Annotated in this window: 109 protein-coding genes (1 of these 109 only partly in view); 83 read left to right on the top strand and 26 right to left on the bottom strand. The window is 72.3% G+C overall.

All coding sequences use genetic code 11. The features are described from left to right. Positions 1-3,583: the 3' portion of a DNA-directed RNA polymerase subunit beta' gene (locus BBK14_RS27700; protein ID WP_071066150.1), read on the top strand. 308 nt of this gene lie to the left of the window's left edge; the window shows 3,583 of its 3,891 coding nt (coding positions 309-3,891); its start codon lies beyond the left edge, outside the window; its stop codon occupies positions 3,581-3,583. 252 nt (positions 3,584-3,835) lie between these two features. Here BBK14_RS27700 and mug read toward each other — a convergent pair whose 3' ends face one another. Beyond that, the gene (gene mug / locus BBK14_RS27695) at positions 3,836-4,693 is read right to left on the bottom strand and encodes a G/U mismatch-specific DNA glycosylase (RefSeq protein ID WP_071066149.1); all 858 of its coding nucleotides are present in this window, start codon (positions 4,691-4,693) and stop codon (positions 3,836-3,838) included. A 948-nt stretch (positions 4,694-5,641) separates the two neighbouring features. Here mug and rpsL point away from each other — a divergent pair. The 36 genes from rpsL to truA all read left to right on the top strand — a co-directional run bounded on the left by rpsL (position 5,642) and on the right by truA (position 29,604). After that, positions 5,642-6,016, top strand: coding sequence for a 30S ribosomal protein S12 (gene rpsL, locus BBK14_RS27690; protein ID WP_009740532.1), 375 nt, complete (start codon positions 5,642-5,644; stop codon positions 6,014-6,016). After that, positions 6,016-6,486, top strand: a complete 471-nt coding sequence (gene rpsG, locus BBK14_RS27685) for a 30S ribosomal protein S7 (protein WP_071066148.1) — start codon at positions 6,016-6,018, stop codon at positions 6,484-6,486. Before rpsL ends, rpsG begins: the two co-directional genes overlap by 1 nt. 6 nt (positions 6,487-6,492) lie before the next feature. Further along, positions 6,493-8,589 (top strand): elongation factor G, encoded by a 2,097-nt coding sequence (gene fusA, locus BBK14_RS27680; RefSeq protein WP_071066147.1) that lies wholly within the window; start codon positions 6,493-6,495, stop codon positions 8,587-8,589. 97 nt (positions 8,590-8,686) lie between these two features. Continuing rightward, positions 8,687-9,880, top strand: coding sequence for an elongation factor Tu (tuf, locus tag BBK14_RS27675; protein WP_020463479.1), 1,194 nt, complete (start codon positions 8,687-8,689; stop codon positions 9,878-9,880). A 288-nt stretch (positions 9,881-10,168) separates the two neighbouring features. Then, a complete protein-coding gene (rpsJ, locus tag BBK14_RS27670) occupies positions 10,169-10,477 on the top strand; it encodes a 30S ribosomal protein S10 (protein WP_006539131.1) in 309 nt (102 codons plus the stop codon). An 18-nt stretch (positions 10,478-10,495) separates the two neighbouring features. Continuing rightward, positions 10,496-11,206, top strand: a complete 711-nt coding sequence (rplC, locus tag BBK14_RS27665; protein WP_020463478.1) for a 50S ribosomal protein L3 — start codon at positions 10,496-10,498, stop codon at positions 11,204-11,206. Beyond that, positions 11,203-11,922 (top strand): 50S ribosomal protein L4, encoded by a 720-nt coding sequence (gene rplD, locus BBK14_RS27660; RefSeq protein ID WP_071066146.1) that lies wholly within the window; start codon positions 11,203-11,205, stop codon positions 11,920-11,922. Before rplC ends, rplD begins: the two co-directional genes overlap by 4 nt. Beyond that, a complete protein-coding gene (rplW, locus tag BBK14_RS27655) occupies positions 11,919-12,215 on the top strand; it encodes a 50S ribosomal protein L23 (RefSeq protein ID WP_018505130.1) in 297 nt (98 codons plus the stop codon). The genes rplD and rplW overlap by 4 nt, the downstream gene beginning before the upstream one ends. A 58-nt stretch (positions 12,216-12,273) precedes the next feature. Beyond that, positions 12,274-13,107, top strand: a complete 834-nt coding sequence (rplB, locus tag BBK14_RS27650; RefSeq protein ID WP_071066145.1) for a 50S ribosomal protein L2 — start codon at positions 12,274-12,276, stop codon at positions 13,105-13,107. A gap of 75 nt (positions 13,108-13,182) precedes the next feature. Then, the gene (gene rpsS / locus BBK14_RS27645) at positions 13,183-13,464 is read left to right on the top strand and encodes a 30S ribosomal protein S19 (RefSeq protein WP_071066144.1); all 282 of its coding nucleotides are present in this window, start codon (positions 13,183-13,185) and stop codon (positions 13,462-13,464) included. Next, entirely contained in the window at positions 13,457-13,879 is a 423-nt protein-coding gene (rplV, locus tag BBK14_RS27640; protein ID WP_018505127.1) for a 50S ribosomal protein L22, read from the top strand. Before rpsS ends, rplV begins: the two co-directional genes overlap by 8 nt. Continuing rightward, on the top strand, positions 13,879-14,856 hold the full coding sequence (gene rpsC / locus BBK14_RS27635; protein WP_071066143.1) for a 30S ribosomal protein S3: 978 nt from the start codon (positions 13,879-13,881) through the stop codon (positions 14,854-14,856). The genes rplV and rpsC overlap by 1 nt, the downstream gene beginning before the upstream one ends. A gap of 6 nt (positions 14,857-14,862) precedes the next feature. Then, positions 14,863-15,279, top strand: coding sequence for a 50S ribosomal protein L16 (gene rplP / locus BBK14_RS27630; protein WP_018505125.1), 417 nt, complete (start codon positions 14,863-14,865; stop codon positions 15,277-15,279). Continuing rightward, positions 15,279-15,530: a 50S ribosomal protein L29 gene (gene rpmC, locus BBK14_RS27625; protein ID WP_020463474.1), complete on the top strand. Its 252-nt coding sequence runs from the start codon at positions 15,279-15,281 to the stop codon at positions 15,528-15,530. The genes rplP and rpmC overlap by 1 nt, the downstream gene beginning before the upstream one ends. A gap of 20 nt (positions 15,531-15,550) precedes the next feature. After that, positions 15,551-15,859: a 30S ribosomal protein S17 gene (gene rpsQ, locus BBK14_RS27620; RefSeq protein WP_116430163.1), complete on the top strand. Its 309-nt coding sequence runs from the start codon at positions 15,551-15,553 to the stop codon at positions 15,857-15,859. A 156-nt stretch (positions 15,860-16,015) separates the two neighbouring features. After that, positions 16,016-16,384: a 50S ribosomal protein L14 gene (gene rplN / locus BBK14_RS27615; protein WP_071066141.1), complete on the top strand. Its 369-nt coding sequence runs from the start codon at positions 16,016-16,018 to the stop codon at positions 16,382-16,384. 3 nt (positions 16,385-16,387) lie between these two features. Then, a complete protein-coding gene (rplX, locus tag BBK14_RS27610; protein ID WP_020463472.1) occupies positions 16,388-16,714 on the top strand; it encodes a 50S ribosomal protein L24 in 327 nt (108 codons plus the stop codon). Between the two features lie 29 nt (positions 16,715-16,743). Continuing rightward, on the top strand, positions 16,744-17,313 hold the full coding sequence (rplE, locus tag BBK14_RS27605; protein WP_020463471.1) for a 50S ribosomal protein L5: 570 nt from the start codon (positions 16,744-16,746) through the stop codon (positions 17,311-17,313). Positions 17,314-17,316: 3 nt separating this feature from the next. Beyond that, on the top strand, positions 17,317-17,502 hold the full coding sequence (locus tag BBK14_RS27600) for a type Z 30S ribosomal protein S14 (protein WP_006539145.1): 186 nt from the start codon (positions 17,317-17,319) through the stop codon (positions 17,500-17,502). Positions 17,503-17,578: 76 nt separating this feature from the next. Beyond that, a complete protein-coding gene (rpsH, locus tag BBK14_RS27595; protein WP_018505119.1) occupies positions 17,579-17,986 on the top strand; it encodes a 30S ribosomal protein S8 in 408 nt (135 codons plus the stop codon). A gap of 12 nt (positions 17,987-17,998) precedes the next feature. Next, entirely contained in the window at positions 17,999-18,535 is a 537-nt protein-coding gene (gene rplF, locus BBK14_RS27590; protein WP_071066140.1) for a 50S ribosomal protein L6, read from the top strand. A gap of 10 nt (positions 18,536-18,545) precedes the next feature. Next, entirely contained in the window at positions 18,546-18,920 is a 375-nt protein-coding gene (gene rplR / locus BBK14_RS27585) for a 50S ribosomal protein L18 (protein WP_020463469.1), read from the top strand. Positions 18,921-18,949: 29 nt separating this feature from the next. Further along, a complete protein-coding gene (gene rpsE / locus BBK14_RS27580) occupies positions 18,950-19,558 on the top strand; it encodes a 30S ribosomal protein S5 (protein WP_018505116.1) in 609 nt (202 codons plus the stop codon). Then, complete coding sequence (gene rpmD / locus BBK14_RS27575; protein ID WP_020463468.1) at positions 19,558-19,743, top strand: 50S ribosomal protein L30; 186 nt, start codon at positions 19,558-19,560, stop codon at positions 19,741-19,743. Before rpsE ends, rpmD begins: the two co-directional genes overlap by 1 nt. Further along, positions 19,743-20,237: a 50S ribosomal protein L15 gene (rplO, locus tag BBK14_RS27570; protein ID WP_071066139.1), complete on the top strand. Its 495-nt coding sequence runs from the start codon at positions 19,743-19,745 to the stop codon at positions 20,235-20,237. The genes rpmD and rplO overlap by 1 nt, the downstream gene beginning before the upstream one ends. Before the next feature lie 396 nt (positions 20,238-20,633). After that, the gene (gene secY / locus BBK14_RS27565) at positions 20,634-21,926 is read left to right on the top strand and encodes a preprotein translocase subunit SecY (RefSeq protein ID WP_071066138.1); all 1,293 of its coding nucleotides are present in this window, start codon (positions 20,634-20,636) and stop codon (positions 21,924-21,926) included. Continuing rightward, positions 21,926-22,579: an adenylate kinase gene (locus BBK14_RS27560; protein ID WP_020463465.1), complete on the top strand. Its 654-nt coding sequence runs from the start codon at positions 21,926-21,928 to the stop codon at positions 22,577-22,579. Before secY ends, BBK14_RS27560 begins: the two co-directional genes overlap by 1 nt. 508 nt (positions 22,580-23,087) lie before the next feature. Next, a complete protein-coding gene (gene map, locus BBK14_RS27555; RefSeq protein WP_071066137.1) occupies positions 23,088-23,927 on the top strand; it encodes a type I methionyl aminopeptidase in 840 nt (279 codons plus the stop codon). A gap of 233 nt (positions 23,928-24,160) precedes the next feature. After that, entirely contained in the window at positions 24,161-24,382 is a 222-nt protein-coding gene (gene infA, locus BBK14_RS27550; protein WP_006541558.1) for a translation initiation factor IF-1, read from the top strand. Positions 24,383-24,437: 55 nt separating this feature from the next. Beyond that, complete coding sequence (gene rpmJ, locus BBK14_RS27545) at positions 24,438-24,551, top strand: 50S ribosomal protein L36 (RefSeq protein WP_003956441.1); 114 nt, start codon at positions 24,438-24,440, stop codon at positions 24,549-24,551. 255 nt (positions 24,552-24,806) lie between these two features. Continuing rightward, the gene (gene rpsM / locus BBK14_RS27540) at positions 24,807-25,187 is read left to right on the top strand and encodes a 30S ribosomal protein S13 (protein ID WP_018505109.1); all 381 of its coding nucleotides are present in this window, start codon (positions 24,807-24,809) and stop codon (positions 25,185-25,187) included. 78 nt (positions 25,188-25,265) lie between these two features. Next, entirely contained in the window at positions 25,266-25,670 is a 405-nt protein-coding gene (gene rpsK, locus BBK14_RS27535; RefSeq protein ID WP_071066136.1) for a 30S ribosomal protein S11, read from the top strand. Between the two features lie 35 nt (positions 25,671-25,705). Further along, positions 25,706-26,335 carry a 30S ribosomal protein S4 gene (gene rpsD, locus BBK14_RS27530; RefSeq protein WP_018638454.1) on the top strand — a complete coding sequence of 210 codons (630 nt, stop codon included), beginning with the start codon at positions 25,706-25,708 and terminating at the stop codon, positions 26,333-26,335. Between the two features lie 282 nt (positions 26,336-26,617). After that, the gene (locus tag BBK14_RS27525) at positions 26,618-27,667 is read left to right on the top strand and encodes a DNA-directed RNA polymerase subunit alpha (protein ID WP_041254923.1); all 1,050 of its coding nucleotides are present in this window, start codon (positions 26,618-26,620) and stop codon (positions 27,665-27,667) included. A gap of 120 nt (positions 27,668-27,787) precedes the next feature. Further along, positions 27,788-28,375: a 50S ribosomal protein L17 gene (gene rplQ / locus BBK14_RS41785; RefSeq protein WP_071066135.1), complete on the top strand. Its 588-nt coding sequence runs from the start codon at positions 27,788-27,790 to the stop codon at positions 28,373-28,375. Positions 28,376-28,776: 401 nt separating this feature from the next. Continuing rightward, positions 28,777-29,604, top strand: coding sequence for a tRNA pseudouridine(38-40) synthase TruA (gene truA, locus BBK14_RS27515; RefSeq protein ID WP_071066179.1), 828 nt, complete (start codon positions 28,777-28,779; stop codon positions 29,602-29,604). 123 nt (positions 29,605-29,727) lie between these two features. Here the strand turns inward: truA and BBK14_RS27510 are convergent, their stop codons facing one another. Beyond that, positions 29,728-31,425, bottom strand: a complete 1,698-nt coding sequence (locus tag BBK14_RS27510; RefSeq protein ID WP_071066134.1) for a hypothetical protein — start codon at positions 31,423-31,425, stop codon at positions 29,728-29,730. A 545-nt stretch (positions 31,426-31,970) separates the two neighbouring features. On the opposite strand from BBK14_RS27510, the gene rplM reads away from it, so the two are divergent. The 4 genes from rplM to glmS all read left to right on the top strand — a co-directional run bounded on the left by rplM (position 31,971) and on the right by glmS (position 36,598). Beyond that, complete coding sequence (gene rplM, locus BBK14_RS27505; RefSeq protein ID WP_071066133.1) at positions 31,971-32,414, top strand: 50S ribosomal protein L13; 444 nt, start codon at positions 31,971-31,973, stop codon at positions 32,412-32,414. Positions 32,415-32,546: 132 nt separating this feature from the next. Further along, positions 32,547-32,954, top strand: coding sequence for a 30S ribosomal protein S9 (gene rpsI, locus BBK14_RS27500; RefSeq protein ID WP_020463457.1), 408 nt, complete (start codon positions 32,547-32,549; stop codon positions 32,952-32,954). Positions 32,955-33,113: 159 nt separating this feature from the next. Continuing rightward, positions 33,114-34,517 carry a phosphoglucosamine mutase gene (glmM, locus tag BBK14_RS27495; RefSeq protein ID WP_071066132.1) on the top strand — a complete coding sequence of 468 codons (1,404 nt, stop codon included), beginning with the start codon at positions 33,114-33,116 and terminating at the stop codon, positions 34,515-34,517. 185 nt (positions 34,518-34,702) lie between these two features. Further along, positions 34,703-36,598, top strand: coding sequence for a glutamine--fructose-6-phosphate transaminase (isomerizing) (glmS, locus tag BBK14_RS27490; RefSeq protein ID WP_071066131.1), 1,896 nt, complete (start codon positions 34,703-34,705; stop codon positions 36,596-36,598). A 98-nt stretch (positions 36,599-36,696) separates the two neighbouring features. Here the strand turns inward: glmS and BBK14_RS27485 are convergent, their stop codons facing one another. Continuing rightward, positions 36,697-37,659, bottom strand: coding sequence for a PadR family transcriptional regulator (locus tag BBK14_RS27485; RefSeq protein WP_071066130.1), 963 nt, complete (start codon positions 37,657-37,659; stop codon positions 36,697-36,699). 128 nt (positions 37,660-37,787) lie between these two features. Between BBK14_RS27485 and BBK14_RS27480 the strand changes: the two genes are divergently transcribed. From BBK14_RS27480 to alr, 3 genes are all read left to right on the top strand, one after another. Continuing rightward, a complete protein-coding gene (locus BBK14_RS27480) occupies positions 37,788-38,330 on the top strand; it encodes an SWIM zinc finger family protein (RefSeq protein WP_071066129.1) in 543 nt (180 codons plus the stop codon). A 104-nt stretch (positions 38,331-38,434) separates the two neighbouring features. Further along, positions 38,435-39,970: a bifunctional ADP-dependent NAD(P)H-hydrate dehydratase/NAD(P)H-hydrate epimerase gene (locus BBK14_RS27475; protein ID WP_071066128.1), complete on the top strand. Its 1,536-nt coding sequence runs from the start codon at positions 38,435-38,437 to the stop codon at positions 39,968-39,970. Then, positions 39,967-41,109, top strand: a complete 1,143-nt coding sequence (gene alr / locus BBK14_RS27470; protein ID WP_071066127.1) for an alanine racemase — start codon at positions 39,967-39,969, stop codon at positions 41,107-41,109. The genes BBK14_RS27475 and alr overlap by 4 nt, the downstream gene beginning before the upstream one ends. 34 nt (positions 41,110-41,143) lie before the next feature. Here the strand turns inward: alr and BBK14_RS27465 are convergent, their stop codons facing one another. Next, positions 41,144-41,449 (bottom strand): hypothetical protein, encoded by a 306-nt coding sequence (locus BBK14_RS27465; protein WP_071066126.1) that lies wholly within the window; start codon positions 41,447-41,449, stop codon positions 41,144-41,146. 216 nt (positions 41,450-41,665) lie between these two features. Here BBK14_RS27465 and BBK14_RS27460 point away from each other — a divergent pair, with 216 nt between their 5' ends. The 6 genes from BBK14_RS27460 to tsaD all read left to right on the top strand — a co-directional run bounded on the left by BBK14_RS27460 (position 41,666) and on the right by tsaD (position 48,389). Then, positions 41,666-42,931 (top strand): alpha/beta fold hydrolase, encoded by a 1,266-nt coding sequence (locus BBK14_RS27460; protein WP_071066125.1) that lies wholly within the window; start codon positions 41,666-41,668, stop codon positions 42,929-42,931. A 146-nt stretch (positions 42,932-43,077) separates the two neighbouring features. Beyond that, on the top strand, positions 43,078-43,599 hold the full coding sequence (gene tsaE, locus BBK14_RS27455) for a tRNA (adenosine(37)-N6)-threonylcarbamoyltransferase complex ATPase subunit type 1 TsaE (RefSeq protein WP_071066124.1): 522 nt from the start codon (positions 43,078-43,080) through the stop codon (positions 43,597-43,599). A gap of 720 nt (positions 43,600-44,319) precedes the next feature. Next, positions 44,320-45,213, top strand: coding sequence for a TetR/AcrR family transcriptional regulator (locus tag BBK14_RS27450; RefSeq protein WP_071066123.1), 894 nt, complete (start codon positions 44,320-44,322; stop codon positions 45,211-45,213). 683 nt (positions 45,214-45,896) lie between these two features. Continuing rightward, a complete protein-coding gene (tsaB, locus tag BBK14_RS27445; protein ID WP_071066122.1) occupies positions 45,897-46,760 on the top strand; it encodes a tRNA (adenosine(37)-N6)-threonylcarbamoyltransferase complex dimerization subunit type 1 TsaB in 864 nt (287 codons plus the stop codon). Further along, a complete protein-coding gene (gene rimI, locus BBK14_RS27440) occupies positions 46,757-47,314 on the top strand; it encodes a ribosomal protein S18-alanine N-acetyltransferase (protein ID WP_071066121.1) in 558 nt (185 codons plus the stop codon). The genes tsaB and rimI overlap by 4 nt, the downstream gene beginning before the upstream one ends. Before the next feature lie 52 nt (positions 47,315-47,366). Then, the gene (tsaD, locus tag BBK14_RS27435; RefSeq protein ID WP_071066120.1) at positions 47,367-48,389 is read left to right on the top strand and encodes a tRNA (adenosine(37)-N6)-threonylcarbamoyltransferase complex transferase subunit TsaD; all 1,023 of its coding nucleotides are present in this window, start codon (positions 47,367-47,369) and stop codon (positions 48,387-48,389) included. Positions 48,390-48,537: 148 nt separating this feature from the next. Here the strand turns inward: tsaD and BBK14_RS27430 are convergent, their stop codons facing one another. After that, positions 48,538-49,173, bottom strand: coding sequence for an FMN-dependent NADH-azoreductase (locus BBK14_RS27430; protein WP_071066119.1), 636 nt, complete (start codon positions 49,171-49,173; stop codon positions 48,538-48,540). A gap of 231 nt (positions 49,174-49,404) precedes the next feature. Here BBK14_RS27430 and BBK14_RS41450 point away from each other — a divergent pair, with 231 nt between their 5' ends. The 4 genes from BBK14_RS41450 (at position 49,405) to groL (ending at position 52,648) form a co-directional block, all read left to right on the top strand. After that, a complete protein-coding gene (locus tag BBK14_RS41450) occupies positions 49,405-50,136 on the top strand; it encodes a MarR family winged helix-turn-helix transcriptional regulator (protein WP_071066118.1) in 732 nt (243 codons plus the stop codon). Positions 50,137-50,155: 19 nt separating this feature from the next. After that, complete coding sequence (locus BBK14_RS27420) at positions 50,156-50,446, top strand: hypothetical protein (protein WP_071066178.1); 291 nt, start codon at positions 50,156-50,158, stop codon at positions 50,444-50,446. A gap of 127 nt (positions 50,447-50,573) precedes the next feature. Beyond that, the gene (gene groES, locus BBK14_RS27415) at positions 50,574-50,879 is read left to right on the top strand and encodes a co-chaperone GroES (protein WP_018505084.1); all 306 of its coding nucleotides are present in this window, start codon (positions 50,574-50,576) and stop codon (positions 50,877-50,879) included. 125 nt (positions 50,880-51,004) lie between these two features. Beyond that, positions 51,005-52,648: a chaperonin GroEL gene (gene groL, locus BBK14_RS27410; protein ID WP_071066117.1), complete on the top strand. Its 1,644-nt coding sequence runs from the start codon at positions 51,005-51,007 to the stop codon at positions 52,646-52,648. Positions 52,649-53,106: 458 nt separating this feature from the next. On the opposite strand, the gene BBK14_RS36000 is transcribed toward groL, so the two are convergent. Together BBK14_RS36000 and BBK14_RS27400 are read right to left on the bottom strand one after the other, a co-directional pair. After that, on the bottom strand, positions 53,107-53,439 hold the full coding sequence (locus tag BBK14_RS36000; RefSeq protein ID WP_083391293.1) for a WhiB family transcriptional regulator: 333 nt from the start codon (positions 53,437-53,439) through the stop codon (positions 53,107-53,109). Positions 53,440-53,966: 527 nt separating this feature from the next. Continuing rightward, the gene (locus tag BBK14_RS27400; RefSeq protein WP_018505081.1) at positions 53,967-54,383 is read right to left on the bottom strand and encodes a DUF5319 domain-containing protein; all 417 of its coding nucleotides are present in this window, start codon (positions 54,381-54,383) and stop codon (positions 53,967-53,969) included. A gap of 540 nt (positions 54,384-54,923) precedes the next feature. On the opposite strand from BBK14_RS27400, the gene guaB reads away from it, so the two are divergent. From guaB to BBK14_RS27375, 5 genes are all read left to right on the top strand, one after another. Further along, the gene (guaB, locus tag BBK14_RS27395) at positions 54,924-56,555 is read left to right on the top strand and encodes an IMP dehydrogenase (protein WP_071066115.1); all 1,632 of its coding nucleotides are present in this window, start codon (positions 54,924-54,926) and stop codon (positions 56,553-56,555) included. Between the two features lie 159 nt (positions 56,556-56,714). Beyond that, positions 56,715-57,845: a GuaB3 family IMP dehydrogenase-related protein gene (locus tag BBK14_RS27390; protein WP_071066114.1), complete on the top strand. Its 1,131-nt coding sequence runs from the start codon at positions 56,715-56,717 to the stop codon at positions 57,843-57,845. Positions 57,846-57,963: 118 nt separating this feature from the next. After that, a complete protein-coding gene (locus BBK14_RS27385; protein ID WP_071066113.1) occupies positions 57,964-59,391 on the top strand; it encodes a hypothetical protein in 1,428 nt (475 codons plus the stop codon). Between the two features lie 490 nt (positions 59,392-59,881). Then, a complete protein-coding gene (locus tag BBK14_RS37385) occupies positions 59,882-63,073 on the top strand; it encodes a hypothetical protein (RefSeq protein ID WP_071066112.1) in 3,192 nt (1,063 codons plus the stop codon). Between the two features lie 428 nt (positions 63,074-63,501). Then, positions 63,502-64,788 carry an ABC transporter substrate-binding protein gene (locus BBK14_RS27375; protein ID WP_241831882.1) on the top strand — a complete coding sequence of 429 codons (1,287 nt, stop codon included), beginning with the start codon at positions 63,502-63,504 and terminating at the stop codon, positions 64,786-64,788. A gap of 183 nt (positions 64,789-64,971) precedes the next feature. Here the strand turns inward: BBK14_RS27375 and BBK14_RS27370 are convergent, their stop codons facing one another. The 4 genes from BBK14_RS27370 to BBK14_RS27355 are packed head-to-tail and all read right to left on the bottom strand — an operon-like array spanning position 64,972 to position 70,231. Further along, the gene (locus BBK14_RS27370; protein WP_071066110.1) at positions 64,972-65,607 is read right to left on the bottom strand and encodes a GTP-binding protein; all 636 of its coding nucleotides are present in this window, start codon (positions 65,605-65,607) and stop codon (positions 64,972-64,974) included. Next, the gene (locus BBK14_RS27365) at positions 65,549-65,908 is read right to left on the bottom strand and encodes a DUF742 domain-containing protein (protein WP_006541596.1); all 360 of its coding nucleotides are present in this window, start codon (positions 65,906-65,908) and stop codon (positions 65,549-65,551) included. The genes BBK14_RS27370 and BBK14_RS27365 overlap by 59 nt, the downstream gene beginning before the upstream one ends. 25 nt (positions 65,909-65,933) lie before the next feature. Further along, positions 65,934-66,356, bottom strand: coding sequence for a roadblock/LC7 domain-containing protein (locus BBK14_RS27360; protein WP_020463433.1), 423 nt, complete (start codon positions 66,354-66,356; stop codon positions 65,934-65,936). Next, positions 66,353-70,231 carry a sensor histidine kinase gene (locus tag BBK14_RS27355; RefSeq protein ID WP_071066108.1) on the bottom strand — a complete coding sequence of 1,293 codons (3,879 nt, stop codon included), beginning with the start codon at positions 70,229-70,231 and terminating at the stop codon, positions 66,353-66,355. The genes BBK14_RS27360 and BBK14_RS27355 overlap by 4 nt, the downstream gene beginning before the upstream one ends. 474 nt (positions 70,232-70,705) lie before the next feature. On the opposite strand from BBK14_RS27355, the gene guaA reads away from it, so the two are divergent. The 3 genes from guaA to pcrA all read left to right on the top strand — a co-directional run bounded on the left by guaA (position 70,706) and on the right by pcrA (position 77,438). Further along, a complete protein-coding gene (gene guaA / locus BBK14_RS27350) occupies positions 70,706-72,310 on the top strand; it encodes a glutamine-hydrolyzing GMP synthase (protein ID WP_071066107.1) in 1,605 nt (534 codons plus the stop codon). Positions 72,311-73,233: 923 nt separating this feature from the next. After that, entirely contained in the window at positions 73,234-74,673 is a 1,440-nt protein-coding gene (locus BBK14_RS27345; RefSeq protein WP_071066106.1) for a pyridoxal-phosphate dependent enzyme, read from the top strand. A gap of 173 nt (positions 74,674-74,846) precedes the next feature. Continuing rightward, a complete protein-coding gene (gene pcrA / locus BBK14_RS27340; RefSeq protein ID WP_071066105.1) occupies positions 74,847-77,438 on the top strand; it encodes a DNA helicase PcrA in 2,592 nt (863 codons plus the stop codon). A gap of 43 nt (positions 77,439-77,481) precedes the next feature. Here pcrA and BBK14_RS41445 read toward each other — a convergent pair whose 3' ends face one another. Both BBK14_RS41445 and BBK14_RS41440 read right to left on the bottom strand, forming a co-directional pair. Next, on the bottom strand, positions 77,482-77,850 hold the full coding sequence (locus tag BBK14_RS41445; protein ID WP_275078519.1) for an FAD-dependent monooxygenase: 369 nt from the start codon (positions 77,848-77,850) through the stop codon (positions 77,482-77,484). Next, the gene (locus BBK14_RS41440) at positions 77,817-78,449 is read right to left on the bottom strand and encodes a Rossmann-fold NAD(P)-binding domain-containing protein (protein WP_275078518.1); all 633 of its coding nucleotides are present in this window, start codon (positions 78,447-78,449) and stop codon (positions 77,817-77,819) included. The genes BBK14_RS41445 and BBK14_RS41440 overlap by 34 nt, the downstream gene beginning before the upstream one ends. 70 nt (positions 78,450-78,519) lie before the next feature. Between BBK14_RS41440 and BBK14_RS27330 the strand changes: the two genes are divergently transcribed. Further along, on the top strand, positions 78,520-79,185 hold the full coding sequence (locus BBK14_RS27330; protein WP_071066104.1) for a TetR/AcrR family transcriptional regulator: 666 nt from the start codon (positions 78,520-78,522) through the stop codon (positions 79,183-79,185). 39 nt (positions 79,186-79,224) lie between these two features. Here BBK14_RS27330 and BBK14_RS27325 read toward each other — a convergent pair whose 3' ends face one another. The 3 genes from BBK14_RS27325 to BBK14_RS27315 form a co-directional block, all read right to left on the bottom strand. Then, the gene (locus BBK14_RS27325; protein ID WP_020463426.1) at positions 79,225-80,079 is read right to left on the bottom strand and encodes a M23 family metallopeptidase; all 855 of its coding nucleotides are present in this window, start codon (positions 80,077-80,079) and stop codon (positions 79,225-79,227) included. Between the two features lie 110 nt (positions 80,080-80,189). Further along, positions 80,190-81,131, bottom strand: a complete 942-nt coding sequence (locus tag BBK14_RS27320) for a lipase family alpha/beta hydrolase (protein ID WP_071066103.1) — start codon at positions 81,129-81,131, stop codon at positions 80,190-80,192. Beyond that, the gene (locus BBK14_RS27315) at positions 81,118-82,695 is read right to left on the bottom strand and encodes a carboxyl transferase domain-containing protein (RefSeq protein ID WP_071066102.1); all 1,578 of its coding nucleotides are present in this window, start codon (positions 82,693-82,695) and stop codon (positions 81,118-81,120) included. Before BBK14_RS27315 ends, BBK14_RS27320 begins: the two co-directional genes overlap by 14 nt. A gap of 358 nt (positions 82,696-83,053) precedes the next feature. Between BBK14_RS27315 and BBK14_RS27310 the strand changes: the two genes are divergently transcribed. From BBK14_RS27310 to BBK14_RS27285, 6 genes are all read left to right on the top strand, one after another. Beyond that, on the top strand, positions 83,054-84,865 hold the full coding sequence (locus tag BBK14_RS27310) for a protein kinase domain-containing protein (protein ID WP_071066101.1): 1,812 nt from the start codon (positions 83,054-83,056) through the stop codon (positions 84,863-84,865). 466 nt (positions 84,866-85,331) lie between these two features. Next, positions 85,332-86,498, top strand: coding sequence for an ADP-forming succinate--CoA ligase subunit beta (gene sucC, locus BBK14_RS27305; RefSeq protein WP_071066100.1), 1,167 nt, complete (start codon positions 85,332-85,334; stop codon positions 86,496-86,498). Between the two features lie 22 nt (positions 86,499-86,520). Next, positions 86,521-87,393, top strand: coding sequence for a succinate--CoA ligase subunit alpha (gene sucD, locus BBK14_RS27300; RefSeq protein ID WP_020463421.1), 873 nt, complete (start codon positions 86,521-86,523; stop codon positions 87,391-87,393). A 210-nt stretch (positions 87,394-87,603) separates the two neighbouring features. Further along, on the top strand, positions 87,604-88,437 hold the full coding sequence (locus BBK14_RS27295; protein WP_071066099.1) for a proline-rich domain-containing protein: 834 nt from the start codon (positions 87,604-87,606) through the stop codon (positions 88,435-88,437). A 43-nt stretch (positions 88,438-88,480) separates the two neighbouring features. Next, a complete protein-coding gene (locus tag BBK14_RS27290; RefSeq protein ID WP_071066098.1) occupies positions 88,481-89,110 on the top strand; it encodes a hypothetical protein in 630 nt (209 codons plus the stop codon). Between the two features lie 164 nt (positions 89,111-89,274). Further along, positions 89,275-90,693 carry a cell division protein PerM gene (locus BBK14_RS27285; RefSeq protein ID WP_071066097.1) on the top strand — a complete coding sequence of 473 codons (1,419 nt, stop codon included), beginning with the start codon at positions 89,275-89,277 and terminating at the stop codon, positions 90,691-90,693. On the opposite strand, the gene BBK14_RS39160 is transcribed toward BBK14_RS27285, so the two are convergent. Further along, positions 90,594-91,157 (bottom strand): hypothetical protein, encoded by a 564-nt coding sequence (locus BBK14_RS39160; protein WP_071066096.1) that lies wholly within the window; start codon positions 91,155-91,157, stop codon positions 90,594-90,596. The two genes, BBK14_RS27285 and BBK14_RS39160, sit on opposite strands and share 100 nt — an antisense overlap. 171 nt (positions 91,158-91,328) lie before the next feature. On the opposite strand from BBK14_RS39160, the gene BBK14_RS27275 reads away from it, so the two are divergent. Then, complete coding sequence (locus BBK14_RS27275) at positions 91,329-92,015, top strand: helix-turn-helix transcriptional regulator (protein WP_071066095.1); 687 nt, start codon at positions 91,329-91,331, stop codon at positions 92,013-92,015. Between the two features lie 172 nt (positions 92,016-92,187). Next, entirely contained in the window at positions 92,188-94,683 is a 2,496-nt protein-coding gene (purH, locus tag BBK14_RS35980) for a bifunctional phosphoribosylaminoimidazolecarboxamide formyltransferase/IMP cyclohydrolase (protein WP_083391287.1), read from the top strand. A 211-nt stretch (positions 94,684-94,894) separates the two neighbouring features. On the opposite strand, the gene BBK14_RS27265 is transcribed toward purH, so the two are convergent. Both BBK14_RS27265 and BBK14_RS27260 read right to left on the bottom strand, forming a co-directional pair. Then, positions 94,895-95,215, bottom strand: coding sequence for a hypothetical protein (locus tag BBK14_RS27265; RefSeq protein ID WP_071066094.1), 321 nt, complete (start codon positions 95,213-95,215; stop codon positions 94,895-94,897). 282 nt (positions 95,216-95,497) lie between these two features. Then, on the bottom strand, positions 95,498-96,199 hold the full coding sequence (locus BBK14_RS27260; protein ID WP_071066093.1) for an FHA domain-containing protein: 702 nt from the start codon (positions 96,197-96,199) through the stop codon (positions 95,498-95,500). A 338-nt stretch (positions 96,200-96,537) separates the two neighbouring features. Here BBK14_RS27260 and BBK14_RS40695 point away from each other — a divergent pair, with 338 nt between their 5' ends. From BBK14_RS40695 to mdh, 3 genes are all read left to right on the top strand, one after another. Beyond that, entirely contained in the window at positions 96,538-97,533 is a 996-nt protein-coding gene (locus tag BBK14_RS40695) for a DUF3017 domain-containing protein (protein ID WP_241831880.1), read from the top strand. Positions 97,534-97,731: 198 nt separating this feature from the next. After that, positions 97,732-97,938 (top strand): hypothetical protein, encoded by a 207-nt coding sequence (locus tag BBK14_RS27250; protein ID WP_071066092.1) that lies wholly within the window; start codon positions 97,732-97,734, stop codon positions 97,936-97,938. Positions 97,939-97,946: 8 nt separating this feature from the next. Beyond that, the gene (gene mdh, locus BBK14_RS27245; RefSeq protein WP_071066091.1) at positions 97,947-98,879 is read left to right on the top strand and encodes a malate dehydrogenase; all 933 of its coding nucleotides are present in this window, start codon (positions 97,947-97,949) and stop codon (positions 98,877-98,879) included. 199 nt (positions 98,880-99,078) lie between these two features. On the opposite strand, the gene BBK14_RS27240 is transcribed toward mdh, so the two are convergent. Next, on the bottom strand, positions 99,079-100,302 hold the full coding sequence (locus tag BBK14_RS27240) for an NAD(P)/FAD-dependent oxidoreductase (protein ID WP_235014029.1): 1,224 nt from the start codon (positions 100,300-100,302) through the stop codon (positions 99,079-99,081). Positions 100,303-100,371: 69 nt separating this feature from the next. Here BBK14_RS27240 and BBK14_RS27235 point away from each other — a divergent pair, with 69 nt between their 5' ends. From BBK14_RS27235 to BBK14_RS27225, 3 genes are all read left to right on the top strand, one after another. After that, on the top strand, positions 100,372-101,250 hold the full coding sequence (locus BBK14_RS27235) for a serine hydrolase domain-containing protein (RefSeq protein WP_071066090.1): 879 nt from the start codon (positions 100,372-100,374) through the stop codon (positions 101,248-101,250). 247 nt (positions 101,251-101,497) lie between these two features. Next, on the top strand, positions 101,498-102,028 hold the full coding sequence (locus tag BBK14_RS27230; RefSeq protein WP_020463410.1) for a 2'-5' RNA ligase family protein: 531 nt from the start codon (positions 101,498-101,500) through the stop codon (positions 102,026-102,028). 29 nt (positions 102,029-102,057) lie between these two features. After that, entirely contained in the window at positions 102,058-103,257 is a 1,200-nt protein-coding gene (locus BBK14_RS27225) for a YihY/virulence factor BrkB family protein (protein WP_241831879.1), read from the top strand. An 80-nt stretch (positions 103,258-103,337) separates the two neighbouring features. Here BBK14_RS27225 and BBK14_RS27220 read toward each other — a convergent pair whose 3' ends face one another. Both BBK14_RS27220 and BBK14_RS27215 read right to left on the bottom strand, forming a co-directional pair. Beyond that, positions 103,338-105,116: a D-alanyl-D-alanine carboxypeptidase family protein gene (locus BBK14_RS27220; protein ID WP_338045505.1), complete on the bottom strand. Its 1,779-nt coding sequence runs from the start codon at positions 105,114-105,116 to the stop codon at positions 103,338-103,340. A gap of 204 nt (positions 105,117-105,320) precedes the next feature. After that, positions 105,321-106,211 carry a DUF1003 domain-containing protein gene (locus tag BBK14_RS27215; RefSeq protein WP_071066088.1) on the bottom strand — a complete coding sequence of 297 codons (891 nt, stop codon included), beginning with the start codon at positions 106,209-106,211 and terminating at the stop codon, positions 105,321-105,323. A gap of 548 nt (positions 106,212-106,759) precedes the next feature. On the opposite strand from BBK14_RS27215, the gene BBK14_RS27210 reads away from it, so the two are divergent. Beyond that, positions 106,760-107,965 (top strand): zinc-binding metallopeptidase family protein, encoded by a 1,206-nt coding sequence (locus BBK14_RS27210; protein WP_071066087.1) that lies wholly within the window; start codon positions 106,760-106,762, stop codon positions 107,963-107,965. A 75-nt stretch (positions 107,966-108,040) separates the two neighbouring features. On the opposite strand, the gene BBK14_RS27205 is transcribed toward BBK14_RS27210, so the two are convergent. Further along, a complete protein-coding gene (locus tag BBK14_RS27205; RefSeq protein ID WP_071066086.1) occupies positions 108,041-109,138 on the bottom strand; it encodes a glycerol dehydrogenase in 1,098 nt (365 codons plus the stop codon). Here BBK14_RS27205 and BBK14_RS27200 point away from each other — a divergent pair. Then, positions 109,137-109,580, top strand: a complete 444-nt coding sequence (locus tag BBK14_RS27200; RefSeq protein ID WP_071066085.1) for a GOLPH3/VPS74 family protein — start codon at positions 109,137-109,139, stop codon at positions 109,578-109,580. The two genes, BBK14_RS27205 and BBK14_RS27200, sit on opposite strands and share 2 nt — an antisense overlap. 70 nt (positions 109,581-109,650) lie before the next feature. On the opposite strand, the gene BBK14_RS27195 is transcribed toward BBK14_RS27200, so the two are convergent. Together BBK14_RS27195 and BBK14_RS27190 are read right to left on the bottom strand one after the other, a co-directional pair. Further along, positions 109,651-110,883, bottom strand: coding sequence for a globin domain-containing protein (locus BBK14_RS27195; RefSeq protein WP_071066084.1), 1,233 nt, complete (start codon positions 110,881-110,883; stop codon positions 109,651-109,653). A gap of 56 nt (positions 110,884-110,939) precedes the next feature. After that, positions 110,940-111,380 (bottom strand): RrF2 family transcriptional regulator, encoded by a 441-nt coding sequence (locus tag BBK14_RS27190; protein ID WP_071066083.1) that lies wholly within the window; start codon positions 111,378-111,380, stop codon positions 110,940-110,942. Positions 111,381-111,733: 353 nt separating this feature from the next. Between BBK14_RS27190 and BBK14_RS27185 the strand changes: the two genes are divergently transcribed. From BBK14_RS27185 to BBK14_RS27175, 3 genes are all read left to right on the top strand, one after another. Continuing rightward, on the top strand, positions 111,734-112,453 hold the full coding sequence (locus tag BBK14_RS27185; protein WP_071066082.1) for a helix-turn-helix transcriptional regulator: 720 nt from the start codon (positions 111,734-111,736) through the stop codon (positions 112,451-112,453). Then, positions 112,450-112,878: a hypothetical protein gene (locus BBK14_RS27180; RefSeq protein WP_071066081.1), complete on the top strand. Its 429-nt coding sequence runs from the start codon at positions 112,450-112,452 to the stop codon at positions 112,876-112,878. Before BBK14_RS27185 ends, BBK14_RS27180 begins: the two co-directional genes overlap by 4 nt. Positions 112,879-112,946: 68 nt before the next feature. Then, entirely contained in the window at positions 112,947-113,282 is a 336-nt protein-coding gene (locus BBK14_RS27175) for a cupin domain-containing protein (protein ID WP_241831878.1), read from the top strand. Between the two features lie 286 nt (positions 113,283-113,568). Here BBK14_RS27175 and BBK14_RS27170 read toward each other — a convergent pair whose 3' ends face one another. Then, positions 113,569-114,054, bottom strand: coding sequence for a carboxymuconolactone decarboxylase family protein (locus BBK14_RS27170; protein ID WP_018501429.1), 486 nt, complete (start codon positions 114,052-114,054; stop codon positions 113,569-113,571). Between the two features lie 373 nt (positions 114,055-114,427). On the opposite strand from BBK14_RS27170, the gene BBK14_RS27165 reads away from it, so the two are divergent. Beyond that, a complete protein-coding gene (locus BBK14_RS27165; protein WP_018501430.1) occupies positions 114,428-115,324 on the top strand; it encodes an RNA polymerase sigma-70 factor in 897 nt (298 codons plus the stop codon). The last annotated feature ends 19 nt before the right edge of the window (positions 115,325-115,343 follow it).

Here is a 115,343-nt window from a genome sequence, read left to right as displayed (position 1 = left end):
CATCTGGTACTTCAAGGGCGTGCCGAGCCGTCTCGGCTACCTGCTCGACCTGGCGCCGAAGGACCTCGAGAAGGTCATCTACTTCGCCGCCTACATGATCACCAAGGTCGACATCGACTCCCGGCACCGCGACCTGCCGACTCTCGAGGCCCGCATCGGCGTCGAGAAGCAGCAGCTCGAGGACAAGAAGAACGCCGACGTCGAGACCCGCCAGCGCAAGCTGGAGGAGGACCTGGCGCAGCTCGAGGCCGAAGGCGCCAAGGGCGACGCCCGCCGCAAGGTGCGCGAGTCGGCCGAGCGCGAGATGCGCCAGATCCGGGACCGCTCCCAGCGCAAGATCGACGACCTCGACCGGGTCTTCGATCGGTTCAAGAACATGAAGGTCCAGGACCTCGAGCCGGACGAGCTGCTCTTCCGCGAACTGCGCGACCGGTTCGGCCAGTACTTCGAGGGCGGCATGGGCGCCGAGGCGCTGCAGCACCGGCTCGCCGACTTCGATCTGGCCGCCGAGGCGGAGTCGCTGCGCGAGACCATCCGCAGCGGCAAGGGGCAGAAGAAGGCCCGCGCGCTCAAGCGGCTCAAGGTCGTGTCGGCGTTCCTGAACACCCGCAACTCCCCGATGGGGATGGTGCTCGACTGCGTTCCGGTGATCCCGCCGGACCTGCGGCCGATGGTCCAGCTCGACGGTGGCCGGTTCGCCACCTCCGACCTGAACGACCTGTACCGCCGGGTGATCAACCGGAACAACCGGCTCAAGCGGCTGCTCGACCTCGGCGCGCCCGAGATCATCGTCAACAACGAGAAGCGGATGCTGCAGGAGGCCGTCGACGCGCTGTTCGACAACGGCCGCCGCGGCCGGCCCGTCACCGGGCCCGGCAACCGTCCGCTCAAGTCGCTGTCCGACATGCTCAAGGGCAAGCAGGGCCGGTTCCGCCAGAACCTGCTCGGCAAGCGCGTCGACTACTCGGGCCGTTCGGTCATCGTGGTCGGCCCGCAGCTCAAGCTGCACCAGTGCGGCCTGCCCAAGCAGATGGCGCTCGAGCTGTTCAAGCCGTTCGTGATGAAGCGCCTGGTCGACCTCAACCACGCGCAGAACATCAAGTCGGCCAAGCGCATGGTCGAGCGGGCCCGCCCGGTCGTGTGGGACGTCCTCGAAGAGGTCATCACCGAACACCCCGTGCTGCTCAACCGGGCGCCGACCCTGCACCGCCTCGGCATCCAGGCCTTCGAGCCGCAGCTGGTCGAGGGCAAGGCCATCCAGATCCACCCGCTGGTCTGCACCGCGTTCAACGCGGACTTCGACGGTGACCAGATGGCGGTGCACCTGCCGCTGTCCGCCGAGGCGCAGGCCGAGGCCCGGATCCTGATGCTGTCGAGCAACAACATCCTGTCGCCGGCGTCGGGCCGTCCGCTGGCCATGCCCAGCCTCGACATGGTCACCGGGGTGTTCCACCTGTCCCGGGTGTCCGAGGGTGCGATCGGCGAGGGCCGGTTCTTCTCCAGCGTCGCCGAGGCCCAGATGGCCTTCGACGCGCGGGAGATCCACCTGCAGGCCCGCATCCAGGTGCGGCTGCGGGAGAGCACGCCCCCCGCCGAGTGGGCGCCGCCCGCCGACTGGCTGCCGGGTGACCCGTTCACCCTGGAGACCACGTTCGGGCGCTGCCTGCTCAACGAGGCGCTGCCGGAGGGCTACCCCTTCATCAACGCCCAGCTGAACAAGAAGGCGCAGGCGGCGATCGTCAACGACCTCGCCGAGCGGTACCCGAAGATCCAGGTCGCTGCGACGCTGGACGCCCTCAAGAGCGCCGGTTTCTACTGGGCCACCCGGTCCGGTGTGACGGTGGCGATCGAGGACGTCGTGGCTCCGCCGAACAAGGCCCAGATCCTCGACGAGTACGAGCAGCGGGCCGAGCGGGTCGAGAAGCAGTTCGGCCGCGGTTTCCTCTCCGACGAGGAGCGCCGCAGCGAGCTGGTGCAGATCTGGACCGAGGCGACGAACAAGATCGCCGAGGCCATGGAGGCGAACTTCCCGGAGACCAACCCGGTCTACACGCTGGTCAACTCCGGGGCCGCCGGAAACATGATGCAGATCCGGCAGCTCGCCGGCATGCGCGGACTGGTCTCCAACCCCAAGGGTGAGATCATCCCGCGGCCGATCAAGGCGAACTTCCGCGAGGGCCTCACCGTCGTCGAGTACTTCATCTCGACGCACGGTGCCCGTAAGGGTCTCGCCGACACCGCCCTGCGGACCGCCGACTCGGGTTACCTGACCCGTCGTCTGGTGGACGTCAGCCAGGACGTCATCGTCCGCGAGGAGGACTGCGGCACCGAGCGCGGCATCCTGACCCGGATCGCCCGCAAGGGACCGGACGGGGTGCTGGTGCGCGACCGCTACGCGGAGACCTCCGCGTACGCCCGCTCGCTCGCCTCCGACGCGGTGGACGCCCAGGGTGAGGTCGTCGTCCCGGCCGGCGCCGACGCCGGCGACGTGGTCATCGGCCAGATCATCGAGGCCGGGATCGAGTCGGTGCGGGTGCGCTCGGCGCTCACCTGCGAGTCGCGGATGGGTGTCTGCGCGCACTGCTACGGCCGCTCGCTGGCCACCGGCAAGCTGGTGGACGTGGGCGAGGCCGTCGGCATCGTCGCCGCCCAGTCCATCGGTGAGCCGGGAACCCAGCTCACGATGCGTACCTTCCACAGCGGTGGCGTCGCCGGTGACGACATCACCCAGGGTCTGCCGCGTGTCGTCGAGCTGTTCGAGGCCCGTAGCCCCAAGGGCAAGGCCCCGATCAGCGAGGTCGTCGGCCGGGTCAAGATCGAGGAGACGGAGAAGACCTTCAAGGTCGTCATCGTCCCCGACGACGGCAGTGAGGAGATCGCCTATCCGGTCTCCCGCCGCTCCCGGCTGCGGGTCCGTGAGGGCGAGCGGGTCGACGTCGGCGCCCAGCTGATCGACGGCGCCGTCGACCCGCACGAGGTGCTGCGCATCCTCGGCCCGCGCCAGGTGCAGCTCCACCTGGTCGACCAGGTCCAGGAGGTGTACCGGTCGCAGGGTGTGTCGATCCACGACAAGCACATCGAGATCATCATCCGCCAGATGCTCAAGCGGGTGAACGTGCTCGAGTCGGGGGAGACCACGCTGCTGCCGGGTGAGCTCGTCGAGCGCGCCCGCTTCGAGGGCGAGAACCGGCGCGTGGTGGAGATCGGCGGCCAGCCGGCCTCGGCCCGCCCGGTGCTCATGGGCATCACCAAGGCCTCGCTGGCCACCGAGTCGTGGCTGTCGGCGGCGTCCTTCCAGGAGACCACCCGGGTGCTCACCGACGCGGCGATCAACGCCCGCTCGGACTCGCTGGTCGGCCTCAAGGAGAACGTCATCATCGGAAAGCTCATCCCGGCGGGTACCGGCATCTCCCGGTACCGCAACATCCGGGTGGAGCCGACCGACGAGGCGCGCGCGGCGATGTACTCGGTCAGCGGCTACGAGGACGGCGCCTCGGTCGAGTACGGCGCCTTCGGTGCCGGATCCGGCCAGGCCGTCCCGCTGGACGAGTTCGACTACCGCAGCTCGGGCGACTACCGCTGAGCCGGCGCGCCTGACTCCGGTGCCGGGTGACCGCGGCAGTGACCGCGCTCGTCCGGCACCCGGTGCCAGGCCTGGTGTCTGACGGCCGGGCGCTCGTCGCCTGGCGTCAGGCGCCCGGTGTCGGGTATCCGGCTCGGGCGTCCGACTCTTGTGACCGGGACGGCCCGGTGAACCGTGCAGGTACGCGGTTCACCGGGCCGTTCGGCGTTTGCGTCGGCCGGCGCCACCGACCGCCGTCGCCGTCAGCCGCCGTCAGCCGCCGCCGTGTCCGGACCTGAGCCCAGGACCCGCGGTCGGGCCCGCTGTCGGCGTGGTGGCCGTGACAGGCCCGAAGGCGGCCTCGCGCAGTTCGCCGTAGACCCGGACAAGGTCGGGTAGCTGGTAGTGCGCGTTCAGCCCACTGGGGTTCGGTAGCAGCCACACCCCGGCGGGACCGATGCGCTCCGGCTGTCGACCGACCTTCGCCGTCCGCCGCCCGAAGCCGATGCGGTACGCGGCGAGCCCGAGAAAGGCGACCCATTCCGGGCGGATCCGTTCGACAAGCTCGATGAGTACCGGCACACCGGCCCTGATTTCGTCGTCAGCGATCTCATCGGCGCGAGCGGTCGAGCGGTGCACCAGATTCGTGATTCCGATGCCCCGGGCGCGTAGGTGCTCGGTCTCGGACGGATGCAGCCGGCGCCCGGTGAACCCGGCGAAGTGCAGGACCGGCCAGAGCCGATTGCTGGGCGTCCCGAAATGGAATCCGGTGGCGCCGGACTCCAGGGACGGATTGATACCGCACAGCAGCACCCGGGTCTCCGGACCGACGAGGTCCGGGACGGTCTTCCCATAGGCCGCGAGAAGCTCCGCACGGTCCGGTCGGGGCCGCCGCGGCGGCTTCGGTGACCTCAGCGCCGCCGGCCCGGCTACAGGCGTGTCGGCGGCCTCCGGTGCCGGGGCGGCTTCTTGCACCGGCGCGGCTTCCGTTCCCGGCGTCGCAGCTTCTGATGGCAGCGTGGGGCCCGTCGACAGGGTGAGCGTCTGCGACGGCGTGTCTTCTGGTGTCTGGTCGGCCGGGGACGGCTGGTCCGGCGCGGTGCCCTGGCTGGGCGGTCTGGTGCTGGCCATCCTGGCATCCTCGTTTGTCGCCGCCCCTGCGGATCATCCACCCCCACCCGAATCAGCCCACCGTAGATCAGGGCGCTCCGCGCCGGCCCGCGAGATGTGTGGCGGGTGAGTGAGTCCATGGACTCACTCACCCGCCACACATCTCCATGGGGCGTGGTCCAAGGGGGGCTGGCTGGCCAATAGATCTTGTTTTGGGGGGCTTTTCCTGGGGCGGGGCGGGGCGGCGGCCGGGGGGGATGCCGCCTCGGGTCGAGTCTCGGCTCCGGCTCCGCGTCCTGAGTGCCGGTCCTGGGCCCTGGGTCTGGTCCTCGGCGCCTGGCTTCCCGGTCTCGGGGCCTTGGGTGGAGGAATTGATGGATGCCTTTCGGCAGGGCGTTCGTGGAGGCCGGAGGGGTCGGCGGTAGGGTTCGCAGTGGCTGTTTTCCCGGTGGGAGGACGGTTGTGTCGGTACCGGTCCGGCGGGTTGGCGGATACCGGTCCGTCCGTGGAGCGCGCAACGGCCAGGCGCAGGCAGGACGTCCGTCGTCCGGTCGCGCCTGTCGTGGTCGTCGGGTGATACCCCGTTCGACACTTGACGTGGGCGTGGAGTAGTGTTGGCGCCTGTGGCCGGAGTCCACGTGGCTCTGGCGTGTGTCCTGCGCCCAGACGTGGCGCCGTGGCGCCGAGAACCGACCGCTCAGGTCAGGTACTCAGGCCGCCGTCGGTGACAGTCGGGTTCGGTCCGGCAGAGTCGGGCGGGTAGGCGCGCTCCTTCTGGGACGTATCGGACTTCCGGTACTTACAGAGGGCGCGACACGCCCGACCGCGTGGGTCGGGAACGGATACTCCGGCGCTCACGCTCCGTGCCATCCAGGCGAGGAGCGGCACCGCGACACAGCAGGCAGACAGGCCGGCCATCCGGGATGGCTGCCGGCGAGTACGACGAGGCACGAAGGAACGGGAGCGGCGTTGCCCACGATCCAGCAGCTGGTCCGCAAGGGCCGGCAGGACAAGGTCGAGAAGACCAAGACCCCGGCACTCAAGGGGAGCCCGCAGCGTCGTGGCGTGTGCACCCGCGTCTACACGACCACCCCCAAGAAGCCGAACTCGGCGCTGCGCAAGGTGGCACGCGTCCGGCTGAACAGCGGGATCGAGGTCACGGCCTACATCCCCGGGGTCGGTCACAACCTGCAGGAGCACTCGATCGTCCTGGTGCGTGGTGGCCGTGTGAAGGACCTCCCGGGCGTTCGCTACAAGATTGTCCGGGGCGCTCTCGACACGCAGGGCGTCCGTAACCGGAAGCAGGCTCGCAGCCGCTACGGCGCGAAGAAGGAGAAGGGCTAATGCCGCGCAAGGGGCCCGCGCCCAAGCACCCCGTCGTCRTCGACCCGGTCTACGGCTCGCCGCTGGTGACCGCCCTGGTCAACAAGGTGCTGCTGAGCGGCAAGAAGTCGGTCGCGGAGCGCATCGTGTACGGCGCGCTCGAGGGCGCCAAGAACAAGACCGGCAACGACCCGGTCGTCACGCTCAAGCGTGCGCTGGACAACGTCAAGCCCACGCTGGAGGTGCGCAGCCGCCGAGTAGGTGGCGCCACCTACCAGGTGCCGGTCGAGGTCCGCGMGGGCCGCAGCACCACGCTCGCGCTGCGCTGGATCGTCGGGTACTCCCGCGGCCGTCGTGAGAAGACGATGACCGAGCGCCTGATGAACGAGCTGATCGACGCGAGCAACGGCCTCGGCGCGAGCGTGAAGCGCCGGGAGGACACCCACAAGATGGCGGAGTCCAACAAGGCCTTCGCCCACTACCGCTGGTAACTCATCATGGCTGCTGACGCACGTGCCGCACTGGCCGCGACCCGGAACATCGGGATCATGGCCCACATCGACGCAGGCAAGACCACGACCACCGAGCGCATCCTCTTCTACACCGGTGTGAACTACAAGATCGGTGAAGTCCACGAGGGTGGCGCCACGATGGACTGGATGGAGCAGGAGCAGGAGCGGGGGATCACTATCACCTCCGCCGCCACCACCTGCTCGTGGCGTGACCACACCATCAACATCATCGACACCCCGGGCCACGTCGACTTCACCGTCGAGGTGGAGCGGTCCCTGCGCGTCCTCGACGGAGCGGTCGCGGTGTTCGACGCCGTCGCCGGCGTCGAGCCGCAGAGTGAGACGGTCTGGAAGCAGGCCGACCGCTACGACGTCCCGCGGATCGCGTTCGTCAACAAGATGGACCGGGTCGGCGCCGAGTTCCACCGCTGCGTCGACATGATGGTCGACCGGCTGGACGCGACGCCCGCCGTCATCCAGCTGCCCTGGGGTGTCGAGGCGGACTTCCGTGGCGTGATCGACCTGATCCGCATGAAGGGCCTGCTCTGGCACACCGAGGACAAGGGCGCCTCGTTCGAGACCGTCGACATCCCGACCGACCACGCCGAAGCCGCGCAGGAATGGCGGGAGAAGCTGGTCGAGACCGTCGCCGAGAACGACGACGAGCTCATGGAGCTCTACCTCGAGGGCGTCGAGCCCACCGAGGAGCAGCTCATGGCGGCGCTGCGGCGGTCCACGGTGGCCAGCAAGGTCAACCCGGTGCTCTGCGGTTCCGCGTTCAAGAACAAGGGCGTGCAGCCCATGCTCGACGCGGTCGTGGACTTCCTCCCCTCGCCGACGGACATCGGCTCGGTCACCGGCCACGCGGTCGGCAAGGAAGAAACCGAGATCGTCCGCGAGGCTGACGACGACGCGCCGTTCTCGGCGCTGGCCTTCAAGATCATGTCGGACCCGTACGTCGGCAAGCTGACCTACATCCGGGTGTACTCCGGCAAGATCACCAGCGGTACCGCGGTGCTCAACTCGACCAAGGACCGCAAGGAGCGCATCGGCCGCATCCTGCAGATGCACGCCAACCACCGGGAGGACCGGGACGGTGTGGGCGCGGGTCAGATCGTGGCCGTGGTGGGCCTGAAGAACACCACCACCGGCGACACGCTGTGTGACCCGAACTCGCCGGTCATCCTCGAGTCGATGATCTTCCCTGCCCCGGTCATCGACGTCGCCATCGAGCCGAAGACGAAGGCTGACCAGCAGAAGCTGGGCACCGCGATCCAGCGGCTCACCGAAGAGGACCCGACCTTCCAGGTCCGCACCGACGAGGAGACCGGTCAGACGGTCATCGCCGGTATGGGTGAGCTGCACCTCGAGGTCTTCGTCGACCGGATGCGCCGCGAGTACGGCGTCGAGGCGAACGTCGGCAAGCCGCAGGTGGCCTACCGCGAGACCATCCGCCGCAAGGTGGAGAAGGTCGACTACACCCACAAGAAGCAGACGGGTGGGTCCGGGCAGTACGCCCGCGTGATCATCGACCTGGAGCCCTCCGGCGGCGACGGCGGCGGCTACGAGTTCGAGAACAAGGTGACCGGCGGACGCATCCCGCGGGAGTTCATCCCGTCGGTGGACGCCGGCTGCCAGGAGGCCATGGAGTTCGGCGTCCTGGCCGGTTACCCGCTCGTCGACGTCAAGGTCACGCTACGGGACGGCCAGTTCCACGAGGTCGACTCCTCCGAGCTCGCCTTCAAGATCGCCGGTTCCATGGCCTTCAAGGACGCGGCCCGGAAGGCCGACCCGGTCATCCTCGAGCCGATGATGTCGGTCGAGGTCACGACGCCCGAGGACCACATGGGCGACGTGATCGGCGACCTCAACTCGCGGCGTGGGCAGATCCAGGCCATGGACGAGCGGGGCGGTTCCCGGATCGTCAAGGCCCTGGTGCCGCTCTCGGAGATGTTCGGGTACGTCGGCGACCTGCGGTCGAAGACCTCCGGGCGGGCGAGCTACTCGATGCAGTTCGACTCCTACGCCGAAGTCCCGCAGAACGTCGCCAAGGACATCATCGCGAAGGCGAGGGGCGAGTAGCAGGCCCGCCGGGCCGGGCTGCCGGCACCACTGACGACAGCGCCAGCCCACTGGCGACGAAACAAGCACGACACCACCCGTCCTTGGAGGGACACCAGTGGCGAAGCAGAAGTTCGAGCGGACCAAGCCGCACGTCAACATCGGGACCATCGGTCACATCGACCATGGCAAGACGACGCTGACGGCCGCGATCACGAAGGTCCTGCACGACGCGCACCCGGACCTCAACCCGTTCACGCCGTTCGACCAGATCGACAAGGCGCCGGAGGAGAAGGCCCGCGGGATCACGATCTCGATCGCGCACGTCGAGTACCAGACCGACGCGCGGCACTACGCGCACGTCGACTGCCCCGGGCACGCCGACTACATCAAGAACATGATCACGGGTGCCGCACAGATGGACGGCGCGATCCTGGTGGTCTCGGCGACCGACGGCCCCATGCCGCAGACGAAGGAGCACGTGCTCCTGGCCCGCCAGGTCGGCGTGCCGTACATCGTCGTGGCGCTGAACAAGGCCGACATGGTCGACGACGAGGAGATCCTCGAGCTCGTCGAGCTCGAGGTCCGGGAGCTCCTGAACACCTACGAGTTCCCCGGCGACGACGTCCCGGTCATCCGCGTCTCCGCGCTCAAGGCGCTGGAGGGCGACAAGGAGTGGGGCGAGAAGCTCCTCGAGCTCATGGCGGCGGTGGACGCGTCCATCCCCGAGCCCGAGCGTGACATCGACCGGCCGTTCCTCATGCCGATCGAGGACGTGTTCACGATCACGGGTCGTGGCACGGTTGTCACGGGTCGTATCGAGCGTGGAATCGTCAAGGTCAACGAGACCGTGGAGATCGTCGGCATCAAGCCGGAGACCACCACGACGACCGTGACCGGCGTCGAGATGTTCCGCAAGCTGCTCGACGAGGGCCAGGCCGGTGACAACGTCGGCCTCCTCCTCCGTGGCATCAAGCGCGAGGACGTCGAGCGCGGCCAGGTCATCGTGAAGCCGAAGTCGATCACCCCCCACACGGTGTTCGAGGCGCGCGTCTACATCCTCAACAAGGACGAGGGTGGCCGGCACACGCCGTTCTTCAAGAACTACCGGCCGCAGTTCTACTTCCGCACCACCGACGTGACCGGCGTCGTGACCCTCCCCGAGGGCACCGAGATGGTCATGCCGGGCGACAACACCGAGATGACGGTCGAGCTCATCCAGCCGATCGCCATGGAGGAGGGCCTGCGGTTCGCCATCCGTGAGGGTGGCCGGACCGTCGGTGCGGGTCAGGTTCTGAAGGTCATCAAGTAGTGGCGGCGGGCGGCGGGTGCCCCAAGGGGTCCCGCCGCCCGCTGTTGCTGGCCGGCCACGCCGGGGCGTAACGCTCCGCGTCGCGACCAGGATCGCAAGCCGCCCGCGAGGGCCGCGCACGCGCGGCCGACGGGGCACCAGACAAGGCGGTACACCCGGCACGAACCCGGACCCGCCGGGCCGCCCGCCCTTTCCGGCGGCGGCCCGCGCCGCGGAGCGGGAAGAGGTCGACGGGGACCCGGTAGTGATACCGGCCGGACGAGACAGACAGGACAGGCGAAGCCCACCATGGCGGCACAGAAGATCCGCATCCGGCTCAAGGCCTATGACCACGAGGTCATCGACAGCTCGGCGCGGAAGATCGTCGAGACCGTGACGCGTACCGGTGCGCAGGTCGCGGGTCCGGTGCCGCTGCCGACGGAGAAGAACGTCTACTGCGTCATCCGGTCGCCGCACAAGTACAAGGACAGCCGCGAGCACTTCGAGATGCGGACGCACAAGCGGCTGATCGACATTCTTGACCCGACGCCGAAGACGGTCGACTCGCTGATGCGCCTCGACCTGCCCGCCGGCGTGGACATCGAGATCAAGCTGTAAGAGGGGCCGGCGCCAGTCATGCTCAACCGCAATTACAGAGGGCTCCTGGGCACCAAGCTCGGGATGACCCAGGTATGGGACGCGAACAACCGCGTCGTGCCGGTCACCGTCATCCAGGCCGGCCCCAACGTCGTGACCCAGGTCAAGACACCCGACTCCGACGGCTACTCGGCCGTCCAGCTCGGCTACGGCGAGATCGACCCGCGCCGGATCAACAAGCCGATGCGCGGCCACTTCGAGACCTCCGGTGCCACTCCCCGGCGGCACCTCGTCGAGCTGCGCACCGCGGACGCCGGCAACTACCGACCCGGCCAGCAGCTGACCGGTGAGGTGTTCGACGCCGGCCAGGTGGTCGACGTCACCGGCACCTCCAAGGGCAAGGGCTTCGCTGGTGTCATGAAGCGGCACGGCTTCAAGGGCCTGGGCGCCGGTCACGGCGTCGAGCGCAAGCACCGCTCGCCGGGTTCCGTCGGCGGCTGCGCCACTCCGGGGCGGGTCTTCAAGGGCCTGCGGATGGCCGGCCGGATGGGGCACGACCGTGTGACCGTGGCCGGACTGACCATCCACGCCGTCGACACCGAGCGCGGCTTCCTGCTGATCAAGGGTGCGATTCCCGGCCCCGACGGCGGTCTGGTCTTCGTTCGCAGCGCGGCCAAGCGCCCCGCTCCGGAGCCGGCCGCTCCGGTGGCGGCCGCGGCCGCCGGCACCGGTGAGGAGGCCTCGGCATGAGCCCGACGGCAACGATGACGAAGGAAGCCCCCGCCGAGGCGGACGCGCCGGTGGACCGCACGGTCCCGGTGCACGCCCCCGCGGGCGGCGACGCCGGCAGCGTCGAGCTGCCCGGCGCGGTGTTCGACGTGCCGGTGAACGTGCCGCTGATCCACCAGGTCGTCGTGGCGCAGCTCGCCGCGGCCCGGCAGGGCACGCACTCCACGAAGACCCGCGGCGAGGTCCGTGGCGGTGGGCGTAAGCCGTACCGCCAGAAGGGCACCGGCCGGGCACGGCAGGGCTCGCTGCGCGCGCCGCAGTTCACCGGCGGTGGCATCGTCCACGGCCCGACGCCGCGCAACTACGACCAGCGGACACCCAAGAAGATGAAGGCCGCCGCGCTGCGCGGGGCCCTGTCGGACCGGGCCCGCAACAACCGGCTGCACGTGGTCTCGTCGCTGGTCGCCGGTGACACCCCGTCGACCAAGTCGGCTGTGGCCGCGCTGACCAGCCTGGTGGACGCGCGCCGCGTCCTGGTCGTGGCCCTCCGCTCGGACGAGCTGACCTGGCTCAGCCTGCGCAACGTGGCCGAGGTCCACCTGCTCGACCCGGGCCAGCTCAACACCTACGACGTGCTGGTGAGTGACGACGTGGTGTTCACCGAGGGCGCGCTCACCGCGTACCTCGGTCGCGCCTCCCGTCCGGCGACCTCAGCCGGCGAGGAGGAGGACAAGTGATCCCCGACCCGCGAGACATCATTCTCCGGCCGGTCGTCTCCGAGAAGAGCTACGGCCTGCTCGACGAGAACGTCTACACGTTCATCGTCCGCCCCGACGCGAACAAGACCCAGATCAAGCTCGCCGTGCAGAAGATCTTCAACGTGCGGGTCACCCGGGTCAACACGATCAACCGGGCGGGCAAGCGCAAGCGGACCAAGCACGGCTGGGGACACCGCTCGGCCACCAAGCGGGCGCTCGTCAGCCTCGCGCCCGGTGACAGCATTGAGATCTTCGGAGGCCCCGGTGCCTGACACCCGCGTGGGGCGTACCCGGGTGCCGCTCGGCCCGGCGTCGGATCGGAAGTAGAGCATGGGTATTCGCAGGTACAAGCCGACGACGCCGGGGCGTCGTGGGTCGAGCGTCGCCGACTTCGTCGAGATCACCCGTGATCACCCCGAGAAGTCGCTCGTTCGCCCGTTGCACTCCAAGGGCGGCCGCAACGTCCACGGGCGGATCACGACCCGCCACCAGGGCGGCGGCCACAAGCGGGCCTACCGGATCATCGACTTCCGGCGGGACAAGGACGGCGTGCCGGCCAAGGTCGCGCACATCGAGTACGACCCGAACCGCACCGCGCGGATCGCCCTGCTGCACTACGTCGACGGCGAGAAGCGCTACATCCTCGCCCCGGTGAAGCTGCACCAGGGCGACATGGTCAGCTCRGGTGTCGGCGCGGACATCAAGCCGGGCAACGCCCTGCCGCTGCGCAACATCCCGACCGGCACCGTGGTCCACGCCATCGAGCTGCGTCCCGGCGGCGGCGCCAAGATCGCTCGCAGCGCCGGCACCAGTGTGCAGCTCGTCGCGAAGGACGGGCCGTACGCCCAGCTCCGGATGCCCTCCGGTGAGATCCGCAACGTCGACGTGCGCTGCCGCGCCACCGTCGGCGAGGTCGGCAACGCCGAGCAGAGCAACATCAACTGGGGCAAGGCCGGCCGCATGCGCTGGAAGGGCCGTCGGCCCACCGTGCGTGGTGTCGCGATGAACCCGGTCGACCACCCGCACGGTGGTGGTGAGGGCAAGACCTCCGGTGGCCGCCACCCGGTCAACCCGAAGGGCCGTCCGGAGGGCCGCACCCGCCGCACCAAGAAGTCCAGCGACGCGCTGATCGTCCGGCGCCGCAAGCAGAACAGGCGGCGGTAGTCATGACTCTGCTCRCCCGGCCGCCGGCCAGCTCGATCCRCACCCACCACTGAGCAGGAAGGAGGAGACACAGCCATGCCACGCAGTCTGAAAAAGGGCCCGTTCGTCGACGACCACCTGCTCAAGAAGGTGGACGCGCAGAACGCCAAGGGCACCAAGCACGTCATCCGGACCTGGTCGCGTCGTTCGACCGTGATCCCCGACATGCTGGGCCACACCATCGCCGTGCACGACGGGCGCAAGCACGTCCCCGTGTTCATCACCGAGGGAATGGTCGGGCACAAGCTCGGCGAGTTCGCGCCCACGCGCACCTTCCGCGGGCACGTCAAGGAGGACCGGAGGTCACGCCGTGGCTGACGACCTCGTCGACGGCCTGACCCGCGCCGGCCTGCCCGGCGCGAAGGCGACCGCTCGATACGTGCACACCTCGCCGACCAAGGCCCGTCGGGTCGTCGACCTGGTCCGCGGCCGGTCCGCGAGCGAGGCGCTCGACATCCTCCGGTTCGCGCCCCAGGCGGCGAGCACGGATGTCTACAAGGTCGTGGCGAGCGCGGTGGCGAACGCGGAGAACAACCACAACCTCGACCCGGCGACGCTGTGGATCGGCGCCGCCTATGTGGACGAGGGGCCGACGCTCAAGCGCATCCGGCCGCGCGCGCAGGGCCGGGCCTACCGGATCCGCAAGCGCACCAGCCACATCACGGTCGTGGTGGAGAGCCGGGAACCGGTGTCCACTGGCGCCGGCGCCAGGACTACAAGGAGGGCCCGGTAGTGGGGCAGAAGGTAAACCCGCACGGGTTCCGACTTGGCATCACGTCGGAGTTCACCTCCCGTTGGTACGCCGACAAGCAGTACAAGGCGTACGTCGGTGAGGACGTCAAGATTCGCAAGATGATGTCCAAGGGCATGGAGCGGGCCGGCATCAGCCGGGTCGACATCGAGCGCACCCAGGGTCGGCTGCGGGTGGACATCCACACCGCCCGCCCGGGCATCGTGATCGGCCGGCGTGGCGCCGAGGCCGACCGCATCCGCGGTGACCTCGAGAAGCTGACCGGCAAGCAGGTGCAGCTCAACATCCTCGAGGTGAAGAACCCCGAGGTCGACGCGCAGCTCGTGGCGCAGGGCGTCGCCGAGCAGCTCTCCAGCCGGGTCAGCTTCCGCCGCGCGATGCGTAAGGCGATGCAGTCCGCGATGAAGAGCGGCGCCAAGGGAATCCGGGTCCAGTGCTCGGGCCGCCTCGGCGGCGCCGAGATGAGCCGGTCGGAGTTCTACCGCGAGGGCCGGGTGCCGCTGCACACGCTGCGCGCGGACATCGACTACGGCTTCTACGAGGCCCGGACGAACTTCGGCCGTATCGGCGTGAAGGTCTGGATCTACAAGGGCGACATCGTCCAGAGCCGCGCGGAGCGGGAGGCCCAGGAGGCCCTGCTGCGTCAGCAGCGCCGGGAGCGCCCGCGCCGCGGGCCGCGCTCGGGCTCGTCCGGCACCACGCAGGGCGGGACGGACGCCGGTCGGGCCGCGGCCCGCGCCGGCGACCGCCGCGGTCGTGGTGGCAGCGGTGGCGGTGGCGGCTCGGCGGAGAAGGCTTCCGCCGCCGAGAAGGCCCCGGCGGAGAAGCCGGCGACCGAGTCGGCCGCGGTCGAGGGCACGCCGGTGGAGACCCCGGCGGTCACGCCCGAGACCACCGCGGCCCCGGCCGCAGCGACGACCGCCGAGGCCCAGGGCGCGCCGGAGAAGGCGGAGGGTTAGGAAAACATGCTTATTCCCCGGAAGGTCGCGCACCGCAAGCAGCACCACCCGAAGCGGACGGGCGCGGCCAAGGGCGGCACCAGGATCGCCTTCGGTGAGTACGCGATCCAGTCGCTGGAGTCGGCCTACGTGACGAACCGGCAGATCGAGTCGGCGCGTATCGCGATGACCCGGCACATCCGGCGTGGTGGAAAGGTCTGGATCAACATCTATCCGGACCGCCCGCTGACGAAGAAGCCCGCCGAGACCCGGATGGGTTCCGGCAAGGGCTCGCCGGAGTGGTGGGTCGCGAACGTGAAGCCCGGACGCATCATGTTCGAGCTTTCCGGCGTGGCCGAGCCGGTCGCCCGTGAGGCGATGCGGCGCGCCATCCACAAGCTGCCGATGAAGTGCCGTTTCGTGACCCGTGAGGGTGGTGCCTGATGGCCGTCACGACAACGGACGACCTGCGCAGCCTGCCCGCCACCGAGTTGGTCGACAAGCTGCGCGAGGCCAAGGAGGAGCTGTTCAACCTCCGCTTCCAGGCCGCGACCGGGCAGCTTCGCAACAACCGCCGGCTGCGTGACGTCCGCCGGGACATCGCCCGGATCTACACGGTCATGCGTGAGCGCGAGCTCGGGATGAGCGGCGATCCGGCCGTCGCGGTGGACGCCGCCGAGTCGGATCGGGCGTGAGCGCAGTGAGCGGAGAAGACGTGAGCGAAGTCAGCACGGACAGCATCCCCACCCCCAGCACCGCGGAGGCGCCTTCCGAGCGCGGCTTCCGYAAGGTGCGTGAGGGTCTGGTGATCAGCGGCAAGATGCAGAAGACGGTGGTCGTCGCTGTCGAGGACCGGGTCCAGCACCCGCTCTACGGCAAGACGATCCGCCGTACCAAGAGGGTCAAGGCGCACGACGAGAACGGCACCGTCGGTGTCGGCGACCGCGTCCTGCTGATGGAGACGCGGCCGCTGTCGGCCACCAAGCGCTGGCGGGTCGTCCAGATCCTCGAGAAGGCGAAGTAGGTCCCTCTGGGGATCGCGGTGGATCGGCCGGTGGCAGGGCTCGCGTGAGGCGGGCCCGCCGCCGGCCGGACACGCAGACCTCGCGGTCGTCACCGGTGGCAGTGAGTAGAGCCGGTCGGCGGCGGTCGGGCGGCAACGGGTGATCAGGAGCGGAAAGTGATTCAGCAGGAGTCGCGACTTCGGGTCGCCGACAACACCGGAGCCAGGGAAATTCTGTGCATCCGGGTGCTCGGCGGCTCTGGGCGTCGTTACGCGGGGATCGGCGACATCATCGTCGGCACGGTGAAGGACGCCCTGCCCGGCGCCGGCGTGAAGCGCGGCGACGTGGTCAAKGCGGTCGTGGTGCGCACCAAGAAGGAACGGCGGCGCCCGGACGGCTCCTACATCCGTTTCGACGAGAACGCCGCGGTGCTCATCCGGGACGGGGGAGACCCCCGTGGTACCCGCATCTTCGGGCCGGTCGGCCGCGAGCTGCGGGACAAGCGTTTCATGAAGATTATTTCGCTGGCGCCGGAGGTGCTGTAGACCGTGGCCGGTATGAAGATCAAGAAGGGCGACACGGTCCAGATCGTCACGGGCAAGGACCGCGGCCTGAAGGGCAAGGTCATCCGGGCCATCCCCGACCAGAACAAGGTCGTGGTCGAGGGCGCCAACCGGGTCACCCGGCACACCCGCGTCCAGCAGAGCTCGCGTGGCTCGCAGTCCGGCGGGATCGTCACCCAGGAGGCGCCGATCCACGTCAGCAACGTGATGATCGTCGACCCGTCCGACGGCCGTCCGACCCGCGTCGGTTACCGCTTCAACGACGACGGCACCAAGGTCCGGATCTCGCGCCGCACCGGTGCCGAGCTCTAGGCCCCCGGCGCAAGGCTAGGAAACGAGACATGAGTGTGACCACGGAAGCCCGGCCGGTCCCGCGGCTGAAGCAGCGGTACCGCGAGGAGATCGCCCCGGCGCTGCGGGAGGAGTTCTCCTACGGCAACGTCATGCAGATCCCCGGCGTGGTGAAGGTCGTCGTCAACATGGGCGTCGGCGACGCGGCCCGGGACGCGAAGCTGATCGACGGCGCGACCAGGGACCTGGCGGCCATCACCGGCCAGAAGCCGGCGGTGCGCCGGGCGAAGAAGTCCATCGCCCAGTTCAAGCTGCGCGAGGGCCAGCCCATCGGGGCGAAGGTGACCCTGCGCGGTGACCGGATGTGGGAGTTCCTGGACCGTCTGGTCACGATCGCRCTTCCCCGCATCCGCGACTTCCGCGGGCTCTCGCCGAAGCAGTTCGACGGCGCCGGGAACTACACGTTCGGCGTCATCGAGCAGTCGATCTTCCACGAGATCGACATCGACCGGATCGACCGGGTCCGGGGCATGGACATCACGGTCGTGACCACCGCGACCAACGACGACGAGGGCCGGGCGCTGCTGAGGGCGCTGGGCTTCCCGTTCCGGGAGAGCTGAGAAATGGCGAAGAAGGCGCTGGTCGAAAAGGCCGCCCGCAAGCCCAAGTACGCCGTCCGCGGCTACACCCGCTGCCAGCGGTGTGGCCGTCCGCGCTCCGTCTACCGGGTGTTCGGCCTGTGCCGGGTGTGCCTGCGGCAGATGGCCCACCGCGGCGAGCTGCCCGGCGTGACCAAGAGCTCCTGGTAGTTCAACACACGATCGCGGTAGGCCCGCGCACCTCGTGCGCGAGCGGCGGGAACCCCCGTGAGAAAGGCGTCAAGCCATGACGATGACCGATCCGATCGCGGACATGCTCACCCGTGTCCGCAACGCCAACCGGGCTTATCACGACCGGGTGGTGATGCCGCACAGCAAGATCAAGACGCACATCGCCGAGATCCTCCAGCAGGAGGGCTACATCCTCGGCTGGCACGTCGAGGACCCCGCCGAAGGCGCGGTCGGCCGCACGCTGATCGTCGACCTGAAGTACGGCCCCAACCGGGAGCGGTCGATCGCGGGTGTGAAGCGGATCAGCAAGCCGGGTCTGCGTGTGTACGCGAAGTCGACGAACCTGCCGAAGGTCCTCGGTGGCCTGGGCGTCGCGATCATCTCCACCTCGTCGGGTCTTCTGACCGACAGGCAGGCCGGCAAGCGGCGCGTGGGCGGGGAAGTCCTCGCCTACGTCTGGTAAGGAAGGCGAACGATGTCACGGATCGGGCGCCAGCCCATCAGTGTTCCCACCGGCGTGGAGATCTCTCTCGACGGCCCCAAGGTCACGATCAAGGGCCCCAAGGGCTCGCTGAGCCACACGGTCGCGGAGCCGATCGAGGTCGTCCGCGAGGACGGTCAGCTCATCGTCAACCGGCCGAACGACGAGCGGCGTAGCCGCGCGCTGCACGGCCTCACCCGCACCCTGGTGTCCAACATGGTCGTCGGGGTCACCGCCGGGTACTCGAAGACTCTGGAGATCGTCGGAGTCGGATACCGGGTCCAGGCCCGCGGCTCGGACCTCGAGTTCGCCCTCGGCTACAGCCACCCGGTACCGGTGAAGGCCCCTGAGGGGATCCGGTTCGAGGTGCAGACCCCCACCCGCTTCGTCGTGCACGGCATCGACAAGCAGCAGGTGGGCGAGGTCGCCGCCAAGATCCGCGKACTGCGCAAGCCCGACCCCTACAAGGGCAAGGGTGTGCGGTACCAGGGCGAGGTCGTTCGCCGCAAGGTCGGGAAGACCGGGAAGTAGGTAGACAGACATGGCAGTGAGCCTCAGCGCCAGTGCGCGCCGGCGGACGGCCAAGCTCCGCCGCCACGTCCGCGTGCGCAAGAAGGTGTCGGGCACCCCGATCCGGCCGCGTCTCGTCGTCACCCGGTCCTCGCGGCACATCTACGCCCAGGTCATCGACGACGTCGCCGGGCACACGCTGGCCTCTGCGTCCACGTTGGAGGACGGGCTGCGCGCCTCCGACGGGGACAAGAGCGCCAAGGCCCGCGAGGTCGGTCGGCTCGTCGCCGAGCGCGCCCGCGCCGCCGGGATCGACGCCGTGGTGTTCGACCGGGGCGGTCGTACGTACCACGGGCGGATCGCCGCGCTGGCGGACGCGGCCCGCGAGGGCGGGCTGAACTTCTGATGATCACATCCACTAGGGAGATGTTCTAGATGCCAGGCCAGCAGCGCCGCGGAGGCGGCTCCGGCGGTTCCGACCGCCGCGAGCGCCGCGACCGTTCGGGCGGTGGCCCGGCGCAGGAGAAGACCGCTTATGTCGAGCGGGTCGTCGCCATCAACCGCGTGGCGAAGGTCGTGAAGGGCGGGCGTCGGTTCAGCTTCACGGCGCTCGTCGTGGTGGGCGACGCGGACGGCACCGTCGGCGTCGGCTACGGAAAGGCCAAGGAGGTCCCCGCGGCGATCGCCAAGGGGGTCGAGGAGGCCAAGAAGCACTTCTTCAAGGTCCCGCGCATCGGCTCCACCATCCCGCACCCGGTGCAGGGTGAGGAGGCCGCCGGGGTCGTGCTGCTCAAGCCCGCCTCGCCCGGTACCGGTGTCATCGCCGGTGGTCCGGTGCGCGCCGTGCTGGAGTGCGCCGGGGTGCACGACGTACTGTCGAAGTCGCTCGGGTCGTCCAACCCGATCAACATCGTGCATGCGACCGTCGCCGCGCTGCGCGGGTTGATGCGTCCCGAGGAGATCGCCGCCCGCCGTGGGCTGCCGCTGGAGGATGTCGCTCCGCCGGCGATGCTGCGTGCGCGGGCGGCCGGGGTCGGTGCGTAATGGCCAAGCTGCGCATCACCCAGATCCGCTCCGGGATCGGCGGCACCCGCAACCAGCGCGAGACGCTGCGCACGCTGGGGCTGCGCAAGATCAACGCGAGCACCGTCCGTGACGACCGTCCCGAGGTTCTCGGGATGATCGCGACCGTGACCCATCTCGTCCGGGTCGAGGAGGTGGACTCCTGATGGCCGAGAAGACGCTGGAGAAGTCGGACTCCGCCACCGCGCAGGAGCGCGGCCGCGGGCTGAAGGTCCACCACCTTCGCCCGGCGCCGGGTGCCCACAAGAAGAAGCAGCGGGTGGGCCGCGGTGAGGGTTCCAAGGGCAAGACGGCCGGCCGTGGTACCAAGGGCTCGAAGGCACGCAAGCAGGTGCCGGCGCGCTTCGAGGGCGGCCAGATGCCCCTGCACATGCGGGTTCCCAAGCTCAAGGGCTTCCGTAACCGGTTCCGCACCGAGTACCAGGTGGTGAACGTCGCCACCCTGGAGGAGCTGTTCCCCGACGGCGGCACGATCGGCGTCGACGAGCTGGTCGCAGCCGGCGCGGTTCGGGGCAAGTCGCTGGTGAAGGTGCTCGGCGACGGTGAGATCGGCGTGGCCGTCCAGGTGACGGCGCATGCCTTCTCCGGTTCGGCGAAGCAGAAGATCGAAGCCGCCGGGGGCAGTGTCACCCAGGCGTGAGAGTGCCTCGGGACGGGTGGGGTGACCTACCCGTCCCGAGGCGTTCGTGCGTTCTCCGGCCAGCGCACCGCAGTCGGTCGCCGGTGTCACCGCGAGCCTGGTGGCCGTCGGATGACCCGAGTGCGGGGCCCTGAATCGTGACGCCGCGTAGTGGCCGCTGTGGGGTGCGGAGGAGGCCGGCAGGCGGTGTAAGGGCTCGCCGGTAACGCTGCAACAGGTGCCTCCTCGCTCTGAGTCTCGAGTACACCGGTGCCTACCGCGAGTGATGTCCGGACGAGTGGGCCTCGGGTGCTGTTAGAGTCGCCTCACCGCGTACGGTCGGCTTCGGCGGCCAGCGGCGATCCGTACCGGACATCGAGTCCGTCCCGTCAGCCGTAAGGATCAGCAGGAGGAGTCGTGCTCACCGCCTTCACGCGGGCCTTCCGCACGCCCGACCTGCGGAAGAAACTGCTCTTCACCCTCGGCATCGTCGTCCTGTTCCGGTTCGGCAGCGTCATGCCGTCGCCCGGCGTCTCCACGGCGGCGGTGAACGCGTGTCTGGACTCGGCCAGCGCCGAAAGCAACAACGTGTACTCGCTGATCAACCTCTTCAGCGGTGGCGCTCTCCTTCAGCTCTCGGTGTTCGCGCTCGGCATCATGCCGTACATCACCTCCAGCATCATCATCCAGCTTCTGGTGGTGGTGATTCCGCGGCTTGAGCAGCTCAAGAAGGAAGGCAGCTCGGGTGAGCAGAAGCTCACCCAGTACACCCGTTACCTGACGGTCGCCCTGGGTGTCCTCCAGGCCACCGGCATCGTGGCGCTCGCCCGTAGCGGCCGRCTCTTCCCTGGCTGCAGCGCCCAGATCATCCCGGACACGAGCCTCTTCCGCATCGTCACCATCGTGATCACTATGACCGCTGGAACCGCGGTCATCATGTGGATGGGTGAGCTGATCACCGCCCGCGGCGTGGGCAACGGCATGTCCCTGCTGATCTTCACCTCGATCGCGGCGGCCCTGCCCTCCCAGGGCGGACGGATCCTCCAGGTCGCCGGTGGCGTCGTGTTCAGTCTCGTGATCCTGCTCGGTCTGGCCATCGTGGTGTTCGTGGTGTTCGTCGAGCAGTCGCAGCGCCGCATCCCGGTGCAGTACGCGAAGCGGCTGATCGGGCGCCGGATGTACGGCGGGACGTCGACCTACCTCCCGATCAAGGTGAACCAGGCCGGCATCATCCCGGTCATCTTCGCCTCCTCGCTGCTCCAGCTCCCGCAGCTCGTGGGCCAGATGTGGAGCAACCAGACCTTCCAGGACTTCGAGCAGCGCTACCTGTCCCGCGGGGACCACCCGCTCTAYCTCGTGGCCTACGGTGCGCTGATCATCTTCTTCACGTACTTCTATGTCGCGATCACCTTCAACCCGACGGAGGTCGCCGACAACATGAGAAAGTACGGCGGGTTCATCCCCGGGATCCGACCCGGCCGGCCCACGGCCGAATACCTGGATCACGTGCTGTCCCGCATCACCCTCCCTGGCTCGCTGTTCCTGGGGGTCATCACGGTGTTGCCGTTGGCGCTTCTCAACCTGACGAAGGACCAGCCCTTCCCGTTTGCTGGTACCTCGGTTCTGATCATGGTGGGAGTGGGGCTGGAGACCGTGAAACAGATTGAAAGCCAGCTCATGCTGCGCAACTACGAAGGATTCCTCCGGTAGTGCGCCTCGTACTGGTCGGACCGCCAGGCGCCGGCAAGGGGACGCAGGCTGCCTTCATCGCGCAGGCGAGATCCATTCCGAAGATCTCGACCGGCGACATCTTCCGGGCGAACGTCCGCGAGGGAACCGAACTTGGTGTCCAGGCGAAGGCGTTCATGGACTCCGGCGACCTCGTCCCCGACGAGATCACCATTGGCATGGTGCGCAACCGTCTCGCCGAGGACGACGCGGTCAAGGGCTTCCTCCTGGACGGCTTCCCGCGCAACGTCCCGCAGGCCGAGGTGCTCGGCGGAATGCTGGACGCGATGGGTACGCGTCTCGATGTGGTCCTCGAGTTGGTCGTCGACGACGACGAGGTGGTGCGGCGGCTCTCCGGCCGGCGGACCTGCCGGAACTGCGGGCACATCTGGCACCTCGACTTCGACCCGTCCCGGGTCGAGGGAATCTGTGACCGGTGCTCGGGGGAGCTGTTCCAGCGCGATGACGACCGTCCTGAGACGGTGCGCCACCGCCTCGAGGTGTATGCGGAGCAGACCTCCCCGCTTGTCGCCTACTACGCGGCCAAGGGCGTGCTCATCGGCATCGACGCGACCGGCCCGGTCGACAACGTGACCGATCGTGCCCTGGACGCGCTGCGCCACTACGGCGACTGACCGAGGCCGCCCCGCTCGCCGCGCCGTGACTCCGCCATACCTCGCGTCTCCTGCGTTTCCCGCACGGAACGCGGGCTCGGCGGCCCGAGGCCCGGCGTTCCGGAGCGCGGCGGTCCCGGGCATGGACACGGCTGCGGTGGTCCGAGGCCAGGCGGCGGGGCTGCCCGTGGCCTGGCGCCGTGCGGCCCCTGAGGGCCTCGCAGGCAGGTCGGCGGGCCCCGGACTACGGGGCCCCGGGCAGTTGAGGTCCTGCGGCTCGCAGGCGCCATGCGCGCACGTTTTTCGCCGGGGACATCCGCTCTTGACGAACGAGCCCTCATCTCGGTCACCGCGGACGGTTATCGTCGGTAGGGGAACGGACGCGGGAGCGCGCCGACGGGGGATATGGGCGCGGCAGGCCCGTGCCGGGGCGGCAGCGCCGGCGGGGTTCGGACCCCGGCCGGGCTCAGACGAGGCGACGGGCACCTGTACGTCGCGAACACTACTGAGGGACGGGACCGGGTAGAGCGTGGCACGACGAGAGCACGTCCAGATCAAGACGGCATCCGAGATCGCCAAGATGCGGGTGGCCGGGCTGCTCGTCGCGAAGACCCTGGCGGCCTTGCGCGCGGCGGTGGCTCCGGGCATCACCACGGAGGATCTCGACGCCCTCGCGGAGAAGACGATCCGTGCCGACGGGGGCATCCCGTCCTTCAAGGGCTACGCGCACCCTCCGTACCCGGCCTCGATCTGTAGCTCGGTGAACAACGAGGTGGTCCACGCGATCCCCAGCCGGCGCCGGGTGCTGCGCGAGGGGGACATCATCTCCATCGACTGCGGCGCGATCGTCGACGGCTGGCACGGCGACGCCGCGATCACCGTCCCGGTCGGCGAGGTGCCCTCCGAGGTCCTGGACATGCTCCGGGTCTGCGACGAGGCCCTGTGGCGCGGCCTTGCCGCCGCGCAGCTCGGCGGCCGGCTGACGGACATCAGCAACGCGGTCGAACGGCACATCCTCCCTCACGGCTACGGCATCGTCGACCACTACGGCGGTCACGGCATCGGGTCGGAGATGCACCAGCCGCCGCATGTGCTGAACTACGGCCGGGCCGGCCGGGGGATGAAGCTGGTCGAGGGCGTCGCGCTCGCGATCGAGCCGATGATCACTCTTGGCTCGCCGGACACCGTCATCCTCGAGGACGAGTGGACGGTCGCGACCAAGGACGGCTCGCTCGCCGCCCACACCGAGCACTCCGTCGCTGTCACCCCGCGTGGTCCGTGGGTGCTCACCGAGCCCGACGGCGGCGTGGCGAGGTTCGCGGAGCTGGGTGTGGTCTGCGGGCAGCCCGCCGACGCACCCACAGGCTGAGCGATCAGCCCTGCCCGTCGGTCCGATCAGGGTCGTGTGGGGCCCGTGTTGGCCCTTGACGGATGCGGCACGTACACTCATGAGTCGACGGTCTACAGCGTTGTCGGTGTCCATCGTTTCGTACGGTGACCCCGCGCGGTGACCCCGCGTGAGCGCACTCTCGGGTGCTCGATCGCTCGCCCCATGCGCGTCCGGGCCGTCATCCCAGCGTCGACGTCAGGACAGCGGAGGACATGCCGAAGAAGGACGGGGCCATCGAGATCGAAGGCCGAGTGGTGGAGCCGCTCCCGAACGCCATGTTCCGGGTGGAGCTCCAGAACGGTCATCGTGTTCTCGCCCACATCAGTGGCAAGATGCGTCAGCACTACATCCGGATCCTTCCCGAGGACCGGGTGGTGGTGGAGCTCTCGCCATACGACCTGTCCCGCGGTCGCATCGTCTACCGCTACAAGTAGTCGTCATCTCACCAGCGAGCGCGGCCCACGGCTGCGTGTGGAGGTTCGTGCGGCCGTGAAGGTCAAGCCGAGCGTGAAGAAGATCTGCGACAAGTGCAAGGTGATCCGCCGTCACGGGCGTGTCATGGTCATCTGCGACAACCTGCGCCACAAGCAGCGCCAGGGCTGATGACGGTCGGCGGGCCACTGGCCCGGCCGACCATCACCGGCGGGCCCTGGGGCCCGCCGGTGACATCTGGCGGGCAGCAGGCCCGCCGCCAGAAGCGACACCAGGCCGCGTCACGCGGTTCCCACCCCCGGTCGGAGGCCGGGGCCTCGTCGGTTTCACGGACCGGTGCCACCCGTCAGGGCGGCGTCGGCGTCCGGGCCGAGGCGGGGGCGGTGTCGCCCGAGACCTCCGGGTTCAGGAAGGAACCACCGCGTCATGGCACGCCTTTCCGGCGTCGACCTTCCCCGCGAGAAGCGGGTTGAGATCGCGCTGACCTACATCTTCGGGATCGGTCGCAGCCGCTCCCGGGACACCCTCGCCGCAACCGGGGTCAACCCGGACACCCGGGTCCGTGACCTTACCGACGACGAGGTCCAGAAGCTTCGGGAGTGGATCGACGCGAACTACCGCGTCGAGGGCGATCTCAACCGTGAGATCAAGCAGGACATTCGCCGCAAGATGGAGATCGGCTGCTACCAGGGTCTCCGTCACCGCCGCAACCTTCCCGTCCACGGCCAGCGCACGCACACCAACGCGCGTACCCGCAAGGGCCCGCGCCGCGCCATCGCCGGGAAGAAGAAGGCCGGCAAGAAGTAGTCACCGGTCACTCCCGGGCCTCGGTGCCCGGGCTCCACGACCGCTGATCGACGACCTCGTAGACGGAGACCACGGGTTATGCCTCCCAAGACACGCGCCGCCGGCGTCAAGAAGGTCCGGCGGAAAGAAAAGAAGAACGTCGCCCACGGGCACGCTCACATCAAGAGCACGTTCAACAACACGATCGTCTCGATCACGGACCCCAGCGGGAACGTGATCTCGTGGGCGTCAGCCGGCCACGTCGGCTTCAAGGGCTCCCGCAAGTCGACCCCGTTCGCCGCGCAGATGGCCGCCGAGAACGCGGCCCRCAAGGCGCAGGAGCACGGGATGCGCAAGGTCGACGTCTTCGTGAAGGGTCCCGGCTCCGGCCGGGAGACGGCGATCCGCTCGCTGCAGGCCGCCGGCCTGGAGGTCGGGGCGATCCAGGACGTCACCCCCACCCCGCACAACGGCTGCCGCCCGCCGAAGCGTCGCCGGGTCTGAAGTCCGCGCCAGGGATACGAGAGAGAAGGACAAGCATGGCCCGTTACACCGGCGCGGACTGCAAGCGTTGCCGCCGCGAGAAGACGAAGCTGTTCCTCAAGGGCAGCAAGTGCGAGACCCCGAAGTGCCCGATCGAGATCCGGCCGTACCCGCCGGGCGAGCACGGCCGTGGCCGCACGAAGGACTCCGAGTACCTGCTGCAGAAGCGCGAGAAGCAGAAGTGCGCGCGCATCTACGGCATTCTGGAGAAGCAGTTCCGGGGCTACTACGACGAGGCGAACCGCCGCGCCGGCAAGACCGGTGACGAGCTGCTGAAGATCCTCGAGTCGCGCCTGGACAACGTGGTCTACCGGGGTGGCTTCGCGCCGTCCCGTGACGCCGCCCGCCAGGCCGTCCGGCACGGTCACGTGCAGGTCAACGGCCGCAAGGTCGACATCCCGAGCTACCGGGTCACCGAGAACGACATCGTGGAGATCGCGCCGAAGTCGCGCGAGCTCACCCCGTTCATCGTGGCCCGCGAGACCGCGGGGACCGGCCGCACCGTCCCGCCGTGGATCGAGGCCATCCCCAGCCAGATGCGCCTGCTCGTCCACTCGCTGCCCGCGCGCCAGGTGATCGACACCCAGGTGCAGGAGCAGCTGATCGTCGAGCTCTACTCGAAGTAGTCGCCGCCGTCCGGCGCCGGTCTCGTGCCGGCGCCGGGTCCGCGTCGGCCCCCGGTCTCGTGCCGGGGCCGGGCGGCGACCGGGCCACGGATCATTCCCGCTCGGCCCGGGGCCCGGGCATGGTGGCGGCGCACGGGGATCCAAGGGGATCACGGTGGGCCGCGGAGGCCCGGGCGTACTGTTGTGTGGTGCGGGGGCGGACCGATGCCCCCGTGCCGGCTCCTCTTCAGGGGCATCCACGGCGTCATATGGCGGTCGCCGTGTTCGGAAGGAAGTTCTCTCATGCTGATCGCTCAGCGTCCCTCGCTCGCCGAGGACCCGATCTCCGAGTTCCGGTCGCGCTTCGTGATCGAGCCGCTCGAGCCGGGCTTCGGCTACACCCTCGGCAACTCGCTGCGCCGCACCCTGCTGTCCTCCATCCCGGGCGCGGCCGTGACGAGCATCCGGGTGGACGGCGTCCTCCACGAGTTCTCCACCGTTCCCGGGGTCAAGGAGGACGTGACCGACCTGATCCTGAACCTCAAGGAACTGGTCGTCAGCTCCGACAACGACGAGCCGACCGTGATGTACCTGCGCAAGCAGGGCCCCGGTGAGGTCACCGCGGCCGACATCGCCCCCCCGGCCGGCGTCGAGGTGCACAACCCCGACCTGCACCTGGCCACCCTCAACGACAAGGGCAAGCTCGAGATCGAGCTGACCGTCGAGCGGGGCCGTGGCTACGTCAGTGCCGCCCAGAACAAGCAGCCGGGCCAGGAGATCGGTCGCATTCCGATCGACTCCATCTACTCCCCGGTGCTGAAGGTCACCTACAAGGTCGAGGCGACCCGTGTGGAGCAGCGCACGGACTTCGACCGGCTCATCGTCGACGTGGAGACGAAGCAGTCGATCTCCCCGCGGGACGCGATGGCCAGCGCCGGCAAGACCCTCGTCGGCCTGTTCGGGCTGGCCCAGGAGCTCAACGCCGAGGCGGAGGGCGTCGACATCGGCCCGTCCGCGGCGGACGCCGCCCTGGCCGCCGACCTGGCGCTGCCGATCGAGGAGATGGACCTGACCGTCCGCTCGTACAACTGCCTCAAGCGCGAGGGCATCCACACCATCGGTGAGCTGGTGTCCCGCAGCGAGGCGGACCTGCTCGACATCCGCAACTTCGGGCAGAAGTCGATCGACGAGGTCAAGACCAAGCTGGGTGCCATGGGCCTGCAGCTCAAGGACTCCCCGCCCGGGTTCGACCCGCGCCAGGCCGTCGACACGTACGGCACCGACACGTACAACCCGTCGTTCTCCGACCCGTCCGACGACGGTCGCGAGTTCGTCGAGACCGAACAGTACTGATCTGACCGTGTCCCCGGGCGCCCGGTTCCAGCCGGGCGCCGGGGCACACGTCCACCGGGGGCCTAGCCGTGCTTCCCGGCGGCGCCTGGAGAGCAGCGAAAGGAACGAGGAGCACCCATCATGCCCACGCCAACCAAGGGCGCCCGGCTCGGCGGCAGCCCCGCACATGAGCGGCTGCTGCTGGCCAACCTCGCCACCGCGCTGTTCGAGCACGGCGGCATCACGACCACCGAGGCCAAGGCGCGCCGGCTGCGCCCCTACGCCGAGCGCCTGGTCACCCACGCGAAGCGAGGTGACCTGCACGCGCGGCGCCGGGTCATGCGGGTCGTCCGGAACAACTCGGTCGTCCACACGCTCTTCACCGAGATCGGCCCGCGCTACGCCGACCGTCCCGGCGGCTACACACGGATCGTGAAGCTCGGCCCGCGCCGGGGCGACGCGGCGCCGATGGCCCGCATCGAGCTGGTCGAGGCGCTGACCGTCGCACAGACGGCCGTCTCCGAGGCCGAGCGTGCCCGCGGCACCCGGTTCGCGGCCCGCAAGGCTCCGACCGGGGCGACGGCGGAGGCCGCCGACGACCTCAAGAACGAGTCGCCGACCGCCGCCGCGGTGGCGGCCGAGGCCCAGGCGGAGCAGCCCACCGCCGAGGCCGGCGCCGCGGACGACGCGGCGACGACCGAGGCCAAGGACACCAAGCCGGAGAGCTGACCATGTCGGTCGGCCGCCGCACGGTCCGACCGCTCGTGTCGATCTCTGGTCCGGGCAGGAGCCCGTCGCCCATCATGGGCGGCGGGCTCCTGCCCTGTGGCGTCCCGCCGGGCGTCGTGTCGCTCACGGCGGTCCGGGCCGGAGTGACCCGTGACGACCGTGTCGTGGTGTGGGAGAGCGCGATGGGGCCGCAGGCCACCGGTGAGGCGCCGGAACCGGGGGACGGCGACCCCGGGATCCCCACCGGCCCTGGAAGCCAGACCGGCCCTGGAAGCCAGACCGACCCCGGAGGTCAGGCCGGCTCCGGGAACCAGGTCGGCCATGGGAGCCAGGGTGGCTTCGGGAAGGCCGTGCGCCGGGTTGATCGGCCGGCGCAGCTTCGACACGAGGGACGCGCGCTCATGAGACCGGCCGAGGGACTGATCCGGCTGCGCCTGGACCTCGCCTACGACGGCACGGCCTTCGCCGGCTGGGCCCGCCAGCCCGGCCAGCGGACGGTCCAGGGTGACGTCGAGGACGCGCTGATGCGGGTCGCGCGGCTGCCGGCCGTCCGGCTCACCGTCGCCGGGCGCACCGACTCCGGCGTGCACGCCGCCGGCCAGGTGGCCCACGTCGACATCCCAGACGACACGCCGGTCGGTGGGCTCGCCCGCAGGCTGAACGGCGTGCTCGACCGCGCCGTCCGGGTGAAGGGCCTCGCGCCCGCCCCGGACGGGTTTGACGCCCGCTTCTCCGCGCTGTCCCGCAGATACGTCTACCGGATCACCGACGCCCCGTACGGGGCGGACCCGCTACGCCGTTTCGACACCCTGGTGTCGCCGCGGCCGCTGGACGTCCCGGCGATGGCCGAGGCGGCGCTGCTGCTGCTCGGCGAGCATGACTTCGCCGCCTTCTGCCGGCGGCGCGAGGGCGCCACGACCGTCCGCACCCTGCTGCGCCTGGACGTCTCCCGCTCCCGCGACGTCATCCTCGCCGACGTCGAGGCGGACGCGTTCTGCCACTCCATGGTGCGTGCCCTGGTCGGCGCGCTGGTGGCGGTGGGGGAGGGCCGGCGCCGGCCGGAGTGGGTGGCCGCCGTCCTGGGCCGGGGCATGCGAGATCCCGCGGTGACCGTGCTCCCGGCCCACGGGCTGACCCTGGTGGAGGTCCGCTACCCGCCGGACGCCGCCCTCGCCGCGCGGGCCCAGGTGACCCGCGCGGTCCGCGTGCCGACGACGCCGTCCGGCTAGCGTCTGGCGACGGTCCGCCAGACGGTCGCTTCGGCCGTCCGGCCAGCAGCGCCTCCGGCCGGACGGCCGGAGGCGTGCGTGTCTTTCGCGTGGCTGACCCGGTCGTCGGGCTGAAAGGTCTGGTCAGCGGGTGCTGGAAGTCGGGCTCGGGGCGGTGCCGGTCCCGCCGACGATCATGCGCTGGGCGATCGGTTCGGTGGCGATCAGTCCGAGATCCGTGATCACGTTCCGGAGGGCCGGGTCGTTGGCCGAGCCCTGGCTTCCGTCCACGTAGGCGAGCTGGGTGAGGATCATGTAGTGCCCGCGAGCGATCGCGGCGCGCCAGGAGTTGTCCCCGCCCGGGCCGAGGACCCGCGGGTTCTGGATGGAGCCCGCCGGGATCGGCGGCGCCGCCACCCCGCCCCGGCCCTCCGCCGCGATCTTCGCCGCCGCCGTCGCGGTCGCCTGCTCGTCAACGACGAAGACCGAGAGGCCGGCGAGCACCTGCGGCTGACCGGCGACCGGAGAGCTGACATACAGGGCACGGACAAGTTGGCGGCACACAGCGCCCTTGAGCGTGGTGACGAGCTCCCCGCTCAGCTCCGGACATCCTGAGACGAGGCTGCTGGCGATGCGGGTGTAGTTGTGTCCCTGGATGGTGACCCGCTCGTCGGCGAAGAACTCGTTCGGCCGCACCGGGGTGGAGTCGGACCGCGCGCTGTTGATGAAGTTCGGGTCGACCGTCGGGGGACTCGGCCTGGCACCGGCCGCGGTGGATCCACCGTCGCCGCCGCGCAGCACTGTGATCACCGCGCCCGCGGCGAGTACGACGAGGACGAGGCCGACGGCCACCGCGAGGACACCCCGTGAGCGGATGGCCCGCCGCCAGCCCGGCGCCGGTGAGTCGCCCTCCTCCGGCAGCTGGAAGYGTCTCGCCTGGAAGGCGGCGAACCGCCCGGGGACGGGTTCGTCCTCGGGATAGGGATCGTCGTGCGCGGGGCCGAGCCTGGGCCCACCCGGCAGGTCCGCCCGGCGGGCGTCGCCGCGGCCGTCGGTGCGTTCACCTGGCGCGCCGAGGCGCGCATCGCGCTGAGCCGGGTCGGCGGCGGGCGTTCCCGCGGCCCCGGGCTCCGCCGGCCTCGTGAGGACGGGAAGCGGACTCGTGGCGGTCCGGACCTGAAAGGAGTAGCCGTCCGTTCGGGGACCGGTCGACGGGCCACCCGCCGGCCCGGCCGCGCCGCCGATGCCGCCGGCCGTGTCAGCGTTCTCCCGGACCGCGCCGCTCGGGACGGTGCCGCTCGGGACGGTGCCGCCCGCCGCCGTATCGGCGGTGGGCGCGCCGGTGAACGGTTGCCCGAACGGCGGCGTTCTGTCGGTGGGCAGCTCGTCGGCGGGGTGTCCGCCGATGGGATGCCCGCCGGTCGGATAGCCGCCCGGCGCGCGGCTGGCGAGGGGATAGGCGCCGGTCGCGTAGGTGGGCATCGGGCCGAAGAGCGGGTCCTCGACCGGTGGCGTCCAGCCGCCCGTGTCCGGGGCGTCCCAGTCCCCGGCATCTGGTGCCGGCGTGGTCCAGCCCCCGGCGTCCGCCGACCCCATGCCCGCCGAGTCGGCGTCCACCGGGCTCTCGTCCGGATGGGACGGGGTCGGACCGCCCCACTGCGGCGTGGGCTCGCCAGGGGCGGCGTCCACCGGGCCGGGGAGACCGCCCGGCGCCCCGTACCAGGGGGGCGCGGCGGCGGCGAGTGGATCCAGGGCCCACTGGAGGTCGTCGTGGGGCGATGGGCCGCCGTGCGGCCCGGTCGCGCCGGTGGGCGGTCCGCCGCTGCCGGGTTCGGGTGGCATGCGCTCCTCCTCGCTCATCCCCCCGACGGCCTGCCGCCTGCTGCCTGTTCCCAGCTCCGCGCGGCGCTCGGCCGGCGGAGGGCGGCGCGGCTCCCGTGGGAAGCCGCCGCGCCCGGCCGGTGGGCGAAAGAATATCGGAACTAGTCATATGGGCCTGTCGGGGCTGTTCGGTCGCCCGCCGCGGCCCCCGAAGGGGCGGGTCAACGGTCCGAACCGCGCATATGACGCCTGTGGACGGCGGGATAACCCCGGGTGTTCGGGGTGATCTCAACGGGCGTCCGCCCCGCGGCCGGGAGCCGTCGGTCCTGCTCCGCCGATCGCCTGGTAACCTCAAAGACTGCTGCGGTCATACAGCCCCGGGACTCAACGACTTCCGTGGGCTCAAGCCCCGCGTGCTGGGGGACCGCGCCCAAACTTCTGGTAACGCGACTCTTGGCAATGCATCTGGCACACCTCGCCTTGCAACGCACCTCGCCTTGCAGGGCACCTCGCTAGCGACACCGACGAGGCTCCCCGCGAGTTCGTCCGAACGAGAAGGCAGACCTGTGCGCACGTACCAGCCCAAGCCCGCGGACGTACAGCGCGCGTGGCACATCATCGATGCCACCGACGTCGTGCTCGGTCGGCTGGCCAGCCAGGCGGCCCAGCTCCTGCGCGGCAAGAACAAGCCGTACTTCGCCCCGCACATCGACACGGGCGACTTCGTGGTGATCATCAACGCCGGCAAGGTCGCCATGACCGGTAACAAGCGCGAGCAGGCCAAGTACCACCGGCACTCGGGCTTCCCGGGCGGTCTGCGCAGCACGTCCTACGGCGAGCTGCTCGACACGCGTCCCCACGTGATTCTCGAGCGGGCGATCCGTGGGATGCTGCCTCACAACCGGCTCGGCCGCGCGCAGGGCAGCAAGCTGAAGGTGTACGCGGGTCCGACTCACCCGCACCAGGCGCAGCAGCCCGTCCCGTACGAGATCAAGCAGGTCGCGCAGTAGTCGCGGCTCGATGGGCATCCCGAATAACGCGGGCGGCGTTCAGCGTCCGTCCGACTAACGGCCCGACATGACCGATCGGGCCGTTTCGGGTGGCCTCGAGCGATCTGGTTACAAACAAGGAAGGAACGCGACGTGGCTGTCGTGACCGACGCCCAGGGCAACCCCCGTGCTACCGGGCGGCGCAAGGAGGCGGTCGTCCGGGTGCGTCTGATCCCGGGCACCGGCAACTGGAACCTCAACGGGCGCAAGCTCGAGGAGTACTTCCCCAACAAAGTGCATCAGCAGCTCGTGAACGAGCCGCTGAAGACCCTGGAGCGGGCCGAGTCCTACGACGTGGTGGCCCGTCTGCACGGCGGCGGCGTCTCGGGTCAGGCTGGCGCGCTGCGCCTGGCCATCGCCCGGGCGTTGATCGTCGTCGACGAGGAGGCGCGCCCCACCCTGAAGAAGGCGGGCTTCCTCACCCGGGACGCACGGGTGAAGGAGCGGAAGAAGTACGGCCTGAAGAAGGCCCGTAAGGCGCCTCAGTACAGCAAGCGCTGACCCGCTGCCCACTGCGTGCGGTGGTCGAGCCCGGCAGGCACGTCCTGCCGGGCTCACAGGCGCGCGGTGGTTTCGTTCCATCCAGTGGTCTCGTTCCGATGTCCGCGCGGCGTGCCGGTGGCGCGTGGCGGTGCTGCTCCGATCCCTTGGGAGGCCTCAGTGGCGAGGCTTTTCGGCACCGACGGCGTCCGCGGTGTCGCGAACGCCGACCTGACGGCGGAGCTGGCGCTCGCGCTGGCGTCCGCCGCGGTGGAGGAGGTCGCGGACCGCGGCACGCCACCGCCCGGTCCGGTGGACGGCGTGCCCGTCGCGCGGTCCGCCCACGGCATCGACCACCGGCCGCTCGTCGTCGTGGGGCGGGACACCCGCCCGTCCGGTGAGTTCCTCGAAGCCGCGGTCGTCGCCGGTCTGGCCCGCGCGGGCGCGGACGTCACCCGGATCGGGGTCGTGCCGACCCCCGCCGTGTCCTACGTGGTCGCCGCGACCGGCGCCGACCTGGGCGTCATGCTCTCCGCGAGCCACAACCCGATGCCCGACAACGGGATCAAGCTCTTCGCCGCGGGCGGGCTGAAGCTGCCGGACGACGTCGAGGACGCCATCGAGCGCCGCATCGCCGGCCCGGCGGCACGCCGCCCGGTGGCGGCCGCGGTCGGGCGGGTCCGCGACGACAGCACGCTCGTCGACGGGTACGTCGACCACCTGCTCGCGACCCTGCCCGGCGGCCCCGGGGGCCTGCGTGGCCTGCGGGTCGTCGTGGACTGCGCCCAGGGCGCCGCCTCCGATCTCGCCCCGCGGGTCCTGCGCGCCGCCGGCGCCGACGTGATCGCGCTGCACGCCGACGGCGACGGGCTGCGCATCAACGACCGTTCCGGGGCGACCCACCTCGACAGCCTGCGCGACGCCGTCGTGGCGCACGGCGCCGACGCCGGCATCGCCCACGACGGCGACGCCGACCGGTGCCTGGCCGTGGACTCCGCCGGGGAGATCGTCGACGGCGACCAGATCCTCGCGCTGTGCGCGCTGGCGCTCGCCGAGCGCGGCGAGCTCGAGCGCGGCACCGTGGTCGTCACCGTGATGTCGAATCTCGGGTTCCACCACGCCATGCGTGACGCCGGCATCGACGTCGTCACCACCCCGGTCGGGGACCGCTACGTCCTGGAGGCCATGCGCTCCGGCGCCTACTCGCTCGGCGGCGAGCAGAGCGGGCACGTGGTCTTCCTCCGCCATGCCGGCACTGGCGACGGGCTGCTCACCGCCCTGCAGATCCTCGGCCGGATGGCGGAGACCAGCCAGCCGCTGCACGAGCTGGCGAAGGCGATGACCCGGCTGCCACAGGTCCTGGTGAACGTCCGCGGTGTCGACCGGGCGCGGGCGGAGACCTCCGACGAGCTGCGCGCCGCGGTGGCCGACGCCGAGGCGGAGCTGGCCGGGGCCGGCCGGGTGCTGCTGCGGCCGTCCGGCACCGAGCCGCTGGTGCGCGTGATGGTCGAGGCACCGACGGACGAGCTCGCCCGGGACGTCGCCGGCCGGCTCGCCGACGTCGTGCAGCGCGCCCTGCGCTGACCAACGCGCCCTGCGCTGAACCCGCGTTCGCACCCGTCACCCGCGGGCCCGTTCCGCGGGCCCGATTTCCGCGGGCGGGGAGCGTCGGGCACGTGCCGGTGGATTCGGCCGACGCCGACGGGACATCTCCGGCAACCGAGTGGTCCGTGCCTGGCGCTCGGACCGGACTGCGTACGCTGAGCAACATGTGCGGGATCATTGGTTACGTCGGTGATCAATCAGCCTTGGACGTCGCGCTGAGCGGGCTGCGTCGGCTGGAGTACCGCGGCTACGACTCCGCGGGTGTCGCCGTCGTCGGCGCGGGTGCGCTGAGAACCGCGCGCCGCGCCGGGCGGCTGGCGAACCTGGAGAAGATCCTCGGCGAGGACAACGACCCCATGCCCGGCACAACCGGGATGGGGCACACCCGCTGGGCGACGCACGGCGGCCCGACCGACGTCAACGCCCACCCGCACACCGACTGCACCGGCACCGTCGCGGTGATCCACAACGGCATCATCGAGAACTTCGCGGAGCTGCGCGCCGAGCTGGAGGCCGCCGGTCACGAGCTGGCCAGCGAGACCGACACCGAGGTCGTCGCCCACMTGCTCGAGATCGAGATGGCCCGCGATCCCGGCTCCCGCCCGGCGGGGGGTGCGGCGGGGTCGGCGCTCCCGCACCCGCTCAGCGAGGCGTTGCGCATCGTGTGCCGCCGGCTGGAGGGCGCGTTCACGCTTGTCGTCCTGCACCGGGACCATCCCGAGGTCGTCGTGGGCGCGCGGCGCAACAGCCCGCTCGTCGTCGGCCTCGGCGTGGGCGAGGCCTTCCTGGCCAGCGACGTCTCCGCGTTCATCGCGCACACCCGTGAGGCGCTCGAGATCGGCCAGGACCAGCTCGTCGAGGCCCGGCGCGACGGTGTGACCGTCTACGACTTCGCCGGCGCCGTCGTCGAGGGGCGCCGCTACCACGTCGACTGGGACGCGAGCGCCGCCGAGAAGGGCGGCTACCCCTACTTCATGCTGAAGGAGATCAGCGAGCAGCCCACGGCGCTCGCCGACACGCTGCGCGGGCGGCTCTCCGCGGAGGGCACCATCGTCCTGGACGAGGAGCGCCTCTCCGACCAGGACTTCCGCGACATCGACAAGGTCTTCATCGTGGCCTGCGGGACGGCCTACCATGCCGGCCTGATCGCCAAGTACGCGATCGAGCACTGGACGCGGCTGCCCTGCGAGGTCGAGATGGCCTCGGAGTTCCGCTACCGCGACCCGGTGCTGGACCGCTCGACGCTGGTCGTCGCGATCAGCCAGAGCGGCGAGACGCTCGACACCCTGATGGCGGTCAAGCACGCCCGTGAGCAGAAGGCCCGCGTGCTGGCGATCTGCAACACGAACGGCTCGACGATCCCGCGCGAGTCGGACGCCGTTCTGTACACCCGGTGTGGTCCCGAGGTGGGCGTGGCGGCGACGAAGACGTTCCTCGGGCAGGTGGCGGCCTGCCTGCTCGTCGGCCTGTTCCTGGCGCAGACCCGGGGCGTCCTCTACGGCGACGAGGTCGCCGCCTACGTGGACCGGCTACAGCGCGTCCCGGAGCTCGTCCGGCGCACGCTCGCCACCGTCGAGCCGGTGCGGGAGCTCGCCCGCGGCCTGGTCGACGCCAAGGCGGTGCTGTTCCTCGGCCGCCACGTCGGCTACCCGGTGGCACTGGAGGGCGCGCTGAAGCTGAAGGAACTGGCCTACATGCACGCCGAGGGCTTCCCGGCCGGGGAGCTGAAGCACGGCCCGATCGCGCTGATCGAGCCCGGCCTACCGGTGGTCGTGGTCGTGCCGTCGCCGCGCGGGCGGGCGAGCCTGCACGGGAAGATCGTCTCCAACATCCAGGAGGTCCGTGCCCGCGGCGCCCGCACGATCGTGATCGCGGAGGAGGGCGACACCGCCGTCGAGCCCTACGCGGACCACCTGATCCGGGTTCCCGCCACGTCATCGCTGTTCGCGCCGCTGGTCACGACCCTGCCGCTGCAGGTCTTCGCCTGCGAGCTCGCGCTCGCGCGCGGGCTGGACGTCGACCAGCCGCGCAACCTGGCCAAGTCCGTCACGGTCGAGTAGCACCAGCGCGGCCCGGGCCGAGGGCCGTCAGGTGTGTCGCCTCGGCACCGCGGCGGAGGGGCGCGCCGGCGTGGTGGCCGGCACGCCCCCGTCTGGCGTCAGCCCAGGTCCTTCGGCTGTCCGCCGGGTGCGCTCGCGCCGCCACCGGCCGGGCCAGGATCGGTGGCACCGGCCGTGCCGGCGGGCCCGGAGCCTGCGCCGCCGTCCTCGGCCGGGCCGGCCGCCGGTGAATCCGTCAGGTCGCCGGCGAGGATGCGGTACAGGCCGCGCCGGGTCTCGGTGAGGAGGTCCCGGGCCGCGGCGATCTGGTCGGCGTCGCCGGCCTGCGCGACCTGGACGACCGCCGCGCCGACCCCGAAGGCCAGCGTCCGCAGCGCGGTTGTCTCGTCGTCCGCGCTCGCCGCCGCGGTCTCCCACGGCTTGGCCGTTCCGGCGCGGGCCTCCACGTGGGCGCGGCCCGCGTCGGTGAGGTGGAAGACGCGGCGCCCGTCGCGCTCCTCGGCGCGGACCAGCCCCTCGTCGGCGAGCAGCGACAGCACGGGGTAGACGGAGCCGGGACTCGGCCGCCAGACCCCGCCGCTGCGGGAGGCCAGCTCGCCGATCATCTGGTAGCCGTGCATCGGCTCCTCGGCGAGCAACGCGAGCAGTGCCTCGCGGACGTCGCCGCGGGCGACCCGTGCCCCGCGCCCGAAACCGGGCCCCGGCGGGAAGCCGCGGCCGAACGGCCAGCCGCCCGGCCCGAACCCGCCCGGYCCGAAGGGCCCGCCCGGCCGGCCGCCCCGCCCACCGCGCCCACCGCGCCCGCGCGGGCCGGGGCCGTGGTCGCCACCGTGTTCGCCGGGCCCGTGGTCACCGTGCATGTGGCTGCGGTGCTCGCCGTGCGCATGGCCGCGGTGCTCGCCGTGCACGTGGCTGTGCTCGCCCGGCCGGCACGAGCCTCGGGCCGCCTCGGCGAGTGCCAGAAGTCGGGCGGGATCCAGGAGCCGGGTGGGGTCGAACGGTAGGTACCGGCCCCAGGTGTCCCAGCGGGCATCCCATCCCGGCATGGCGTGTGAACTCATTGTGATCTCCTTAGCAAGTGAGTCGCGTTGCTTCGCGTACGTTCACGATATATCGCGATGGAGCGGATGGCTACCCTTCCTCTCCACCTAGCGGGCAGACCAGTCCCGTCGTTCCGTAGGATTGGTGAATGATCATTTCGGCGTCGGAGGGCGACGGGCACGGTGAGGGGGCGGTCACCCCCCTCGAGGCCGCCTTCGAGGAGCGCGCGTGTGCCCAGCGCGCGGGCACTGCCGTCTTCATGGAGGGCGTCAGCCTCGCTTTGCTCGGCCGGGTGGAGCAGCTGCGGATCCGGCCGACCAACGCGTCGGGAACCGTCGACGACGACGGGCACCAGCAGGTCCGCCTGGAGGCTGGCGACGATGGTCCCGGCTCCACGTGCACCTGCTCCGACAGCTCGGGCGGGGTCTTCTGCCGCCATGCCGTGGCGGTGGCGCTGGTCGCCACGGGCTCGGCCGGGATGGCGGAGGACGACGACGAGGAGGACGGCCACACCGAAGACCTCTTCGCCGACGATCCCGTGCACGCGGCGATCAGGGTGTTCCTGAGCCGCGTCCCGCGGGCGGAGCTGGTCGAGACGCTCCTCGACGCCGCCGACGAGAACGAGGTCGTGGCGGACGTGCTCTGGGAGGCCACGGTGGCCTGGCACGGCCGCCAGCACGGAGCCGTCTGACCGACGGGCCGCCGCGGTACGCGCGGCGCGGGGCCGTCCGGCATCGCGCCGCGCCTGGGGTCGATCTGCGCGACCGGGGGCACTCCCGGCGGGAGCATGACCGCATGCTCGAAGCACACACTGTTGCCGAGGTACGGGACGCCGAGGCGCCCCTGCTCGCGTCCCTGCCCTCCGGCGGGCTCATGCAGCGCGCCGTGTCCGGTCTCGTCTCGCACGCGGTCCGCCGCGTCGACCGGGTGTACGGCGCCCGGATCGTCGTCCTCGCCGGTTCCGGCGACAACGGCGGTGACGCGCTGTGGGCCGGTGCCCGGCTGGCCGCCCGCGGCGCCCGTGTCCACGCCCTCGCTCCCGGCCGGACCCATCCCGAGGGCACGGCCGCCCTCCTCGCGGCCGGCGGGCGGCTGCACCGCACCGGCCCGGTCGACCCGCCCGCACCGGAGGGGATGGGCGCCGCCGCGGCCGCCGACCTCCTCGACTCCGCCGACCTCGTCCTGGACGGGCTGCTCGGCATCGGCGGCCGCGGCGAGCTGCGCGAGCCGTACGCCCGGCTCACCACGCTCGCGCCGGCCCGGCGGACGGTGGCCGTGGACGTGCCCAGCGGGGTCGACGCGGACACCGGCGCGGTGGCGGAGGGGGCCGTGCGGGCGGCCGGCACCGTCACCTTCGGCACGTACAAGCGTGGCCTGCTGGTCGGACCCGGAGCTGTCCACGCCGGGCGGGTCGAGCTGGTCGACATCGGGCTGACCCTGCCCGAGCCCGACCTACGAGCCCTGCAGGACGTCGACGTGGCCCGGCTGTTGCCCGTCCCGGTCGCGGCCGACTCGAAGTACTCCCGCGGCGTGCTCGGGCTCGTCGGCGGCAGCGACCGGTACCCGGGAGCCGCGGTGCTGGCGGTCGGCGGCGCGCTGCGCGGCGGCGCGGGCTACCTGCGGGTGGTCGCCGAGGCCGGCGCCGCCGATTACGTCCGCCGGGCCCACCCGGAATCCGTGCTGACGGTGATCGAGGCGGGGGACGCGGAGGCGATGCTCGGGGTGGGCCGGGTCCAGGCGTGGGCGATCGGCCCCGGCCTCGTACCGGACGAGGCCACCCGGCGCCTCGTCGACGCGCTGCTCGAGCAGACCGAGAGCGGCCTGCTAGTGGACGCCGGCGCGTTGGACGCGCTCGCGTCCGCCGTCGCCGCCCGCCCGGCGGTGCTGCGGGACCGCGCGGGCGCCGTCGTCCTGACCCCGCACGAGGGCGAGTTCATCCGGCTGACCGGCACGGCACTCGGCTGGGACCAGGCCGGCACATCTGAGCGCCTGCGGGCCGACCGTCTCGGCACCGTCCGCCAGGCGGCGCGGGACCTCGGCGCCGTCGTCCTGCTGAAGGGCAACCGGACGATCATCGCCGCCCCCGGCGGGGAGGCCCTCGTCAACCTCACCGGGACGCCATGGCTGGGAACGGCCGGATCCGGTGACGTTCTCACCGGACTCGCCGGTTCCCTGCTGGCCGCGGGCCTGCCGGCGCCGTACGCGGCCGCCGTGGGCGCGTTCCTGCATGGCCGGGCGGGGGAGCGCGGGCCCGTGCCGCTCGCCGCCGCAGACCTGCCCGCGCTCCTGCCCGGGGTCGTCGAGGACCTGCTTGCTAGCGTCGAGGGGTGAGCCCGCAGCCCCCATCGCACCCGCCGCGTGCCTACGCGGCCATCGAGCTCGACGCCGTGCGCGACTCGGTCGCGGCCCTGGTCGCCCGCGCCGGCGCCGCCGCGACCATGGCCGTGGTCAAGGCGGACGGGTACGGGCACGGAATGCTGCCCTGCGCCCGGGCCGCCCTGGACGCCGGCGCGAGCTGGCTCGGGACGGCCTTCCTGGAGGAGGCGCTGGCGCTGCGGGCCGCCGGGATCACCGTCCCGGTGCTCTCCTGGCTGGCGGCGCCGGGTGAGCGCCTCGCCGCGGGCATCGCGGCGGATGTCGACCTCTCCGCGTCCGCCGGCTGGGCGCTCGACGACCTCGCCGCCGCTGCCCGCACCGCCGGCCGGGCCGCCCGGGTGCACCTCAAGATCGACACCGGCCTCGGGCGGGCCGGGGCCACCGGCGAGGACTGGCCCGGCCTGTGCGACAGCGCCGCGGCGCTCGAGGCGGACGGGCTCATCGAGGTCGTGGGCGTGTGGAGCCACTTCGCCTTCGCCGACGCGCCCGGCCACCCGACCGTCCAGGCGCAGATCAGCCGGTTCGGCGACGCGGTGGACGTCGCCCGCAAGGCCGGGCTGCGCCCGCAGGTGCGCCACCTCGCGAACTCGGCCGCGACGCTGGTCAGCCCGGAGGCGCACTTCGACATGGTCCGGCCGGGCGTGTCGGTGTACGGGCTGTCGCCGGGGCCCGAGGTCGGGCCGCCGTCCGCGTTCGGGCTGCGGCCCGCGATGACGCTGCGCGCCAGCACCGCGCTGGTGAAGCGGGTGCCGGCGGGCACCGGAGTGTCCTACGCGCACCGCTACCGGACGTCGGCGGAGACCGGCCTCGCCGTCGTCCCGCTCGGCTACGCCGACGGCATCCCCCGCTCGGCCACGAACACGGCCGAGGTGCTCGTGGGCGGGCGCCGGCGGCGCATCGCCGGCACCGTCTGCATGGACCAGTTCGTCGTGGATGTCGGTGCCGACCCGGTGCGCGTAGGCGACGAGGTGATCCTCTTCGGCCCCGGCGACCGGGGCGAGCCGACCGCGGACGACTGGGCGCGCGCGCTCGGCACCATCAACTACGAGATCGTCACCCGGATCGGCCCGCGGGTACCGCGCGTCTACATCTGACCGCCGGATACGCCTGATCGGCCGGGACGTCTGGTCAGCGGCAGCCGCCGGTGCCGCACGCGCCGCCGCCGTGCTCGTGGCCGGCTGTGGCGCCCCCGAACATGCCGCGTTCCATCCGGCGGCGGACCGGCTGCGGGTTCGCCGCGCGCTCGGCGGCCTTCTCGATCTCGTCGCGCGTGGTCAGTGTCAGCATCACCGGCCCGCTCTGGGCGGGAGCGGCCGGCTGGGCACCGGCCTCGGCGAGGTCGTCATCGATCTCGTCGAGATCCTCGTCGAGATCGACAGCGCCGCCATACGTGGGCGACGTGGTCAGATTGCTCTTCCGCCACCGCAGTTTCACGACGCCTCCCCTGGTCGCAACCACACGGCTCGACCAGGTCCACGCTAGCGGAGGATCGCGGAGCGGACCCGGTGGATCTCTGTGATCCCCTGTCGGGTATCCGCCTGCGCCGAGACGTGTACTCCCGGGTCTGCTCATGACATCGCTTTCGGGCATCGGGCACCATCGGGCATCATCGGAGTGTCGTGCGTTCTATGGCCGGAAGGTGGGCAGACGGTGGCAGGCGCCCCAACCGATCGTGGTTCCACCGGCGGTTCGGTCCGCTCGGCTGGCGCTGCCCGTGCCGCCCTTTCGGTCGGCTCGGCGGGGGCTGCCGGCGCCCTGACCGCGACCGCCGGCGCGGCGCGGGCGGTGGCCCGGGCAACGGGATCCGCCGCGGGCTCCCGGGCCGCGCGCCGTGGTGGCACGGTGGGCCTGGTCGGAGCCGCGATCGCGGCCGGCCTGATCGCCGAGCGCCGGGCCGTGCGGCGCCACCGGGCCGTACCCGACCTGCCGGACCGGGAACGGGTCGGCCCGATCGGCGGCCGGGCCGACATGGTGGTCGCCGTGGCGGACGGTGTCCCGCTGTATGTGGAGGAGACCGCGCAGGACCCCCCGCCCCGATCCGGAGCGGGCTCCGCCGCGCCGACGCTGGTCTTCGTGCACGGCTTCTGTGTGAACAGCGACTCGTGGGTGTTCCAGTACCGCGCCCTGCGCGACCTGGGTCCGATGGTCTTCTACGACCAGCGCGCGCACGGCCGCTCCGGCCCGTCCGAGGCGGCGAACTGCACGATCGACCAGCTCGCGGCAGACCTCTACCAGGTCCTCACCGAGCGGGTCCCCGAAGGTCCGATCGTCCTGATCGGCCACTCGATGGGCGGCATGACGATCCTCGCGCTGGCGGGGGAGCATCCGGAGCTCTTCGGTGACCGCGTCATCGGGGTGGCGCTCATCTCGACCAGCGCGGGTGATCTCCCCCGGGTGACCTTCGGCCTACCAGCACTGATCACGGGCGGCGTGCGCCGGGTGTTACCCGGGCTCGCGATCGGCATGCGCAGCGCCCCGTCGCTGTTCGAGCGCGCCCGCCGGCGGGGCAGCGACTTCTCCTGGGAGATCACCCGGCGGATCGGTTTCGGCTCGACCGATGTGCCCCCGTCCGTTGTCTCGTTCCTGGAGACGATGGTGGGGGACACGCCGATCACCGTCATGGCCTCCTTCATGTCCACCCTGCTCGACCATGACAAGCTGGACGCCGCCGTCAACCTCCGCGGCTCTCCCACCATCCTGCTGGTCGGGGACGGTGACCTCATGACGCCGCTCGCGCACAGCCTGACCCTCGCCGAGCTGCTGCCCGACGCCGAGCTGCGGGTCGAGGAGGGCGCGGGGCACGCGGTCATGCTGGAACGACCGGCCGCGGTGAACGCCGCCATCCGCGACCTGGTCGAACGGGTCCGCCCGCCGCGCCGGGCACCGCTGCGGGCGCCCGACCCCGTCGGGCCGTGACGGCGGGCCCGCGGGGAGCGGTACGCGACACCGACCCGGTACCGCGCCGGTGTCGGACCCGGCTCCGCGGCGCCCGACGGCGGGCCGGGTGACGACGGCGCGCCGGCGACATACGAAGAACCACGGACGAGGACGGATACGCACCGATGACCACGCCCGCCGTCCCCGAGATCGCGGTCGAGGATCCCGACCAGATGCGTGCGCTCGGCGCGCGCCTCGCGCCGCTGCTGCGCGCCGGTGACCTGATCATCCTGGACGGCCCGCTGGGCGCCGGCAAGACCGTTTTCGTCCAGGGGCTCGCGGCCGGCCTCGGGGTGTGCTCTCCGGTGACGTCGCCGACGTTCGTCCTCGCCCGGGTGCACACCGACGGCCGCCTGCCGCTGGTCCACGTGGACGCCTACCGGCTCGGTGGCGCCGCCGAGGTCGACGATCTCGATCTGGACGCCGATCTCGGGCGGTCGGTGTGCGCGGTCGAGTGGGGTTCCGGGCTGGTGGAGCAGATGGCCGCGGCCCATCTGCGGGTGGAGATCAGCCGTCCGTCCGGCGACGAGACCGGCGATGTGCGGCGGGTGCGGCTGCGGCCCGCGGGGGCCGACTGGGCCGCCCGGCTGACCGCGCTGGCCACTCCGGACCGCACACCGCACCCGCAGGGGCCCGCGGCGCGTTAGCCGAGTCGTGCCATCGGTGCACCCGGCCCGTCGGCGTCCGCCGGTGCGTGCCGGCCTCTTACCGGGCCGGGCGGCGGGTCGGGTGCTGTCGAGCTCGGGCGGATCGCGTCGACCTGTTGGTGCCGGCCTGTTGGTGGTGGCCGGGCGTGCCGCCGGGATCGTGGCACGCACGACGCGCTACCCGCGCCCGGACCCGTGCCGGCCGCGATGCCGCGATGTCCTGAGGGCGGGAACCGTCTCGGTGCGGCGGGCGCCCGTGGCGCGGGAACCAGCCCCCGTCGGTGGAATTCCCGGGACGGCCAGGCAGGCCGCCGGACTCCGCGCCGTCCTAGCACCTATTCGGGTGGGCATGTTCGGGTAACCCGGTGAAGTGATTCCAGGAACACGGGGGCTCACCGGCGGTGAATTTTCGCTGCCGTTCCGGAATGGCGTTGGCGGTCGGACGTGAGCCGTCGCATAGCAGCGGGCGACCTAGATCATGTTAAGGTCAGATGTCCCAGTGTTAATGTTCGCCCCCGACCCCGTTCCTATACCGCGTCTCGGGTGGGCGTGTCGTGGCAAGTAGCGCTTGAGGACAAATAGTCAACGTTCCGTAGTTGATGAGTTGTTCCGCTATATTGGCGGCGTAGGCGCGAAGTTCATGCATGTAGCGGCCTGACTGCTTCATGTAAGGGCCGCGGAGAACCGGGATGGCCCGTTGTGGCCGGGAGAGGGGGGCGAGTGCGCAGCAGCACCGCTGCCGACCTTGTGGACGCTCCGGTGGAGCGGTCGACCCGGTCCCGCCGTACACGCAGCGACTTCCTCGCGAGCCGGCGTGATCTGCTCGACGCCGTGGGCCGGCTCCTCGCCCGCAACGGGCGCCGCTTCAGCCTCGTCGACCTCGCCGCGGAGGCGGGCGTCTCGACGGCGACCGCGTACCGCCACTTCGTCGACGTCCACGACGCCCTCGACGTGTACTACCTCCAGCTCATCGACGTACTGGTAACCGACATCCGCGCCCTGGCGGTCGGTGAGGACCACCTGGGCAACTTCGAGGTCGTCTGCGAGGTGTGGGTCCGCTCGGCCGCGCGGTGGGGGCGGGCGGCGGTGCACGTGCGCTCCGCCCAGGGGTACCTCGCCCGGCTGCAGGCCCGTGACGACCTCGTCTCCAAGCTGCACCAGGTGCTCGCGCCGGTCGTGCTCGGCCTGGTGGACAACGGCGTGCTGCCGCCTCAGGAGCCCGAGTACGCGGTGCTGTTGTGGGCCTCGGTCTTCGACGAGCGGGTGATCGTCGACCTGCTCGACACCCTCGGCTGGTCGGTCGAGCAGGTCGCGCAGAAGCTCACCGCCTCGGCGCTGCGGATGCTCGGCTACACCGGCTGGACCCCCCTACGGCCGGCCTTCCCGCCGACGGGCTCCGGTGCGCAGGCGCCCGCCGCCGGCCCGGTTCCCCCGGCCCCCGTGCCCGCCTCGCCCCCGCGCCGCCACGGAGCCGCTGGTCCAGGCGGGATCGCGACGCGCGGTGCGGGCGGCCTCGGCGCCGGGCCGGTGCTGGCTCGCGCCGGCGCGCCGGCGGGCGGCGTCGACCCCCGGATCAGGCTCCGCTCCGGCGGCGCCGGCCGGCTGACCCACTAGCGTTTTCTCCCGGACCGGTCCCGGCGTACATGTCGGGACCGGTCTGACGCGTCCGGCCGCCGTCCGGCGACCGCCACGCCCTGACGGACGCCCTGACGGGCCCGCCCGGTACGCCGCACCACCGATGACGGCCCCCGACCGGCCCGCGGGGCCACTCGACGCCGGCCCGCCCGGCCACCGCGCCACTCGATGCGTTTGGTTCCCGTTGTTTTTCTGGGCGGCGTTGGTGGTCGCGCGGGTCGGGTCCGGGTCCGCCGGTCCGGCCCGCTCCGGTCGGCCCGCGTGGTTCCGGTAGTTCTTCTGTTGTGATTTTTTGGCGGCTCGGCCCGGCGGTCCGGGGGGTGTGGCCCGGCGCTCGTGTTACCTCTTGTTACCGGCCGCCGATGTCGAGGAACGCACTTCTTTCGCCCTGCTGCCTTTCCGGCCCGATATTCCTCCCGGGCATACGGTGAATTCTCTTGTCGTTGATGCGCTCGCGGGAGCGTTCACCGTCGGGACGCCGTCCCGGCGAGTTTTCTGTGGATTTTCTCGGAGTCGGGGGTCCGGGACTCCTTCCGGAGGCCCGCGCAACTGCGCTGCCCAATCGCCTGGGCGGATGCTCGGCATACGGATCGATCAGTCCCCCGCACCCGGTGCCGCGCGCCGGGTGCGGGCCCGACAGCGGGGGTCCGTAGGCTGGACGGGTGCTCGTCCTGGCGCTCGACACCTCGACGGCGGCCTGCGCGGTCGCGCTGGTCGAGCTCGGCGCGCCGCCCGCCGGGCCGTTGGTCCGTGCCTCCCGGGTGGTCTGGGACGCCCGCCGCCACGGTGAGCTGCTGGCGCCGATGATGCGCGACGTGCTCGCCGCGGCCGGCGTCCGCCCGCCCGAGGTGCGCGCCGTCGTCGTCGGGGCCGGCCCGGGCCCGTTCACCAGCCTGCGGGTGGGCATGGTCACCGGGGCCGCGTTCGCCGCCGCGCTCGGCGTCCCGGCCTACGGCGTCTGCTCCCTGGACGGCATCGGGGCCGCGACGACCGGCCCGGTCGGCGTCATCACCGACGCACGGCGCCGTGAGGTGTTCTGGGCCCGCTACCAGGACGGAACGCGTGTCGGTGAGCCCGGTGTGGGAGCCCCGGCGACCGTCGCCGCGGATCTGCGCGCCGCCGGCGTCGAACGGGTGACAGGGCCCGGGGCCGGTCTGTACCCGGACGCGTTCGCCGGCTTCGGCACCCCGCCCGCCGGCGGTCCGGGCGAGCTGACCGGTTCGGGCGAGCAGAGCGGCTCGGACGCCCAGGGTGGTTCGGGCGCCCAGAGTGGTTCGGGTGGGTTGAGTGGAGCCGAGCCGGAGTATCCGGCGCCGGAGGTGCTCGCCCGCCTCGTCGCCGCGGACATCGTGGCCGGGCGTGATCCCGGGCCGCTCACCCCCCGCTACCTGCGGCGGCCCGACGCCGCCGAGCCCCGGGGCCCCAAAGCCGTCACCGCCTCGCGCCCGGAGCCGGTGCGGTCGGCCACGGCCGCCACCGGAACAGCGTCGGCCGGAGCAGCGTCGGCCGGGACGATGCCGGTATGAGCGCCGCTGCCGTGGACCCGACGCCGAGCGCGGGCGACGTCGACCTCGTGCCGATGCGCTGGTGGCACCTGGGCGAGATCGCGACCCTGGAGCGGCAGGTCTTCGACGTGGACCCCTGGTCGGCCGAGCTCTTCTGGTCGGAGCTCGCGCAGGGCGACAACCGGCACTACCTGGTAGCGGTCGCGGGCGGCTCGATCGTCGGCTACGCCGGGCTGGCGCTGCAGGGCGACGAGTCCTACATCCAGACGATCGGGGTCGTCCCGGCCATGCGCGGGCGTCACCTCGGATCGCGGCTGATGATCGCCCAGCTCCGGGAGGCGCGGCGGCGTGGCGCCCGCAGCTGCGGGCTCGAGGTGCGCACCGACAACCGGCCGGCGCGGGCCCTCTACACCCGGCTCGGGTTCGTCGATCTCGGCGTCCGTCGCGGCTACTACCAGCCGTCGGGCGGCGACGCCTACGTGATGCGCGTGCGGCCGATCGACACCGTTGGTTACGGGACGCTGCTGGACCGGGTCGAGGCGGCCGTCCTGCGGGACGCCAGGGCCGCCTCGTGAGGGCCCTCGGCACCGTCGTGAGGGCTGCCGGCGCCGCGGCGGGGGGTTGGACATGAGGACACCGGCCCGACCGCTGGTGCTGGGCATCGAGACCTCGTGCGACGAGACCGGCGTCGGCCTCGTCCGTGGCGGCGAGTTGCTCGCCGACGCGCTCGCCTCCTCGGTCGACGAGCACGCCCGGTACGGCGGCGTGGTGCCCGAGATCGCCGCGCGGGCGCACCTGGAGGCGATGGTCCCGACGATCGAGCTGGCGTTGGACCGCGCCGGCCTGCACCCCCGGGACGTCGACGCCGTCGCGGTGACGTCCGGCCCGGGGCTGGCCGGCGCGCTGTTGGTCGGGGTCGCCGCGGCGAAGGCGTACGCGCTGGCGCTGGGCGTCCCGCTGCACGGGGTGCACCATCTCGCCGCGCATGTCGCCGTTGACACGCTTGAGCACGGCCCGCTGCCGCGCCCGGCGGTGGCGCTGCTGGTCTCCGGTGGGCACAGCTCGTTGCTGCTGGTCCCCGATCTCGCGGCCGAGCCGGTCGAGTCGCTGGGGGCCACGGTGGACGACGCCGCGGGGGAGGCCTACGACAAGGTCGCCCGGTTGCTCGGCATGCCGTTCCCGGGTGGCCCGCCGATCGACGCGGCGGCCCGCGAGGGCAGCCCGCACATCCCGTTCCCGCGTGCCAAGGCGGGGGACGGCACGTTCGACTTCTCCTTCTCCGGGCTCAAGACCGCGGTCGCCCGCTGGGTGGAGGCCCGGCGGCGGGCCGGCGAGCCCGTGCCGGTCGCGGATGTCGCGGCGTCGTTCCAGGAGGCCGTGGCGGACGTGCTCACCGCGAAGGCGGTCGCGGCCTGCCGGGCGCACGGCGTGGACACCCTGGTGGTCGGGGGCGGTGTCGCGGCCAACAGCCGGCTGCGCGCGCTCGCCGCGCTGCGCTGCGAGGCGGCGGGCATCACGCTGCGGATCCCGCGGCCGGGGCTGTGCACCGACAACGGCGCGATGGTCGCGGCGCTCGGGTCGCTGCGGGTCGAGGCCGGCGTCGAGCCCTCGCCGCTGGACCTTCCCGCGTCCTCCACGCTCGCCCTCTGACTCTGACCGTTTCCGCTCTCCGACGTCTCCACCCGCCGACGTCTCCACCCGCGACCGTCTCCGTCCGCTGACGGCCTTCGTCCGCTGACCACCTTCTGACCGCCTTCGCCGGCCCGGGACCCGCCACGGGTCCCGGGCCGGGCGGCGCTCAGGCGGCGGCGCGGTCGCGGGCCGCCTGCTCCGCGGCCGTCCGGGAGGCCTCGAACACGTCGGTGAACGCGGCGAGCGCCGGGTTCACCTTCGACAGCGTCATCACGACGGTGATGAACTCGATGTTGTCTGCGCCGAGTGCCTCGAAGGCGTGGCGCAGGTAGGGGACCTGGTGGTCCCAGCCCTCCTTGGGGGCGCCGGGGGCGTAGGAGCCCCCCTGCGCGGTGATGACGGTGACCTTCCTGCCCGCCAGCACGCCGTCGCCGGCCGTCCCGCCGGCCGTGCGGCCCATGACGATGACCTGGTCCAGCCAGGCCTTGATCGTCGACGGGTAGGCGTAGTTGTACATCGGCACCGAGATCACGTACTCGTCGGCGCTCTCGACCTCCTCGAGGTACTCCTCGCGGATCTTCACGGCCTCGGCCTGCTCGGGTGTGCGCTGCTCGGGGGGTGTCTGGCCGCCGGACACCAGCGCCCAGTTCAGGTGCGGCGGCGGGCTGGTGGCCAGGTCGCGGTGGGTCAGCGTCCCGTCCGGGTGGTGCTTGCGCCAGGACTCGGCGTAGGCCTCGGCGACCCCGCGGGAGACGGAGCCCTCCGGGGCGAGGCTGGAGTCGATGTGCAGCAGGTGGGGCATCGGAGCTCTCCTTGATCACGATCGGGAGGCGGGTGCCGGTCTCGGCGCGCGCCGGGGAAGGGAGGGTGCCGATCCGGCCCGATCCGGCGCTGGCGCCGTGTGCGTCCCGTCGACTCCCCGTCGACTCCGGTGATTTTGGTGTGCGTACAGATGATCGTACCGAACAATAATCTCTGTCAACACCTATCTGTTCCGCAGATTAGTTCATGATGATCGGGGTACTGTGTTCGGGTGGAGCGGTCCTCGGGCGCGTCGCCGATGCCGGCCTCCGTCGTGCTCCGGCCCGCCTCCCCGGCGGCGGAGCGACAGGATGAGCCGTCGGCCGCCGCTGGCCCGTCTGCCTCCGGCTGTCCGTCCGTCGCCGCCGACGCGGAGCTCGAACTGCCCGACGAGGTCCGCGACGACCTGTGCTGGATCGTCGGTCAGATCCAGCACGGGTACCTGGCCGCGTCCGCGAGCGCCGTCGGTGGCCTGCCCGGTGGTCTCAAGGGTTTCTACGTGCTGGACGCCGCGGTCGGAGGAACGGCTCACAACCAGATCGAGGTCGCCCGCCGTTTCTCCATCGACCGGACCGTGATGGTCCGGCTGGTCGACGAGATGGAGCGCGCCGGCCTGGTCGAGCGCCGGCCGGACCCGGCGGACCGCCGGGCGCGAATGATCATCGCCACCGAGCGGGGAATCCAGGAGCACGAGCGGGTGCGGCGGCAGCTGCGCGCCGTCGACGACCACGTCCTGGCGCCGCTGGCGCCCGCGGACCGGGAGGTCTTCACCGGGCTGGCGCGGCTCGTCGCGGCACACCTGGTCGCGATGGATCCGACCAGGGGTGCCGCCGCGTGCGCCACGGCCGAGGTCACGCTGCAGAGTGCCACCACCGGTTGTGACGGCGCGGGTGTCGCCGGCGCCACCGACATCACCGACATCACCGGCGGGCCCGGTGCCGGCCGCGCCGAGCCGGGCTGCTGACCGGGCGGGTCGGGCCGCGATGACGGTCACGTGGATGTGGGAGGCGAAGGCGGCCCCCGGCCAGGCCGCGGAGCTGGAGCGATGGGCTCGAGCGGCGGTGCGCGGGCGGGATGCCGAGATCTATCTCGGCCGTGGGCCGTCCACGGGCCTCGTGGTGGTCCTCCTGCACCTCGGCGTCGAGGAGTCCACGAGTGYCGCCGGCGACCCGCCGCTCCCGGACCCCCCGGATGGGCTTATTGCCGGATCCGCGCATGCCTGGCAGTTCGAGCGTGCGTCGAACCGTCTTGACAGATCCGACCTTCTTGGTTGACGTGTGTGGTGCGGGTGCTAGGTTGGCACTCGGCACTTGAGAGTGCCAGCGACAGGCGCCTGTTCACCCGCGACGGCAGGCCGCCAGGGTCGCTCTCTCATCCAGCGAAGGAAGGGGGAGGTCGATCGTGACGACCGCCACCAAGGTTGCAATCAAGCCGCTCGAGGACCGGATCGTCGTCCAGCCCTCGGACGCCGAGACGACCACCGCGTCCGGCATCGTGATCCCGGACACCGCCAAGGAGAAGCCCCAGGAGGGCACCGTCCTTGCCGTCGGCCCGGGTCGGTTCGAGGACGGCAAGCGCGTCCCGCTCGACGTCAAGGTCGGCGACGTGGTGCTCTACAGCAAGTACGGCGGCACCGAGGTCAAGTACGCCGGCGAGGAGTACCTGGTGCTCTCCGCTCGGGACGTCCTGGCGATCATCGAGAAGTAGACCGGACGCCGGTAGCAGCAGGCAGGGCGTGTCCCACCGGTGGTCCCCTGGTTTCCGCCGGGGGGCCGCGGTGGGGCGCGCCCTTCTTGTTTCGCCGGGCCGCGGTGTCGGGAGGACACACAGGTATGCCGAAGATTCTCACGTTCAACGAGGACGCCCGCCGCTCGCTCGAGCGGGGCGTGAACGCCCTCGCGGACGCGGTCAAGGTGACGATCGGCCCGCGCGGCCGCAACGTCGTCATCAGCAAGTCGTACGGCGCGCCGACGATCACCAACGACGGTGTGACGATCGCGCGTGAGGTCGAGCTGGACGACCCCTACCAGAACCTGGGGGCGCAGCTCGCCAAGGAGGTCGCCACCAAGACCAACGACGTCGCCGGCGACGGGACGACGACGGCCACGGTGCTGGCGCAGGAGATGGTGCGCCAGGGCCTGCGGCAGGTGACGGCCGGGGCCGCCCCGCTCTCGCTCAAGATCGGCATCGAGGCGGCGGTCGCCGCTGTCTCGTCGGCGCTGCTGGAAGCCGCGATCGAGATCGGCTCGAAGGAGACCATCGCGCAGGTCGCCGCGATCTCGGCGCAGGACGTCCAGGTCGGCGAACTCATCGCCGAGGCGATGGACAAGATCGGCAAGGACGGTGTGATCACCATCGAGGAGAGCCAGACCATGGGTCTGGACCTCGAGCTCACCGAGGGGATGCAGTTCGACAAGGGCTACATCTCGCCGTACTTCGTGACCGACCAGGAGAGCATGGAGGCCGTCCTCGAGGATGCCTACGTGCTGCTGCACCCTGGCAAGATCAGCGCGCTGAACGACATCCTGCCGATCCTCGAGCAGGTGGTGCAGGAGCGTAAGCCGCTGCTGATCATCGCTGAGGACGTCGAGGGCGAGGCGCTGTCCACCCTGGTCGTCAACGCGGTGCGCAAGACCTTCCAGGTCGTCGCGGTGAAGGCCCCCGGCTTCGGTGACCGCCGCAAGGCGATGCTGCAGGACCTCGCGGTCCTGACCGGTGGCCAGGTCGTCGCCACCGAGGTGGGTCTCAAGCTCGACTCGATCACGCTCGCCGAGCTCGGTCGGGCGCGGCGGATCGTCGTCGACAAGGACCTCACCACGATCGTCGACGGTGCCGGCGACGCCGACGCGGTCGCCGAGCGCGTCCGGCAGATGAAGGCGGAGATCGAACTCTCCGACTCGGACTGGGACCGCGAGAAGCTCCAGGAGCGCCTGGCCAAGCTGGCCGGCGGGGTCGCCGTCATCCGCGTCGGCGCCGCCACCGAGGTCGAGCTCAAGGAGAAGAAGCACCGTCTCGAGGACGCCGTGTCGGCGACCCGGGCCGCGGTCGAGGAGGGCATCGTGGCGGGCGGCGGCAGCGCGCTCGTCCACGCGGCCAAGGTCCTCGACGGCGACCTCGGCCTGACCGGCGACGAGCGTTCCGGGGTGCGGGTCGTGCGCGCGGCGCTCGACGCGCCGCTCACCTGGATCGCGCGCAACGCCGGCCTCGAGGGCGCGGTGATCGTGTCCAAGGTCCGCGAGGGCGACGTCGGCCGGGGCTTCAACGCGGCCACCGGCGAGTACGTCGACCTGGTCGCGGCCGGCGTGGTCGACCCCGTGAAGGTCACCCGCTCCGCGGTGGCGAACGCGGCCTCCATCGCCGCGCTGCTCATCACCACCGAGAGCCTGGTGGCGGAGAAGCCCGAGGAGGCCGAGGCCGGCCACGGCCACGACCACTCGCACGGCGGCCACGGCCACTCGCACGGGCCGGGTTTCTGAGCCGTCGGGTGAGCAGAGCCGTCTGAGTGAGCTGAGCCGTCGGGTGACCGGCGGTGCACTGCCCGGCACCTGTGGCGGGTAGTGCGGTGATTCGGCGGATGAGGCCCGGTCGGTCCGCGGACCGACCGGGCTTTGTCGTGCCCGGGGCCGTGAGCCGTCCTGGCCCGGGGTGCGGGTATCGCCGGCGCGCGCGGCGCCACCCGAGGTCAGGGATCCGACAGCGGCCCCGGGGCGCTCACCCGTCGCGGGTGGTCGCCGGGGATGGGGAGACATGCCCGCATACGGCTGCGCGAACCGGCCTGCTGGCGGGAGCGGCGCCGGCGGGGAGACACCGGGAACACGAGCCCCCGGTGCTCGGTCGGAGGCGCGCGTACTCCAGGCAAAAGAAAAGATCCCCGGGCCCGTACGTCCCGGAGCGGGAGTACGGGCCGGGGGATCTTCGCATCCGGCGGCCGGTTTCAGCAGGCCGGGGCGAGCCCCGGCCGGGCGGGCGTGTGACGGGCGGTGCCCCTGCGGGTGCGCCCGGTGAGGACCGCCTCCCGCTCGGACTCGCTCATTCCGCCCCACACGCCGTACGGTTCCCGGGCGGCGAGGGCATGTTCCCCACACGCCCGGATTACCGGGCAGCGTGCGCAGATCGCCTTCGCCGCCGCCTCCCGCGCGGCTCTGGCCGGGCCGCGTTCGCCCTCGGGATGAAAGAACAGCTCGGTGCTCTCACCTCGACAGGCGCCGTGGAGCTGCCACTCCCACTTCTCCGCGCCGGGGCCTGGAAGTCGTCGGACGTCGGTCATCGGCCTGACCCCCCCTTTCGACCTGAGCGGCTGGCGCCGCGACTACCCGGTCACCGTAGCCGCTCGCCATCGACTGGAGATCTTGGAATTTCACCCGGTCGACCGGCGCCGCCTCCCCGGTGAGGTCCCTGCCGCCCGGTAGGTTCACCGAGAGGCCGGGACACCGTGGATGCCGTCCACCGCTGACGGACCGCGCTACCGGCGCAGGCTCGCGCAGACAGCGGGCGGGACGGCGCGACCAGATGGAACCGTGGACGTCCGACCGCCGGTGTCGACGCGTGCGGATCACCGCCGGTCACGGGTGGTGCGCGTCCCGCCGACAGTCCCTCGCCTACCCGCCGCCGGTGCGGGTCACACGAACCGACATCGAGTTTCCCCACACGCTCGCCGCGGCGGGCTGTGCGGGGCGGGGCGAACGGCCGCCTCCGGCGCCGGCCCCGGCGTCGGTCGCCGGAGCCGCGGGCGGGAAGGGGTGCCCGGCCCGTGTCGGCCGGGCCGGGTTGTAACGGCTGGTGAGAGCCGGTCGGTCAGCGGGTGTCCGCCTCGGAGGCGGCTGAGGCCTCGTACACCCCGTCGGCGAAGCCGCGGGCGTACTCCCAGCTCACGTAGCACGCCGGATCCGGGGCGAAGGCAGGCTCGTGCACCCGTGTACGGCCCTCGTCCAGGAGGTGCCGTAGGTTGCCGGCCAGCAGGTCCCAGTCGAAGTAGTGCGGCTCGGCGCACCCCTCGCAGTCGACGACGAGACCCCGGTAACCACGTGGTTCGAGCAGGGTCCGGAAGACGTCGAGGTCGCCCAGCTCGGCGAGGATCTCTTCCCGCTCGCGTAGGGACAGCGGTTCGAGTAGTTCCAGATCCTCGGCGGAGTCGAGCTGCGCGAGCTCGGCCGCCGGGTCCTCGGGGTCGCCCGCGAAGGGGTCGAGGGGCTCGTTGCTCACGAGGAACACGCTACGCTCGCAGCCCAAGCTTAGTGGTCCCGATACGGAGTCCGGCACTGACGTGCGGGGCTTTCGCTCCAGCATGCCCCAATCTGTCCCAGCCTGGATGGCTTCCCTTCGTGCCGGGTCAGCTCGTCTGGTGTGGCAGTGACGGGCCGCGCGCATGGTCCGTGCTCCGCGCGCCGGTTGCCCGTGACCCATTTATGTGATTCCGGATCCGCGACGCCGGCCCTCGTGGTAGCAGCTGGTCCGTTTTGCACCTTTGGCGAGCGTTGTTTGGACGGGGTGCCCACGGACGGGTGCGCCCCCGGCCCCGGCGCCCGTCCTGTGGCATGCGTGGTGCTCTCGGTCACGCCGGGGAGTTCGGAGCCGTTGCCGGGCCTCTACGATGGAGTATCACCGTCGCCCGACCGGCGGGCCGCGCGGAGCCCAGCATGCTTCACCCGCCTGCCCGGGCAGACCGGCTCGCGCCGGTTCCCGGGCGCGGGACTCCCCGGACATCGCGGGGACGCTCCCGCCGGCGCCGGGCCGATGCGAACGGAAGGTGCCATGGACGGTTCCCCCGCCAACCCGACGACCTCGATCACGCGCGCGACCGGGGAACCCGACCTCGACCAGTCGCCCGGCCGGCCCGGCGCCGTTCGGCACGTTGCTGACAGCCTGGGCGCCGAGGGGCCGGCGCTCCCGCCGAAGCTCGCGATGCTCGGCCTCACCTTCGACGACGTCCTGCTGCTGCCGGCGGCGTCCGAGGTGGCGCCGTCGGGCGTTGACACGACCACGCGGCTGTCCCGCAACATCTCGCTGGCGGTCCCGCTGGTGTCCTCCGCGATGGACACCGTGACCGAGGCGCGGATGGCGATCGCGATGGCCCGCCAGGGCGGCGTCGGCGTGCTGCACCGCAACCTGTCCGTCGACGACCAGGCACAGCAGGTCGACATGGTGAAGCGGTCCGAGTCCGGGATGATCACCTCCCCGATCACCTGCGGGCCGGACGCCACCATAGAAGAGGCGAACGTGCTCATGGCGCGTTACCGCATCTCCGGCGTCCCGGTGACCGAGCCGGACGGCCGCCTCGTCGGGATCGTGACCAACCGCGACATCCGCTTCGAGCGGGACTACACCCGCCGCGTCCACGAAGTGATGACCCGCATGCCGCTGATCACGGCACCGGTCGGGGTCTCGGCGGACGACGCGCTCGCTCTGCTGCGGCACAACAAGGTCGAGAAGCTGCCCATCGTCGACGGGCACGACCGGCTGTGCGGGCTGATCACGGTCAAGGACTTCACCAAGCGCGAGCAGTACCCGCGGGCGACCAAGGACGCGGACGGCCGCCTCGTGGTCGGCGCCGCGGTCGGCGTCGGCGAGGACGCGCTGAAGCGTGCCCAGGTCCTCGTCGCCGCCGGGGTGGACTTCCTCGTCGTCGACACCGCGCACGGCCACCACCATGCCGTCCCCGACATGATCGCCCGGATCAAGGCCGACATGCCCGCCGGGGTGGACGGCCGTCCGCTCGACGTCATCGGTGGCAACATCGCCACCGCGGCCGGGGCCGCCGCGCTCATCGCGGCCGGCGCGGACGCCGTCAAGGTCGGGGTCGGGCCGGGCTCGATCTGCACGACCCGGGTGGTCACCGGCGTGGGCGTTCCGCAGGTCACCGCGATCTACGAGGCGGCGCGGGCGGCGCGGGCCGCCGGCGTGCCAGTCATCGGCGACGGCGGGCTGCAGTACTCCGGTGACATCGCCAAGGCGATCGCCGTCGGGGCGGACACCGTGATGCTCGGCAGCCTGCTCGCCGGTGTCGACGAGAGCCCCGGTGAGCTCATCTTCATCAACGGCAAGCAGTACAAGTCCTACCGGGGGATGGGCTCGCTCGGTGCCATGCGCAGCCGCGGCGACACCCGCTCCTACTCCAAGGACCGCTACTTCCAGGACGACGTCCTCTCCGACGACAAGCTCGTCCCCCAGGGCGTCGAGGGCCAGGTGCCCTACCGGGGCTCGCTGGCCGGGATGGCCCACCAGCTGATCGGCGGCCTGCAGGCCGCGATGGGGTACACGGGTGCCGCGACCATCCGTGATCTCCAGGAGAACAGCCAGCTGGTGCGGATCACGTCGGCCGGCCTGACCGAGAGCCACGCGCACGACGTCCAGATGACGGTCGAGGCGCCGAACTACACCCGGTGAGCCGTGGTCGGTGGTCGGGAGGTCTCTCTCCGCCACCGGCCGCCAGCCGTTCCAGCGGCCGCGCGGCGCTCGTCGTTCCGTATCCCCGCCGCCGGACGCCGACGTACCAGGCAGGATGGTCGGCGGGACCAAACGGGCTGACCAGGAGGCCGGGACACGGTGGCAGACGTCGAAATCGGTATCGGGAAGAACGTGCGAGTGGGCTACGGCCTTGACGCCGTGGGCATCGTTCCCTCGCGGCGCACCCGGGACCCAGCCGACGTGTCACTCGCCTGGGAGATCGACGCCTATCACTTCGATCTGCCGATCGTCGCGGCGCCGGCCGACGCGGTGACCTCGCCGGAGTCCGCGATCGCCGTCGGGCGCCAGGGTGGGCTCGGTGTGCTGCACCTCGAGGGGCTGTGGACCAGGCACGAGGACCCCGAGCCGCTGCTCGACGAGGTCGCGGAGCTGGGCGCGCGTTCCGGTGCGGTCGCGGCGACCCGGCGCCTGCGTGAGCTCTACGCGGCGCCGGTGCAGCCCGAGCTCATCGGGGCGCGGCTGGCGCGGATGCGGGAGGCCGGCGTGGTCACCGCCGCCGCGCTGCGCCCGCAGAAGGTCCGGGCACTGTGCCCGCACGTGCTGGCCGCGGGCGTGGACCTCCTCGTCATCCATGGCACGGCGGTGTCGGCCGAGCACCAGTCCAGGCGCACCGAGCCGCTGAATCTCAAACAGTTCATAGGACAGCTCGACATCCCGGTGATCGTCGGTGGCTGTGCATCCTTCTCCACGGCACTGCATCTCATGCGGACGGGCGCGGCCGGCGTGATCGTCGGAGTCGGTGCCGGCCTCGGCGACGACACGGCCGAGACCCTCGGAATTGGTGTTCCGCTGGCGACCGCGATCGCCGACGCGGCCGGCGCCCGGATGCGGTACCTCGACGAGTCCGGCGGCCGGTACGTCCACGTCATCGCGCATGGCGACCTGCGCACCGGCGGGGACGCGGCGAAGGCCGTGGCCTGCGGAGCCGACGCCGTGATGGTGGATTCGCCGCTCGCGCAGGCGGTGGACGCCCCTGGGCGGGGCTCGGTCTGGTCGATGGAGATCCTGCACTCGGACCTGCCGCGCGGGCGGTGGGCGCCGGTCGAGACGTCACGTACCGTCGCCGAGATCCTCACCGGGGGCGAGGTCGCGGCCGAGGACGGTGTGGCGAACATCGCCGGGGCCCTGCGGGCGGCGATGGCCACAACGGGCTACGCGACGTTGAAGGAGTTCCAGAAGGCGGAGATCATGATCGCTGCCGGGCGCTAGCGGAACGGGCCCGGAGAGTCAGCGGTGTGCGTCGGTCGTGCTGCCGACCCGGACGCCTTGGGTGTAAGTCCGCCGTGGCACCCTTGGAGCCGTCCGTCTCCGGATCGAAGGATGACCGATGCGCCTCGACGAGAACGGCCGCTGGGTCAGCGACGACGGCGCCTATGTCTGGGATGACGCGGCCCAGACCTGGCGGCTGGCGAATGCCACGTCGCCGTCCGCCATGCCCGCGACCGGTTCGAGCCGGACGGCCTCGGGCCAGACCGGTCCGGGCCACACCGGTTCGGGCCACACCGGTTCGGGCCAGGCGGGCCCGGGGCAGGCGGGCTCCGGCCAGACCAGCTCCGGCCAGGCGGGCTTCGGCCGGGCGGGTTGGACACCGCCGCACACGGGTCCGCTCGCCCCGAGCTCCGGCGGCTCCGCCGGCACCGGGGCGACCGGGCCGATCTACACCGGGCAGGCGTACGCGGGGCCGGCCGACACAGACTCCTCCTACGGCGGCCGCCCCGGCTCCGGCTACCCGGACCCGGCACGGTCGGACCCGGGAAGGTCAGACCCGGCGCGGTCAGATCCGGCATGGACGGGCCCGGTGCGGGCGGGCCAGGCGCCGGCCGCGCGGGAATCGGGCCGGCCCACAACGACCGGCCCGTTTTCGACCGGCCCGTTTCCAGCTGGGCAGCTTCAGACCGGGCCGATGCCCACCGGGCCGATTCCGACGGGGCCGATGCCAACCGCCCGGACAGCCACGGGCGCGTCCGGGAGCCGGGCGGACTCCGCCGTGGCGCCGAGCGATCCTGCGGAGAACACGACGGGCATCCCTCGCCGGATGACGCGGCCGCGGCGGCCCCGGCCGGCCGGGCAGCTCGACGTGGCCGACACCGATCTCGACAACGCCGATCTTGACGACGCCGATCTCGACGACACCGACCTGGACGGCCCGCACCTGGACGACGCCGACCCGGACCGCTGGGCCGGTGACGATGACGAGGATGAGGCGGGCCTCCGGGGCCGCGGTGCCAGGCCGGGCGACGGCCACGGCCCCGAGGGCGGGGGAGCGCGGCGGTTCGTCAGCGGGCTGCGGGCGTCCGCACTGGATCCCCGGGCGCGCTGGGGCGTGGCGGGCCCGGGCGGGACGTCCGACAACGGCGGCAGGCACGACGGCTACCCGGCGGCCGAGGACCCCGCCCGCGGGATCGCCGCGATGCTGCGCCGGCCGACCGTGCTCGCGGTGGCCACGGCGTTCGCTCTGGTGGTCGCGCTCGGCGTGGCCGGGTTCCTCGTTCTCGGCAGGGGCGACGACAGCGGTTCGGCCGCCTCCGCGTCGTCCGCCGGGGTGGGCAGGTACGACGCGGCCGTCCGGAAGGACTACATCGACGCCTGCCTCGGCGTGAGCGACGGCAACGAGCGCTACTGCACCTGCACGCTGGAGAAACTCGAGGCTGACTACACCCAGGAGCAGTATCTGGCCTTCAACAGCGACGTCGAGTCCGACAACTCCCAGCGCATCGTGCGCGAGATTTACGCGGCCTGCCGCAATCTCCGGTGAGAGCCCCCGTGTACAGTGGGATGATCCCGTTTGCGACCGATTCGTGCTTTCCGCCCGCAAGGGCCAGGGCAACGGCAACGGCAAGGCTGCCGTTGCGAACGGGGAGACGGGCGCATCCAGATCGGACTCGTCCGGAGCGTGTGCGTCGCGCACGGGTTTCGTGCGGGGTGCCCGGATCGGTCGGTCACCCGCCGGCCGGCGCGTGGTGTGTCCGCAGCGGTGGGTCCGGTCCCGGTGAGCGGTCTCGTGTTCGGGTGGCGTCGGCTTTTAACGGCGCGACAGGAAGCGGCCAGCGTGAATTCGGCCAGTACGTTCATGGCCGGTACATTCAGACGGCTGACCGCCTTGGGACGCTGATCAGAGAGGCGGGCGATGCTCACCGGCGAGTGTGGTCGATGAGCATGGTCGACGTCCCGGCGGCAGCGCGACGTGGGTTCGGTGCCGGGACGTGGGCATCCGGCTACCTCGGCGGCAGGTGGGTGATCGCTCCGTGACCGTGGACGGCACCGACCGACCCACTGGCGGTCGTCGTGACGACGACTTCTTCGCGGTCGAACGGGTCGGCGAACCCGACGACACCGCGGTCTCCCGCTCGGCCCCCGCGGCCGACGGCGGCTGGGACGTCACCCCGTGGCCGGCCTCCGACCTGGACGTGAGCGCCGGCAGTGGTCCGGCCCGTGGCGTCGTGGGTGGTCCGCTGGTGGACGGCCCGGTGCTGGGCGGCCCGGTGCTGGGCGGCCCGGCCGTCGGCGGTCCGACCGTGGGCGACGATCCGTTCGACGTCAGCTCGACCTGGAACGGGCCCGCCCCGGTCATCGGGGGGCCGCCGTCCGACCTGGGCCGCGCCGCACCCGACGTCCAGCCCGCGCCGCACTCCCCGGCACCGCACTCCTCAGGGCCCTACTCCCCAGGGCCGCACACGCCGGCGCCGCACCCCGCGGCACCACACACGCCCGTCCCGCCCGCCTCGGCGCCGCAGGTGGGCCTACCGCCGGCGGGCCCGTCGGTGACGGGTGGCTTCCGGGTCCCGACGGGGTACGAGTCGGCCCCGCCCGCGTCCCCGCGTTCCTACGTGGAGCCGACACCGCCGCCGAGGTTCCCGACCGAACGCGGGTCCGCCCCGCCGGGCCGCGCCGGGGGCCCGGACACCGGTTCGGTCCGCATCGGCGGCCCGGATACCGGCTCGGCGCCCGGCTGGGGCCCCGCGAGCCCGGGTGCGGGCGCGCCCGGCATCAATCCGGTGACCGGCAGCTTCCCACTGCCACCGACGAGCCGGACGCAGCCGCCCGCCGCGAGATCCGGGGGTGCTTCCGGGCCCAGCGCCTACCAGGGTTATGACCCGGCGCGTCCGCAGAGCACGCCCCCGCCGCCGCAGTCGGGCGCCGGCCATCCGGGTGGCTCCGGTCTGCCGCGCCCGGACCAGACCGGCGGGTTCGCGCGCCCCGGCGCCGCCTACCCGAGCCGGCCCGGCGAGCCCGAGCGGCCGGCTCCGCGGCCGGTCGACCCGTGGAACGGCCACAGCACGGGCTCCGGGCCACGCCCCGACCTGTCGCTGCCTCCCCGGGCAGGCACGCCGTCCACCGACCGCGGCCAGGACGACCAGCGGCGCAACGGCTACGACTCCCATGGGCACAGTGGCTACGAGGTCCGTCCGGACCAGTCCCGTGGCGACCACGGCGCGGCACGCGCCCCGGACGGCTACGGGGCGAGCGGCCCGACCACCGGCGGCTACCGCGTCGGTGACCCCGGCAGCGGCCCTGCACCTCTCGGCGGCGCTGGTTCTCCCGGCGGGCCAAGTTCTCCTGGTGGGCCTGGTGCTCTTGGCGGTATGTCGGCACCCGGTGGTGGCGCGACCCCGGGCGCGGCCGCGCCGGGGCGGCCTGTCGGCGCCGGGCCGGTGGCGCGCGCCGCGCTGCCGCCCGGCTCCTGGTCCGGGTCCCCGAGCGGGGCGCTTCCGATCGACGGGCGTCTGAACAGCGGTCGGCACGCAGCGGACCGGCCCGGTTCCCCGAACGGCGACGCGTCCGGCCCGTGGCGGTCGCCGCACCGGGATGATCCCGCGGCCTTTCCGCCCGATCGCCCTCGCGGCGCCGGCCTCCCGCCGCTGGCGAACGATCCGCTCTCCGGTCCGCTGCCGGTCGCCGCTCTGCCGCCGGGACGTCGTCCCGAGCCCGGACGCCCCGGTGGCCGTCCGGAGCTGGGCCAGCCGGAGCTGGGCCGACCCGAGCTGGGCCGAGCTGAGCCGGGCCGAGCTGAGCCGGGCGGCCGAACCGGCCCTGCCGGGGCCGCGCGCGCGGAGCCGCTCGCCCCGGGGACGGCGCCGTCCGGGCCGTGGCGTTCTCCGTCGCCCCGCGCGGCTGTCGAGGACACCATGACCACCACGCGCTCGCCGTTCCGCGGGTCGGGGGCCCTGCCGGCGCTGCCCCCGGGCCGTTCGGCGGCGCCGGGCGCCCCGGGCGCCCCGGGCGCCGACCAGGCACCGGTTCCAGGCACGCCGCCGCCGGCGCCCGGTGCCGGGACGGGCCCGCGCGGCGCGACCGGCCCGCGCGGCGCGACCGGCCCGCGCGGCGCGACCGGCCCGCGCGCGCTGCCCGGACCGGCCGCGGCGGGTGCCGCGCCGGGTCGGCCCAGACGTCCCGAGAGCGCGGCGGAGATGACCTCCCTGGTCACCCGCCGGGGCCGGGCGGGTGCCGCCGGCGCGGCCGACCGGGGAGACGACTCCGGCTGGCAGCCGTCCCGGGGGGCTCGCCGGACGGGTGCCCGTGGGGTGCCCGCGGACCGCAGACGCACCCCGAACCCGACCACGGACACGAACAGCCTCCAGGCCGTCTCCGCGCCGCCGGCGCGGCGCACCACGCCACGGCCCGCCGACGCCCCTGAGGACACCGGCTCGACTGGCCGGTCGAGCCGGTCCCGCGCGGACCGGCCGGGCCGGGGAGGCACGGACGTCGAGGACCTGCACCCGGAGAACCGCCGGTCGGCGGCGCGTGGCGCTGGCCTGGCCGGGTCAGGCGGCGGGGGCGGAGCCCGTGGTAACGGCGGCGGCGCCGGTGGCCGCGGCGGGCGTGGCCGGGGTGCCGGGGACGACCGCCCGTCGACCCGCGCGGTCGGGGTGCTCGAGCCGGCCGAGGTGGACGACGAGGCGGACGACCAGCCGTCCACCCCGGACCGGCTGGCCTGGCTCAAGGAGGGCTGGATCGGCCCGCTGGCCATCGCGCTGGTGGTCTCCCTGTTCGTGGTCGGCGCCTACACCCTGCTGACGGGGGACGGCGGCGACAAGCCCCCGACCGAGCCCACGGTCACGCAGTCCGAGCCGCCGACGCCGACCAATCCGGAGGCTCTCGCGGGCAAGGCGCTGGTCAACGGCACCTGGCGCTGCCGAATTATGGTGGTGGAGGGGGGGGACACCCGCACCGGTGACCTTCTTCCCGACAAGCTCGTCGTCGATCCGACGGGCCTGACGTATCGCTGGAACGACGGTCAGGGCGTCTACACCATCACGCCGAAGCAAGGCGACGCCGCGGCGGCGGTGATCGCCGAGGTCCAGTTCACCAGCGGTCCGCTGCAAGGAGTCACCGGCAAGAGCCTTACCACCGCCAAGGAAAACAGTGGTATTGCGAGTGGCACGCTGCTGCTCGACGCCATGCCGAACGTGTCCGCCCGGAGTTGCTTCGTGAACTGAACCACTTCGCGTAATCCCCCGAGAGACAGCGGCGGTTGCGCATGAGCGCTGTCAGCGCGACGGATCTGGTTCACTGCGCTCCGTGAGCATGTATCGCTAGAATTCCGGCAAATGGTGTCGGAGAAGATCCGGCTCGCTTCCGCGGGGCGCGGTGTTGGTGGACCCGGTGAGATGGTTTTATTGGCCATGCGGCAGGATCGGGTGTCATGTTCTGGTCTGACCGTGTTGCGGGTACCAGGCGGCGGCAGGCCGCCCACGAGGTCTCGAACCACGGAGGCCGCGGCCTCCTTCATCCGGTTCGGCCCGACCCGGTAACGGCGGCGCAGAGCTCTCCGGAGGCATCGGATTCCGTGGCCGCGGCGAGCTCCCCGGTAGCGCGGGGCCCCCTGGGCCCGCGGGTGGAGACGCGGCCGGAGGGGTGGCGCCTGGTGGATCGCCGCGGCCTGCTGAAGGCCGCCGTCGCGGCGCCCGCCACGAGCCTGCTGGCGGCCTGCGGGGGCGGTGGCTCCGGTGGTTCCGGCGCACGCTCGGTGCGCATCGGCATGGTCAGCCCGCGCACGGGCTCGCTGCGGCTCTATTCCGAGGTCGACGCGCATGTCGTCGAGACAATGCGCACGATCTTCAAGGACGGCATCCGGGTCGGCCGGAGCACCCTGCCGGCGGAGATCTTCGTTCGGGACGGCCAGTCCGACCGCAACCGGGCCGCGGCCGCCGCGACCGACCTCATCTTCACCGACCAGGTGGATGTCGTCCTGGTCGGCGGCACCTCGGACAACGCCAACCCGGTGTCCGACGCGTGCGAGGCCAACGGCGTCCCGTGTATCTCCACCGAGGCTCCGTGGGAGTCGTGGTTCTACGGGCGCGGCGGCAACGCCCAGGCGCCGTTCTCCTGGACCTACCACTTCTACTGGGGCATGGGCGACCTGCGGGGCGCCTACACGACCATGTGGGGGCAGCTGGACGTACCCCGCGTGGTCGCCCTGCTGCTTCCCAATGACCAGGACGGCGTCACCTTCTCCAACGGCGTGTTCGGCCTGCCCGCGCTGGCCCAGGCCGGCTTCCAGATACTTTCCGACGTCCCGCCCTATTCGGTCGGTGAACGTGACTTCAGTGCACAGGTCCAGAAGATCATCGATAACGACGTGGAGATCGTCGCGGGTGTACCCAATCCGGACGACTTCGCCGTGTTCTGGCGGACGCTGAACGACCGGAACTACCTCCCGAAGGCCGTCACCATGTCGAAGGCGCTGGCCTTCGAGCGGGACGTGGAGAACCTCGGTGCGACCGCGAACGGTTTCACCACCGAGGTCAGCTGGTCGCCGAAGCACCAGTTCCGCAGCTACCTCACGAACCGCACTGCGGAGGAGCTGGCCAGCGAGTACGTCGACCAGACAGGACGGCCCTGGGCCCCGTCCCTGGGCTTCACCCACGCACTGTACGAGGTGCTGGCCCAGGCGCTGGTGAACGTCGACTCCATCGACAACGCGCGCGGTATCGCCGACGCCATCGCCCGGGTGAAGGCGAACACGATCGTGGGCACCGTCACCTTCGGTGGGGCCCAGAACGTCCCCAAGAACGTGGGGAGCATCCCGCTGGTGGGCGGCCAGTGGCGTCAGCAGAACAACACCTTCAACCTGCGCGTCGTCGCCAACAACGGCAGCAACATCGCGCCCGACGGGCCGGTCGAGGACCTGCAGACGGTGCAGAACCGCTGATCCGAGGTACGAAACAGGGCCGGGGCCGGGAACGGCGGCCCCGGCCCCCGGTGGCGGAAGCGGAGGTATCCGGAGCCGGTAGCGGCGCGGGACAGTCCGGAAAAGCCAAAGGCGTGGGGGGTGCTCCGGTTTCGGAGCACCCCCCACGCCTTTCCGACCGGGAGATCCCGGAACGGCGATGCCTCAGGTCCGCGCCGCCGCGCGGGACATCGTGTGCTCGACGACGGCGATCAGCGCGCTCTTCGTGGAGTCGCGGTTACGGGCGTCGCAGGTGATGATCGGGACGGCCTGGTTGATCTGCAGGGCCTCGCGGACATCCTCGATCGAGTGGCGCAGGATCCCGTCGAAGCAGTTCACGCCGACGACGAACGGCAGCTGACGCTGCTCGAAGTAGTCGACCGCCGCGAAGCAGTCCGCCAGCCGTCGGGTGTCCGCCAGTACGATCGCGCCGATGGCACCGCGCACGATGTCGTCCCACATGAACCAGAACCGGTACTGCCCGGGCGTGCCGAACAGGTACAGGATCAGGTCCTCGTCCAGCGAGACGCGGCCGAAGTCCATGGCGACCGTCGTGGTGGTCTTGTCCACGAGGTGGGTGAGGTCGTCGACGTGCGCGCCGGCCTCGGTCATGACGGCCTCGGTGCGCAGCGGGACGATCTCGGACACGGAGCCCACGAACGTCGTCTTGCCGGCGCCGAATCCGCCCGCCACCACGATCTTCACCGAGGTCGTGGCGACGGCGGAGTTGACCCGTCTGTGGTCAGAGCTTTCGAAGGCCRCTGAGAACCCTTTCGAGCAACGCGAGATCCGGTGCCTCATCGCGGTCCGGCTGCTGGTGGACGCGGACGAAGCCTTCGTCCGCCATGTCGCCTACCAGGACGCGGGCGACTCCGAGAGGCACCCTCAGACCGGCGGCGATCTCGGCGATGGATCGCACCTGCCGGCACATGGCGGCGATGGTCTGCTGCTCCAGGTTGAGGCTTAGCGCCCGCTCCTCGCCGAGCGGTGTCGTGAAAACGAGTGCCTCGATGGCGAGCTCGTAACGTGACCGAGTCCGCCCGCCGGTCATCGCATAGGGGCGGACGACCGGTCCGGGCGCATTCTCGGGATCGATGCTCACCCTGACTCCCTGGACCTACCCATGTTCACCGCGGAAGCGTTCCCTGCAGCTCGGCTCGCAGAGCCGGTGTGAGGACGTCCTTGGCACGGGTGACGAGCAGTGCCATCTCGTAACCGACCAGTCCGATGTCGCAGGACGGTGCGGCGAGTACCGCCATGCTGGCCCCGTCGCTGATGGCCATGATGAAAAGGAATCCGAGCTCCATCTCCACGACGGTCTGGGTGACGGCGCCGGCCTCGAAGACCCGGGCGGCTCCGCCGGTGAGGCTCACCAGCCCGGAGGCCACCGCGGCGAGCTGGTCGGCGCGGTCGCGGGGGAATCCGTCCGAGACCGCCAGCAGCAGTCCGTCGGCGGAGACCACCACGGTGTGGGCGACGCCCGGAACCCGGTCGACAAAGTTATTGATCAACCAGTTGAGGTTCTGGGCTTCGGAACTCACGGGTGTCACCGTTCCTCCTGCGCGTCACGTCGGGGGTTCCTCGTGGTGTCCGTTCCGACATCACGTCCCTGCCGCACGCCCTGGTAGAAGCTGGCGAGCCGACCACCGACAACCTCTGGGGAGCGTGTCGTCGGCTCTACTGGGGGACGCCGGCTAGCCGCTGGTTCGGCGCTGCCGGGCACGAGATGGGTCATGGGAACTCGAACCGGAAGTCCGGACCGTGTGGTGCCGCCGGCGCTGGGCTGCCGGAGCTGCTCCGCGGCCTTCCAGCCGGCATCGCCGGCGGACGACCAGGAGCCCTCCGGCGACTGCCCTCCGGCGACCACAGGCTGCGGTCCTGTTTGCGGAGCCTGCCGCGGTGCCTGCGCCGCGCCGGCCGGAACCGGTGCCCCTGGGAGCGGAGCGCCGAGACCGGGACGGCGGATCCCCCGCGCGGGGGACTCGACGACCGGTTCCCCCCGGGCCGGTGTACGCGGTATCGCGGGAGGCTGCGTGGTGCGGTGCACCGGCGCCGACGGCTGGGGCCGCTGGGGCAGTGGCGTGACCTGGTGGATGGGCTGCTGCGCGGGCGGAGCCTGCCGGGTCGCCGGCGGCTRCTGCCCGGCGCCCTGGGCCCGTACCGGGCCGCGGGTGGGTCGCTGCCCACGCCGCTCACCCTGCCCGTTCGCCGAGCCGTTCGAGGGCGCCGGCGACCTGCGCTGGAACCACGCCGAGACGGAGTCGAAGATCGGCGTGGTGTCGACGTCCTCGCCCTGCTCGGCGGCGGCCAGCTCGCCGGTGTCCTCGGCCTGAGGCTGGACGGGCCGCTCGAGGGGGCCCGTCTCCCTGGGCGTGCGGAACGCGGCGGCCAGGTTGGGGCCGGTCCGCGGGAAGGGCCCGGTCTGGTCGGGACCGGGCCGGGTGGGCGCCCGGTTGAACACCCCGCCCGGCCGGGAGAGCGCGTCCGTCTCCGGCTCGGCGTACATCGAGGTCGGGCCGGTCGGCGGGCCGACCTGCGCCGAGTACTCGTCCTGCTCCGCCTGGGCGTCGGGCAGGAGGTACCCGCCGGTGTCGGCGCGCTCCGGCTCGGGCTCGTCGCCCTCGCCGCCGCGGCCGATCGCCATCGGGTAGGTGTACGGGTGCTCCCCGGTGTGCGGGTCGACGTCGTTCTGGCCGTCCAGGCGCTGGGGCAGCGGGCCCGAGTCGAACGCCTCGAGCGCGAACTCGGCGGAGTCCTCGGGACCGGTCTGGCCCTGGGTCGGGAACGGGCCGCTCTCCTCGCGCCGGGACTGCCCCGACCCGTTGAGCATGCGCTCGTCGGGGCCGTCGCCGGGGTGGTGCCCGTTGCGGGCGGGCCCGTCCGCCTGGCCCCCGCCTCCACCGAACAGGGACACGGGGCCGCTGTCGGGGGAGCCTCCGGAGGATGGTCCCTGCCCGAAGCCCTGACCCTGCCCGAAGCCCTGCCTCTGCCCGAAGGCCTGCCCGAGGCCCTGACCCTGGCCGAACCCGGAGCCCTGCCCGAGGCCCTGACCCTGGCCGAACCCGGAGCCCTGCCCGGGACCCTGGCCGAAGCCCTGCCCGAACCCGGGACCCGTCCCGGTGCCGTTGCTGCCCGGCGCCAGCGAGGATCCGCCGGCGGCGGCGGACGCGGCCGGGTCGACCGTGGGACTGAAGTTGGTGGTCGGCAGGCCACTCCCTGCGCCGTTGCGGTCGCTGCCGCGGGGCAGGGCGAGCCCGCTGGAGCCGCCGCGGGCGACGGCCTCCCGGCCACCGGGCTGGCCGCCCGGCCCTCCACTGCCCGGCCCGCCACTGCCCGGCCCGATCGCCGCGGCCGGGCGGGGGGCGCTGGGGATCGCGCCGCCGTCGCCCGTGACCAGCTTCGCGGGCAGCCGGACGACCGCGGTGATACCGCCGGACGCCGACTCGCGGAGCTGGACGCGGATCCCGTGCCGGCCGGCCAGGCGACCGACGGCGAACAGACCCATGGTCCGGGAGACCGAGACGTCGACGATCGGCGGGTTCGCGAGCCGGTCGTTGACCCGCTCGAGCTCCTTGGCCGGCATGCCGATGCCCTGGTCCTCGATCTCGATCATCGCGCCGGCACCCGGGCCCAGCGAGTGGCTGGACACCATGACATCGGTGACCGGTGGCGAGTAGGAGGTGGCGTTCTCGAGCAGCTCGGCGATCAGGTGGACGACGTCGCTGACACCGCTGCCGGCGATGGACACCGAGGCCGCCCCGGTCTGCTTGACCCGGGTGTACTGCTCGACCTCGGAGATCGCGGCCAGGACGACCTCGTTGACCGGGACGGGGTGCGTCCAGCGGCGGGCGGTGTCGGTGCCGGCGAGGACCAGCAGGGACTCGTTGTTCCGCCGCATACGGGTGGCGAGGTGGTCGAGCTTGAACAGGTTCGCCAGCTGATCCGGGTCCTGCTCGCGGTTCTCCAGGTCGTCGATCAGGCGGAGCTGCCGTTCGACGAGGCCCTGGCTTCGGCGGGAGAGGTTCACGAACATCGCGTTGACGTTGTTCCGCAGGACGGCCTGCTCGGACGCGAGCCGGACCGCCTCGCGGTGGACCGCGTCGAAGGCCCGCGCGACTTCGCCGATCTCCTCGTCGGAGTCGATACCGATCGGTTCGACGTCGTCCGAGATGTCCTGATCGCTGGAATCTCGCAGCCGGCGGACCGCCTCGGGCAGTCGCCGGCCGGCGACGTCGAGGGCCGCGGTCCGCAGCGCGAGCAGTGGCCGGACCAGCGAGCGGGCGACGACCACGGCGGCGAGCAGGGCGCTGGCGAGGATGACGACGATCAGCAGACCGGACAGGAGCGCGCCGCGCTGGATCTGGCCGCGCAGCTCGCCGACCCGGTCGTCGGTGATACCCAGCAGGCTGCCGGTGACCTCGGTGCCGAGGTCGATCGTCTCCTTGGTGGCACGCAGCCACTTCTCGGAGTCGATGACCTCCAGGGGCTGCCCGACGGGAGCGTTGAGGACCTGCTCCGTGTACAGAGCGGTGTTCTCGATGTCGTTGTTCTCGTCGGAGTTCAGCTTGTCCCGGTAAATGGTGAGCTCGGCGGGAGTCGCGTCTTCCTCGAACGATCGGAGCAGTTCCACGCGCTGTGAGTAGGTGCTCAGGAACTCTCGGTAGTCCTCGGTGGTGAATGGACGCCCACTGATCGCCACTCCGTGTACCAGTGCCTGCTCCACGGCGAGTTCCTCGTTCGCCCGGACGAGATGGTCCGTGGCGGTGACGCTCGTGAGGAGTTGCTGGTCGTCGTTGCCCTGAGGGATCCGGACGACGAGATCGATCAACGAGTCGATGAGGGGTTTGTAGACCGCCCGCACCGAGCTCGGGTCCACCATCCGCACGGAGGCCTGGCGCAGCGAGTCCAGGCGGCTCAGCCGGTTGTCGGCCGCCTCCAGAGCCTCCCGGACCTCGGGGCCGAACGACTCCACGCGCCCCTTGGTGACGTTCTGGTAGGCGGTGTAGGCGTCGTTCACCGCCGCCCGCCGGGACTCGACCGCGGGCAGCGACCCGGTGCGGGCCACGAGGCCCGTGGTGAACGTGCGCTCCTGCTGCAGGGAGTAGACCAGCGTGGACGCCGACCTGCTGATCTCGATCAGATCCCGTACCCGGTTCACGTCACGGGTGCTGGTCAGCACCGATGCCGCCTGGATCGACGAGTTGACCAGGATGGCCACGATCGGCACGGCGAGAATGGCGATCAGCTTGGTGCGCACCCGCCAGTTGGTGGGGTCGGTCACCGCATGACGAAGACTCCGACCACCGGACCGCTCGGGCCGGGGCGGCGTCGGGGGCCGGTCGTCGTGGTGGCCCTCGTCTTCCACGGACGAACCAGCCGCCGTCATCGGCGGCCGGTCTGCGGCCATGCCCGTGCTGCTGGCCATCGGTTGTCTGCGCACGTACCTTCGCAACCTCTCCGCCAGCCTCCCGGAACAGGGTCGTACCAGGATGGCTCGGTATCGGGCCCGGATGTCCCTCACAACGCACCTTAGCGGTACGTACTGAGCACCCGAAAGGCGCCCACCGTACGCCCGTTGTCGGGCTGAGGCCAGTTGTGGGCGGTTTGCGCCGAGTTAGTCACGGATGACCTCCTCGGTGAGCACTGTCGGTCGGTCTGTCCATCGTCATCAGTGACGTTCAAGGAGCCTTAACGATGGCATCTGGGGGTTCATCGCGTTCGGTGGCCCGTTCGATCGATCGAACGGTTCGTCCGATCGAACGGTTCGTCGGTTCGGCGGCCGTTCGTCAGCGGGTTCGTCAGCGGTTCGCCGCGATGGCCGAAGGCGGCCCCAATGGGGGGCGAGTGCACGGCCATGCCGCCTGACGCTCGGGTCCACCGTCCTCCGTAGGCTTGATGGGTGAACGAGTCACCTCGCGCCAGCTATGGCTCCACCGGCGCACATCCCGGTTACGATCCGGTTCTCGTGATCGACTTCGGCGCCCAGTACGCCCAGTTGATCGCTCGGCGCGTTCGCGAGTGCCATGTGTACTCGGAGATCGTCCCGTGGGATATGCCGGTAGCCGAGATCCTGGCCCGGCGCCCGGCCGCGCTCATCCTCTCTGGCGGGCCGAAGTCCGTCTACTCCCCGGGTGCCCCCCGGGTCGACCCCGCGCTGTTCGCCGCCGGGGTGCCCGTCCTGGGCATCTGCTACGGCCACCAGGTGATGGCGCAGGCGCTGGACGGCACGGTCGCCCGCACCGGCACCGCCGAGTACGGAGCCACCCGGCTGCGGGTGGCCGACCCCGGGGTGCTCTTCGACGGCCTCCCCACCAGCCAGCAGGTCTGGATGTCGCACGGCGACTCGGTGACCGCCGCGCCCCCCGGTTTCCGGGTGACCGCGTCGACGCCGTCCACCCCGGTCGCGGCGTTCGAGGACCCCACCCGCAGGCTCTACGGCGTGCAGTTCCACCCCGAGGTCGTGCACAGCGAGCGCGGGATGGACGTCCTGCGGCACTTCCTGCTGGTCGGCGCGGGCTGCCGGCCGTCCTGGACGATGATCAACATCGTCGAGGAGGCCGTGACCGCGGTGCGGGCACAGGTCGGCAACGGCCGGCTGATCTGCGGCCTGTCCGGCGGGGTCGATTCGGCGGTGGCCGCCGCGCTGGTGCAGCGAGCCGTCGGTGACACCCTGACCTGCGTGTTCGTCGACCACGGGCTGTTGCGGGCGGGCGAGGCGGAACAGGTCGAACGCGACTTCGTCGCCTCCACCGGCGTCGACCTCGTCCACGTGAAGGCGGCGGACCGCTTCGCCTCCGCGCTGGCCGGGGTGACGGATCCGGAGCAGAAGCGGAAGATCATCGGTCGGGAGTTCATCCGCGTCTTCGAGGAGTCCGCGCGTGAGCTCGACGCCCGCGCGGAGGCGGAGGGAACGCACATCGGTTTCCTCGTCCAGGGCACTCTCTACCCGGACGTCATCGAGTCCGGCTCGCCCACCGCCGCCAAGATCAAGTCCCATCACAATGTCGGCGGGCTGCCGGACGACCTGCAGTTCGACCTGGTCGAGCCGCTGCGCACCCTGTTCAAGGACGAGGTCCGCCGGCTCGGCGAGGAGCTCGGCCTGCCCGAGGACATCGTCTGGCGCCAGCCGTTCCCGGGCCCGGGGCTGGCCGTCCGCATCATCGGTGAGGTCACCCCCGAGCGGCTCGAGATCGTCCGGGCCGCCGACGCGGTCGTCCGAGACGAGATCCGCCGGGCGGGGCTCGACCGGGAGATCTGGCAGGTCTTCGCCGTGCTGCTGGCGGACGTCCGGTCGGTCGGCGTCCAGGGCGACGAGCGGACCTACGGCTTCCCGGTGGTGCTGCGCGCGGTGACCAGCGAGGACGCGATGACCGCCGACTGGGCTCGGCTGCCCTACGACCTGCTGGAACGCATCAGCAACCGGGTCGTCAACGAGGTTGGGCAGGTCAACCGGGTCGTCTACGACATCACCTCGAAGCCGCCGGGCACGATCGAGTGGGAGTAGCCCCCCACGGGTGAGGCTGGCGCCGCGGCCGCGGCGCCATGCCGTGCCGTGCTACGGGCCGTCCGCGCTACGGGGCGGGCGGCCCGGCCGGCGTCCGTCGTCGGCCGTCCGCCAGGGCGTCAGCCGCCTGCCGGAGCGTCCGCCGGGACGTCCTACCAGGCTCTCCGTCGCCCGTCGGGGTGGCGTTGCGTGATTCGTGTCCGGGTATTGCCGTCAAATGGTGTCGGGTGCTGATTCGCCTCCTGGGGAATCGCGTCAGCCACCCGTCGGAAAGTTGCCAGTGCCTGCGCGGGGCGGGTCGTATTGCGCCCGCCGGCGGTTGTCCGCGCACGCCGGCGCCCTTCCCGTGGACCGGCCCGGCGGCATCGAGATGCGCCGCCCGTTCCGGGCGGACATGTCGCCACATCTGGTCGGACTTCGCGCTCCCGCATCTCGCCAGACGCCATTCGCCGCCGTTCCCGGCGGCACCGCGCCGGTGACTTCCCGGGCGACTTCCGTACCCGTCGAGATCTCTTGCGAGACATTCTTGTTGGCGGGTTGTGGGCTGTACGTCTTGTTTGTGGAGCAAAAAGACGGCGAATGCTGCCCGAATCGGGGCATTTAGGGTGTTCCCGTGCGCGGTTGACGGGTCGTCGGCGCCGCGCCCGTCGGTGATCTCCCCGGCGCCGCGGACCGTGGAAGCCGGGCGGCCGGTGCGCCCGCACACCTGCCGCTGCGGTGGTTCCCCGGTGGAGGGGCCGGTTTGACTACGCCCGAGCCGCGGAGCACGCTGGATGAGTGCCGCAGCACCTCATGGTGATTACGTAGGCGCGTGACCGTCCTCGAACGGGTCGCGCGCCCAGCCCTTCCGCCCTACGGCGGGGGGCTTTTTTGTTTGCCGCGGCCACAGCGAGGTGGCCGCCGAGCCACCCAGGAGATCTTCGATGACATCACCATCCGTGAGCGGGCCCTCGGCCACCGGCGCCTCGCCGTCCCGGGTGGGCGACACGGCTGACGCTGACGACACGGGAGATCGCGAGGCCGTGGCAGCTCCGGCCGTAACTCCGGTCACCCCGGCCGCCGCCCGGGTCGGAGCGCGGCCGGGGCTGCTGCGGCCAGGCAGCGCGCGCAGGGCGTCCACGCGACGTACGTTCGGCCCCCGAGCGGCCGCGTCCGGCCGGGAAGCAGGATGCCGCCCAGGCAACGGCACCCCGCTGCCGCCCGATGCCACGGTGCCGGCAGGAACGCTGGCTGCTGAGGCGCTGGCTGCAGAGGCGCTGTCGGTCGGCGCGCTGGCGGTCGACGTCGCCGACGTGGTGGCCGCCGCCGACGGGCTGCGGGGGGTCGCCCGGCGCACCCGGGTCGTGGCCGACGCCGACCTGACCCGGCTCACCGGCTCGCCGGTCTGGCTCAAGTGCGAACACGAGCAGCACACCGGTTCGTTCAAGCTGCGCGGCGCATATCACCGGATCGCGGTCGCTGGCCCGCACGCCCGCGAGCGGGGGGTCGTGGCCGCGAGCGCGGGTAACCACGCGCAGGGCGTCGCCTTCGCCGCGGCCCGGTTCGGCGTCGAAGCGACGATCTTCGTGCCGGAGAGCGCCAACCCGTCGAAGGTCGCCAGCACCCGGCGTTGGGGCGCCCGGGTCGAGTACGTCCCGGGCGGGGTCGACGCGGCGCTCGCGGCGGCGGCCGCGTTCGCGAACGAGGGCGGCCGGCTGCTGGTCCATCCCTTCGACGACGCCGCCGTCATCGCCGGGCAGGGGACGATCGGGCTGGAACTGCTCGAGCAGGTCCCGAACCTCGCCACCGTCATCGTCGGAGTCGGCGGTGGTGGTCTCCTGTGTGGCCTTGCCGTAGCGATCAAGGGCCTGCGCCCGGACGTCCGCGTCATCGGCGTCCAGTCCGCCGCCGCGCCGGCCTTCGCCACATCCTTCCGCGCCGGTCGCCGCGTCACGGTGCCCCCGGGCAGCGCCGGCACGACGGAGACGGTCGGCCAGCCGGGAACCGCCGCCGGCACCATCGCCGACGGGATGGCCGTGGCCGCGCCCGGGCGGCTCACCCTCGAGCTCGCCACCCGTCTCGTCGACGACGTCGTCACGGTCGACGAGAGTGCGTTCTGGGAGGCGATGGTCCTGCTGCGCCGGGCGGGCCAGCGGGTGGAGCCCGCGGGCGCGGCGGGTGTCGCCGCGTTGCTGCGGACCCCCCGGCTCGCGGTCGGGCCCACCGCGGTGGTGATCTCCGGCGGCAACCTTGACCCGGCCGTCGACGCCAGGGTCGCCGCACTCGCCGGCGCCGGTGCTCTCAGCGCTGCCGGTACCGGCAGCGTCGGTGGCGACCCGGCCGGCTCGGCCGGCTCGGCCGCGGGCCGTCGAACGGTTGCCTGACCGCCCGCGGCGCCGACCGGCGGGCCTGTGCCCGGAGGTTGGGGCAGGCGAGACCCGGCCGCGAGGGCTCGGGCGGGGCATGGAAGTGTCGGACCCGCCCGGCAGCATGGCGTGGCGGTCGGCGTGGCCGCGGCGCCGGGTGGTTGGCCCGTCGAACGTACGATCGAGGTCTGATGAGCACTCTTTTCGACGACACCTTCGGCACCGGGGCTCTGGTCGACGGCGGTGCCCCGGCCGGCTCCGGCGACGACCACGAGCCGCACGGTGATCTTCCCGGTGGCGGTCGGGCGTCCCGTGGGGCCTTCGGCCCGGCGGTGCTCGAGCAGGGCGGCGCCACCCGCGCCCGGGCGCCCAGGCTCGACCCGGACGAGCTGCTCGAGGGGCTCAACCCGCAGCAGCGTGCCGCGGTGGTGCATGCCGGCTCGCCGTTGCTGGTCGTCGCGGGTGCCGGGTCCGGCAAGACCCGCGTGCTCACGCACCGGATCGCGTACCTGCTCGCGGCGCGCGGCGCGCGGCCCGGCGAGATCCTCGCGATCACCTTCACCAACAAGGCCGCCGGCGAGATGAAGGAGCGCGTCGAGGCGATCGTGGGCGGCCGCGCCCGGGCGATGTGGGTGAGCACCTTCCACTCCGCCTGCGTGCGCATCCTGCGCTCGGAGGCGAGCCGGCTTGGCTTCGGCTCCTCCTTCTCGATCTACGACGCGGCGGACGCCCAGCGCCTCATCACGCTGGTCACCAGGGATCTCGACCTCGATCCGAAGCGGCACACGGCCCGTGGGCTCGCCGCGGCGATCAGTGCGCTGAAGAACGAGCTGGTCGACTGGGAGACGGCCCGGGACAGGGCCACGAACCACATCGAGCGCACGGTCGCCGAGGTCTACGCCGCCTACCAGCAGCGCCTGACCCAGGCGAACGCGCTGGACTTCGACGACCTGATCATGACCACGGTCAACCTGCTACAGGCGTTCCCGGACGTCGCCGAGCACTACAGGCGCCGGTTCCGCCACGTCCTGGTGGACGAGTACCAGGACACCAACCACGCCCAGTACGTGCTCATCCGTGAGCTCGTGGGCCGCTCGGCGTCCTCGGCTGACGAGCCGGCTGCGGGCTCCGGCGAGGCTGTGTACTCCGGCGGTTCCGCGGAGCCCGACGGTTCCTCGGAGTACGGCGGTTCCGCTGAGCCCGACGGGGCGGGGTGGCCCGCGAAGGCGGTGCCGCCGTCGGGTGCCGTTCCGCCCGCGGAGCTGTGTGTCGTCGGTGACGCGGACCAGTCGATCTACGCCTTCCGTGGCGCGAACATCCGCAACATCGTCGAGTTCGAGCAGGACTTCCCGAACGCGGCGGTCATCCTGCTGGAGCAGAACTACCGCTCCACGCAGACGATCCTCTCCGCGGCGAACGCGGTCATCGCCCGCAACGCCCAGCGCAAGCCCAAGCGCCTGTGGTCGGACGCCGGTGACGGCGAGCGGATCGTCGGCTTCGTCGCCGACAACGAGCACGACGAGGCCGCGTTCGTCGCGGAGGAGATCGACCGCCTCGGCGACGAGAACCTGGCCAGGCCGGCGGACGTCGCCGTCTTCTACCGGACGAACGCGCAGAGCCGCGTGTTCGAGGAGATCTTCATCCGGGTCGGCCTGCCGTACCGGGTCGTCGGCGGCGTCCGGTTCTACGAGCGCCGCGAGATCCGTGATCTTCTCGCCTACCTGCGGGTGCTGGTGAACCCGACGGACACGGTGAACCTGCGGCGCATCCTGAACGTTCCGCGGCGCGGCATCGGTGACCGCGCGGAGGCGATGGTCTCGGCCTTCGCCGAGCGGGAGCGGATCGCCTTCTCCGAGGCGCTCACCCGGGTGGACGAGGTACCCGGCGTGGCGACCAGGTCGGCCCGCTCGATCCGAGATTTCGTCGCCCTCCTGGAGGGCCTGCGCGAGCAGCTGCCCGCCGGCCCGCTGGCCGTGATCGAGGCGACGCTGGAACGGACGGGCTACCTCTCGGAGCTGGTCGCGGAGGACACCATCGAGGCACAGGGCCGGGTGGAGAACCTGCGCGAACTCGTCGGGGTCGTCCAGGAGTTCACCGAGCGGCGCCCGGACGGCACCCTCGCCGAGTTCCTGGAGCAGGTGGCGCTCGTCGCCGACGCCGACCAGATACCCGACGACGACGGCTCGGACGGCGTGGTCACGCTGATGACCCTGCACAGCGCGAAGGGCCTCGAGTTCCCCGTCGTGTTCCTGACCGGGCTCGAGGACGGCGTCTTCCCGCACATGCGCACGCTTGGTGACCCGACCGGGCTGGAGGAGGAGCGCCGGCTCGCCTACGTGGGCGTCACCCGGGCCCGTGCGAGGCTGTACCTCACCAGGTCCCAGGTACRCAGCGCCTGGGGGCAGCCGGCCTACAACCCRCCGTCCCGGTTCCTGGGGGAGGTGCCGGACTCGCTCGTGGAGTGGCGGCGGCTGCCCGAGCCTGCCCCGGCCGCGGGCGGTGGGCGGTTCTCCGGCGGTGGGTCGGCGGGCGCGGGCAACGGTTCCGGTGGGTCCGGCGGGAAGCTGCCGAGCTCCCCGTTCGGGGCGAAGCCCAGCCGCCCGGCGGCGCGTCCGATCATCGAGCTGACCCCCGGCGACCGTGTCACCCACGACACGTTCGGTCTCGGTGTGGTCGTCACGACGAGCGGGGTGGGGGACTCGCGCCAGGCCAAGGTCGACTTCGGCGCCGAGACCGGCACGAAGGACCTCCTCCTGCGCTACGCCCCGGTCGAGAAGCTCTAGCCCGGAGGTCTGGCGGCGCGGCGGCGTGGGGCGTGGGGCGAGGTCAGCCCGCGTCGGCTGTCGCCGACGCCGCGGTCGGCAGGGCACCGAGGTCGTAGTCGTAGAGCCAGCCGGTCGCCCGTTCGTACATCCGCGGGAAGACGATCGGCATGATCAGGTCACGCAGCCGGGCGGCCACCGGGCCCGCGGTCTTGGCATCGTGGTTCGCGATGGCGGCCTTCACCATTTTCCCGAGCCGGTCGCCGCGCAGCCGGTCGTAGACCGCCAGCGCGTCGCTCGTAGTGGTCCGCCGGCCGAGCTCCCGCGCGAGGACGACGGCGTCCTCCAGCGCCATCGACGCGCCCTGCCCGGCGCCCACCGGATGGGCCGCGTCGCCGATCAGGACGATCCGGCCGTCATGGTGACCACGCACGAGCGGCAGGGTGTGCAGGAGCGTGCCGCCGTGCACGCGGGTCGTCGCGCGCAGGACGGCGACGGCACGTGGAGGAAGGCACCCCGCCGTCCGAAGATCATGTTGAACGCGTCGGGTTCGATGTCGAGGCCGTGGGACTCGCCCGACACGGTGTAGAGCCCGGCGTACCCGGGTTCCGGCGCGGTGGGGTGCAGGAGCCGCCGGGTGGCGGACCAGATCCCGTCCGCGCCGACGATCAGGTCGGCGACGTCGCCGACGTGGAGCCGCTCGAGCGCGGTGGTGTCGAGTCGTTCGCCGGTGCGGATTCGCGCGCCCAGCCGCGCCGCCTCGGTGCGGAGCACGGAGACGAGGTCGGCGCGCATGAGGGTGACGCTGTGCAGGGGATCGCCCGAGCGGCGGCCGCGGGGCACGTCGCCGAGCAGCCGGCCACCACCGGACCACATCCGCTGCCGCTCGACGGCACGGCCCGCGGCCTGGACCGGGGGCAGGCAACCCAGCGCGTCCAGCGCGCGCAACCCGTTGGCGGCCAGGCTCACGAACGAGCCGACGGGGCCGGCCGGCTCCGCGTGCGCCTCGTATTTCGCTGAAGCACAACTCACTGAAACTTGTTTCAGTGAATGTTGGTTCAGTATGGTTGTCCGGGGCACGCGGGGTCAAGGAGGGTGCGACATGGGCGTTCGCAAGGAGCGGGCGGCACGGACCGAGGTCGCGCTGAAGGAGGCGGCCCGGCAGCTGTTCGTGGAACGCGGCTACCTCAACACCAAGATCACGGACATCACCGCCGTCGCGGGCCGCTCGGCGGGCTCGTTCTACGAGCACTTCAGTAGTAAGGAGAACCTGCTGCAGGCCCTGCTGGCCGACATGCACGGGCAGGCGGGCGAGGCGATGGCGGACGGGGCGATGCCGGGCGCGGGGGAGGAACCGGGGGATGGCACGGAGCATCCCCGCGAGCACGACCTCACCGACCGCGCGCAGATGCGTGCGCACCTGGCCGTGGCCTGGCGAGTGATGCGGGCCAACCTGCCGGTCGTGGTCGCGCTGTACGAGTCGGCCATCACCCGGGGGGTCCGGTCGGATGCCCTGTGGGAGCAGCTCGTCCAGGACACGGCCGTGCTGCGCGAGCACCTGGAGTACCTGCGGGACCGCGGCCACCGGCTGCCCGGCGAGCCGGTTCTCGTCGCCGCGGCGATGGGGGCGCTGCTGTCGACGCTGGCCTACGCCCTGCTTCCGTCGAACGAGGCCGGCTTCTCCGACGAGGAAGTCGTCGGCACGCTCACCGAGCTGTTGCTCGCCGGTGTGCGGGGCGAGTCGCCGGAGGCCGGTGACCCGAGCTAGCGGCTCGGCCTCGGCGACTCGGTCGCACCAGGCTCGGTCTCAGTAGTGGACGCCGTGACCGGCGAGCCAGGTCAGCGGGTCGACCTTCGTCCCGTACTGGCCGTTGAGGCGGACCTCGAAGTGCAGGTGCGGACCGGTGGACTTGCCGGTGTTGCCCTCCAGGCCGATCTGCTCGCCGGTGGCGACCTCCTGCCCGAGTCGCACGTCGATGCGCGACAGGTGGCCGTAGCTGGTCACCACGTTGTTCTCGTGCATGATCTGCACAAAATTGCCGTATCCCGACTCCCAGCCGGCGTAGATGACGGTGCCGCGGTGCGCCGCGTGGATCGGCGTCCCGTGCGCCGCGCCGAAGTCCACGCCGATGTGACGGTTGGCGCCGCCGAATCCCTGGGTGATCCGTGCCTCGATCGGGCGGACCCACCGGGCGGCCTCCAGCCGCTCGGTCTCGGCGGCGGTCGCCGCGGCGTGCTGGCTCAACGTGGCCGCGGCCTCGCGGGCCACGATCTGGTCGGTGACCTGCAGGTAGGCGCTCAGCCGGCGCTGGGCCTCGGCGGCCTCGCCGTCGGGGGCCCCGGCGGAGAGATCGTCCGTTCCGTCGGCGGAGATGACGTTGACCGTTCCCGGCGCGGTACCGCTCGGGCCGGCGGACGCGCCGAGCACAGTGCCGGTCGGTCGGATCTCGGGCGACGTGGAGGTCTCCGAGTGCGCCACCCCGGTACTGTTGATCATGACAAGCCCGATGGTGGACGCCACCGCGGTGGCGACACCCGTGCGCCGTAGCTGGACGGCGGTGAAACCCGATCTACCGAACGCGGACGAGTCCTGCTCGTCGGAGGATCCAGCATTCCGGCGGCGGCGTGCTCCGTGTTCGGATCTCGGGAACTGCGGTCGCATCAACACGCACTCCCATGGTCGCAAGGCATCCGCCGGACAAACCGGTCGGGGAGGGGGACCTCTAAACCGATGAGGAGGCTACACCGTGCGATTCGGACAGATACCCCTAGCTAGCCACAAAGATGTGGCACTTTCGTGGTGGTCTGTGACGGTTGGCGACCGCCGGCGGAGTCCGTGGCCAGCCTGCGGGCGATCATGTGCGCCACCCCGCTGCTGAACGGCAGGCCGTGGTGCCCCGCCCCCTCGACGACCACGTTCTCGGTCACCAGGTCGGGATGGGTGAGCGCCGCCTCGCCCGGGCGGACCACCGTGTCGAGGCCGCCGGCGACGGCGATGAAGCGGGTCCGGACGCCGGGAGCCGGCTCGACGAGCTCCCTCAGCAGCGGTGAACCGGGGCGAAGCTGGCTGACGAGCCGGTAGGAGACGGCCTTCGGAACCAGGCAGGCCAGCCGGGTGCCGTTGTGTGGCGTCGCCAGCGTGACCAGGGTCTGCACGTGGTCGCCGCCGCCGAGCCGCTGCACGTAGTAGCGGGCCACCAGGCCGCCGAGCGAGTGGGCGACGATGTGCACGCCGGTGTCGCCGTGGCGGCCGGCGACCTGCTCGACGGTCTCGGCGAGCTGCGCCGCGGCCGCCTGAACGCTCGTCGCGAACAGCGGGATGTCCACCGAGGTCACAGTCGTGAAGCCGCGGCGGCGCAGGGAGCGTTCCAGCCGGGCGAACACGGACCGGTTGTCGACGAGGCCGTGTACCAGCAGGATCGGCGTCCCGGCCGCCATCGGGTCGCCGATGAGCAGGCCGCGTTGCAATGGTGTCAGGCCGGCGAGCCGGTAGCGGTCGGCGAGTCCGTCGTCGTCGCGGCGCCGGCGCGGCAGTGCCGCGGCCGGGTAGAGCGCGGCGTGGGTGGCCAGGCAGGCGGCCTCGACCACGAGGCCCTTCACGCCGTCGAGCTGGGCGCCGCCGATTCGGGTGAACAGCCGAGTGCCGATGACCGTCCCCTTCGTGACGACCTGTCTCCCGTGGCAGGTTGGGTTAACGACGTTACAGAAAGCCACCCAATCCTGTCGACCATTTTGCCCTTCGTTGGCGAAGGCGGACATCACTGTCGCGCATCGTCAGCTCGGTCAGCACCTCGGTCACCCGGTGTGCCAGGCCGGGCGGACCGGTGTCGCGCGGCGCGAGGACGCCGTCGGCGAAACCCAGGCTGACCAGGTCCGACGGGCGCAGCCCCGCGGTGTCCGCGGCCTGCTCGACGCTGATCCGGAGCGTGGTGGCCGTGCCCTCGGGTGACAGCGCCGTGACGTAACTGTCCGGCGACATCAGGACCACATCGGTACAGCACGCCGCCAGCGCCCCACCCGAGCCGCCCTCACCGACGATCACGGAGAGCGTCGGCGACGCGCAGCCGAGCACCTCCGCCATCGCCGCGCCGATCTCGGCCGCGATGCCACCCGCCTCGGCCGCTGGCCCGCACTCCGCCCCCGGGGTGTCGACCAGCGTGACGAGTGGCAGGCCGAGCCGGCTGGCGAGGCCCGCGGCCCGCACGAGCAGCCGGTACCCGGCCGGCCCCGGCGCGCCGCCGCGTTCGACCGCCAGCGCGACCCCCACGGCGCGCGGCCCGAGCCCGCCTGCGCCGGGTTCACCGCCTGCGCCGGGTTCACCGTCGGTGACGGGCGTCCCGGCCAGCCGGCCGACCCGGGCGCGCACCGTGCGGTCCGGGCCGGTCAGGTCCACCCCGGCGGGGAACAGGCCGTCCAGGATGTCGCCCGCATGCCTGCGCTGGCCGGTGCGGGCGGCGAGGACCTGTTCCCACCCGCCGCGGGCCGGCGCCGGCCCACTTCCCGCCTGGCTGGCGTCGGCCCGGCTGGCGTCGGCCCGGCTGTTGTCGGCGATGCCGGCCCGGTCGCCGTCGGCGTCTGTCCTGGCGGGCGGGTCGGGTGTGCGCGCGGCGGGCAGGACACGGGCGGGAACGGCGACCGCGTCCAGCGCGCGCCGCAGCCACGAGGCGACGGCGGCTGGCGCGACGGCCGCGTCCACCAGCCCGGCGGCGTGGGCGGCCGCCGCCGTGTGGCTGGCGCCGGCCGGGGGAGCCTCGCCGGTGACCGCGGCCACCACCCGGGGCCCGGCGAACCCCACCGTCGCGCCCAGCACGGCGCACCGCAGATCGGCGCGGGAGCCCACGGTGACCCACATCCCGCCGGTGGTCGGCTGGTCCGAGACGGCGACATGGGGGAGGCCCGCCGCGGCGACCTCGGCGAGCGCGAGGGACACCCGGGCCAGCCCCACCAGCCCGGCCACGCCCTCCTGCAGCCGCGTCCCACCGCTGCGCACGAGTGACACCAGCGGAAGCCGCCCGGCGACGGCCGCGGCCGCCGCGTCCGCGAACGCGCCCGCGTCGGCCTCCCCGAAGCTGCCCCCGTTGACCGCGAAGTCCCAGACCGCGACAACGGCGTCCACGCCCTCGACCGGGCCGGTTCCCCACCACAGCGCGGGACGTCCGTCGTAGCCCGGCCAGCCGAGGCGGTTGGGCGCGCCGGCGACGGCGGGCCGGCGGATGACATCGGCCAGGACGGCGGCCCGCCAGTCCCGGGCCGTGGCGGTGGAATCGCGCTCAGCCATGCCTACAGATCCTCGCCGCGATCGGCTCCGGCAGTGCTGTGACGTGTGGGATCGCTCGTCCGCCCGCCCCCGGTCACCGTCGGCACGCCACGGCCGGCCGGTCTGCCCGTTCCCGCCGGGGTCCTGAATCGTCCGGCGCCGGCACGCCGTCCCGCGGCCGGGGCGCCGCAGGTGGGATGCCGCGGCTGGGATGAGGCGGGCGAGGCAGGCTCGGAAATCGTCCTGGACGCCGGCAGGGTGCGGTTACGTTGTCGCCCGCTGTCGCTGACCCGTCGGCCGTGCGTCATAAGGTGCGGAATAGTCTTGTGTGCTCTGTTCGTGGAGCGGTCACACGGCGCCCGGCCGGCCGAGGGGAGTCATGCTCACACCGCTGACGGACGACGACCCGAGGCAGGTCGGCCGGTACCGGCTCCACAACCGGATCGGTGCCGGCGGGATGGGCACCGTCTACCTCGGCTTCGCCCCTGGCTCCGAACCGGTCGCGGTGAAGGTGGCSGCCGCCGAGCTGTCCGAGGACGACGAGTTCCGGTCCCGCTTCGAGCGCGAGGTCCGGGCCGCGCTGCGGGTCCGGGGCGGTGCCGTGGCCAGCGTGCTGGACGCGGACACGAGCGCCGCCCAGCCGTGGATGGTGACCGAGTACGTCGAGGGCGTCAGCCTGGCCGACGCCGTCCGCCGCCGGGGGCGGCTGGAGGCGCACCTCGTGCGCGGGCTGGCTGTCGGCCTCGCCGACGCGCTGGTCGCGATTCACGCGGCGGGCGTCGTCCACCGCGACCTGAAGCCGTCGAACATCCTGCTCGCCTGGGACGGCCCCAAGGTCATCGACTTCGGCATCGCGCAGCTCACCGACAGCGCCACCCTGACCAGGACCGGTCATGTCATCGGCACCCTGGCGTGGATGGCGCCGGAGCAGATGCGCGGCGAACCGGCCGGCACCGCGGCGGACGTCTTCGCCTGGGCGAGCTGCGTCACCTACGCCACGACCGGTCGCCACCCGTTCCACGCCGACGCCCCCGACCTGCTGGCGCAGCGCGTCCAGCGCGACGAGCCCGACCTCGACGCGGTTCCGCCCTACCTGCGCGGCCTGGTCGGCCAGGCGCTGGCCAAGGCACCGCGCGAGCGACCAGGGGCGTCCGGTCTGCTGGCCGCGCTCGTCGGGCATGAGGTACACGGCGTCACCGACGCCGACGCGGCCGCGGGGTCCGTCCTCGAGCAGACCTGGACGGGGCCGTCGCCGGCGTTCGGCACGCCGCCGGCCGTGGCCGCGCGCCCTCCCGCCCGGCCGGCTTCGAGTGGGCCGTCGCGTTCCAGCCCGTCCGGATGGGCCAACTCGCCGGGGGCCGCCTGGCTGCCGGGGGTCTCTCCGGCGCCGGGACCGCCCGCGGCGCCCACCCCGTCGTCGACGCCCGGGTCGTCGTCGGCACCGGGGCCGTCGTTGCCGTCGCCACCCACCGCGTCGGGCCCGCTGGGTCCACCGCCGCCGGCCTCGGCGTTCCGCGCGACCTCCGGTCCCGGTCTCGCGCGGCGCGGCCCGGGCGGCCCCGGCGGCGAATCCACGTACCGCCCGGCTGACCCGATGCCGCCGGCCGCTCCGCCCGACCCGCGATCGTGGCCGGTGCGGGGAGCGGCGGCGTCTGGGCGGCCGGCGGCCGGCGCTGATCCGGCGCAGCCGCCCTACCAGCCCGGACGTACCTCCGCGGGGCCGGCGCCGTTCCCGGTACCGAGCGGGTACGCCCAGGCGCGGCCGGGCGGGCCCGTCGCGCCCGCGGCCGTGCCGGAGGCGCCCGCCGGGTACCCGCCGCCCGTCGGGCCGGCCGGGCACCACGGGCCGGCGGGGCCGGCGGGACAGCCGGGACAGCCGGGACAGCCGGGAGCCGAGGCGGCCCGGCCGCCGGCCCCCGGCGGCCGCGCGTCGCCCACCCGCCGCGCCGGTCAGGGCCCTGGGCCCTTCGAGCGGTGGAACACCTGCGCGCTGCTGTCGCTGGCCCTGGGCATCCTGTGGATCTTTGGCCTCGGCAGCGTCGCGGCGGTGGCGCTGGGCCATGTCGGGCGGCTGCAGATCCGCCGCCGGGGCCAGCGGGGCTCGCTCGCCGCGACGGTGGGCATCGGCCTGGGGTGGCTCGGCATCGCCACGAGCGCGGTGATCGCGGCCCTGGTGCGGCTCATTCTCTGAGGAACTTCTCTGCGGAGCGGAAGGGCTCTCGCGGCGCGTATCTCCTCCGTGAGCTGATCAGTGTTCCCCATGGTTGTGTGAGATCGGACATATCCGAGTGTGCCGTCGCGGTGGGAAACCGAGGCCGGTGCGCCCGCGCGCGGGCCTGGTAACGGTCCGCCACGGGGCGTGTTGCCCCGCGGTGTCCCTGCGGTTGCCGGTCTCGCGGGCCGTCCCGGACACGAAATGAAGCGAAACCCGCACTCCTGACGAGGGTTCCGCGCGAAGTGCCGCTGGCACGAAAGCGCGCCGGCCGGCCCGGCGGACGGGTGCGCGGCGGGGGTTCGGGGCCGGGCGGTGCCCGTGGAGGAGGTGACGGGGATCAACTCTGGGTCACCGGCCGGCGCCGAGCGTCCCAACGGCCTCGTCAGTAGGCTCGCAGGCGTTCTGTGCATCCCCTGACCGACCGCATCCGACTGGACGGACCGTGGATCTCTTCGAATACCAGGCGAAGAAGCTTTTCGCCGAACATGGCGTACCGGTACCCACCGGGAAGATTGCCACAACCCCCCAACAGGCACGTGAGATCGCGACCGAGCTCGGCGGCAAGGTGGTCGTCAAGGCTCAGGTCAAGGCCGGAGGCCGAGGCAAGGCCGGCGGTGTGAAGGTCGCCGACGGGCCCGACGACGCGTTCGAGAAGGCGTCGGCGATCCTGGGGATGGACATCAAGGGCCACACGGTCCACTCCGTCCTCGTCGAGCAGGCCAGCAACATCGCGGAGGAGTACTACGCCTCCTTCCTGCTCGACCGGGCGAACCGCACGTTCCTCGCCATGGCCTCCCGTGAGGGCGGCATGGAGATCGAGGAGGTCGCGGCCACCAACCCGGAGGCGCTCGCGCGCATCCACATCGACCCGCTGACCGGCGTGGACGCGGCCAAGGCCCGCGAGATCGCCGTCGCCGCCAAGCTGCCCGAGGCCGCCCTCGAGGGTGCGTCCGTGCTGCTGGTGAAGCTGTGGGAGGTGTTCGTCAAGGCCGACGCCACGCTGGTCGAGGTGAACCCGCTCATCCTGACCGGCGACGGCAAGGTCATCGCGCTCGACGGCAAGGTGACCCTGGACGAGAACGCGGATTTCCGGCACCCGGAGAACGCCGAGCTCGTCGACGTCGCCGCGGTCGACCCGCTGGAGCAGAAGGCCAAGGAGAAGGGCCTCAACTACGTCAAGCTCGAGGGCCAGGTCGGGATCATCGGCAACGGTGCCGGCCTCGTCATGTCGACGCTGGACGTCGTGACCTACGCCGGTGAGGAGTTCGGTGGCCAGCGGCCGGCGAACTTCCTCGACATCGGCGGTGGCGCCTCGGCCGAGGTGATGGCGAACGGCCTGTCGATCATCCTGAGCGACCCGTCCGTGAAGAGCGTCTTCGTCAACATCTTCGGCGGGATCACGGCCTGTGACGCCGTCGCGAACGGCATCGTCCAGGCGCTCGCCATCGTCGGGGACGTCAGCACCCCGCTGGTGGTGCGTCTCGACGGCAACAACGCCGAGGAGGGCCGCCGGATCCTGAAGGAGGCCAACCTCCCGGTGGTCAAGCCGGTGGACACGATGGACGGCGCAGCGAAGCTCGCCGCCGAGCTCGCCGCGGCCGCGGCYTGACCTGGGTCGGAGGACACAACCGATGGCTATCTGGCTTGACGAGAACAGCCGCGTGGTGGTGCAGGGCATCACCGGTGGCGAGGGCAGCAAGCACACCCGGCGGATGCTGGCGGCGGGCACCAAGGTCGTCGCCGGCGTGAACGCGCGCAAGGTCGGCCAGCAGGTCGAGGGGGTCCCGGTCTTCGGCTCGGTGGCCGACGCCATGGCCGAGACCGGCGCCAACGTCTCGGTGATCTTCGTTCCGCCGAGGTTCACCAAGGATGCCGCGATCGAGGCGGTCGACGCCGCGATCCCGCTCGCCGTCGTCATCACCGAGGGCGTGCCGGTGCACGACACGACCGAGTTCTTCGCCTACTCGCAGTCCAAGGGCACGACCCGGATCATCGGGCCGAACTGCCCCGGAATCGCCAGCCCGGGCGTCTCCAACGCCGGCATCATCCCCGCCGACATCACGCCGGGCGGGCGGATCGGCCTGGTCAGCAAGAGCGGCACGCTGACCTACCAGATGATGTACGAGCTGCGTGAGTTCGGTTTCTCCACCTGCGTCGGCATCGGCGGTGACCCGGTCATCGGGACCACGCACATCGACGCCCTCGACGCGTTCCAGGCCGACCCGGGCACCGACGCGATCGTCATGATCGGTGAGATCGGCGGTGACGCGGAGGAGCGTGCCGCGGCCCACATCGACGCGCACGTGACGAAGCCCGTCGTGGGTTACGTCGCCGGGTTCACCGCCCCGGAAGGCAAGACCATGGGCCACGCCGGCGCGATCGTCTCGGGCTCCTCGGGTACCGCGCAGGCCAAGAAGGAGGCCCTCGAGAAGGCCGGTGTGCGTGTCGGCAAGACCCCAACCGAAACGGCGCGACTGATGGCTGACATCATGCGTTCGTTGTAGCTCTGTTCGCGGGGGGTCTTCCTCTGACCTGGGGGAAGGCCCCCGCGTCGGGCGGTCCAGGGGTTCTTTGGGTCGTTGGGGCGGGGACGCGGACGCGAACGCTTTCCGTCTTGCGGCGTTGCTGTAAGACTCCTGATGTGGTCAGGGTGGGCTGTGGGACGATGGTCGGCCCACCCGACCGACCGACCTGACGAAGTGGGGATTGTTGTCGTGGTACAGATTGGTGGTCGTAACGTCGCGACCAACGACGTCGGGATCATGGCCGCCGGCGCCGTAGCGTTCATCTTCAGCTTCCTGGCGTGGTTCTCGCTCAAGGGCGACTTCTTCGGCTCGTCCTATTCCGACAGCGCGAGCGCGTGGAACACCGATGTCAAGGGCTGGTTCTGGGGATGGCTCGCCATCCTCCTGATCCTCGCGGTCGCGGGGCTGACCGCGGCCCTCACGTTCGTCGCCAATCTCCGCCTCCCGACGCTCCCGGTCCCGCTCCCGCTGGTCCTGGCCGGTGCCTCCGGGCTCGCCGTGCTGCTGATTCTGATCCGTTGGATCGCCTACCCCAAGATTCCTGAAGGCTTTGAGGGCGGCGCTTCGTACGGCCTGTTCATCGGGCTGATCGCGGCCATCGCGCAGACGGTGTTCGGGGTACTGAACATCCGTTCCGGTTCTGGTGTCACGGGCCAGCCGCCGCAGCCCGGTGGCTGGCCGGGCCAGGGCCAGCCCCCGTACGGCCAGCCGCCCGCCGGGTACGGCCAGCCCTACGGCCAGCAGCCGCCCGCCGGGTACGGCCAGCAGCCGCCGGCCGGGTACGGGCAGCAGCCGCCGGCCGGGTACGGGCAGCAGCCGCCGGCCGGGTACGGGCAGCAGCCGCCGGCCGGTGGTTACGGCCAGCAGCCGCCCACGGGCGGGTACGGCCAGCCGCCGCAGGGCGGTTATGGCCAGCAGCAGGGCGGCTATGGTCAGCAGCCCGGTTACGGGCAGCAGCCGCCGGCCGGTGGTTACGGCCAGCCGCCGCAGGGCGGTTACGGCCAGCCGCCGTCGGATCGCTAGATCCCCTCACCGGACGACGTCCGGTGACGGAGGGAGAGAGCCAGTGGCGCCACCCGCTGGCCGGTTCGCCGGCCGCCCGGTCACGTACGGGCTTGCGGCTGGTGGCGCGCTGGTCCTCATCTCCGGGTTCCGCCCCTGGTTCGCCCCGGCGGACGCCGCCTACGGGACGTCGTCCGCCGGCTGGGACGCCGGTCCGGCCGGGCGCCTCGCGCTGGTCCTCGGCCTGCTGCTGACCGCCGGCGTTCTCCTTCCCCTGATCATCCGACGTGTCCCGGTTTTGTCTCGTGCCGAGGACCGGATGCTCGGCTGGGCCCACCGCCGTCACCACGACGTACGCGGATGGGCCACGGCGCGACTCGCGCGCGCGCCGCGCGGTTCCGATGGCGCCGACGGATTCGGCGGCCTCGCGGCCCGGGTGGCGCTGCGGGTCGCCGACACGCCGCCCGCCCGGCTGACCGCCGCCGTCGCCGTTGCCGTCGCCGGCGCGGCCGTGATGGCGATCCTGATCGGGTGGATGACGGCGCCGGCCATGGCCGATCCCGTCCTGCCGGCCGGCGGCCATCCAACGATGCCCGGTGTGGCCCGGGACGGGCTGTTCGCCGGGCTCGCGGGCACGACGGTCGAACTCGTCGCCTGTGTATGGGCGCTGCGCCGCGCGCGGGCCGAGGGTTAGCGCTCAGGTGGGGGCGGCGGCGGTCGGGATCGTACCGGCGTGGCCGGCCGGAGCGGTGCGACCGGCGTGTCCTGTTACCGACCTGGGTCGTTCTCGTATATCTCGGCGTGTTGTCCCGGAAGTGGTCCTCCGTCCGTGCGAGCCTGCCGAGCGTGGGTGCTCCCGTGCGAAACTCCGGCGCGTTCACCGGGGCCGTCCGCGGGCGTGAGCCCGCCGCGGACGCAGCCGGCACCGCCGACGCCGAGCAGACCGCCGGCGGGCCGCCGCGGGCCTGGCGGCGACTCGGTCGCCCGGTCGTCAGCGCCGTCACGACCAGCGCCGTGGGGCTGGTCGTCATCGAGCTCGTCGTGCTCGTCGTGTGGGGAACGGACACCAGCTCGTCCGCCGGCCCGGACACCGCGGCACGGGTCGGCGCGGATCTGTGGCTGCTCGCGCACGGCGCCACCATCCACCTGCCCGGCGGGACCGTCGACTTCCTCCCGGTGGGGCTGGCGCTGCTTCCCCTCCTCGCGGCGACGACCGCCGCGCACCGCCTGGCGACCGGCAATCTCGAGCGGCTGCCGCCCGCGCGGGGTTTGCGCCCGGCCGGCCTGCGTCCGTCGAGCCTGCGCCCGGGCCGGTCAGCGCGGGCCGGGACACCGCCGCCCTGGCGAGCGCTGGGCCGCGATGTCGCACTCGTCGCCGTCACCCAGACGGTCTTCGTCCTGCTGGTCGCGCTCGTCGTGTCGGCGCCGGCCGCGCGCCCGGATCTGCTCACCGTCGTCGTTGGCGCGCTGTCGTTCAGCGTGACCGGCGCGTCGGTCGGAGCCCTCTCCGGCTACGGCGCGCTGCGGTCAGTCTGGCGTGCCCTGCCCGGCATGGTCAGGGTGCCCGTCACGGCCGCGTTCACCTCGTTCACCGCGCTGCTGGGCGCGTCCGCCTTCGGGGTCGCGCTGGTCTTGGCCGCGACCCTGCCCGAGATCGCCGCGGCCGACCGCGGCCTGGGCACCGGCGTGGTCGGCGGCGTCGGGCTGGCCGCCGTCCAGCTCGCGGTGCTTCCCAACCTGGTCATCTGGGCGCTGGCGTACACGCTCGGCCCGGGTTTCGGCACCGGCGGCGGCTTCGTCCGGCCGGACGCGGTGCACCCGGCGATGCTGCCTGACCTGCCGGTCTTCGCCGCGCTGCCGCCCGGCCCGCTGCCACGGCCCGGCTGGCTCGTGCTGGCGCTGGTGCCCGTCGTCGCCGGGATCATGCTCGCGGTGTCGGTGCGCCGCTGCGCCGGGCAGATCAGCCACCGGCGCCGGCTGGCGGCGGTGCTTGCCGCGGCGGGGCTCAGCGGGGTGCTGATGATGTTCACCGCGCACCTGTCGGCCGGCCGGCTGGGCGACGCGTCCGGCCGTTTCGGGCCGACGGGATGGTCGGTGGGGCTGGCGGCCGCGGGAGAGCTGGCCGTGGTGGGCGTCGTGGTGTGCTGCCTGGCCGAGATGGTGGCGCGGCGTGCCGGTCAGCCGTTCGAGGTCGGCTCGGTGCGCAGCGCTTCGCTGAAGCGGCGGCTGCACTCGTCGAGCGCCTGGGGCGACCGGGCCTCGCGCCGGCATTCCTGATAGCGGTGCAGGTCGTCGCCGTGCCGTTCGTAGAAGGCCCACGTCCCGCCGGCGACGGTGACCGCGACCAGCAGTGAGAGGGCGCCGAGCGCCAGCCCGGCCGTGCCCATGCCGCCGCCGGTCCCGCCTCGGCGGGCGTGGGCGCGGGCCCGCATTCCCGTCACGATGGCGGCGATCCCGACGGCGCCGCCGACGACCGCGATACTGGTGACCAGCGCGACCACCCCGAGGGTCAGCGAGATCCGCCCGGTTCGGCGCCCGGGCACCGGCTCCCGGCCGGGCCGGCCGGCACCGCGGCCGTACCGAGCGGCCAGGCGGTCCGCGAACGGGCCGGCCGGTGCCGGCCCTGTTGCCTCGCTGTGACCCGACGGAGGGTGTGCGGCTGGCTCGGTGAAGCCGGCGGAGTCCCGGGCACGGTCCTGGCGGGAGCCCTGGTCGGAGTCCTGGTGGGAGTGGTCGGACACGGTTCCTGCGCCTCCCGGCCGCCTGCCGGCCGGCTCCGGACTCGGTTCCGCGGCCGGCCGTGGATGTTCTCGGACGACATCGTAGGAGTCGGGCGGGCGTGACCCGTGCCGGACCGGGATGTCGGCCCCGTCCGTTACGGTCTCCCCGATTGATCAACCGTGGGAGGGTGCATGCCGAGCACGTCGAAGGCGCTGCGGGTCGAGGCGACCCGGCTGCGCGCCCTGGGCTGGACATACCAGCGCATCGCCCTGGAGCTGCGCCTACGTCATCGCCTCAACGCGCGCGTCGCGTACCGCCTGGCCCATGGCTGGACGCAGGAGGAGGTCGCTCGGCGCTGGAACGAGCGCTGGCCCGGGCCGGGCGCGACCAAGACGGGCAAGACGATCTCGTACTGGGAGATCTGGCCGGCCCGCGGCGGCCGAGCCCCCTCGGCGCGCACACTGGCCAGGCTCGCGGCGCTCTACCATTGCCGCCCCGGCGACCTGCTCGACGGAACGGATCACGACGACCTGGACGAGCTCCCCGGGCGGGTGCCGTCCGAGCGTGGCCCCCGCCGTGGTCTGAGTCGGTATCGCCACCAGGATCAGGGCTCCTTCGCCCCCGCGGGCGAGGAGCGGGAGCCGCTGGCCGCGCCGACCGGCGGCTCCACCGAGCCGGCCGGCGCCCCGCGCCCCGCATCGCCGTGCGCCGCATCCCCGTCCCTCGGGTCCCCGTGCGCCGGCGAGTGTGCCGATCCCTTCTGCGGCGGGTGCCACGGCGGCGACGACGGGAACACCGACTGTGTGCGCGCGCCGGTCATGGTGATGATGCATCAGGACGCCCCCGGGGCGCCCCTCGTCCCGAGCCGCGCGGCATGACACCCGGTCCGGTCCGGGCCGCGGGCGAGCGTGGTGCGCGCCGTGCTTGTCCGGCGTGTCGTGAGCCACCGGGTCAGTACATTCGGACAGTTGCCGCCGTGGGTCGTGTCCGCGCGCGGCCGAGTTCTCGACCGGTCCGGTGCCGGCCGGCCGACCACCCACGGAGGGTCCTGTGCCCGCTCGCCTAGTCGTCCTCGCCTCGGGGGCCGGCACCACCCTGCAGGCTGTCCTCGAAGCCTGCGCGGACCCGGCCTTCGGCGCGCGGGTCGTCGCGGTCGGCACCGACCGGCCGGACACGGGTGCGCAGCGGCGCGCGGAGGCGGTCGGGGTACCGGTGTTCACGGTGCGGCTCGAGGAGTGCGCCGATCGCGCCGCCTTCAACGACGCGACCGCCGCGCGGATCGCCGAGCACACGCCGGACCTGCTCGTCCTTGCCGGGTACATGAAGGTTCTCGGCAGCCAGGTGATCGGCCGGTTCCCCACGGTGAACACCCATCCCTCGCTGCTCCCGGCCTTCCCGGGCGCCCACGCCGTGCGCGACGCGCTCGCCGCCGGCGTCCGGGTCAGCGGAGTGACCGTGCACTGGGTCGACGAGGGCGTCGACACCGGTCCGGTGATCGACCAGGCGGCCGTCCCGGTCGAGCCCACGGATGACGAGGACGCGCTGCGGGCACGCATCCAGGCGGTGGAACGGCGGCTGTTCGTGGCCGTCATCGGTCGTGTCGTCCGGCGGGAGCTCCCGCCGGCGGGCGCACGCGCGGGTAGTGCGGGTAGTACAGGAACGGGGGAGGCGGCGATCGGCCCGGTGCTCGCTGCCGGCCCGAGCGCCGGCCGTGATCAGGTGGAACCCGCCCGCGCGGGCGGTGGGCCGGCACTCGCCGGCCCTGCCGGCGGGAGCCATTCCGGTGGGGTCCACGCAGAGAAACATCATGCCGACGGAGGCATCGTGGAAGGTTCAGGAGGGGTCATGACGGGGGAGTCGAGCACGGGCGCGGGGCCTGGTGACACGAGCGGGGTCGCGGGTGTGGCAGGTGCGGCGGGCGCGGCAGGCGCCGCCCCGGCCGGCGGCCGGCCGGCCGAGGGCTCGGCGGAGCTGGTGGCGACGGGCCACCGGAGGTTGCGTCGGGCCCTGGTGAGCGTCTACGACAAGGCCGGTCTGGAGGAGCTCGCCGCCGCGTTCGTCGAGGCGGGGGTCGAGGTGGTCTCCACCGGTTCGACGGCCGAGGTCCTGGCCCGCCACGGTGTGGCGGTCACCCCGGTCAGCACGGTCACCGGCTTCCCGGAGGTGCTCGGCGGCCGGGTCAAGACGCTGCACCCGCGAGTGCACGCCGGTCTGCTGGCGGACCTGCGCAACGCCGAGCACGCCGCCGTCCTGGCGGAGCTCGACATCGAGCCGTTCGACCTGCTCGTCGTAAACCTCTATCCGTTCCGCGAGACCGTCGCCTCGGGCGCGACCGAGGACGAGGCGATCGAGCAGATCGACATCGGCGGGCCGGCCATGCTGCGGGCGGCGGCGAAGAACCACGCCTCGGTCGCCGTGGTGGTGTCGCCGCAGGACTACGGCGACCTGGCCGCGGCCGTTCGCGGGTCCGGCTACGACCTCCCCGCCCGGCGCCGGCTGGCGGCCCGCGCCTTCGCGCACACCGCGTCCTACGACGCGGCGGTCGCCTCCTGGTTCGCCAGCGCGCTGGCCCCCGACGACACCGCCCGCGAGACGGGATGGCCGGACGTCCTCGCGGCCCAGTGGCACCGGTCCAGCGTCCTGCGGTATGGCGAGAACCCGCACCAGCGCGCCGCGCTGTACGTGGGCGAGGACGGCAGCCCCGGGCTCGCGTCCGCGCGCCAGCTCCACGGCAAGCCGATGTCCTACAACAACTACACCGACACCGACGCGGCCTGGCGGTCGGTGTTCGACTTCGCGGACCCGGCCGTCGCGGTGATCAAGCATGCCAACCCGTGTGGCATCGCCGTCGGTGCCACCGTCGCCGAGGCGCACCGCAAGGCCCACGCCTGCGACCCGGTGTCGGCGTTCGGCGGCGTGATCGCGGTGAACCGCCCGGTGAGTGTGGAGCTCGCCGAGCAGATCGCGGAGATCTTCACCGAGGTCGTCGTGGCGCCCGACTACGAGCCCGGGGCCGTCGAGATCCTCGCCCGCAAGCCGTCGATCCGCCTGCTCGTCTGCGCGCCGCCGACCCACTCGCGCGGGGTCGAGATGCGCCAGGTCAGCGGTGGGATGCTGCTGCAGTCACGGGACGCGCTCGACACCCCCGGCGACCACCCGTCGGGCTGGACGCTCGAGGCCGGTGCCCCGGTCGACGACAGCACCCTCGCCGACCTCGGCTTCGCCTGGCGCGCGGTTCGCTCGGTGAAGTCGAACGCGATCCTGCTCGCCGCGGACAACGCGACCGTCGGGGTCGGCATGGGGCAGGTCAACCGGGTGGACGCGGCGCGCCTCGCCGTGACCCGCGCCGGCGATCGGGCGAAGGGCTCGGTGGCCGCCAGCGACGCGTTCTTCCCGTTCCCCGACGGCTTCCAGGTTCTCGCCGACGCGGGAGTGCGGGCGGTTGTCGAGCCGGGTGGCTCGGTGCGCGACGATCTCGTGATCGCGGCCGCGCGGGAGTCCGGTGTCGCGCTGTACTTCACCGGTGTCCGGCACTTCGCCCACTGAGCGCCGCCCACTGAGCGTGGCCCACCGCGTCGTCCGCGGAGCGTCGCCCACCGGGCGTGGTCCGCTCGCACGTCGCACGTCGCACGTCGCACGTCGCACGTCGCACGTCGCACGGGAGCGTCGGCGTTGACGCCCGGCGCACCGGCGCCGTCACCCCGCGGGGATCGACATCGGTCCCCGCGGGGTGATCAGGTTGCGCTGCCCACCCCGGTCAGGAGGTAGAGCCGACCTCCGCCGCGGCGGTACCGCGGCGGCTGACGGTCGGGCTGCCGTTCGCGGCGGCGCCGTTCGGTGACACCGGGGTCGTGCCGCCCGGCAGGTCCGCGGTCGGCACGTACCGCTGCGCGACCCAGTCGAGCGCCTCTCGCCAGCTCGCTCCGTAGAGGACGGAGATCCGGTCGGCGGTCTGGCGCGCGAGCGCCTGCACGAAGACCCGGTCGTCGCTGTCGAGATGACGCGCGTCGCCGAAGGTCTCCCACGCCCGGAACATCAGTTCCTGAAGCTTCTTGCTGTGCGGCGAATCGTCTGCCACGTCGAACTCCCTACCATTTGGGGACCGCGGCGGCAGTCTCCCCCAGTCGCGCACGACGTGTGCACTCGGGGGGTCTATCTCGTTGGTTGTGGAGTGTGTCGATACCCTCCGGTGTGGATCCTCTGGGATGTGTCCGTAGTGTTGGCGGTCCGGGGTTCGGTGGGAGAAGTCCTTGTGGCAAGGGGTATCCTCCGATTCCGTGGCCAGCAGGGTCGGTTTCGAGGCAGAGTGATCCCGTTGTGTCTCAGGTGTCCGGCTCGATCGCGGGGTGCCTCGAACGGGTCAGCCCGGTGGAGCCATCGCATCGTCCATCGGCCGCACCACACCGAGCCGGACGGCCTCGTTGGCGAGGCGCCCGCGGCGGTTCGGTCCGGGCGCGATCCCGAACTTGCGGTACAGGCGGAGCAGGTGCTGTTTGACCGCCCCCTCGGTGACGACAAGGTCCCGGGCGATCTCCCGCGCCGAGCGGGGCATCACGAAGACCCCCGGCTCGGTCAGCGGCCGGCACAGGGCGCGCAGCACGTCCCACTCGCGGCGCGTCAGGTCGGGCGGGTCGGGGATGCGCATCCCGGCGGTGGTGCCGGCCAGGCCCTCCAGGCCGGTGAGGCCCGGTGGCTCCTCGTCCCGGACGCCGTTTCCGCTCGGCGACAGCCTCTGGTCCGCGAGGCGGGCAGGCTCCTCCGCCACCAGGGCGGGCCGCTCGTCCAGGACCCGCACCCCCGCCGCTCCGAACCGGACGACGTCGCCGTCCGCGAGCACCTTGCGGCCGACGAGGCGCCCGTTCACCCGGGTGCCGTTGCGCGACAGCCCGAGATCGGCCACATACACGTACGGCCCGCGGCGGACGATCTCGGCATGCAACCGGGAGACGCTGGCGTCCGGGAGCGAGACGTGCACGCCCGGCCCGCGACCCACGGTGGTCACATCCTCGGTCAGCTCGACGACCTCACCTGTCCGTTCGATCCGCAGACTCGGCCCGTCCACTGTCGGTTACCTCCCCCTTCCAATGCCGGAGCGCGCGGCCGCGCAGCTCCGGCCGGTTGTCCAGAACTCCTCGATCAATCCCCGGTGGCGAGCCTGATAACACCACCAGGCGATGTGGCCCTTCACCGGCCACGATGTCCCCGGTCGTCCCGGCTCCGTACGGGATGAGCGCGGCGGTGCCCGCAGGCCCGCGGGCGACCCCGTGGACCGGCGGTCCGGGCCGGCCCGGGCGGCGGGCGGCTGCCCGCCGGGTGACGGCCGGCGCCTACTGTGTGGCCTCAGTAGCCCGCGCGCGGGGGATACGCGCGCGGGGGCGGGCCTGAGGAGGCGGAGAGCAGGTGACCGAGACGGTCCCGGGTGCGTGGGGTCGGCCTGATCGGGAGCGCGTCGCGCGCGCCGGCGGCGTCCGGCGGGCCGAGGGGCGGCACTCCGAGTGGCCTTCCGAGATCCAGGCTGGGGAATCGTCCGAACCGGACTCCGGGCGGTGGCGCTCCGAGGAGGCCGCCAACCCCGGCTCCGAGCGGGACACCGGGCAGTGGCCCCCGCCCGCGTGGCCACCGCAGGCGTGGCGCCCGGAGCCCGCGGCCCCGCGGCGCGGCCGCCCGGACCACGAGCGCCTGGATCACGAGCGCCTGGATCACGAGCGCCTGGACCACGAACGGCCGGATCACGGATGGCCGGAGCGTGGGCGACCGGACCATGGCAGGCCAGGGCGCGGCCGCCAGGCCGGCGAGCGACCGGGCCATGAAGGGCCGGGCTGGGGACGTCCGGCGGACGGCGGCGCGGACCGGGGCTCGGACCGGTGGCAGCGGCGGGAGCCCTCGCAGGGCTGGCCGCCGCCGGGAGAGGGCCCGCCGGCGGGCCCATGGGGGCAGCCGCACCACACCGACGGCCCCGGCGTCGCGGACCATCGCCTCGACCACTCACGTGCTGACGATCCGCTCACTGAACGTCAGCTCGCCAGTTCCGCTGATCCCGCGGGTGCCGAAGGTCGGCCCGTCCCTGAGCCGGGAGCCGGTGGTGGCGCGGGCCGGCCGTCCCGCCGCCGGTCGGCGGGATCGGCGACCGGCGGCCGCCTCGGCCGGATCGTCTTCGGCGGCATCCTCGGCGGTGTCGCGCTGGGCCTGCTCTTCGTCTCACAGGACCACTGGCGGCGGGGGTTGCTCACCGCGGGCGGTGTCCTTCTTGTAGCCGCCCTACTGCGGCTGTGCCTTCCCACCCGGCAGGTGGGGATGCTCGCCGTGCGGGGCCGGGTCTTCGACACCGTGACCCTCGTCGTGCTGGGCACGGCTGTGATCGTGCTCACCTCCACCGTGCCGTACAGCGGTGGCTGACCCGACCCGTCCACCGAAAGCGGCTGTTGGGGTCACGGTCTGGCACGACGCCGCCGGCGAACGCCGTGCGCGGCTGCGCACGGCCGGCCCGAGCGGGCGTGGCGCACGTCGCCGACCCGTGCCCTGAATCCGACTCGCGCGATAGCCTCGGCTGGTCATCGGACAACCGTGCACAGATGAGCGGGGCGAAGCGCGCCTATGGCGAACCGTCACGTAGCCCTGATCCTCGGCGGCGGCACCGGGCCCGAGCTGACCGATGCTCCCCTGTGGGGTGGCCAGCCCGTCGCCGAAGAGATCGCCAGGAGGGCACGTCGGTCACCTGCGACCACTACGCCGGCGCCTGAAGACCCCGCCGTGGGCACCGCCGAGATCGTCGACGCGATCATCGCGATACTGGGGAGCTGATCAGTCCAATGCCCGGAAAAGTCACTGTCGTCGGGGCCGGTTTCTACGGTTCGACGACCGCGCAGCGACTTGCTGAGTACAACATCTTCGACACGGTCGTCATCATCGACATCGTCGAGGGCAAGCCGCAGGGCCAGGCGCTCGACCTCAATCAGTCCCGGTCGATCGAGGGCTTCGAGACCAAGGTCGTCGGGACCAACGACTACGCCGACACCGCCGGTTCCGACGTGGTCGTCATCACCGCCGGCCTGCCCCGTAAGCCGGGCATGAGCCGGATGGACCTCATCGAGGTCAATGCCAAGATCGTCCGTCAGGTGTCGGAGAGCATCGCGAAGACGTCGCCGGACGCGGTCGTCGTCGTGGTCTCCAACCCGCTCGACGAGATGACCGCGCTCGCCGCGAACGTGCTGGGCTTCCCGCGCTCGCGGGTGCTCGGCCAGGCGGGCATGCTCGACACCGCCCGCTTCACCGACTTCGTCGCGGAGACGCTGAACGTGCCGGTCGCGTCGGTGAAGACCCTGACGCTGGGCTCGCACGGCGACACGATGGTCCCGGTGCCCTCGCAGTGCACCGTCGACGGCAAGCCGTTGAGCGACCTCCTCCCGGCGGACAAGATCGAGGAGCTGGTCAACCGGACCCGCAACGGAGGCGCGGAGGTTGTCGCGCTGCTCAAGACCGGTTCGGCCTACTACGCGCCGTCCGCGGCGGCGGCCCGCATGGTCAAGGCGGTCGCCGAGGACTCCGGCGCCGTCATGCCGGTCTGTGCCTGGGTACAGGGCGAGTTCGGTATCTCCGACGTCTACCTCGGCGTGCCCGCGCAGATCGGCGCCGGGGGCGTGAAGAAGGTTGTCGAGATCGACCTGACCGGCTCCGAGCTCGCCGCGCTCAAGACGGCCGCCGAGGCCGTGCGCGCCAAGCAGGCGGACGTCGCCAGCCTGTAGCGGCGGCGACCAGCCGACAGCTGACCAGCCGGTAGCTTTCGCTCCGCCGGCCCACGCACCCACAGGACGCGCTCGGACCCCGGGAACCTCCGGGACCACCGACCCTGCGGACCCGCTGGGCCGGCGGGTGAGCATGGGCCGGTGGGTGAGTGAGGTCCGGTGGGTGAGTGAGGGCGAGCGTGGGCGAGTTCGGGTGGGCTCAGCGCGCCGCGGTGAACACACGCCGCAGCCCGAGCCGGGCCAGTGACCCGGCCGGGATCGTTCCCTTACCCAGCCCGATCTCGACGAGGCTGTCGTACAGCTCGGTGCGGCGGCTGGCGGAGCGGACCGCGGCGTCCATCAGCGGGCGGTGGCGGCCGGCGAGCCCGGCGAGCAGCGACGTGTGCCGCAGGTGCCTGCCCAGCTCGCCGTCCAGGGCGCGTCGGTAGGCCCGCCCGGCGGCCGGGCCCGGGTCGGTGATCGCCGCCTGGCCGGCCAGCGATCCCGACAGCAGCGCGTAGTAGATGCCCTCACCGGTCAACGGATTGATCAGCGACGCGGCGTCCCCGGCGAGGAGCACGGGGCCGTCCGGCAGCCGTGGGCGGTGCGTGGACAGCGGCAGGTGGTGCGCGCGCAGGGTGCCCTCGTAGGCGGGGGTGTCCGGCAGCAGCCGGGCCAGCGTCCCATGCAGGACGGCCTTCGGTGTCGTGCCCGCCGCGCGCAGCCGCGAGCGGAGCATGCCGTACCCGATGTTGGCCCGGCCGTCCCCGATCGGGAACGACCAGGCGTAGGCCGGCCAGCCCTCGTCCGTCATCTCGATGAGCTGCTCGGGCGGGCGGTCGTCCTTGGGCGCGTCCGCGTAGGCACGGACGGCGATCGCCAGACCCTCGGGCGGGTTCGGTGCGATGCCCAGCGCCCGGCGCACGGTCGAGTTCGCGCCGTCCGCGCCGACGACGACCCGTGCGCGCAGCACGCCGCCGTCCACGGTGACCACCGGCTCGCCCCCGCCGCCGGCGGTGACCTCCAGCGAGCGCACCCGCCGCCGGAGGAACTCGGCGCCGCGGGCGCGCGCGGCGGCGACGAGGCGGGCGTCGAAGACCTCCCGCGGGATCACGTGCGTCGCCCGCTCGGACGGCGTGGCGACCTCGGCACCGCCAGGTGTGCGCAGGCGCATCCGGTCCACCGGGCGGTACCCGCTGGTCGCGTCGGTGATGCCCAGTGCGCGCAGGACGTCCACGCCGTGCGGTGCGATGCCGTCCCCGCAGGTCTTGTCGCGGGGGAAGTCCGCGGCGTCGACGATCACGACCCGGGCGTCGGGCCGCAGTTGCAGCGCCCGCAGCGCAGCCGCGCTGCCCGCCGGGCCGCCGCCCACCACGAGCAGGTCTACCGGCGGCCCGTTCCCGGTGCCGGGAACGGCGGCGTGGACGGGGCTGGGTGCGTGGATGGGCACGCCAGCCAGTGTGGCAGCCGGCGTCCCGGCACCGGTCGGCCGGCAGTTCGTAGAGTGCCGGACATGGATGCGCTCAGGCAGCTGGACACGTGGCCCGTGCGGACGGCTGCGGCCGTCGTGCTGCGGTCGCCGGGCACGGGCGGTGCCGGTGGTGCGGCCGGTGCCGGTGGCCCCCGTGCCGTGGCCACCCAGGTCGGCGTGGCAGGCGATCCGACGGTCCGGTTCCGGCTCGCGTCGGTCTCCAAGCTGATGAGCGCCTACGCGGTGCTCGTCGCGATCGAGGAGGGTGCCCTGGCGCTGGACGAGCCGGCCGGCCCGGAGTCGTCGACGGTGGCGCATCTGCTCGCGCACGCCTCCGGTCTCGCGTTCTCGGGCGATCGGGTGATGGCCCGCCCGGGCACCCGCCGCATCTACTCGAACACCGGTTTCGAGGAGCTCGGGCGTCATCTCGAGCGGGTCACGGACATCCCCTTCGATGTTTACCTGGCGGAGGCCGTTTTCCGGCCGCTGGGAATGGGGACGGCCGTCCTCGAAGGTTCGCCGGCGCATGCGGTGACGGCGACGCTGGCGGATGTCGGCGCGTTCGCCGCGGAACTGCTGGCGCCGAGCCTGGTCTCCGCGGCCACGTTCGCCGCGGCGACCTCGGTCGCCTTTCCGGGCCTTGCGGGGGTGCTTCCGGGTTTCGGCGCGCAGCACCCGAACGACTGGGGCCTCGGGTTTGAGATACGCGGAACCAAGAGCCCGCATTGGACGGCTGCCACCAACAGCCCTGCGACTTTCGGCCATTTCGGGCGCTCGGGAACCTTCGTCTGGGTCGACCCAGCGGTGAACGTCGCGTGCGTAGTACTGACCGATCGGGATTTCGGCGACTGGGCGGGCGCGGCCTGGCCGGTTCTCTCCGCGGACGTCCTGGCTGAGCTGGAGGTGGCCCGGACGGCCTGAGCGCCACAGGCCCGCCGGCTGGATTCGTCCTGTGATCGGGTGACCGCCTCGGGTGCCCGCCGGGTGCGGCCGCCGCGATGCCTGTTCTGTCCTCGGGCGGTCGCGCACTGATGTCAACCCTGGTCCGGAGAAGACAGCGTGGTCTCGTGGGCCATGATGGCGCCATGGTTGGTCGGCAGAGCTCGTCCCGCGACCGCTGGTCGGCCCTTCCGCGGCCCGGCCGGATCCGCGTGACGTGAAGGACTCCGTGCGGTCCATAGGCGTGGCGATCGGTGTTCCGGAACCTTTCCGGACCGAGCTCCAGGACTGGCGGGAACGGCTCGGTGATCCGAATGCGGCCCTCATCGTGCCGCATGTCACGCTGCTCGGCCCGACCGAAGTGCCCGCCTCCCAGCTCCCCGCCGTCGAGCGTCACCTGACGGAGGTCGCCGGAGGCGCCGAGCCGTTCGTGATCCATCTGCGTGGTTCCGGCACCTTCCGGCCGCTGTCCGCGGTGGTGTTCGTGACCCTCGCCATGGGAATCTCCTGCTGCGAACTTCTGGAGAAGGCCGTCCGGTCTGGTCCGTTGGACCGTCCCGTGCGCTTCTCGTACCACCCGCATGTCACGGTCGCGCACGATGTCGACGAGGAGTCGCTGGACCGTGCCTTTGAGTTGCTGGCCGAATATCGGGCGCAGTTCGAGGTGACAGGTTTCGGGCTCTACGAACGCGGCGATGACTGCGCCTGGCGCCAGTTGCGTCATTTTCCCTTCGCGGGCGGGGGTGGCAGACCGAGGTGACAGGACCACGGGAAGCGGTGAAGGCGGGCGTGGGAACGGTGAGCGGCGCCGCGGGCGCGGTGCGGCGCCGTCGCCCGTTCATTGACCACACGGTGCGTGCGTACGGTCGCTATACGTCGGACGGCGGTGACCGGCTCGCCGCGTCCACGACATATTTCGCTTTCCTGTCCTTCTTCCCGATCGTGGCGCTGGTCTTCTCGATCGCAGGGTTCGTCGTGGACGCCTATCCCGACGCCCAGGCCAAGCTCACCGAACAGATCAACGACTATCTGCCCGGCCTGGCCGACAGACTGGACGTCTCGACCATCGGCCATGCGAAGGTCGGCGCCGGCCTGATCGGTCTCGCCGGTCTCCTCCTGGCCGGGCTGGCCTGGGTCTCGGCGCTGCGCGACAGCATCCGGCTCGTCTGGCACCAGAGCCTGGAGACCGGCAACTTCATCGTGCAGCGCCTGCGGGACATCGCGATCCTCACCGGTCTCGGCCTGACCCTGCTCGTCTCGCTCGTCGTCACCAGCCTGGCGACGTCCGCGACCGGGGTGTTCCTGCGCCGGGTCGGGCTGGAGGGGAGCACGGCCGCCGCCTGGGCCACCGGGCTGCTCGCGCTCGTGGTCGCGCTCGCCATCGACGCCGCCGTGTTCGTCTACATCTTCTGGCGGTTGCCGGAGCGCACCAACCGGCAGCGGGTGCTGCGCGCGGCCGCGCTGGGCGCGGTGGGCATCGAGCTGCTCAAGCTGCTCGGGACCTGGCTGGTCGGTCAGACCACGTCCAACCCGGTCTACGGCATCTTCGCGGTCATGGTCGGCCTGCTCATCTGGATCAACATCGTGATGCGCTGGATGCTGTTCGTCGCCGCCTGGGCGGTGACGGCACCGTACGCGTCGGACGTCCACCCGTCCGGTACCGCCCCGGCCGACCCGGCGGGCCCCGACCTTGCCGGGGCGGACGGGCCCGGGCCGGAGGGGGACCGCGTTGCCCCCGAGCCGCCGGCCGTCCGGTCCGCGCGATCCTGGCGTGACGACCGGAGCACCCACGACGATCACGCCGGCCACGCCGGCCACGCCGGCCACGCCGGCCACGATGGCCACGATGGCCACGCCGGCCACGCCGGCCACGCCGGCCACGCCGGCCACGCCGGCCACGCCGGCGAGGACGGCCGCTCCTGGCGACCGCGATGGCCCTGGCGGCGCGGCGCGGCGCGCCCGGCGGACCGGGCGCCGGTCGGGCGCTGACCGGCGCGCCACGCCTCAGGGACCAGGCGGCCTCGGAGCGGGCGGCCTCAGGGCTGGGGGAGCTCGAGGACTGGGCGGGCTCAGGGGCGGGGCGAGCGGGCCGTGCCGAACGGTGGGGTGTCGGTGCGGGACGAGTCGGTCCGGCTCCGCCCCGGTTCGGGGTGCAGCGAGGGCAGACCAACGAGGTGGCGCTGGCCGTTGGCGTCGGTGCGCGGCCGGGGAGCCGACGCGGCGGAGCGGGTCGCCTGGTACTCCTCGACGACGCTCTGCCGCTCCCGGCGGGCCCGCGCCGCCGCGCTGTCCCGCCGCGTCCTGTTGGTGCCTCTTCGGTGGCCTCTTCTCCCCGGAACTTTTCCTGGGGTCGTGGAGCGTCCGCGCCGTCCGCCGGACTGCCCGAGGCCCGCTGCATCCCACCGGCCCGCGCTGCCGCTGCCGGAGCGGGTGGTGCGCCCGGTGGCCCTCCCGGCCACGCCGCGCCGGCGGCGGACCCGCCCGAACACGGTGAGGGCCGTCGCGACGACCGTGACGGCGAGGGCCGTCCAGGTGACGGCGCCCACGTCTCCGGCGTCGCCGGTGGTGGCCCGCCTGGGCGGGCTGCCGCCGTCCTGTCCGGCGCCGCGGCTGTCGGCGCGCCCGGCGCGCTCGCCGGTGCCACCCGGTGCGGCGCCGGGGGCCACGGCCCCACCGGCGGTGGTCGGGTCGCCTGGTGTCACGTCGGAGGGCCCGGCGAGCCGACCCACCGGGCGGACGTCGGCCGCGTGCGCGAAGCCCCAGTCGAGCAGCGCCCGCGCGTCCGTCCCGTAGGCCGGCGCCGTGCGCAGTAGCGAGACGATGAGCGTCCGGTCGTTCCTGGTCGCCGCGCCGACGAACGTCGCCCCGGCGGCGACCGTGTAGCCGTTCTTGATGCCGATGGTGCCCTCGTAGCTGCCGATGAGGGTGTTGTGGTTCGCGATCTCGAAGCGTTCGTCGCCGCGGCCCGGCAGCGAGGCACGCGGGATGGTCAGGTAGCCGCGCACGATGGGGTCGTTGAGCGCTGCCCGCCCGATCACCGCCAGGTCGTGGGCCGTCGTGTGCTGACCGGGGGCGTCGAGACCGGTGGGATCGCCCGCGACGGTCTCCGACGCGCCGAGCGAGGCCGCGAGTCGGTTCATCCGGTCCAGTACGGCCTCCCGGCCGCCGGCCGCCTCCACCAGCGCGACCGTGGCGTCGTTGCCGCTCGCGATCAGCATCGCCGTCGCGAGGTCGCGCACGGTGTAGCGGACGCCGGGGACGAGCCCGACCCGGGTGCCGTCCACCTGGGCGGCCTGGTCGCTGATAGTCACCTCACGGTCTGGCGGGAGCCCGGGGAGCACGGTAAGCGCGGTGAGCATCTTCATCGTGCTCGCCGGCAGGTCCGGGAGGTGCGCGTTGTGCGCCGCGAGGATCGCGCCGCTGCCGGCGTCCGCGACGAGCCACGCCTCGGCGGTGATGCCGGCCGGCGGCGGCACGGCGGTCTCCGCGGCGCCTGTGGCCTCCGCGGTGTCCGCCTGGTCGGTGGCGCCCGCCGTGCCAGTTGTGCCTGCTGTGCTGGTAGTACCGGCGGACATGCCCGCCGCCGTTCCGCCGGCGCTCGCCGGGCCGGCCTCGTCCGCGGTGGACGATGTCGTACCGGCGGACGCCGTCCCGGACGCCCCGGTCGCCGTCGAGGCCGCGGCGAGCGGCTCGACGGCGAGGGCACCGGCCGGGAGCGTGCCGGCGGTCAGCGGGCGGGCGGGCGGCCTCCTGGCAGGCAGCGGATCGCCCCCGGCCATGGCAGCTGACGGTGGTGCGGTGCTCAGAACAAGGACCAGGGCCGAGGCCAGCCCCACCGCGGCGCTCACCACCCGGCGGAAACGCTCGGGCGGATCGGTACGTCGTGGATCGGTACGTCGCGGATCGGGGTGGTGCGGGTCGGGCGGGGTGAGACCCTCCCGAGCGTCCTCATCGGTGCGGCGCTCGAGCGGGCCGGATCGGGGTCGACGCGTCCGGCCGGCATGCACCTACCGAACGTTACCGGTCGATCTTCATCCGGTGAGTTTGTCGTGTCACGTGTCTCGGATTCGTGCTCGCGTCGGTCGGATGGGTACCTTTCGTCCGGCCCGCGAACCACTTCGCGCCGGGACGAGAAGATGGCCCTGTGTGGCTGCCCCGTCCGGGGAGAGCACGCCCGGCGCCGGGACGACGACCAGAGCCGGCTCCGGGATGGTCGCGGTGTCCTGACCCGCGTGATCCGCCGGCGCATCCGCCGACGCCGTCGGGTGTGCGTGTGCGGGCTCGTCCACTGTCAGTGTCGCGACTGTTGACGTACCGGGTACGGACGGCCAGGCCACGCCGCCGCGCGCGGGGCGCTGCGCCGACCCGTTCGGGGTGGCCGCGAGGGGGTGCGCCGCCGGTGCCGTGGGCTGGAGCACCATGCGGAGCAACGCCTCGATGTCACCACGCAGTGACTCGAGCTGGTTCGTCAGCTCACCGCGCACGTACTGCCGTGTGGCGGCGTCGCTCTGGGCGAGGCGCAGCGCCGCCACCTCGCGGGCCAGGAACTCGGTGTCCTCACGCATCCGGATGGCCGCCGCCCGGTCCTCCGCGAGCGAGGCACGGTCCCGGTCGTCCTGCCGGTTCTGCGCGAGGAGGATCAGCGGGGCGGCGTAGGCCGCCTGGGTCGAGAACGCCAGGTTCAGCAGAATGAACGGGTAGGGATCCCAGCGCATGAGCGGCAATGCGATGTTGAGTGCGATCCAGACGATCACCACACAGGTCTGGATGGCCAGGTAGCGGCCGGTACCAAGGAAGCGCGCGATGGTCTCGGCGCCGCGGCTGATCGTCTCGCGGTCCACCCGGCCCGCGATCAGTGGAGATCGGCCGGCGACCGGGATGTCGAGCCGGTCCGATCCGGTTCCCCGGCGTGCCGCGAGACGGCTGGCGGTGTTGATGCTCATAGGAGGTCCCCTCCGCGCTCGGCCGTCGCGAACGGACGGAGCCGATACGCACTTCAGAGCAGGCTGCGCGGGAGAAATCCCATCGCGGCCCGGGTCGACACGTCGCTGATCGACCGCACCTGCCGGAAAGGAACCCGGGAGATCACCTGACCCCGGGCGTCATGGACGCGGGCTGGACTGACTGGCCGTGCCGGCCGCCACGAGGAGGGGCGGCCGCGCCGACGGAACCATCCGCCGCGGACCGATCGTCAGCCGGCGTCCACCAGCAGGAAGCGGCTGTTACTGGAGCACCCGCCAGGACTCACAGCGGCCACCTCCTCTGGTCGGCCTCCGTAGAGGATCCAAATGTTGTTGTCAAGGATAGCCGCCCCTTGCGATTGTTCCGCTATGGGGTCGTCCGTGACCTGTGTCGCGCCGCCGTCACATGCTGTCGTGCCGCCGGTGATCTCGCCTGGTAGCCGGCCCCGCGGGCGGTTCCCGCCGCGTGGGTCGGGTAGTGGATGGCGGGATCACCAGACCGCGCGGACTCCTCTCGAAACGGATCACTCATGCTGGCTTTCGGTTGCGCCTACTGTGGCCAGCTTGTGTTCTTCGAGAACTCGACGTGTCTGCGCTGCGGGTCGGCGCTGGGGGTGGCACCATCCGCGCGACGCCTGATCACCCTCGTCGACGCCGGCGACGGACTGTTCCGGGAGCGGCCCGCGGTGGCCGACGAGGCGGCGGCTCTCGCCGCCGAGATCACCGCGCCCGCCGGGGCCCCTGGAGCCGGGATCCCGGGAGGAGATCGGTCCGTCCCGGCCGAGCCACAGCAGCCACGGTACCGGCGGTGCGGCAACATGGAACTCGCCGGCTGCAACTGGCTCGTCGAGCTTGCCCCTGGCGCGGCCGGGCCGCCACCCGGGCAACTGTGCGCCTCCTGCCGGCTCACCCGCACCCGCCCCAACGACGCGGACACGTCCGCCGCCGAGCTGTTCGTGCGGGCCGAGGCGGCCAAGCGACGCCTGGTCTTCCAGCTCCTCGACCTCGGGCTGCCGGTCGTCTCCTACGCCGACGACCCCCGCGGGGGCCTGGCGTTCGACCTACTCAGCAGCACCTACGAGAACGTCGTGACGGGCCACGGTGACGGGGTGATCACCCTGGATCTCGCCGAATCCGACGACGCGCACCGGGAGAGCGTCCGCGCGCGCCTCGGCGAGCCGTACCGGACGCTGCTCGGCCACTTCCGGCACGAGACGGGCCACTACTACTGGCCCAGGCTCGTCGGGGCAGACCCGGCCGTGACCGGACGATTCCGCCAGCTCTTCGGCGACGACCGCGCCGACTACGGTGAATCCCTCGAACGCCACTACAAGGAGGGGGCGCCGGGGGCCTGGAGCGAGCGGTACGTCAGCGCCTACGCCACGATGCACCCGTGGGAGGACTGGGCCGAGACCTTCGCCCACTACCTGCACATCATGGACGCCCTGCAGACCGCCACCGAGTACGGCCTGCGCACCGACGGCCCGGACCCGAGGCGCTTCGGTGTCGACCTGGAACGCTTCGTCGCCCGGCCGGCGCCCCTGCCGCCCGCCGCCCGCCGCGCCACGGCCGGCTTCGACGAGATCGCGGCCCAGTGGCTCCCGCTCACCTACGCCCTCAACGCGGTCAACCGCAGCATGGGCTTCGATGATCTCTACCCGTTCGTCCTGACGTCCACCGTGCTGGACAAGCTGAGCTTCGTCCACGACCTCGCGACGGCCCGCGCCACGCGGTGACGGCCGCGCCGTCGTTACAGCCACATGGACGTGACGGCCCTCGTCGGCGGGCCGGCCACCGCGGTGACACTCGGGTCAGCGGCTGGCCCGGCCGGCGGCGTCGGCTGCCAGGATCGCGTCGACGATCATCGGCGGGTCGAGGTCGAAGGGCTCGTTGTGGGCTGTCTCCCCGTCGGCGAGCGCCCGGACGGCGATGCCGCGCAGCAGCTCGATCGGCGGATCCGCCAGCCCCACCTGGGCGAGTGTGCGCGGCAGCCCCACCCCGCCGCAGAACGCGAGCACCTCGGCCAGCTCCTCCTCCGGCCGTCCCTCGACCACGAGCTGGACGATCAGCCCGAACGCGACCTTCTCGCCGTGCAGATACCGGTGGGTCTCCGCGGCCACGGTCAGGCCGTTGTGCACCGAGTGCGCCACGGCCAGCCCACCCGACTCGAAGCCCAGCCCCGACAGCAGCGTGTTCGCCTCGACGACCCGCTCCAGCGCCGGTGTCACCGCGCCGGCGCGCACCGCGCGGATCGCCGCCGCCGCGTCGTCGAACAGGATGCGTCGGCACAGCTCGGCCAGCGCGCCGGCCGTCGCCGTCTGCGCGCCGTCGAGCTGGTTGGCCCGCCGGGCCTCGCCGACGGTACGGGCCTCGTACCAGGTGGCGAGCGCGTCGCCGATCCCGGCGACCAGCAGGCGGGCCGGCGCCGCGGCGACCGCGGTGGTGTCGACCAGGACCAGATCCGGGTTGCGTGGGTAGAACAGGTACCGCTCGAACGCCCCGTCCTGGGAGTACACGACGGACAGCGCGCTGCACGGTGCGTCGCTGGACGCGGTCGTCGGGCAGGTCACCACCGGCACGTCGAGCGCGGCGGCCGCCGCGCGGGCGGTGTCGAGCACCTTCCCGCCACCGGCACCGACGATCACCGTCGCCTCCGGGTCACGCGCCGCCGAGACGACCCGGTCGATCTCCCGGTCGCTGCACTCGCCGMCGAACAGGTGCACGGAGTAGGGGATGCCCGCGCCGTCCAGGCTCGTCCGCCAGGTGTCCTCGAGCAGGCGCAGCGGGGCCCCGCTCGTCACGATGACCGCCGGGCCGGTCAGGCCGAGGCGGGCCATTTCCGGCCCGAGCGCGGCGGTGGCATCCCGACCCTGGACATATCGACCCGGCGACCCGAACACGGCGAGCATGGACGATTACGGTAGCGGTTCCGCCGGGCTGCGCCAGCATGTCCGCTGGGACAGGGTCGTCGGTGGCCTGGTCGAGAGCAGGGTGCTGGCCCGCGACCGCCGCCGTGTCCTGCTCTTCCCGGTCACCAGGTACCGGGTGCGCCAGACCCGGGGCCGCGAGGACGTCCTGCGCCGGGTCCGGGCGGCGGCGTCCGACGGTGGGTCGATGGACCCGCGCACCGCCACGGTGCTGGCGCTGTCCGGGCCGTCGCGGCTCCTCGAGGTCGTCGCGCCCGAGAGGTCGGGCCGGGACCACGCCCGTGCGCGCATCGAGGCCGCAACCCGGAACACGCCCGTCGCGCCCGCGGTCAAGAAGGTGCTCGACGAGGCGGCCGCGGCCATGGTCGCGATCACCGCCGCGACGTCGGCCGCCACCTCGGCAGCCACGATCTCGTCGAGCTGACCGGCGCGGCACCGCCGCGGACGACGAGCTCCCGGCACAGGACCCGCTTTTCCGCGGTACCGAACACCGTTTATGCGTCTGTTCCGGGAACGCGGTCGAAGGGCTCGGGTTTGCCGGCCCACAGGTCGGGGCCGAAGACCTCGTACTGGATGCGCTGGGCGGGAACGCCTCGGTCGAGCAGGCCGGCGCGGATGTCCCGCATGAACGGGATGGGGCCGCACAGGTGGACCCGGGCGCCGGCCGGGACCGGTACCCGGGCGAGGTCGAGGAGCCCGAGGTACTCGTGTGCCGCCAGCTCGCCGTCTGCCCGCTCGTACCAGGTGCGCAGGTCGAACGAGCGCAGTAGCCGGCCGAGCGAGACGAGTTCTGCGTGCAGCGGGTGCGTCCGTGGTGAGCGGTCGGCGTGCGCGACCACGACCTGGCGGTCGGRCCGCGCGCGGGCCAGGTGGGCGAGCATGGCGACCGTCGTGGTGATCCCGATGCCGGCGCTGATCAGCAGCAGCGGGTCATTGCCAGCGGGCAGCGTGACGTCGCCGGCGGGTGCGCTCAGCTCGAGGATGTCCCCGTCCTTCACACTGTCATGCAGGAAGCTGGAGACCAGGCCGTCGGGGGCTCCGCTCGCGCCGGCCACCCGGCGCACCGTGATCCGGAGTGAGTCCGCACCGGGCGCGTTGGACAGCGTGTACTGGCGCGGCTGCCGACGACCGTCCGGGAGGTCCACGGCGACCGAGACGTACTGCCCGGGCAGGTGGGACGGTAGGGGTCCGTCGTCCGCGGGAACCAGCTCGAACGACACGACGCCCTCGGCGTCGGGCACTCGCGCCGCCACCCGCCACCGCCGCCAGGGCTGGGCCGGGTCCACTCCGGCCTGCTGGTAGAGCCGGGCCTCCTCCGCGATCAAGGAGACCGCGAACAACCAGTAGACCTCGTCCCACGCGGCGTGGACCTCTGGCGTGACGGCGTCGCCGAGGACCTCGCCGACCGCGGCGAGCAGGTGCCTGCCGACGATCGTGTACTGCTCGGGGAGGACACCGAGGGAGACGTGCTTGTGCGCGATGCGTTCGAGCACCGGGCCGAACGGCGTGTCGCTCGTGCCGACGAGGTGCTGGGCGAAGGCCACGACGGAGGCGGCCAGCGCTCGACGCTGGACCCCGTTGGCCTGGTTGCCCTGGTTGAACAGGCGGAGCAGCTCCGGATGGGCGGCGAACACGCGGTCGTAGAACGCCGAGGTGATGGCGACTCCGTGCGCCGCCACGGCGGGGGCGGTGGCGCGTACGACGTCGGCCGACCGTTCGGACAGCATGGCGGAACCTCCGTGCGGCAACAGGGTGGGAAGGGCGACGGGGCTGGCCGGCCTGCCTACGGGCCAGCCCGGCCGGGGGGTGCCAGGGCGAGCAGGACCGGCCCGGCGGGTGGGCCGACGAGGTCCTCGATGGTGACCGCGTCGAGCGTCGCCAGGAAGCTCTCCTGCGCCTGGCGCAGCAGTGGCCGCAGCCGGCAGGCGCATCGCAGCGGGCAGGGCGGCGCGTCGCACGCGATGACCTCGCCTGGTCCTTCGAGCGCTCGCACGATCTGCCCGACGCGGGCGCGGGACGCCTCGGGGGCAAGCAGGACACCGCCGGCGCGGCCACGCATCGTGACGATCAGCTCCAGCCGTTGCAGCCTTTGAACGATCTTCGCCATGTGCGTGACCGGTACATCCAGCGACTCGGCGAGATCGCGGATGGTCAGGCGGGACGTGCGCGTCGCCGCGAGCATGAGCACGCGCAGCGCAAGATCGGTGGACTGCGTCAGCTGCATCGTTCTGACACCTCCTCGACCGCCACCGGGAGCGTCTTCTATGACGTGTAGAAGCTGACGACGGCCACGCTAGCAAAGAGGACTTGGCAGTACCTCTTTCTGCGATGTGACGGTTCCCACCGGGTCGCGGTGCCGGCTGCGCCGCCCACACTCGGGCATGGGTATGGGCATGGTCTTTGGTCCTTGCCGGCAGGCCGTCTGGTCGCCTCCGACCGGCCCTCCGCCCCCTGTTTCTACAAGCGTCGGTTGTATAAATTCAGGTCACGAGCCGCGTGATCGGGAAGGCATGCGTCGCCGCGAGGGACGGGGCGGGCGTGGCGAGGCCCCGCACCCCGCGGTCAGGGAGGTGGGCGATGAGGTCCGACCCGAGACCGGCCGCTGCCGGGCGGCGCCACGACGTCCTGCGGGTGCTCAAGGCGGCGAACGGGCCGCGCAGCATCACACAGATCGCCACGAGTCTCGGCGTGCATCCGAACACCGTCCGGTTCCACCTGGACACGCTCGTCGAGAACGGGCAGGTCGAGCGGGCGCCGTCCGACCGCGATCGGCCCGGCCGGCCACCGTCGCTGTTCCGCGCGCGTCGGGGGATGGACCGGACGGGGCCGCGGCACTACCGACTTCTGGCCGAGATCCTCGCCGAGAACCTGGCCGCCGAGCCGGACCCGGGCGCACGGGCGGTCGCGGCCGGTCACGCCTGGGGGCGTGGCCTCGCCGCGGCGACGCCCGGCGCCTCCAGTGAGCAACGGCCTGTCGGGCGCGGCGACGGCGGCGACATCACCGGACCGGCGGAGCCGGCCGAACGGTTGGTTCGGCTGCTCGACTACCTGGGTTTCGCGCCGGATCCGCCGGACACCGCGACGTCCGCCGGCGCCGACCTGCGTGTCGGGCTGCGGCACTGCCCGTTCCTGGACCTCGCGGAGACCATGGCGCGGGTCGTGTGCCCGATTCACCTGGGTGTCATGCGCGGTGCCCTCGAGGCCTGGGCAGCGCCGCTGACCGTCGACCGGCTGGAGCCGTTCGCCGAGCCGGACCTGTGCCTCGCCCATCTGGTCCCCGCGCGGGCCGGCTCATGACCACCGGACAGTCGGTCGCCGTCGCGATGACGTTTCTCTGGCTGGGCATGGTGCTCGCCATCTCGTTCCTGGAGGCGCCGCTGAAGTTCCGCGCCCCCGGCATGACCCTGAAGATCGGCCTGGGTGTCGGTCGGCTGGTCTTCCGGGCGCTCAACACGGTCGAGGCCGTCCTCGCGGTGGTGGTCGTCGCCGCCCTCGCCGCGGACCGGCCTCCTGCGGCCGCCCTCGTCGTCCTCGCGGTGGCGGTCGCGGTGCTCGCCGCGCAGCTCGTGTTCGTCCGTCCGCGGCTGACGCGCCGTTCCGACGCGGTCCTCGCCGGCCTGGACGCGCCCCGCTCGCGCGCGCACCATGCCTACGTCGCGCTGGAGACGGCCAAGGTCGCGACGCTGCTCGCCGGCGGCATCCTCCTGCTGACAACGGCCTGACCGCGAGCCCACCAGACACGGGCCCCACCAGACACGGGAAGGAAGATCGCGCCGTGGAGAAGACCTCATTGACCGCGCTGGCAGACGAGCAACTGGCAGTGGCCCGGCAGGCTCCCGCCGGCCGCGCCGCGCACACCATCCACGGCGGGCACGACCATATGCTGCGTCAGACCGTCATCGCCCTGCTCGCCGGCCGCGAACTCGCCGAGCACGAGAGCCCCGGCGAGGCGACCTTGCAGGTACTGCGGGGCCACGTGCGGCTCACCGCCGGCGAGGAGACCTGGGACGGCGGTGCGGGCGACCACGTCACTATCCCGCCTACACGCCACGCCCTCGCGGCCGTCGACGACTCGGCGGTTCTCCTCACCGCAGCCGGTCAGGCCTTCCGGGCCACATCTCCGTAGACGCTGACCAGCCCGAGCCCGGTTCGATCCCGAGTCACGATGCGTGCCACCCCTCGGGAGCGCTGCTGCCGACCAGGGCGAACACGGTGGCCGTGGCACCGCCACCGCCAGGACAGCGACTGTCGAGTCCACGATCCGACCATCCGCCGACGACAGCGAAGGGCGCAGTACCGACCATCTGGCCGAACTTGTAGAACATTCACCTATGACCTAGCTGGTCGGGTGTCGTAGCCACTGGACGCGGCGGCCCGGCCGGGGGATGAACCCCGGCCGGGGCACCCCCCGGTCAGCTCGCGAAGCTGGCGGCCATGCCGGGTTCGTAGCCACCCGCTGGGTTGCGCACGATCACGTTCATCCGGTTGGCCGCGTTGATCAGGCCGAGGAGGCAGACGAGGGCCGCGATCTGGTCGTCGTCGTAGTGCTTGCGGATCTGGGCCCAGGTCTCGTCGGATACGCCGAGGTGGGCGTCGGCGAGCCGGGTTCCCTCTTCGGCGAGTGCCAGCGCGGCTCGCTCGGCCTCGGTGAATACGTCTGCCTCGCGCCAGGCGGCGACCAGGTTGAGTCGGGTGGAGGTCTCACCGGCAGCCGCGGCCTCCTTGGTGTGCATGTCGACGCAGAAGCCGCAGCCGTTGATCTGGCTGGCCCGCAGCGACACTAGCTCCTGGGTGGGCTTTGGCAGCGACGACTGGTGGATCACCAGGCTGGCGCTCGCGAACCGCTTGCCGAACCTGGTGGCGAGCTCGTTGCCGAACATGTTGAATCGGGCGTCCATGATGTCGTCCTCACTCGTGGTGTTGCGTGCTGCCGCACTGGACGAACACCAGATGCCAGCGACCCCAGTCCCCGTGACGACGTGGCCTTATGACCTGGACCACATATCACTCCGACCGTCGGCTCGCGATCGGCGGATCAGCCGCCATCGGCCGCGGTCGCGACCGGCCCAGTCGGACGTCCATCGGCGATATCCGGCCCCGCTGTCCACGCTGCCGTCCCGTCGTCGCGTGACGGGGCAGCCGACGGCGGAAGGGCTGCCCTGGGTGTCACAAACCGGCGGGGTCTGGCGTCTCATGGCTGGTCCAGCCGCGCGTGAATAGGAGTTATCCATGGCCGGTACTTCGCCGATGACGCCCGACGCTGTGAGGCCCATGAAGGAGGACGCCTGTCCAGACCCCGCTACCGAGGTGTTCCTCGCCCACCGCAACCTGCTGTTCACGGTCGCCTACGAGATGCTCGGCTCGGCCGTGGACGCGGAGGACATCCTCCAGGAGAGCTGGCTGCGCTGGGCAGGCGTCGATCTCGCCACCGTGCGGGACCAGCGGGCGTACCTGGTGCAGATCACCACTCGTCAGGCGCTGAATCGACTGCGCACGCTTGGCCGGCGCAGGGAGTCCTACGTCGGCCCCTGGCTGCCAGAGCCATTGCTGACCGCGCCCGACGTGGCCGAGGATGTCGCGTTGGCCGACAGCGTCTCCATGGCKATGCTGCTGGTGCTGGAAACGCTTCGGCCGACCGAGCGGGCCGTGTTTGTGCTGCGCGAGGTGTTCGACTTCGGGTACGACGAGATCGCGGCAGCCGTCGACAAGAGCCCGGCCACGGTCCGCCAGATCGCTCACCGGGCGCGGGCGCATGTCGCCGCGCGCCGTCCTTGTGCGGTCGTCTCCGCAGCTGAGACCCGAGGCGCGCTCGACGCGTTCCAGCGGGCGGTCGAGACCGGCGATCTGCAGAACCTGCTGGACATCCTCGCCCCGGACATCGTCCTGCTGGGTGACGGCGGCGGGGTCAAACAGGCCGTGTTGCGCCCTGTCGTCGGAGCGGGCAAGGTAGCCCGGCTGCTAGCCGCCGGGCTGGGCAGGATCGACGCTGTTATGTCGCTGCAGCAGGTACAGGTCAACGGCTACCCGGCGCTGATCCTCCGGCTCGACGGCGAGATCGACAGCGTCGTGGCGGTACGCATCGACGACGGCCTCATCACCGGGCTCTATGCCGTCCGCAACCCCGAGAAGCTGTCGCGCATCGAGCGGGAAACCGCCCTTCGCCGCTGAACGCGACCAGCGAGTGCGG

The organism is Parafrankia soli (assembly GCF_001854695.1).
Lineage (GTDB): Bacteria > Actinomycetota > Actinomycetes > Frankiales > Frankiaceae > Parafrankia > Parafrankia soli.
The sequence above is the reverse complement of the archived record's forward strand: the minus strand, read 5'-3'. Positions and strand labels throughout refer to the sequence as shown.

Bases quoted from the DNA above. Each gene is read 5' to 3' on its own strand.
- rplD (WP_071066146.1), top strand. From the start codon at position 11,203: ATGAGCCCGACGGCAACGATGACGAAGGAAGCCCCCGCCGAGGCGGAC.
- BBK14_RS27200 (WP_071066085.1), top strand. From the start codon at position 109,137: ATGGACGATTACGGTAGCGGTTCCGCCGGGCTGCGCCAGCATGTCCGC.
- BBK14_RS27210 (WP_071066087.1), top strand. From the start codon at position 106,760: ATGCTGGCTTTCGGTTGCGCCTACTGTGGCCAGCTTGTGTTCTTCGAG.
- BBK14_RS27235 (WP_071066090.1), top strand. From the start codon at position 100,372: ATGGATGCGCTCAGGCAGCTGGACACGTGGCCCGTGCGGACGGCTGCG.
- rpsH (WP_018505119.1), top strand. From the start codon at position 17,579: ATGACGATGACCGATCCGATCGCGGACATGCTCACCCGTGTCCGCAAC.
- BBK14_RS27430 (WP_071066119.1), bottom strand. From the start codon at position 49,173: ATGCCCCACCTGCTGCACATCGACTCCAGCCTCGCCCCGGAGGGCTCC.
- rpmC (WP_020463474.1), top strand. From the start codon at position 15,279: ATGGCCGTCACGACAACGGACGACCTGCGCAGCCTGCCCGCCACCGAG.
- rpsD (WP_018638454.1), top strand. From the start codon at position 25,706: ATGGCCCGTTACACCGGCGCGGACTGCAAGCGTTGCCGCCGCGAGAAG.
- rpsE (WP_018505116.1), top strand. From the start codon at position 18,950: ATGCCAGGCCAGCAGCGCCGCGGAGGCGGCTCCGGCGGTTCCGACCGC.
- BBK14_RS27385 (WP_071066113.1), top strand. From the start codon at position 57,964: ATGCGCCTCGACGAGAACGGCCGCTGGGTCAGCGACGACGGCGCCTAT.
- rpmD (WP_020463468.1), top strand. From the start codon at position 19,558: ATGGCCAAGCTGCGCATCACCCAGATCCGCTCCGGGATCGGCGGCACC.
- BBK14_RS27170 (WP_018501429.1), bottom strand. From the start codon at position 114,054: ATGGACGCCCGATTCAACATGTTCGGCAACGAGCTCGCCACCAGGTTC.
- BBK14_RS27330 (WP_071066104.1), top strand. From the start codon at position 78,520: ATGGGCGTTCGCAAGGAGCGGGCGGCACGGACCGAGGTCGCGCTGAAG.
- BBK14_RS27345 (WP_071066106.1), top strand. From the start codon at position 73,234: ATGACATCACCATCCGTGAGCGGGCCCTCGGCCACCGGCGCCTCGCCG.
- BBK14_RS27215 (WP_071066088.1), bottom strand. From the start codon at position 106,211: ATGAGCATCAACACCGCCAGCCGTCTCGCGGCACGCCGGGGAACCGGA.
- infA (WP_006541558.1), top strand. From the start codon at position 24,161: ATGCCGAAGAAGGACGGGGCCATCGAGATCGAAGGCCGAGTGGTGGAG.
- groL (WP_071066117.1), top strand. From the start codon at position 51,005: ATGCCGAAGATTCTCACGTTCAACGAGGACGCCCGCCGCTCGCTCGAG.
- rpsS (WP_071066144.1), top strand. From the start codon at position 13,183: ATGCCACGCAGTCTGAAAAAGGGCCCGTTCGTCGACGACCACCTGCTC.
- rimI (WP_071066121.1), top strand. From the start codon at position 46,757: ATGAGCGCCGCTGCCGTGGACCCGACGCCGAGCGCGGGCGACGTCGAC.
- rpsM (WP_018505109.1), top strand. From the start codon at position 24,807: ATGGCACGCCTTTCCGGCGTCGACCTTCCCCGCGAGAAGCGGGTTGAG.
- rplC (WP_020463478.1), top strand. From the start codon at position 10,496: ATGCTCAACCGCAATTACAGAGGGCTCCTGGGCACCAAGCTCGGGATG.
- tsaE (WP_071066124.1), top strand. From the start codon at position 43,078: ATGACCACGCCCGCCGTCCCCGAGATCGCGGTCGAGGATCCCGACCAG.
- BBK14_RS27185 (WP_071066082.1), top strand. From the start codon at position 111,734: ATGAGGTCCGACCCGAGACCGGCCGCTGCCGGGCGGCGCCACGACGTC.
- mug (WP_071066149.1), bottom strand. From the start codon at position 4,693: ATGGCCAGCACCAGACCGCCCAGCCAGGGCACCGCGCCGGACCAGCCG.
- BBK14_RS36000 (WP_083391293.1), bottom strand. From the start codon at position 53,439: ATGACCGACGTCCGACGACTTCCAGGCCCCGGCGCGGAGAAGTGGGAG.
- BBK14_RS27525 (WP_041254923.1), top strand. From the start codon at position 26,618: ATGCTGATCGCTCAGCGTCCCTCGCTCGCCGAGGACCCGATCTCCGAG.
- BBK14_RS27315 (WP_071066102.1), bottom strand. From the start codon at position 82,695: ATGGCTGAGCGCGATTCCACCGCCACGGCCCGGGACTGGCGGGCCGCC.
- BBK14_RS27600 (WP_006539145.1), top strand. From the start codon at position 17,317: ATGGCGAAGAAGGCGCTGGTCGAAAAGGCCGCCCGCAAGCCCAAGTAC.
- rplP (WP_018505125.1), top strand. From the start codon at position 14,863: ATGCTTATTCCCCGGAAGGTCGCGCACCGCAAGCAGCACCACCCGAAG.
- mdh (WP_071066091.1), top strand. From the start codon at position 97,947: ATGCCCGGAAAAGTCACTGTCGTCGGGGCCGGTTTCTACGGTTCGACG.
- BBK14_RS27475 (WP_071066128.1), top strand. From the start codon at position 38,435: ATGCTCGAAGCACACACTGTTGCCGAGGTACGGGACGCCGAGGCGCCC.
- BBK14_RS27275 (WP_071066095.1), top strand. From the start codon at position 91,329: ATGCCGAGCACGTCGAAGGCGCTGCGGGTCGAGGCGACCCGGCTGCGC.
- guaB (WP_071066115.1), top strand. From the start codon at position 54,924: ATGGACGGTTCCCCCGCCAACCCGACGACCTCGATCACGCGCGCGACC.
- rplR (WP_020463469.1), top strand. From the start codon at position 18,546: ATGGCAGTGAGCCTCAGCGCCAGTGCGCGCCGGCGGACGGCCAAGCTC.
- BBK14_RS27180 (WP_071066081.1), top strand. From the start codon at position 112,450: ATGACCACCGGACAGTCGGTCGCCGTCGCGATGACGTTTCTCTGGCTG.
- BBK14_RS27190 (WP_071066083.1), bottom strand. From the start codon at position 111,380: ATGCAGCTGACGCAGTCCACCGATCTTGCGCTGCGCGTGCTCATGCTC.
- BBK14_RS27480 (WP_071066129.1), top strand. From the start codon at position 37,788: ATGATCATTTCGGCGTCGGAGGGCGACGGGCACGGTGAGGGGGCGGTC.
- rplO (WP_071066139.1), top strand. From the start codon at position 19,743: ATGGCCGAGAAGACGCTGGAGAAGTCGGACTCCGCCACCGCGCAGGAG.
- fusA (WP_071066147.1), top strand. From the start codon at position 6,493: ATGGCTGCTGACGCACGTGCCGCACTGGCCGCGACCCGGAACATCGGG.
- truA (WP_071066179.1), top strand. From the start codon at position 28,777: ATGAGACCGGCCGAGGGACTGATCCGGCTGCGCCTGGACCTCGCCTAC.
- rpsJ (WP_006539131.1), top strand. From the start codon at position 10,169: ATGGCGGCACAGAAGATCCGCATCCGGCTCAAGGCCTATGACCACGAG.
- tsaD (WP_071066120.1), top strand. From the start codon at position 47,367: ATGAGGACACCGGCCCGACCGCTGGTGCTGGGCATCGAGACCTCGTGC.
- sucD (WP_020463421.1), top strand. From the start codon at position 86,521: ATGGCTATCTGGCTTGACGAGAACAGCCGCGTGGTGGTGCAGGGCATC.
- rplQ (WP_071066135.1), top strand. From the start codon at position 27,788: ATGCCCACGCCAACCAAGGGCGCCCGGCTCGGCGGCAGCCCCGCACAT.
- BBK14_RS27325 (WP_020463426.1), bottom strand. From the start codon at position 80,079: ATGCGACCGCAGTTCCCGAGATCCGAACACGGAGCACGCCGCCGCCGG.
- BBK14_RS27250 (WP_071066092.1), top strand. From the start codon at position 97,732: ATGGCGAACCGTCACGTAGCCCTGATCCTCGGCGGCGGCACCGGGCCC.